The 81415-nt window shown below is 67.6% G+C and carries 69 protein-coding genes and 3 pseudogenes; 42 read left to right on the top strand and 30 right to left on the bottom strand.

Annotation, left to right across the window (positions count from 1 at the left end):
- The 5 genes from OR37_RS22190 to OR37_RS14540 all read left to right on the top strand — a co-directional run.
- A partial coding sequence (locus tag OR37_RS22190; RefSeq protein WP_235046583.1) for a hypothetical protein occupies nucleotides 1-87 on the top strand: 87 nt, incomplete at its 5' end.
- Nucleotides 84-449 (top strand): DUF2849 domain-containing protein, encoded by a 366-nt coding sequence (locus OR37_RS14555; RefSeq protein ID WP_004621403.1) that lies wholly within the window; start codon nucleotides 84-86, stop codon nucleotides 447-449. The genes OR37_RS22190 and OR37_RS14555, both read left to right, overlap by 4 nt.
- Before the next feature lie 6 nt (nucleotides 450-455).
- Nucleotides 456-2114 (top strand): nitrite/sulfite reductase, encoded by a 1659-nt coding sequence (locus OR37_RS14550; protein ID WP_004621402.1) that lies wholly within the window; start codon nucleotides 456-458, stop codon nucleotides 2112-2114.
- The gene (locus OR37_RS14545) at nucleotides 2098-2604 is read left to right on the top strand and encodes a DUF934 domain-containing protein (RefSeq protein WP_004621401.1); all 507 of its coding nucleotides are present in this window, start codon (nucleotides 2098-2100) and stop codon (nucleotides 2602-2604) included. The genes OR37_RS14550 and OR37_RS14545 overlap by 17 nt, the downstream gene beginning before the upstream one ends.
- Nucleotides 2604-3338: a phosphoadenylyl-sulfate reductase gene (locus tag OR37_RS14540; RefSeq protein ID WP_004621400.1), complete on the top strand. Its 735-nt coding sequence runs from the start codon at nucleotides 2604-2606 to the stop codon at nucleotides 3336-3338. Before OR37_RS14545 ends, OR37_RS14540 begins: the two co-directional genes overlap by 1 nt.
- A gap of 42 nt (nucleotides 3339-3380) precedes the next feature.
- Here OR37_RS14540 and OR37_RS14535 read toward each other — a convergent pair whose 3' ends face one another.
- Nucleotides 3381-5561, bottom strand: coding sequence for an acylase (locus OR37_RS14535; RefSeq protein WP_004621399.1), 2181 nt, complete (start codon nucleotides 5559-5561; stop codon nucleotides 3381-3383).
- 86 nt (nucleotides 5562-5647) lie between these two features.
- Nucleotides 5648-6169 carry a 3D domain-containing protein gene (locus tag OR37_RS14530; protein ID WP_004621398.1) on the bottom strand — a complete coding sequence of 174 codons (522 nt, stop codon included), beginning with the start codon at nucleotides 6167-6169 and terminating at the stop codon, nucleotides 5648-5650.
- A 349-nt stretch (nucleotides 6170-6518) separates the two neighbouring features.
- Here OR37_RS14530 and OR37_RS14525 point away from each other — a divergent pair, with 349 nt between their 5' ends.
- Nucleotides 6519-7547 carry a hypothetical protein gene (locus OR37_RS14525; protein ID WP_004621397.1) on the top strand — a complete coding sequence of 343 codons (1029 nt, stop codon included), beginning with the start codon at nucleotides 6519-6521 and terminating at the stop codon, nucleotides 7545-7547.
- A gap of 2 nt (nucleotides 7548-7549) precedes the next feature.
- Nucleotides 7550-7999 (top strand): NUDIX domain-containing protein, encoded by a 450-nt coding sequence (locus OR37_RS14520; protein ID WP_004621395.1) that lies wholly within the window; start codon nucleotides 7550-7552, stop codon nucleotides 7997-7999.
- Nucleotides 8000-8002: 3 nt separating this feature from the next.
- Here the strand turns inward: OR37_RS14520 and OR37_RS14515 are convergent, their stop codons facing one another.
- The 3 genes from OR37_RS14515 to pepN form a co-directional block, all read right to left on the bottom strand.
- Entirely contained in the window at nucleotides 8003-8353 is a 351-nt protein-coding gene (locus OR37_RS14515) for a UrcA family protein (protein ID WP_004621393.1), read from the bottom strand.
- A 173-nt stretch (nucleotides 8354-8526) separates the two neighbouring features.
- On the bottom strand, nucleotides 8527-11055 hold the full coding sequence (pleC, locus tag OR37_RS14510; protein WP_035017469.1) for a cell cycle histidine kinase PleC: 2529 nt from the start codon (nucleotides 11053-11055) through the stop codon (nucleotides 8527-8529).
- Between the two features lie 147 nt (nucleotides 11056-11202).
- A complete protein-coding gene (gene pepN / locus OR37_RS14505; RefSeq protein ID WP_004621390.1) occupies nucleotides 11203-13815 on the bottom strand; it encodes an aminopeptidase N in 2613 nt (870 codons plus the stop codon).
- Nucleotides 13816-13919: 104 nt separating this feature from the next.
- Between pepN and OR37_RS14500 the strand changes: the two genes are divergently transcribed.
- Nucleotides 13920-14798, top strand: coding sequence for a CPBP family intramembrane glutamic endopeptidase (locus OR37_RS14500; protein WP_004621388.1), 879 nt, complete (start codon nucleotides 13920-13922; stop codon nucleotides 14796-14798).
- Here the strand turns inward: OR37_RS14500 and OR37_RS14495 are convergent.
- Entirely contained in the window at nucleotides 14795-15343 is a 549-nt protein-coding gene (locus OR37_RS14495; protein ID WP_004621386.1) for a hypothetical protein, read from the bottom strand. The two genes, OR37_RS14500 and OR37_RS14495, sit on opposite strands and share 4 nt — an antisense overlap.
- A gap of 146 nt (nucleotides 15344-15489) precedes the next feature.
- Between OR37_RS14495 and OR37_RS14490 the strand changes: the two genes are divergently transcribed.
- The 6 genes from OR37_RS14490 to OR37_RS21855 all read left to right on the top strand — a co-directional run bounded on the left by OR37_RS14490 (nucleotide 15490) and on the right by OR37_RS21855 (nucleotide 21854).
- Nucleotides 15490-16605: an acyl-CoA dehydrogenase family protein gene (locus tag OR37_RS14490; protein WP_004621385.1), complete on the top strand. Its 1116-nt coding sequence runs from the start codon at nucleotides 15490-15492 to the stop codon at nucleotides 16603-16605.
- Nucleotides 16606-16619: 14 nt separating this feature from the next.
- A complete protein-coding gene (locus tag OR37_RS14485; protein ID WP_004621384.1) occupies nucleotides 16620-17843 on the top strand; it encodes an acyl-CoA dehydrogenase family protein in 1224 nt (407 codons plus the stop codon).
- Nucleotides 17844-18116: 273 nt separating this feature from the next.
- Nucleotides 18117-19733 (top strand): tetratricopeptide repeat protein, encoded by a 1617-nt coding sequence (locus OR37_RS14480; protein ID WP_004621383.1) that lies wholly within the window; start codon nucleotides 18117-18119, stop codon nucleotides 19731-19733.
- Nucleotides 19733-21199, top strand: a complete 1467-nt coding sequence (locus OR37_RS14475) for a hypothetical protein (protein ID WP_004621378.1) — start codon at nucleotides 19733-19735, stop codon at nucleotides 21197-21199. The genes OR37_RS14480 and OR37_RS14475 overlap by 1 nt, the downstream gene beginning before the upstream one ends.
- Complete coding sequence (locus OR37_RS14470; RefSeq protein ID WP_004621376.1) at nucleotides 21196-21705, top strand: hypothetical protein; 510 nt, start codon at nucleotides 21196-21198, stop codon at nucleotides 21703-21705. The genes OR37_RS14475 and OR37_RS14470 overlap by 4 nt, the downstream gene beginning before the upstream one ends.
- Entirely contained in the window at nucleotides 21699-21854 is a 156-nt protein-coding gene (locus OR37_RS21855) for a hypothetical protein (protein WP_004621374.1), read from the top strand. The genes OR37_RS14470 and OR37_RS21855 overlap by 7 nt, the downstream gene beginning before the upstream one ends.
- A gap of 10 nt (nucleotides 21855-21864) precedes the next feature.
- On the opposite strand, the gene OR37_RS14465 is transcribed toward OR37_RS21855, so the two are convergent.
- From OR37_RS14465 to OR37_RS14455, 3 genes are all read right to left on the bottom strand, one after another.
- On the bottom strand, nucleotides 21865-23385 hold the full coding sequence (locus OR37_RS14465) for an amidase (protein WP_004621371.1): 1521 nt from the start codon (nucleotides 23383-23385) through the stop codon (nucleotides 21865-21867).
- A 92-nt stretch (nucleotides 23386-23477) separates the two neighbouring features.
- Nucleotides 23478-24266 carry a thioesterase family protein gene (locus OR37_RS14460; protein WP_004621370.1) on the bottom strand — a complete coding sequence of 263 codons (789 nt, stop codon included), beginning with the start codon at nucleotides 24264-24266 and terminating at the stop codon, nucleotides 23478-23480.
- Nucleotides 24267-24318: 52 nt separating this feature from the next.
- Nucleotides 24319-24528, bottom strand: coding sequence for a hypothetical protein (locus tag OR37_RS14455; protein ID WP_004621368.1), 210 nt, complete (start codon nucleotides 24526-24528; stop codon nucleotides 24319-24321).
- A 177-nt stretch (nucleotides 24529-24705) separates the two neighbouring features.
- On the opposite strand from OR37_RS14455, the gene OR37_RS14450 reads away from it, so the two are divergent.
- A complete protein-coding gene (locus OR37_RS14450) occupies nucleotides 24706-25041 on the top strand; it encodes a hypothetical protein (protein WP_004621366.1) in 336 nt (111 codons plus the stop codon).
- 58 nt (nucleotides 25042-25099) lie between these two features.
- Here OR37_RS14450 and OR37_RS14445 read toward each other — a convergent pair.
- Nucleotides 25100-27317: pseudogene (locus OR37_RS14445) on the bottom strand (DPP IV N-terminal domain-containing protein).
- 305 nt (nucleotides 27318-27622) lie between these two features.
- On the opposite strand from OR37_RS14445, the gene OR37_RS14440 reads away from it, so the two are divergent.
- Entirely contained in the window at nucleotides 27623-28189 is a 567-nt protein-coding gene (locus OR37_RS14440; protein WP_035017460.1) for a hypothetical protein, read from the top strand.
- A gap of 52 nt (nucleotides 28190-28241) precedes the next feature.
- On the opposite strand, the gene OR37_RS14435 is transcribed toward OR37_RS14440, so the two are convergent.
- The 3 genes from OR37_RS14435 to OR37_RS14425 form a co-directional block, all read right to left on the bottom strand.
- Nucleotides 28242-28664 (bottom strand): hypothetical protein, encoded by a 423-nt coding sequence (locus OR37_RS14435; protein ID WP_004621357.1) that lies wholly within the window; start codon nucleotides 28662-28664, stop codon nucleotides 28242-28244.
- 172 nt (nucleotides 28665-28836) lie between these two features.
- Nucleotides 28837-29733 carry a polysaccharide deacetylase family protein gene (locus tag OR37_RS14430; RefSeq protein ID WP_004621356.1) on the bottom strand — a complete coding sequence of 299 codons (897 nt, stop codon included), beginning with the start codon at nucleotides 29731-29733 and terminating at the stop codon, nucleotides 28837-28839.
- Nucleotides 29734-29878: 145 nt separating this feature from the next.
- The gene (locus OR37_RS14425; RefSeq protein ID WP_004621355.1) at nucleotides 29879-31108 is read right to left on the bottom strand and encodes an SGNH/GDSL hydrolase family protein; all 1230 of its coding nucleotides are present in this window, start codon (nucleotides 31106-31108) and stop codon (nucleotides 29879-29881) included.
- A gap of 246 nt (nucleotides 31109-31354) precedes the next feature.
- Between OR37_RS14425 and OR37_RS14420 the strand changes: the two genes are divergently transcribed.
- Complete coding sequence (locus OR37_RS14420) at nucleotides 31355-33364, top strand: SPFH domain-containing protein (RefSeq protein WP_004621353.1); 2010 nt, start codon at nucleotides 31355-31357, stop codon at nucleotides 33362-33364.
- Nucleotides 33365-33594: 230 nt separating this feature from the next.
- The gene (locus OR37_RS14415; protein ID WP_004621350.1) at nucleotides 33595-33936 is read left to right on the top strand and encodes an EF-hand domain-containing protein; all 342 of its coding nucleotides are present in this window, start codon (nucleotides 33595-33597) and stop codon (nucleotides 33934-33936) included.
- Between the two features lie 5 nt (nucleotides 33937-33941).
- On the opposite strand, the gene OR37_RS14410 is transcribed toward OR37_RS14415, so the two are convergent.
- From OR37_RS14410 to OR37_RS14395, 4 genes are all read right to left on the bottom strand, one after another.
- Nucleotides 33942-34412, bottom strand: a complete 471-nt coding sequence (locus tag OR37_RS14410; RefSeq protein ID WP_004621348.1) for a DUF2269 family protein — start codon at nucleotides 34410-34412, stop codon at nucleotides 33942-33944.
- Nucleotides 34412-35704: an SDR family oxidoreductase gene (locus OR37_RS14405; RefSeq protein ID WP_004621345.1), complete on the bottom strand. Its 1293-nt coding sequence runs from the start codon at nucleotides 35702-35704 to the stop codon at nucleotides 34412-34414. Before OR37_RS14405 ends, OR37_RS14410 begins: the two co-directional genes overlap by 1 nt.
- Nucleotides 35705-35748: 44 nt before the next feature.
- Nucleotides 35749-36531, bottom strand: coding sequence for a signal peptidase I (gene lepB / locus OR37_RS14400; RefSeq protein WP_004621341.1), 783 nt, complete (start codon nucleotides 36529-36531; stop codon nucleotides 35749-35751).
- Between the two features lie 133 nt (nucleotides 36532-36664).
- Nucleotides 36665-39046 carry a TonB-dependent receptor gene (locus OR37_RS14395; protein WP_004621338.1) on the bottom strand — a complete coding sequence of 794 codons (2382 nt, stop codon included), beginning with the start codon at nucleotides 39044-39046 and terminating at the stop codon, nucleotides 36665-36667.
- Between the two features lie 239 nt (nucleotides 39047-39285).
- Here OR37_RS14395 and ettA point away from each other — a divergent pair, with 239 nt between their 5' ends.
- Together ettA and OR37_RS20805 are read left to right on the top strand one after the other, a co-directional pair.
- On the top strand, nucleotides 39286-40953 hold the full coding sequence (gene ettA / locus OR37_RS14390) for an energy-dependent translational throttle protein EttA (RefSeq protein ID WP_004621333.1): 1668 nt from the start codon (nucleotides 39286-39288) through the stop codon (nucleotides 40951-40953).
- Nucleotides 40954-41109: 156 nt separating this feature from the next.
- Entirely contained in the window at nucleotides 41110-45585 is a 4476-nt protein-coding gene (locus tag OR37_RS20805; protein WP_004621332.1) for a Ca2+-binding protein, RTX toxin, read from the top strand.
- 49 nt (nucleotides 45586-45634) lie between these two features.
- Here OR37_RS20805 and OR37_RS14380 read toward each other — a convergent pair whose 3' ends face one another.
- Complete coding sequence (locus OR37_RS14380; RefSeq protein WP_004621331.1) at nucleotides 45635-46072, bottom strand: hypothetical protein; 438 nt, start codon at nucleotides 46070-46072, stop codon at nucleotides 45635-45637.
- Between the two features lie 165 nt (nucleotides 46073-46237).
- Between OR37_RS14380 and OR37_RS14375 the strand changes: the two genes are divergently transcribed.
- The 3 genes from OR37_RS14375 to OR37_RS14365 all read left to right on the top strand — a co-directional run bounded on the left by OR37_RS14375 (nucleotide 46238) and on the right by OR37_RS14365 (nucleotide 50231).
- Nucleotides 46238-46789: a type 1 glutamine amidotransferase domain-containing protein gene (locus OR37_RS14375; protein WP_004621328.1), complete on the top strand. Its 552-nt coding sequence runs from the start codon at nucleotides 46238-46240 to the stop codon at nucleotides 46787-46789.
- A gap of 258 nt (nucleotides 46790-47047) precedes the next feature.
- Nucleotides 47048-48007 (top strand): 2-hydroxyacid dehydrogenase, encoded by a 960-nt coding sequence (locus tag OR37_RS14370; protein WP_004621326.1) that lies wholly within the window; start codon nucleotides 47048-47050, stop codon nucleotides 48005-48007.
- A 199-nt stretch (nucleotides 48008-48206) separates the two neighbouring features.
- Nucleotides 48207-50231 carry an outer membrane beta-barrel family protein gene (locus OR37_RS14365; protein ID WP_165570620.1) on the top strand — a complete coding sequence of 675 codons (2025 nt, stop codon included), beginning with the start codon at nucleotides 48207-48209 and terminating at the stop codon, nucleotides 50229-50231.
- A 17-nt stretch (nucleotides 50232-50248) separates the two neighbouring features.
- On the opposite strand, the pseudogene OR37_RS22185 reads toward OR37_RS14365, so the two are convergent.
- Nucleotides 50249-50505, bottom strand: a pseudogene (locus tag OR37_RS22185) (hypothetical protein); the annotation flags it as partial.
- A gap of 25 nt (nucleotides 50506-50530) precedes the next feature.
- Nucleotides 50531-50800: pseudogene (locus tag OR37_RS22180) on the bottom strand (carboxymuconolactone decarboxylase family protein); the annotation flags it as partial.
- 43 nt (nucleotides 50801-50843) lie between these two features.
- Here OR37_RS22180 and OR37_RS14355 point away from each other — a divergent pair.
- Nucleotides 50844-51197, top strand: coding sequence for a winged helix-turn-helix transcriptional regulator (locus OR37_RS14355; RefSeq protein ID WP_035017458.1), 354 nt, complete (start codon nucleotides 50844-50846; stop codon nucleotides 51195-51197).
- Here the strand turns inward: OR37_RS14355 and OR37_RS14350 are convergent.
- A complete protein-coding gene (locus tag OR37_RS14350; RefSeq protein WP_004621320.1) occupies nucleotides 51194-51583 on the bottom strand; it encodes a DUF4431 domain-containing protein in 390 nt (129 codons plus the stop codon). The genes OR37_RS14355 and OR37_RS14350 overlap by 4 nt on opposite strands.
- Before the next feature lie 169 nt (nucleotides 51584-51752).
- On the opposite strand from OR37_RS14350, the gene OR37_RS14345 reads away from it, so the two are divergent.
- The 9 genes from OR37_RS14345 to OR37_RS14305 all read left to right on the top strand — a co-directional run bounded on the left by OR37_RS14345 (nucleotide 51753) and on the right by OR37_RS14305 (nucleotide 63735).
- Nucleotides 51753-52127 carry a VOC family protein gene (locus OR37_RS14345; RefSeq protein ID WP_004621318.1) on the top strand — a complete coding sequence of 125 codons (375 nt, stop codon included), beginning with the start codon at nucleotides 51753-51755 and terminating at the stop codon, nucleotides 52125-52127.
- Between the two features lie 43 nt (nucleotides 52128-52170).
- On the top strand, nucleotides 52171-53148 hold the full coding sequence (locus tag OR37_RS14340; RefSeq protein WP_004621317.1) for a metalloregulator ArsR/SmtB family transcription factor: 978 nt from the start codon (nucleotides 52171-52173) through the stop codon (nucleotides 53146-53148).
- A complete protein-coding gene (gene metF / locus OR37_RS14335; RefSeq protein WP_004621315.1) occupies nucleotides 53145-54089 on the top strand; it encodes a methylenetetrahydrofolate reductase [NAD(P)H] in 945 nt (314 codons plus the stop codon). The genes OR37_RS14340 and metF overlap by 4 nt, the downstream gene beginning before the upstream one ends.
- Nucleotides 54086-54955 (top strand): CAU/MBL1b family subclass B3 metallo-beta-lactamase, encoded by an 870-nt coding sequence (gene blaCAU, locus OR37_RS14330; protein WP_004621313.1) that lies wholly within the window; start codon nucleotides 54086-54088, stop codon nucleotides 54953-54955. The genes metF and blaCAU overlap by 4 nt, the downstream gene beginning before the upstream one ends.
- Before the next feature lie 157 nt (nucleotides 54956-55112).
- Entirely contained in the window at nucleotides 55113-56189 is a 1077-nt protein-coding gene (locus tag OR37_RS14325) for a homocysteine S-methyltransferase family protein (protein WP_004621312.1), read from the top strand.
- 7 nt (nucleotides 56190-56196) lie between these two features.
- A complete protein-coding gene (locus OR37_RS14320; protein ID WP_004621311.1) occupies nucleotides 56197-57198 on the top strand; it encodes a D-alanine--D-alanine ligase family protein in 1002 nt (333 codons plus the stop codon).
- A complete protein-coding gene (gene metH / locus OR37_RS14315; RefSeq protein ID WP_004621309.1) occupies nucleotides 57195-59867 on the top strand; it encodes a methionine synthase in 2673 nt (890 codons plus the stop codon). Before OR37_RS14320 ends, metH begins: the two co-directional genes overlap by 4 nt.
- 147 nt (nucleotides 59868-60014) lie before the next feature.
- Nucleotides 60015-62180 (top strand): bifunctional diguanylate cyclase/phosphodiesterase, encoded by a 2166-nt coding sequence (locus OR37_RS14310; RefSeq protein ID WP_004621308.1) that lies wholly within the window; start codon nucleotides 60015-60017, stop codon nucleotides 62178-62180.
- Nucleotides 62181-62271: 91 nt separating this feature from the next.
- The gene (locus OR37_RS14305; RefSeq protein ID WP_004621306.1) at nucleotides 62272-63735 is read left to right on the top strand and encodes a GH1 family beta-glucosidase; all 1464 of its coding nucleotides are present in this window, start codon (nucleotides 62272-62274) and stop codon (nucleotides 63733-63735) included.
- A 140-nt stretch (nucleotides 63736-63875) separates the two neighbouring features.
- On the opposite strand, the gene OR37_RS14300 is transcribed toward OR37_RS14305, so the two are convergent.
- The gene (locus OR37_RS14300) at nucleotides 63876-64670 is read right to left on the bottom strand and encodes a hypothetical protein (protein WP_004621302.1); all 795 of its coding nucleotides are present in this window, start codon (nucleotides 64668-64670) and stop codon (nucleotides 63876-63878) included.
- Between the two features lie 268 nt (nucleotides 64671-64938).
- Here OR37_RS14300 and OR37_RS14295 point away from each other — a divergent pair, with 268 nt between their 5' ends.
- From OR37_RS14295 to OR37_RS14275, 5 genes are all read left to right on the top strand, one after another.
- Complete coding sequence (locus tag OR37_RS14295) at nucleotides 64939-65634, top strand: J domain-containing protein (protein ID WP_004621300.1); 696 nt, start codon at nucleotides 64939-64941, stop codon at nucleotides 65632-65634.
- Nucleotides 65635-65772: 138 nt separating this feature from the next.
- Complete coding sequence (locus OR37_RS14290) at nucleotides 65773-66051, top strand: hypothetical protein (protein ID WP_004621298.1); 279 nt, start codon at nucleotides 65773-65775, stop codon at nucleotides 66049-66051.
- A 141-nt stretch (nucleotides 66052-66192) separates the two neighbouring features.
- A complete protein-coding gene (locus OR37_RS14285; RefSeq protein ID WP_004621296.1) occupies nucleotides 66193-66483 on the top strand; it encodes a putative quinol monooxygenase in 291 nt (96 codons plus the stop codon).
- A gap of 4 nt (nucleotides 66484-66487) precedes the next feature.
- Nucleotides 66488-67699, top strand: coding sequence for an acyl-CoA dehydrogenase family protein (locus OR37_RS14280; RefSeq protein ID WP_004621294.1), 1212 nt, complete (start codon nucleotides 66488-66490; stop codon nucleotides 67697-67699).
- 151 nt (nucleotides 67700-67850) lie between these two features.
- The gene (locus tag OR37_RS14275) at nucleotides 67851-68942 is read left to right on the top strand and encodes an NADH:flavin oxidoreductase (RefSeq protein ID WP_004621291.1); all 1092 of its coding nucleotides are present in this window, start codon (nucleotides 67851-67853) and stop codon (nucleotides 68940-68942) included.
- 185 nt (nucleotides 68943-69127) lie between these two features.
- Here OR37_RS14275 and OR37_RS14270 read toward each other — a convergent pair whose 3' ends face one another.
- Complete coding sequence (locus OR37_RS14270) at nucleotides 69128-70039, bottom strand: SMP-30/gluconolactonase/LRE family protein (RefSeq protein WP_004621290.1); 912 nt, start codon at nucleotides 70037-70039, stop codon at nucleotides 69128-69130.
- Between the two features lie 141 nt (nucleotides 70040-70180).
- Nucleotides 70181-70696, bottom strand: a complete 516-nt coding sequence (locus OR37_RS14265; protein WP_004621280.1) for a dihydrofolate reductase — start codon at nucleotides 70694-70696, stop codon at nucleotides 70181-70183.
- Nucleotides 70697-70797: 101 nt separating this feature from the next.
- Here OR37_RS14265 and OR37_RS14260 point away from each other — a divergent pair, with 101 nt between their 5' ends.
- Nucleotides 70798-71820 carry a zinc-binding dehydrogenase gene (locus OR37_RS14260; protein WP_004621278.1) on the top strand — a complete coding sequence of 341 codons (1023 nt, stop codon included), beginning with the start codon at nucleotides 70798-70800 and terminating at the stop codon, nucleotides 71818-71820.
- 114 nt (nucleotides 71821-71934) lie between these two features.
- Here OR37_RS14260 and OR37_RS14255 read toward each other — a convergent pair whose 3' ends face one another.
- From OR37_RS14255 to OR37_RS14235, 5 genes are read right to left on the bottom strand one after another with little or no spacing between them, the layout of a single operon-like run.
- Nucleotides 71935-72588, bottom strand: coding sequence for a tetratricopeptide repeat protein (locus OR37_RS14255; protein ID WP_004621277.1), 654 nt, complete (start codon nucleotides 72586-72588; stop codon nucleotides 71935-71937).
- Between the two features lie 15 nt (nucleotides 72589-72603).
- A complete protein-coding gene (locus tag OR37_RS14250; protein WP_004621275.1) occupies nucleotides 72604-73359 on the bottom strand; it encodes an SDR family NAD(P)-dependent oxidoreductase in 756 nt (251 codons plus the stop codon).
- Complete coding sequence (locus OR37_RS14245; RefSeq protein WP_004621272.1) at nucleotides 73352-74020, bottom strand: TenA family transcriptional regulator; 669 nt, start codon at nucleotides 74018-74020, stop codon at nucleotides 73352-73354. The genes OR37_RS14250 and OR37_RS14245 overlap by 8 nt, the downstream gene beginning before the upstream one ends.
- The gene (locus tag OR37_RS14240) at nucleotides 74017-75483 is read right to left on the bottom strand and encodes an AMP-binding protein (protein ID WP_004621271.1); all 1467 of its coding nucleotides are present in this window, start codon (nucleotides 75481-75483) and stop codon (nucleotides 74017-74019) included. Before OR37_RS14240 ends, OR37_RS14245 begins: the two co-directional genes overlap by 4 nt.
- Nucleotides 75480-76181 (bottom strand): thermostable hemolysin, encoded by a 702-nt coding sequence (locus tag OR37_RS14235; protein WP_004621267.1) that lies wholly within the window; start codon nucleotides 76179-76181, stop codon nucleotides 75480-75482. Before OR37_RS14235 ends, OR37_RS14240 begins: the two co-directional genes overlap by 4 nt.
- Before the next feature lie 167 nt (nucleotides 76182-76348).
- Between OR37_RS14235 and OR37_RS14230 the strand changes: the two genes are divergently transcribed.
- The 3 genes from OR37_RS14230 (at nucleotide 76349) to OR37_RS14220 (ending at nucleotide 80389) form a co-directional block, all read left to right on the top strand.
- A complete protein-coding gene (locus OR37_RS14230; protein WP_004621265.1) occupies nucleotides 76349-76876 on the top strand; it encodes an RNA polymerase sigma factor in 528 nt (175 codons plus the stop codon).
- Between the two features lie 97 nt (nucleotides 76877-76973).
- Entirely contained in the window at nucleotides 76974-77951 is a 978-nt protein-coding gene (locus OR37_RS14225) for a FecR family protein (RefSeq protein ID WP_004621263.1), read from the top strand.
- Between the two features lie 29 nt (nucleotides 77952-77980).
- On the top strand, nucleotides 77981-80389 hold the full coding sequence (locus OR37_RS14220) for a TonB-dependent receptor (protein ID WP_004621261.1): 2409 nt from the start codon (nucleotides 77981-77983) through the stop codon (nucleotides 80387-80389).
- A gap of 18 nt (nucleotides 80390-80407) precedes the next feature.
- On the opposite strand, the gene OR37_RS14215 is transcribed toward OR37_RS14220, so the two are convergent.
- Nucleotides 80408-81247, bottom strand: coding sequence for a thymidylate synthase (locus OR37_RS14215; protein ID WP_004621259.1), 840 nt, complete (start codon nucleotides 81245-81247; stop codon nucleotides 80408-80410).
- Between the last annotated feature and the right edge of the window lie 168 nt (nucleotides 81248-81415).

Genomic DNA, 81415 nt, shown 5'->3' with positions numbered 1-81415 from the left:
CTAGCCGCCGAGCGCGCCCCCTCCGTCATCTCGCCCGGGGGCGAGCTGACACCTCCCCCGCTTCGCAGGGGAGGAGAGTTCAAATGAAAGCGATCACCGCCAACCGCCTGCTCGACGGCGAGGTCGTGTTCTGGAAGTCCGGCCAATGGGTCGACCGCTTCGGCGAGGCTCAGCTGTTCGACGATCACCACGCCGCCGACCTCGAGGCCGCCGTCGCCACGGGCAAGGGCCAGCCGACCGTCGTGGTCGACGTCTATCAGATCGATCTCGTGCCGTCCGACGGCCGCTGGGCCCCGCTCAGCTATCGCGAGCGCATCCGGGCCCTGGGCCCGACCAACGAACCCACGCATGGCAAGCAGGCCGAGGGCGGCGACGTCGTCGAGGCCCTGCGCCACGCATCGGGCGCGGCCCGCTCGACCGGCCGCGTCGACCTGATCCGCAGGAAGTAGGGCGGCATGTATCAGTACGATCTCATCGACAAGGAATTCCTGGCCGACCGTTCGGCCGAGTTCCGAGGCCAGGTCGCCCGCCGCCTGGCCGGCGAGCTGACCGAGGACCAGTTCAAGCCGCTGCGCCTGATGAACGGCCTCTACCTGCAACTGCATGCCTACATGCTGCGGGTGGCCATTCCTTATGGCTCGCTGAATCCGGCCCAGGCCCGGCGGCTGGCGCGGATCGCCCGCGACTACGACAAGGGCTATGGCCACTTCACCACGCGCCAGAACATCCAGTTCAACTGGATCAAGCTGAAGGACGCGCCGGACATTCTGGACCAGCTGGCCGAGGTGGACCTGCACGCCATCCAGACCAGCGGCAACTGCATCCGCAACACCACCTCGGATCCCTATGCGGGCGCGACGTCGGAAGAAGTCGACGATCCGCGCGTCTGGGCCGAGGTCATCCGCCAGTGGTCGACCCTGCACCCGGAATTCTCGTTCCTGCCGCGCAAGTTCAAGATCGCCATCACCGCCTCGGCCAAGGACCGCACGGCGGCCAAGGTGCATGACATCGGCCTGATGCTGCGGCAGGGCCGCGACGGCCGGCTGGGCTTCGAGGTGATCGCCGGCGGCGGGCAGGGGCGCACGCCCTATGTCGGCCCGACCATCAAGGAGTTCCTGCCGACCGATAGGCTGCTCAGCTATCTGGAAGCCGTGCTGCGCGTCTACAATCGCCATGGCCGCCGCGACAATATCTACAAGGCTCGGATCAAGATCCTGGTCGCCGCCCTCGGCGCCGAGGAATTCGCGCGCCAGGTCGAGGAGGAGTGGGCCAAGATCGACGCCGCCCGCGCCGACCTGCCGGCCGCCGAACTGGCCCGCATCCGCGCCGCCTTCGCCAAGACGCCCTTCGAGACCCTGCCGGCTCGCTCGGAAGCCTTCGAGACGGCCAAGGCCAACGATCCGGCCTTCGCCCGCTTCGTCCGCAACAATATCCGGCCTCACAAGCAGCCGGGCTATGCGATCGTCGAGGTCTCGCTGAAGGCCGCCGACCAGACGCCCGGCGACGCTTCGGCCCACCAGTTGGAGGTCGTGGCGGATCTGGCCGAGCGCTATGGCCTGTCGGACCTGCGCGTGACCCACGTTCAGAACCTGGTCCTGCCGCACGTGAAGCTGGACGACCTGCCGACGGTCTTCGCGACCCTCCAGTCGGCGGGGCTGGCCACGCCGAACATCGATCTGATCAGCGACATCATCGCCTGTCCGGGCCTTGACTACTGCGCCCTGGCCAACGCCCGCGCCATCCCGATCGCCCAGGACATCGCCCGCCAGTTCGCCGACGCCGATCGCGCCGAGGCGATCGGGGAGCTGAAGATCAAGATCAGCGGCTGCATCAACGCCTGCGGCCACCACCACATCGCCCACATCGGCATCCTGGGCGTCGATAAGAAGGGCGAGGAATTCTATCAGCTGTCGCTGGGCGGCTCGGGCGCGGAGGACGCCTCGATCGGCAAGATCCTTGGCCCCGCCCTGCCGGCCGACAAGGTCGCCACGGCGGTCGACCAACTGGTCGGGGCCTATCTGTCCGTCCGCGATGACGGCGAGCGCTTTCTCGACACCTATCGCCGCGTCGGCCTCGAGCCCTTCAAGGAGGCTGTCTATGCCCAGGCTGATTGAACTGGTCGATGGCGAGGCCCGCTGGACCGAGGACGGCTTCCTCCAGATCGTCGACGAGGACGCCATCCCGGAAACGGGCGATGTGATCCTGTCCCTGGCGCGCTTCGAGACCGAGGGCGACGCCTTGCTCAGCTCGAACAGCCGCCGCGTCGGCGTGCGGGTCGAGTCGCACGAGGAGGTCGAGGGGCTGGCCTATGACCTGCCGCGCATCGCGGTGGTGGCCCTGGTCTTCCCGAAATATCGCGACGGCCGCGCCTATACCTCGGCCCGTCTGCTGCGTGAGCGGTTCGGCTATCAGGGCCAGATCCGCGCGGTCGGCGACGTGCTGCGCGAGCAGGCCGGCTTCATGGTCCGCTGCGGCTTCGACGCGTTCGAGCCGGCCGACGGCGCGACGCCCGAGGCCTGGACGAAAGCGGCCAGCCGCTTCCGCCACGTCTATCAGCGCGGGGCCGACGCCCGGCCGACGGCCTTCGAGGAAAGGGCGTCCTGATGGCCTACGACCAGATCGAGGGCAGCGCCGCCGGCCTCGCGGCGCGGCTGGACGCCGAACTGCGAGAGGCTCATCCGCTGACCGTGCTGCGCGCGGCGCACGAGCGGTTCGGCGCGCGCCTCGCCCTGGTCTCGTCGTTCGGGGCCGAGTCGGCGGTGCTGCTGCACCTCGCGTCCCAGGTCTCGCCGGGTATCCCGATCCTGTTCCTCGACACCGGAATGCTGTTTGGCCAGACGCTGGACTATCGCAGGACCCTCGCCGCCCGGCTGGGCCTCAGCGACGTGCGCGACCTGCGCCCGGCCTTCGCGGACCTGGCGATCCAGGACCCGAAGGCGGACCTGTGGCGCACGAGCGTCGACGACTGCTGCCACATCCGCAAGGTGCTGCCGCTGGACCGGGCGCTCGCGGGCTTCGACGGCTGGATCACCGGTCGCAAGCGCTTCCACGGCGGCGACCGCCTGAGCCTGCCGGTGGTCGAGGTCGCGGACGGCAAGGTGAAGTTCAACCCGCTGGCCAACTGGACCAAGGTCGAGCTGGACGCCTACGCCACCGAGCACGACCTACCGGCCCATCCGCTGGTCGCCCAGGGCTATGCGTCGATCGGCTGCTGGCCGTGCACCCAGCCCTCCGACGACGGCCGCGCGGGACGCTGGGCAGGTCAGGAAAAGACCGAGTGCGGCATCCACGTGGCGCGGGCCCCAGGCGTCGCGCCGAACGTGGGCGGGGATATCTAGGGTTAGAGGCTCCCAGGCGATGCGGGCGAGCATCTAGTCTATTCATTCCCCCGGCCGGTAGGTCTTTACCGCGTGGGCCTTCACGTCCTCGGGATAGAAATAGACGTCGCGCAGATTGCCCAGGCTGTAGCGCAGGGCCTGGTCGTTGAAGTGCGGAGAGGCCGGGTCGCCGCTCTCGCCGCCGGCCGAGACCGCGCGGGCGCGGACCTTGTCGCCGAACTCCACGACCGCCACGAAGCTGTTGCCGAGCGTCCCGTAGTACTTCTTGGTCCCCGGATAACGCTTGGCCCCGAACGAGGCCAGCGAGCCCCATTGGGCCGAGGTGAACGGCACCGGGATGCTGGGCTTGTTGTCGTCGAAGGTCTGCACGATCGACCCGTCGTTGCGCTGGAAGCGGTTGATCTGGCCCCAGGGCGTCTTCCACGATCCGAAGTCGGCGGTCAGGCGGTCGGAGGCCTCGGCCAGGGCCGTTAGCTTTTCAGCCGGCGTCAGCTTGTCGGCCATGTAGTCGTAGGTGTTCAGCCCCGCGGCCTTGGCGGCGGGCGCGGCCTTGGCCCACATCGCCTCGCCCCAGAACACCGCCAGCGAGGTCTCGGTCGACTTGGCCGACCACTTGCGGTCCCAGGCCTTCAACGCGGCGACCTGCTCGGCGACCCTGGCTTTCAGCGGGTCGCTATCGGGCGTGGCGGCATACGCCGCTTCCAGCGTCGGGACCAGGCGAGCGAAGGCGGTCAGGTAAGGATCGTAAGCCTTGTCGATCAGGCCGCCCAGGGTGAGGTTCTTGGCGTCCTTCAGCACCAGCTGGGCGTGGACGCCGCGCGGCGTCTCGCCGACCGTGTCCATGTACTTCGGGAAATCGGCCTGCTTGGGGCTGTAGGGACCGGCGGCCGTATAGGGCCAGTTGTTGGTGTTGAAGACCCAGCCGTTGGGCGGGTTCAGCACATGCGGGGCCTTGTCCAGCGGCGTCAGACCCTTCCAGTCGGTCGCGGGATCGGCGCCGTCCACCGGCTTGGTGTAGTCGAAGCGGTCGTCGCGCAGCGGGATGAACTGCGGGTGCAGATAGGCGATCTCGCCCTTGCTGTCGGCGAACAGGGTGTTGTTGGACGAGTTGGCCTTCAGCTGCGCCACCTTCGTGAAGCCGGCGTAGTCGATGGCCTTGGTTCGCAGGAACGACTGCTCCAGTGCCGCCACCGGCTTGTTCATCAAGGCGAAGGCGATCCACTTGCCGCCGTCCTCGCGCACGATCGGGCCATGGTGGGTCTTGAACACGGTGAAGGTCTTGGCGGCCATCGACCCGTCGGCGGCGCGGTAGGGGACGGTGATCGTCTGGCTCTTGAGGGGGCGCAGCTCGGACCCGTACTTGTAGAAGCGCTGGCCGTCCTTCTCGACGATCGTCTCGGCGAACTCGTCGACCGAGTCGACGCCGCTGGACGTGTGCATCCAGCCGGCCTTGGCGTTGAAGCCCTGGTAGATGAAGAACTGGCCCCAGGTCACCGCGCCATAGGCGTTCAGGCCCTGGTCGCTGGACATCTGCAGTTCCGAGCGGAAGAAGAAGCTGGTGTGCGGATTGATCAGCAACATGGCGTGGCCGGTCGCGGTCAGCTTCGGGGCGATGGCGATGCCGTTCGAGCCCTTCGGCTCCTTGAACAGCAGGCCCTTCTCGTCGGTGGTCATGGCCAGCTGGCGTCGACCATAAAAGGCCTCCAGCTGGGTCAGGGGCACGCGCTCGATGTCGCCGCCGATGCTGCCTTCCGAGAAGCTGAGCGCCATCCAGGGCTCGAAATGGGTGATGACCTTGGGCTTCACCGCCGGGTGCGTCGCCAGATAGAAGTTCAGGCCGTCTGCCCAGGCGTTCATCAAAGCCTTCAGCCAGGGCGGGCTCTTGGCGTAGTCGGCCTTCAGGACAACGGGATCGATGAACAGCTTCTGGCGCAGGTCGGCCCAGATCGCGCTCTCGCCCTCCGCCTCGGCCGTGCGGCCCAGCGAGGTCATGAAGTTGGTCTCGACGCGGTTGAAGTCGTCCTCGGCCTGGGCGTAGGCCATGCCGAACACCGCGTCGGCGTCGGTCTTGCCGTGGACGTGGGCGATTCCCCAGTCGTCGCGGGTGATCGAAACGACGGCGGCGCGGGCCTTCAATCGGGGGAGGTCGTCAGCCCGAGCAGCGCTGGTTGAAAGAACCATGGCCGAAAGCAAGGCCAGGACGCTGACGGACAGATTGCGCATGATGGTCCCCGAATGCTCATCCCCAGAGACGGGGATCCAAGCCGAGTTCGAGGATCAATTCCAGTCCAACAGACCGAAGATGCCGCCTATTGCGGCGGGCAGCCCTTGAATTCGCCGACCTTGCTCACCGACAGATTGGAAAGGTCCAGGCCGCCCAGGGCGCGCATCGAGGCGGCGCCGAAGCCGCTGAACAGGTCCAGGGTCTGGCCCTTGACCGCGCCGCCGATGTCGGAGGCGTACCAGTAGCCGTCGTGCTTGCTGCCGTCGGGCATGGTGAGGCCGACGGTTTCCTTAATGAAGATCACGGTGCGGCGGGGAATGACCTTGGGGTCCACGGCCACGGTGCGCATCGCGGCGACCTTGCAGCCCAGCGAGTCGAAGGCCCGGATGCCGCGCGCGCCGGCGTGGTACAGGGTGGCCCTCATCTTCCACTCGACGGTGCCCGGCAGGCCTCCGCCCAGTGCCGAGGCGATCAGATCGCCCAGCGGGTCCTGCCGGGCGGCCGGCGCGGCGGCGGAATCCTCGCCGGGCGCGGCGTGGGCGAGAGCGGGAAGGGCGAACGCGGAGATGACCGCGGTGGCCAAAATTCCGGCGAGCTTGCGTCGCATCGAGGGGGTCCTCTTATCGGCGTATTCTGTCGGGCGGCCGTCTGGATAGTCGGATCACAGGCCTGTGACAACCCTGGGAGTCGATGCGTTCCCGGACGATTTCTCCCGTCGAGCGAAAAAGCGGCGTGGATTCAGCCTGTTGAAGCGGAGCCTTGAAGCGTCGATTTTTACCGTTCGGCAAGCTTTCCGGACAGAACCCGCCTGGAAACACCGTTGCAACAAACCCCCGTTCTGGTCGGGGCGCGGCTGACCCTGGCGGATAGTCCCTGGGCGCCTTACACCCGCGTGACGCGCGAGGGCGGCTCTCAAGACCGCGCTCGGCATGATCTGATTCCTCGGAGTTCCTCCCTTGCGACTGTCGTCCAGCCTGAAAGTGCTCGCTCTCGCCGCCGCCCTGTCGGCGCCGGCCGCCTCGGCCTTCGCCTGGGGGGCCTCGGGCCACCGCGTCGTCGGCGTCGTCGGCGCGCAGAGCTTCCCGACCGATCTGCCGGCCTTCCTGCGCACGCCGGACGCGGTGGCGGCCATCGGCGAATACGCCCGCGAGCCGGATCGCTGGAAGGGCTCGGGCAAGCTTCACGACACCGACCGCGACGCCGCCCACTTCCTGGATATCGATGACCAGGGCCGCATGTTTGGCGGTCCCGCCTTCACGGTGGCGACCCTGCCGCCCACCCGCGCCGACTATGAGAAGGCGCTGCAAGCCGTCGGCGTCGACAGCTGGAAGGCCGGCTACCTGCCGTATTCGATCATCGACGGCTACCAGCAGTTGGTGAAGGACTTCACCTACTGGCGGATCCTGAGCGCGGTGGTGAAGACCGAGAAGGACGCCACGAAGCTGGCCTACTACAAGGCCGATCTGAAGCGTCGCCAGGAGCTGCTGATCCGCGATCTGGGCGTCTGGGCCCACTATGTCGGCGACGCCAGCCAGCCGCTGCACATGAGCGTGCACTACAACGGCTGGGGCGACTATCCCAACCCCAACGGCTACACGCAGTCTCGCCAGATTCACTTCCAGTTCGAGGGACCGCTGGCGAAGGCCGTCGACGACGAGAAGGCGATCAAGGCCCTAGTCCCGGCCTACAAGGCCTGCGACTGCTCGATCGAGACCCGCGTCGTCGGCTATCTGACCACCACCTGGAAGCAGGTCGAGCCGCTGTATCAGCTGGAAAAGGCCGGCAAGCTCAACGAGAACGATCCGCAAGGGCGGGCGTTCACCCAGGAGCGGATCGCCGCCGGCGCCGCGGCCCTGCGCGATTTGGTGGTCGACGCCTGGACCGCCAGCGCCAAGGGTACGATCGGCTATCGGCCCGAGATCAGCGTGTCCGACGTTGAGTCCGGCAAGGCCGATCCGTGGTTCGACCTGTACGGCAAGGACTAGGAATGCTGGCTTTCGGCGCGCCCGTCGCGGGGGCGATCTACAAGGACCGTCCCGCCGCGTTCGGCGTCGCCGAGAACGCCGAGGGCAAGATCGCCCTGGCGGAGGTCACCAAGCCGGGAAAGGCGCCTTACTTCGACCTGCCCGGCGGGGCGGTGGACGGCGACGAGACCGAACGGCAGGCCGTCGCTCGCGAGTTCGGCGAGGAGACGGGTCTCGTCGTCGAGGCGGGCGTCCTGATCGAGACGGTCTCCCAGCTCTTTCTGAAGTCCGACGGCCAGCCTGTTCGGAACTTCGGCGGCGTCTACGTCGTCAAGCTGCTGGGCGAAAAGCCGGCCCTGAAGGTCGAGGACGACCATCGGCTGGTCTGGCTTGACCCGCGCGACGCGGTGGTCGCCCTGCGCCACGACGCCCATGCCTGGGCCGTGGCGGCGTGGCTGAGGCGAGGACTGTAGCGCTCAGAAGTCGCGCCAGGCGAAGACCGCCGGCTCGGCCTTGCGCGCGGCGCGCAGGTCGGCGACCTGGAGAGGGCTCAGCTCGGCGCGCAGGTCCTCGCGGAAATCCATCAGGCAAGCGCGGTAGGACAGGCCCCGCACCCCGCGCTCGGAACACATCTGGACGGCGGCGCGGTCGGCTCGGCGTTGGAATTCGCGCGCGTCGGCCGGCCGCGACAGGTCCAAGTCGCCGATCTTGATGCGGATCACTGGCTGTTCCGGCTCGGCGGCGTGGGCGCTGGCCAGGCCGACGATCGGCGTGGCGGCCAGGGCCAGGGCGGCGATGGCGGCGATGCGATTGAAGATAGCGCTCATGATCAGGTCCCTCTCTCGGTTGATCGCCTGGGGCGATCCGTTGAGCGAGGTGTAGTTCGGGCCAGCGCCGGACACCCGTTACGAGTGCTTCATGACGTCGAATTAAGTCTATGAAGTATAAGTAATATTTCGGGCACCCTGGAGGGCTCGCCGAGCCAGAGCCCCCCGCCGTCTCAGGCCGCCACGAAGTCTCGCGCGGGCTTCTGTTCGCTCTGGCGGACAGGGAGGGTGAAGCTGACCGTGGTGCCCTCGCCGGGGGTCGAGTGCATGTCCAGCACGCCGTCGTGCAGCGTGATCAGCGACTTGGTCAAGGCCAGGCCCAGCCCCGTGCCCTGGGTGGTCTTGGAGAACTGGCTCTCGACCTGCTCGAACGGCCTGGCCAGGCGCGCGAGGTCTTCCTTGGCGATGCCGATGCCTGTGTCGGTGACCGACACCTTGACGGTGTCGCGGAACGGGTCGCGGCGCATCTCCGCGCGGACGGTGACGCTGCCGGCGCGCGGTGTGAACTTGATGGCGTTCGACAGCAGGTTCAGCAGCACCTGCTTGACGGCGCGGTAATCGGCCTCGATCTCGGGCAGGGGCGGGAAGTCGACGACCAGCTTCAAGCCCGCGGCCTCGGCGCGATTGCGGACCAGGCGCACGGCGTCCTCGGCCACGTCCTCCAGATGCATCGGCTCGAACTTGAGGTTCATCTTGCCGGCCTCGATCTTCGACATGTCCAGAATGTCGTTGATCAGGGCCAGGAGGTGCTGGCCCGAGGCGTGGATGTCCTGGCTGTAGCCCTTGTAGCGCGCGTCGCCGAGCGGGCCGAACATCTCGTTCATCATGATCTCGGAGAAGCCGTTGATGGCGTTCAGCGGCGTGCGCAGCTCGTGGGACATGTTGGCCAGGAACTCGCTCTTGGCCTTGTTGGCGCTCTCGGCCTTGACCTTCTCGGTCTCGTACTTGCGGGCCAGTTCGGCCAGCTGCTCCTGGCTGCGTTCCAGTCCGGTGACGGCCTTCTGCAATTGCTCCTCGTTGAGGCGCCGGGCTTCTTCCTGGTTCTTGATGGCGGTGATGTCGGCGGCGGTCATCACCAGACCGCCCTCGGCCGTGCGGCGTTCGCTGATCTGGATCCAGCGGCCGTCCATCAGCTCGGCCTCGCGCACGCCCCGCTGACCGTCGGGCGCGGGGAAGTCGTGCTTGATGGCCAGGGCGGCGAAGCGGTTGACCTCGGCCCGGGCGGCGCCGGGCTTCAGGATCTTGGGCTCCAGCGAGAAGACGCTGCGATAGTTGCGGTTGCACATCAGCAGGCGGCCTTGCCGATCCCACAGGACGAAGGCTTCCGACACGCTTTCGATGGCGTCGCGCAGACGGTTCTCGGCGGCCTGGGCGCGGGCCTGGGCGATGCGCTCCTCGGTGACGTCCAGGGCGACGCCAATGATGCGGTTGTGTCCGTCCGCGCCCGGCTTGCCGAAGCCCTGACCCCGCGCGTCGATCCAGAGCGAGCGGGCGCCCTGCTCGGCGGCGGGCACGCGGAACGAGACGTCGAACGCCCCATAGGTAGCCGCGTTGGCCAGCGCCTTGCGGACGCGTTCCTGGTGGTCGAGCGAGATGCGGTCGATCAGGTCCTGGCCCGAGACCACGCCGCCGCCGCCCCAGCCGAACATTACGCCGGTGACGTCCGACAGATAGACTTGGTCGGCGTTCAGATCCCATTCCCAGATGCCGCAGCGGGCGGCTTCCACCGCCAGGCGGAAGCGTTGCTCGCTGTCGACGAATTCCCGGTGAGCGACCTCGGCCTTGCGGCTCTGGACCATCAGCAGCAAGGCCAGGGCGATGCCGGCGGCCAGCGGGGCCAGCAGGCTGAAGACGCCCTCGATCACCTGTTCATCAAGATTGGCGCCGCCATGCGCCGGCGCGGCGGCCAAGGCCAGCAGCGCGCCCTCGCCGATCGGTCGAACGGCCACGTCGAGGCCCGCGCCGTCCGAAGCCTGGCCGCGCAGGGCGGACAGGCCGCCGGCGACATCGTCGGGCGAGATGGCGAACGCTTCCTTGATATTGCTCGCGCCCTGGGCGGCGCGACCCCGGCCGGCGAGCAGCTTGCCGTCGGGCAGGGCGAGGGCGACGCCATCGCCCTTGTCGGGTTGGGCCACCAGGCGCGAGGCGTCGCCGCTGGCGATCACGAAGGCGCGGGCGTGGTCCAGCGTGGCGGCGGTGGCGACATAGAGCCGGCCGGTGTCGCCCACCGAGCCTGTCCAGGTCGTGCGGCCCGAGGCCGCGGCCGCCTGCGCCGCGCCCTTCCAGTCGGCCCCGTCGTCTCGGCCCGCGACCGAGATAATGCCGCTGGGACCGACGACCGCGACGGCGGCCGCCTCGCCCCCCGCCGCGCGGAGGGCGGTCTCCGCCGCGTCCATGGTCACGCCCGGGTCTCGCTTGATCAGGTCGGCCGCCGCCGATAGGCCCGCGCGCTGGGCGGCCAGATTGGCCTCCACGCGGCCGGCGACCAGTTGCGCCTTGGCCGCCAGAGGCGCGCCGCCCGGCCGCGCCTGGGCTTCGTTCTCCAGGCGCTTAACGCCGAACGCGGTGTAGACGGCCAGCAACAGCAGCGCCGCCAGGATGGCGATGCGGACGAAGGTCTGGGACGGCGGGCGCAGGGCCTTGGCGCGCGAGCCCGCGGGCGCGGCTGGTCCGGCGTTCGCCAGCCCCCCGAGTCTCGCGATGCCCCTTTTCAAACCCAACGGCTCCGTGGTTCCCCCGGCGAGTCACTTCGCCGAATAGGGTAAACTATCGTACCGCCGTTAGCCGCGTCACCGCCGAACCGCCGATTTCCACGCGGATGAGCCCATGTGTCGCAAGAGATCCACCGGTTATTCGCCGCGCGGATCGTCCTGGTCCAACGCCTTGGCCACCAATTCCAGGACATTCCGGGAAAGCCCCGGATGGGCCTTGATGCGTTCCAGTTGCTCGCGCATCTGTTGGCCCAACTCCGGCTTGTAGCGTCGCCAGCCGCCCAGCGGGTCGACGAGGCGCGCGGCGGTGGTCGGGTTGAAGGCGTCCACGGCCAGGATCTGATCCGCCAGGAACCGGTAGCCCGCGCCGCTGGGATCGTGGAACCGCGCCGGATTGAAGTTGGCGAAGGTCGCGACCAGGGCGCGCAGACGGTTCGGGTTGGTCGGCTCGAAGTCCGGATACGAGGTCAGGGCGATCACCCGTTCCAGCGCATCCTCGTTCGGGTCGCGGCCTTGTACGGCGAACCACTTGTCCAGAACCAGAGGCTCCGCCCGCCAGGCGAAGTGGAAATTGGCCAGGGCCTTTTCCCGCGCGACGCCGCCGATGCTGACCAGCGGGTAAAGGGCGCCAATCATGTCGGTCATGTTCCGCGAGGCCTCGAAGTGGCCGACGATCCGCATCAGGTTGTCGTCGCGCGGATCGGCCGCCAGGATCTCGATACAGGCGTTTCGCAGAGCGCGGCGACCCGCGGCCTCGGCGCTGGCGGAGAATTCGCCCTCGCTCTGCATCTCGCCGTGCAGGCGCCGCAGGAGGTCGCCGAGATGCACGGCGATGCGGGTCCGCAGGGTGTCGCGGGCCTCGTGCAAGGCCGCCGGATCGGCGGGGTCGGACATCAGGGCCAGGTCCGGTTCGGACGGCAAGGCCAGCAGCAGCGCCTTGAAGGCCGGCTCCGCGGCGTCGTCGACCAGGGCCCGGCCTAGGGCGTCGGCATAGCGCTCCTCGCCCACCTCGTCCGGCGTTCCGGCGGCGCGGGCCAGGATCAGGTCGCGCGCCAGGGTCTGGCCGGCCTCCCAGCGGTTGAAGAGATCCGGATCGGCGGCGAACAGCACGTAGCGGTCCGAGGCCCGGGCGTCGGTCGTCAGGTTCACCGGAGCCGAGAAGCCGCGCAGCGCGGACAGCACCGGGGCGCTGGTCACGCCCTCCCAGCGCACGGTCTGGCGGGCCTGGTCGAGCAGCACGATCTCGGTGTCACGCAGCACCTCGCCCTCCGCCGACAGAAGCCCGATCGCCACGGGGATGGGCAAGGGCTTCTTGTTCGGCTGGCCGGGCGTGGGCGCGGTCGACTGGGTCAGGGTCAGGGTCAGGGCCTTCGCCGCGGCGTCATAGTCGGTGTCGATGGTCACCGACGGCGTGCCGGCCTGCTCGTACCAGTCGAAGAACGCGGTCAGGTCTCGGCCGGAGGCCTCGGCGAAACACGCGATGAAGGCTTCGACCGTGGTGGCCTGGCCGTCGTGGCGGTCGAAATAGAGATCGCTGCCTTTCCGGAACGCCGCGTCGCCCAGGATCGTCTTCAGCATCCGGATGATTTCCGCGCCCTTCTCATAGATGGTCGCGGTGTAGAAGTTGTCGATCTTCAGATAGCTGGACGGGCGCACGGGATGGGCGAGGGGGCCGGCGTCCTCGGCGAATTGCCTCGCGCGCAACGCTCGGACGTCCTTGATGCGCTGCACGGCCGCGCCACGCTGATCGGCGCTGAAGCTTTGGTCGCGGAAGACCGTGAAGCCTTCCTTCAGGCACAGCTGGAACCAGTCGCGGCAAGTGATGCGGTTGCCGGTCCAGTTGTGGAAATACTCGTGAGCGACGACCGCCTCGATCCGCTCGTAGTCCAGGTCGGTGGCGGTTTCGGGATCGGCCAGCAGCAGGGCGCTGTTGAAGATGTTGAGCCCCTTGTTCTCCATCGCCCCGAAATTGAAGTCGCGGACGGCCACGATCGCGAAGAGATCGAGGTCGTATTCGCGGCCGAACGTGTCCTCGTCCCACTTCATCGCGCGCTTCAGGCTGTCGAGGGCGTAGGCCGCGCGCGAGGCCTGGCCGGGGTCGACCAGGATGCGCAGCGCCACTTCACGGCCGCTCATCGTGATGAACTTGTCGGCCAGAACGTCGAGGTCGCCTGCGACCAGGGCGAACAGATAGCAGGGCTTGGGGAAGGGATCGGTCCATTCCAGGAAGTGGCGGGTTTCCCCAACCTGACCGAACGCGCCGGGATTGCCGTTGCTCAACAGGTGCGGAAACTTGCGATCGGCTTCGATCCGAACGGTGTAGCGCGACAGCACGTCCGGGCGATCGGGGAAGTAGGTGATGGTGCGGAAGCCCTCGGCCTCGCACTGGGTGCAGAAGCGTCCGCCCGACATGTAAAGGCCGGTCAGGGCCTTGTTCGACGACGGATCGATCTCGACCTCGGTCGTCAGCACGAACCGGTCGGGGACTTCGGCGATCGTCAGGTGTTCGGCGTCGACAACGAACTGGTTGGCGCCCAAGGCCTGGCCGTCGATGGCGATCGACAGCAGTTTCAGCCGTTCGCCGTCCAGCACCAGGGGCTCGGTCGCGTCGCCGACGCGGCGGATGGCCAGCTCGGCCGTCACCTTCGTCGCCGTCGGGTGCAGGTCGAAGACGAGCCGGGTCGTCTCGATGGCGAAGGGGAACGGGCGATAATCGGCCAGACGAACGGGCTGGGGGGTGTCGGTGCGCATCCGTCCTACTTAATGCGGTCGGCGGGCCTCCGCGAGGGGACGCTTGACGGCCAGGGGCGAATTAGGGGTTGCTCCGACATCGACGAGGGGCAGGGGAGGCGAACTTGGCCACGGATATCGGCGGACTCGACATCGGCGATCGGCGCTTTCTGCATCCTGGACCGCTGCGCTGGCTGCGGTCGGTCGGCTGGATGGTGTTGCTGTTCCTGGTGTTCACCGGGATCTATGGCGGCGTCCAGTTCCTGCCGAAATCGACGCCGCTGGACGCGCTGAAGGTGCTGGCGGCGTGCGTGGCCGGGTTCGCCGTCTACGCCGGCGCCGTTAGGCTGGCCGAGGGGCGCTGGCCGCCGGAGCTGAAGCTTTCCGACGCGCCGCTGGATCTGCTGGTCGGCGCGGCGGTGGGAGCGCTGATCATGGCGCTGGTGATCGCCGCGCTGTGCCTGATCGGGGTCTATCGGATAAGCGGTCCGCACGGAGGCTCGCCCTGGCAGATGCTGAACATCGCCATCCAGTCGGGGATGATGGAGGAGTTGGTCTTCCGGGCGATCCTGATGCGCCTGCTGATGCGCGCGTTCGGCGTCTGGCCCGCCCTGATCGCTCAGGCGGCGCTGTTCGGCGCGGCGCATCTCGCCAATCCGGGTGCGACCGTGGTGTCTTCGGTCGCGATCATGATCGAGGCTGGCTTTCTGCTGGCGGCCTTCTACTTGCTGAGCAACCGGCTCTGGATGTCCGTCGGCCTGCACGCGGCCTGGAACTTCGCCCAGGGCTGGCTTTGGGGCGCGTCGGTCTCGGGCACGCCGCGCACGCCCAGTCTCTTCATTTCCGAGCCCAAGCCCGGCGCGCCGGAGTTCCTGAGCGGCGGGGCCTTTGGTCCGGAAGCGTCGCTGCCCTGCATGATCGTCGGCACGCTGGTGGCGGCGCTCGTCCTGTGGATGGCGTGGAAGAAGGGCAATTTCAAAGCCCGACCGGACGCGACCGTTTAGGCTCCGGGCGCGGCCGCGGGCATTTCCTGCAGATAGCGCTCGATCGCCACGATCTTCTGGGCCAGCGCGGTCAGGGCCGGGGGCGCGTCCTCGGGATGGTCGGCCACCAGGGTCAGCACCTCGCGGGCGATAGCGTGCAGGCGGGGCGCGCTGGCGATCAGTCGCGCCTGATATTCCATCTTGTAGGGATCGCGGTCGTACTCGGCTCCCGGCGTGCGCCAGCCGCCCCAGTCATTGGCGTCGGTGACCACCACCGGATAGGTGCCGGGATGGGGATGGTGGGCGCAGTCGCCCTCCTGCTGCCACTTGTTGCGGGCGCGCAGCACGCGCCAGTTCGACAGGGCGTCGCCCTCCCGTCCGTCGACCTTGTCCTCGGCCTTCAGCTCGGCCGCCTGGAATTCGCGCCCCAGGCCCACGTCGTAGGTGACGCGCACCGGCTCGTCGAAGCCCTTGGCCCAGATGGGCACGATCTTCTCGATCGTCGCCCAGCAGCCGACGCTCTCGACCCACACCCTTTGGTTCTTCTGGAAGACGGTCTTGGCCATGCCGCGAGGTAACGTCCGACTGCGTGTGAAGGGCGTATAAGAACCTGAAATTCTTGACGCCGGGTCAATCTTTCCCTTCGCGTGAACGTCGTTCAGTGTGCTTTCGAAAGCGCCGCGCCAAAGAGCGTGGCCCAGGGAGGATGCTCGTGGATTTCGACTATTCGGACGACCAGAAATTCCTGAAGGACGAGGCTAGAAAGTTCCTCGCCGCCCATTGCGACGTCGGCGTCGTCCGGGGCGTGCTGGACGACGCCGGCCGCTCGTATGACGCGGCGCTGTGGAAGGGCGTGGCCGAGCAGGGGTGGCTGGGGGCCTGCATCCCCGAGCAATATAACGGCCTGGGCCTGGGGCGCGTCGAGCTGTGCGCCATCGCCGAGGAGCTGGGCCGCGCCGTCGCGCCGATCCCGTTCGCGTCCACCGTCTACTGCCTGGCCGAGGGGATCCTGGCCTTCGGGTCCGAAGCCCAGAAGGCCGCCGTTCTGCCGCGTATCGCCGCCGGCGACCTGATCGGCGCCCTGGCGACCTCGGAAGGTCCGGGCGTGGTCGGGCCGGCCACGCTGCAATGCCGGGTCGAGGGCGGCAAGCTGACGGGAACCAAGATCCCCGTCACCGATGGCGACGTGGCCGGCATGGCCTTGGTCCTGGCCAGCGAAGGCGGGCGTCCTGGCCTGTTCCTGGTCGATCTGACTGGCGCGGGGGTCAAGCGCGAGACCCTGAAGAGCCTGGATCCCACCCGGGGCGTGGCCAAGATCGTCTTCGACGGCGCCGCCGCCGAGCGGATCGGCGAGGCCGGGGCGGGGTTCGACATCGTCCAGGCGATCCTGGACCGGGCCGCTGTGTTGCTGGCCTTCGAACAGCTGGGCGGCGCCGACCGCTGCCTGGAGATGGCCAAGGACTACGCGCTGGGCCGTTACGCCTTCGGCCGCGTCATCGCCGGCTATCAGGCGATCAAGCACAAGCTGGCCGACATGTACGTCAAGAACGAGGTGGCCCGCTCCAACGCCTACTATGGCGCCTGGGCCCTGAACGACGACGCGCCCGAGCTGCCGATCGCGGCCTCGGCCGCCCGCATCGCCGCGTCCGAGGCCTTCTGGTTCGCCAGCAAGGAGAACATCCAGGTGCACGGCGGCATGGGCTTCACCTGGGACGTCGACTGTCACCTCTACTATCGCCGCTCGCGGCAGCTCAGCCTGGTGGCCGGCGCGCCCCGGGTCTGGAAGGAACGGCTGGTCAGCCAGCTGGAACAGAAGAACGCGGCCTAAGGGAGAACATCATCATGGATTTCAACGACTCTCCCGAAGAAGCCGCCTATCGTGAGAAGGCTCGCGCCTGGCTCGCCGAGAACGCCGCCGCGCACCGCGCCAAGTGGGGCGACGTCAAGCCGAATACGCCCGAGCACATGGCGGCGGGCAAGGACTGGCAGGCGACCAAGGCCGCCGCCGGCTATGCCTGCATCACCTGGCCCGCGGCCATCGGCGGGGGCGGCGGCACGCCGATCCAGTCGGTGATCTTCGGCCAGGAAGAGGGCAAGGCCGGGCTCGGCTACGGCTATTTCACCATCGGCCTGGGCATGTGTGTGCCCACGGTCATGGCCTTCGCCAATGACGAGACCAAGAAGCGCTTCGTCTCCCCCGCCGTGAAGGGCGAGGAGATCTGGTGTCAGCTGTTCTCCGAACCCGCCGGCGGCTCGGACGTGGCCGCGCTGCGCACCCGCGCCGTGAAGGATGGCGACGAGTGGGTGATCAATGGCCAGAAGGTCTGGACCACCGGCGCCCACTACTGCGACTACGGCATTCTCCTGACCCGGACCGATCCCGACGTGCCCAAGCACAAGGGTCTGACCATGTTCTGGATCGACATGAAGGACCCGGCCGTCGAATGCCGGCCGATCCACCAAATGTCGGGCGGTCGGGAGTTCAACGAGGTCTATTTCACCGACCTGCGGGTCAAGGACAGCCAGCGGTTGGGCGAGGTCGGGCAGGGGTGGCAGGTCGCCCTGGTCACGCTGATGAACGAGCGTCTGGCCGTCGGCGGTTCCAGCGGCCCCAACTATCGCGATGTCATGAAGCTGGCCCGCGAGCTGGCCGGCCCGGCCGGCCCCTCGATCAAGGACCAGTCCTTCCGCGAGAAACTGGCCGACTGGTACGTCCAGTCCGAGGGGCTGAAGTTCACTCGGTTCCGCACCATGACGGCTTTGTCGCGCGGCCAGACGCCGGGACCGGAGAGCTCGATTGGCAAGATCATCTCGGCCAACCAGATGCAGGACATGGCCAACAACGCCGTCGAGATGGAGGACCAGTACGGAATCCTGTCCGATCCCGAGACGGCCGCCGCGGAGGGCGCTTTCCAGCAGAGCCTGATGTGGGCGCCGGGCCTGCGCATCGCCGGCGGCACGGACGAGATCCTCAAGAACATCATCGCCGAACGGGTCCTGGGCCTGCCCGGCGACGTGCGCGTCGATAAGGACGTTCCGTTCAAGGATATGCCGACGGGACGCTGATTCCGCCGGATCCTTTTTGAACTTTGGCGTGACAGGACCCGACGGTGGAGAAGATCTTCCGTCGGGTTCCCGACCTTGGCCGCAACATAAGTGGGACTTTGGAGCGGCGCGCACGGCGGCCAAAGTCATTGAAATTCCCCTGACAGGCGAGTCGCTTTTCTTGTCGTGAAGTCTTCACCGGTCGATGGAGGCGGCGACCTTGACAGTGTCCGATCCGGGGCACATGAGAGATCGTTGTTTTATGGTTAACGGCTGGCGACTGAAGGGGGATTCATGCGCGAGGCCGGCGACGCGATCGCGCGCCTTCTTAGGCTCCGCGACGCGGCTGGGGCAGTCTATGCGAACCGCGCGGCGCTGTTGCGCCGCGCGCCCGTGGGCGCGGTTGTCGCCGCGGTCGTAATTCCCCTCGTCGGTTGCGACACCGGCCCGAGTTTCTGGTTCCACAAGCGCGCCAGCGCCTGTCCCCGACCGCAGGCGGCCCAGGGCGCGTCGGGTCAATTCAACCAGCAGCAGCAAGAGATTCGCGCCCTGCGCCAGGGCGGGTTCCGGGGGGACTTCTTCGCTCAGCTGGAGCTGGCCCGGCGCTATGAAGGCCAGCGCGCGGCCGACAAGAATATCGAGGATCCGGTCGAGTCGGCCGTTTGGTACGCCGCGGCCCTGGCCAACGCGAACGGCTACACGCCGATCTCGGCCTACGAGCGCCGGGGCGCCGAGTCGAAGGCTCTCTCGCGCTTCGACGACTGCCGCGCGTTCGAGCGACGCACCGCCTATTTCGCCCTGGACCGCCTGCTGTCGCGCATGTCGACCGAGGAACAGGAGAAGGTCCGCGGCCGAGTGATCTACATCCTGTCGACCCAGGGGGCCGACGGCTTCCGCACCCTGGCGCGGATCCACGACGGCAATTTCGGACCGTTCGGCGAGCCCTCCGACAACCTCCAGGCGATCGAGGCCTACGGCAAGCCCAGCCAGCGGGGCGCGCCGGCGGCGTTGGACCTGTTCAAGCGCAACGACGTCGACGCCTATCTCTATAACTATCTGGCGGTGCAGACCGGCGACGTTTCGGCCTACGTCATGCTGAAGGATTTCGAGCGCTCCTCGCCGGCCCGGGCCTCCTATGGCTCGTTCGTCGAGAGCAAGGCCAAGCGCTGGATTCCGCCCTACGAGTTCTATCCGCCGGACTCGCCGGAGTCGGGCGTGCCGCATTCCGACGAGTCGGACCTCTCGGGCGAGGCGCGCGATACGGCTCTCGCCCGGCTGAACGAGCTGCCGTTCATCCACATCGGCGAGGCCCTGGCCTATCTGCGCGTCATCCCCAAGCCCGTGGCGGACGAGCGGCTGCTGACGGTCAACGACGCCCAGACCTTCGAGGGCATGATCGGTCGCCCCAACACCGGCCGCCTGTCGCCGATCGAGAAGGTGCGGGCGATCCAGTACGCGGCGGTCAATGGCTCGTCCAAGGCCCAGCTGGTGCTGGCCGTGATGTACGCCGAGGGCGTCGGCGTCCCCCGCGACTACGCCCGCGCCTATCACTGGTTCGAGGAGGCCGAAAAGCAGGGCTCGGCCGAGGCCAAGTACGCCATGTCGACCTACTTCTCGCTGGGCCTGCAAGGCGTGGCCGACCAGGATCGCGCCAAGGCGGTGGTCTACCAGATCGACGGCGCCCTGGCCGGCTTCAAGCCGTCGGTCGGGCGCCTGCAACAGCTGCTGGCCCAGATCTCTCGTCCCGTCCGCGCGCCGGGCGAGCGCTTGCCGCCGCGTCCGTATCTCAACGGCGACTACGACCGCGGACCCTCACGGCCGGACGATTACCGTCGGGACGGCGGCCTGGCCGGACCGGCGCCGGGCCAAGATCGCGGCGGGGGCCGCCCCTATAACGAAGGGAACTACTGATGCGCCGCCTCGGCAGCTTCCTGGCGCTTTGGGCCGTCCTGATCCTGGGCCTGGCGTCGGCCGCGCCCGACAGCGCCGCCGCCTCGCCCGACGCCAAGGTCGACCAGCAGATCCGCCCGTGCTTTGGTCTTCTGCTCCAGCCCAATCTCTCGCAGGGATGCAAGGTCAACTACGCCAAGCGTCGTCCCTGCGCGCGGGGCTACTACCGCGTGCGCGGCCGCTGCGTGGTGGGCCGTTATGGCTACAACTACGGCTATGGCTACGGTTACAGCGACCAGGGGTATGGCGGCGGCTATGGCTACGGCGGCTATGTCTCGCGCGAGATCAATTGCGACTACGCCTATCCGGGCCAGGTCTCGGCCACGATCGCCCGGCTTTACGACGGCGACACCCTGACCCTGACTTCGACCAACGGCGGGGCCTGTGTCGAGTCGCTGAACATCACCAAGGCGGTGACGATCGTCGCGCGCAACTATTCGCCCAGCCGTAATCGGCCGATCCTGATCGCGCCGCCCGATCAGCCCTGCATTCGCATTGCCTCGGGCGTGCAGTACGTGGTGCTGCAGGGCCTGGGCATCGAGGCTGGCCGCGCTGGATCCGCCTCGTGCATCGTCGGCCGCGCCACCGAGATCGCCTTGCAGAACGTCACGGTTCGCTACGACGGCGACGCCTCGGCCTTCGACGTCGGTGACAGCCGCATCGAGCTGGCCAGCGCGGTCTTCATCGGCCGCACCCGCTCGGCGGTGGTCAAGGCTACCGGCACGATCATGGCTTCGGACGTCGAGATCGCCGCCACCGCCATTGGCGGCGCCTTCGAGACGTCGAACGACAGCCGGCTGAAGGACATCCGCATCGTCCGCCTGGGCGACTGGACCGGCTCGTCGCGCACCCGCAACTCGGCCGGCTTCGTGATCAGCGGCATGAACCGCCAGCAGCTGGTCAGCCTGGACGGCCTCTATGTCGACGGCTTCTCGCGCGGGATCTATATCGGCGGCGGCGACGAGACGGTGCTGATCCGCCCCGTGGTGCGCGACAGCGACTGGGCCGTCACGGTCGAGAACGCCAACCTACGCATCAATGACGGTGAGCTGGAGGCCGTGGACGTGGGTCTCTATGTCGCCTCGGGCATCGCCTATGCTGGCAATAACAAGATCGTCGGCGTCATGCGCTCGGGCATCTATGCCGACGCCGGCGGCCAGATCCGGGCGGTCGACAACCGCATCTACGCCCGCCCCGAGGGCTGCAAGGCCCTGGTCAGCGGCTTCTTCGACGGCGAGCTGACCTGCCGTCCGTGGTTCGAGGCGCCAGAGCTGTACCGCACGCCGCGCGACCGCGCCCGCCTGGACTATGACGCCTACTGGCCGGCTGGTCCGGTCGGCCCCGCGCCCTTGGCCGCCTCGGCGGCCCTCGCGCCGCCGGCCGCCCTCGCCGGCGCGCCGCCTCCGCCTCCGGGAGCCCCAAGATGAGCCAGTTCGTTCGCGGCCTCGCCGCCGCCGTCCTCGTCGCCTCGACCCTGGCGGCCGGCCAGGCCTCCGCCCAGCGCGGTCCGGGCGGTCCCCCGCCGCTCCGCCACGGCGGCGGTCGCGACGTCTGCGGCGCGCCCCTGACCGGTCAGGCGCCCGACATCATGACCTATGACAGCGCGACCGGCACTCAGGTGTTCGTGGGCGGCGCGCGCGGCGGCGGCACGGACGTGGCGGCCTACAACGCCCAGACCGGCTCGGCCGCGGGCCTGTCGGGCGATCTCAGCCGGCCGGGCCTGGTGTCGTCCTGCTCGGTCGATGGCCTGGGCCGCGAAGCCTATGCGGTCACCTCGGATCGGCCTGGCCAGGTGACGATGAGCGGCCGTGACGATCATGGCGCGCGCTATCGCTTCACCCGCGTCGATGGCCGCACCGAGGTGTGGGACCCGCGCCGCGAAAACCGTTGCTTCCGCGCGGGCTTGGGCCTGTTCGGCGGCGAACGATGCTGAGGCCTATTCTGCTGGCGGCGCTGACCGTCGCGGCCCTGGCGGCCTGCGCGCCGTACCGCTATGGCCCGCCTGGGCCGGCGGCGCCCAGCCCTAGCCGCGTCACGCCGCCTCCGCCGCCGATCGACGTGATCCGGCCCAAGGTCCCCTGAGCCCCGGCGCTTACGGCGCCACCGTGGGGCGGAAGGCCGGCGGCTTGCGGTGGTGGGTGGCCTGCTCATAGGCGTAGCCGAGGTTCAGCAGCAGCTTCTCGCTCCAGGCCGGGCCGATGAACGAGAGGCCGACCGGCAGGCCGGTGACATCCCCCATCGGCACGGTCAGATGCGGATAGCCGGCCACGGCGGGCAGGGTGGTGGATGAACCGCCATAGTTGTCGCCGTTCAGCGGATCGATGGTCCAGGCCGGCCCCGTGGTCGGCGCTATGATGGCGGCCGCGCCGGTTTCCTTGAGAATTCGGTCGATGCCCTCGGGCCCCGCCAGGCGTTTGGAGTCGGCGAGCGCCTTCAGGTAGTCGGGATCCGAAAGGCCCTTGGTCTTTTCGGCCTTTTCGAAGGTCTCCTGACCGAACCAGACCATCTCCTTCGGCTCGGCGGCGTTGAAGGCGATGAGGTCGGCCAGGGTGCGGGTCTTGACCTTGGTCGGATCGGTCGAGGCCAGATAGGCGGCCATATCGGCCTTCAACTCGGTGTTCAGGACCAGGCCCTCGGCCTTGCCGATCGGGGCCTCGTCGAAGTCCTTGACGTCCACCAGGATCGCGCCTTGGGCCCGCAGGTCCTTGAGGGCGTTTTCGAACACCGCGTCGGTCTTTGGGGAATAGCCGGTGTAGAAGCGCGCCACGGCCAGCTTGACGCCCTTCAGGGCGTCTTTCGACAAGCCCTTGGCGTAGTCGGTCTTGTGGGCGTCGGCGTCGTTGGTGGCCGGGTCGGCGGGGTCGGAGCCGGCGATGATGGTCAGCACCTTGGCGGCGTCCTCGACCGTCGTGGTCATCGGGCCGGCGGTGTCCTGGCTGTGGCTGATCGGCACGATGTGGGTGCGCGAGACCAGGCCCACGGTGGGCTTCAGGCCCACCAGACCGTTGATCGCGGCGGGGCAGGTGATCGAGCCGTCGGTCTCGGTGCCGATGGCCAGGTGCGCCAGGCCGGCGGCCACAGCCGCGCCTGAGCCGCTGGACGAGCCGCAGGCGCTGCGATCCAGGACGTAAGGATTGCGGACCGTGCCGCCCACGGCGCTCCAGCCGCTGATCGAGTGATTGGAGCGGATATTGGCCCACTCCGACAGATTGGTCTTGCCCAGGATGACCAGGCCCGCGTCGGTCAGGCGCTTGACCAGCGGGGCGTCGCGGCCGGGGACGTTGTCCTTCAGGGCCAGGGAGCCGGCGGTGGTGGCCGTGCCGTCATTGCTCTCGATATTGTCCTTGAGCAGGATCGGCGCGCCGTGCAGGGGCGAGCGGATCTTGCCGGCCTTGCGCTCGGCGTCCAGGGCGCGGGCGTCGGCCTTGGCGTGCGGATTGACCGCGATCACGGCGTGGAGGACCGGGTTCTTTTCCTGGATCGCGCGCAGATAGGCCTCCGTCGCCATCTCCGCGCCGGGCGGGCTGTTCTGGGCTTGGGCGGCCCCGGCCAGCAGGGCGATGGCGGCCGCGCCGGCCAGGCGCACCGACTTGAGACTGGCGAACTTGGTCATCAGGCGTTTCCCCCGGACGCGACCGCGACTCCGCTCGCGGCCGAAAAGGAGGGGAGCATGAGGCTAAAACTGCCCGTTCGCCAAGCGAGGTCTTAGGCGAACACGGCCACGTTCTGCCGGGCCAGGACCAGGGGGCGGCCCTGGCGGTCCCACAGGTGCATGACTTGAGTGGAATAGCCCTCGCCGATGGTCTCGGCCGTGCTGCGCAGCAGGCGCCAGCCGTCGTCGTCCGGCCCGGGCAGGCCGGTGATGTCCAGCGCCCAGGTCATGGTCGAGATCGGGGCTGGCTGGGGGAACAGCGCCATGGCCGGGGGCGGGGGCATGTCGGCCAGGGCGACCAGAGCCGACAACGAGTTGGCCGCGGCGTCGCGGTGGCGGATCCACAGCAGATATTCCGGCTCGCCGCCGCCCAGCGGTCGCGTCCCGCCGGCCTTGCGCACCTCGAACTGGGCCGAGAAGTGCGGCGCGCCCTGGCGGTTCTCGGGGAAGAACAGCTCGCAATCCTCCGGCGCGGCGACGGCCGGCGCGGGGACCTCTCCATAGGACAGTACCGACGCGCGGGCCGCGCCGAAGGTCAGCACGCCATGGGTGGCCACGCCCTGCTCGCCCAGCAGGTCGACGGCCACGAACAGGGTCGACTTGCCCTGGCGCAGCGGCTTGACCGAGATTGCCAGCTCGCCCGCCGCTGGACCGACGAAGGCGAACTGGGCCGAACGCAACGGCGGCGCGTCCGGAAAGGTCTTCAGCGCGGCCTCGACGCACAGGGCGGCCGACAGCCCGCCATAGGTGGTGCGGCCCTGCTTCCAGTCGTCGGTGACGAAGGCGGAGAAGCCCGTTTCGGTCTGGGAAACGGCGGCGATCAGGTCGGTGTAAGCGGTCATGCGGCGAGGTTCGTTTTCTTTCGCTACGGAAGTCAAGCGAACCTTGGCGGGATCAGTGAAGCGTTGTTGTTCCAGGGGCTATCCAACTCGCGAAGGTCCGCCGCTCGCGCGCGTCGGCCTCTTCCTCGAGCGCCATCTCTTCCAGGGCGATGGCGGCCAGCAGCCATTCCTCGAGATCGGACGTCGAGGCGTGTCCGCTCTCCAGCGCTTCCTTGACGATGTCGATCAGCCGTTCGATCGCTTCCGCGTCGAGCTTGGTCATGGCGCTTTCCCTTGGTGCGGCGCCATTAACGATAGTGAGCGGTTCGGCGTTCTGACCTGCGGCAAAAAGTCGGCGCGGCGATGAACCTCGGGTGAACCGTCTCGGCCACGGTCGTTCAGACGCGATGGCGCAGTCTGACCGTGCGCTGAAGGGGCGTACGAACGGAGATCGAGGACAATGCGCTTCACCAAGACCATCATCGCCGGCCTGGCCATGGCCATCACCGCCGGCGCCGCCAGCGGCGCCTTCGCCGCGACGCCGTGGGAACGACATCACCCGCGCCGCGCCGAGGTCAACGAGCGCCTCGCGCACCAGCAACACCGCATCGCCGTGGCGCGCCACGAAGGACGCCTGACGCCGCATGAGGCCCATGTGCTGCGCGCTGAGGATCGTCACATCCGCGCCGAGGAACGCTTCGACGCCCGCCGTCATCACGGCCACATCACGCCGATCGAGCAGCGCCGCCTGAACCACGAGGAAAACCACGTCAGCCGCCAGATCCGCCACGGCTGATGTCGGAGGAAGGTCGCCGCCCGCCCAGACCTGACCGGGCGGACGGCGGCGTTCCGGCCTATTGGCCTTGCAGCTTGCGGGCGAAGAACTCCAGGTGCTTCTTCAGAACGCTGAGGCCCTTGGTCTTGCTGCCCGGCGCGCTGTGGCGCTCGCCGGGATAGAGGGCCATCTCGAACGGGATGGCTTTCTTCTGCAGCGCCGACATCACGCGGGTGCTGTTCTCGAAGATCACGTTGTCGTCGGCCATGCCGTGCAACAGCAGCAGGCTGCCGGGCTTCAGATTGTCCAGACGGTTGTTGATGTCGGCATAGGCGTAGCCGGCCTTGTTTTCGTCCGGCTTGCCCATGTAGCGCTCGGTATAGGCGGTGTCATAGAGACCCCATTGGGTGGGCGGAGCGCCCGCCGCGCCGGCCTTGAACGGCGTGTCCGGCGCCGTCATCAGCATCAGGGTCATGAAGCCGCCGTAGGACCAGCCCATCACGCCCAGCTTGCTGGCGTCGACGTAAGGAAGGCTGGCCAGGAACTTGGCGCCTTGCAGCTGGTCGTCGACCTCGACCGTGCCCATGTGGCGGTCCAGGGCGCGCTTGAAGGCGGCCGAGCGATTGCCGCTGCCGCGATTGTCCAGCTTGAAGATCACATAGCCGGCTTCGAGATAGGTGCGCTCCGACGGGCTCTGCCAAGTCTTGTTGACCCGCTGGGCGTGCGGGCCGCCATAGACCGAGACGATGGCCGGATACTTCTTGGCCGGGTCGAAATTCGTCGGCTTGAGGATCTCGTAGTACATCGTCTGGCCGTCGGCGGCCTTGAGCGTTCCGTACTCCGGCGTCGGCAGGTTCACCGCGTAGGGCCAGTAGGGATGCCCCTCGGCCAGCTTGTTTTCCTCGATCCAGCGCACCCGCTTGCCGTCGGCCGAATAGAGCGCGGTCTGGGGGGGGGTTCTTGGGATCGTTGTACGAGGCGGCGAAGGCGCCGCCCGTGTCGGCCACCTTGGCCGTCCACCAGCCGCCGCCCGGGGTCAGGGCCTTGGGCGTGCCGGGCTTGGCATAGGAGACCTCGTAGATGCGGCGCTCCAGCGGACTGTCCATCGAGGCGCCGAAGATCACGACCTTGCGGTCCTCGTCGACGCCCTCGACGCCGCCCACCGGCCAGTCGCCCTTGGTGATCTGAGCCAGCAGCTTGCCGTCGGCGGCGTAGCGATAGAGGTGCTGGTTGCCGTCGCGCTCCGAGCCCCACAGGAACGTGCCGTCCTTCAGGGGCTTGAAGTCGTTGTTCAGCTCCAGGAAGTGCGGATCGGTCTCGGTCAGCACCACGCGGCTCTTGCCGGTGGCGGCGTCGAAGGCCAGCAGGTCCAGGGTCTTCTGGTCGCGCGACAGGCGCTCGACATAGACGGTCTTGCCGTCCTGGGCCCAGGCGACGCGGGCGACATAGATGTCCTTTTTCGCGCCCAGGTCCAGCTGGATCGCCTTGCCGGAGGCCAGGTCGCGGACGAAAAGGTCGACGACGGCGTTCGGCCGCCCGGCGCGCGGATAGCGCTGGTTGACGACCGTGGCGCCGCCCGGACCGATGTCGGCGCGCGGCACGATGTCGACGCCGCTCTCGTCGACGCGGGTATAGACGATCCGCGCCTCGTCCGGGCTCCACCAGTAGCCGGTGAAACGGTCCAGCTCTTCCTGGGCGATGAACTCGGCGACGCCGAACGACAGGGCGTCCTTGCCCTCGGTGGTCAGGGCCGTCTCGGCCCCGCCGGTGATCGGCTTGATGTAGAGGTTCTGGTCGCGGACATAGGAGACGTAGCCGCCCTTGGGCGAGACCTTGGCGTCGACCTCGTCGCCCGGGGTTTCGGTCAGGCGAGTGACCTTGCCGTCGGCGACGCTGTCCAGATAGAGGTCGCCGTCCAGGGGCACCAGGATGAAGCGGCCCTGCTTGTCCCAGCTATATTCGACGATGCCGCGCGCCTGCACGCGGGCGCGCTCGCGGCGGGCCTTCTCGGCTTCCGACAGCTCCTTGTTTCCCGACGACAGCGCCGCCGAGTCGATCAGGCGATAGGGCTCGCCGCCCTTGACGTCGGCCGCCCACAGGTCCTGGACATTGGCCGCCTCGGGCTTGGACTTCAGGTAGGTGACGCGCTTGCCGTCCGGCGACAGCGCCACGCCCTTGGCCGTCGGGCCCGACAGGCTGGGATCGGCGAAGATGCGTTCCGGGGTGAGTTGTTCCGCCAGAACCGGCGAGGAGAGGGCGAGAACGGCCGCGAGCGCCGTGAGCGAGGGCTTTTTCATGGCGCCGGACGCTAAGCGGGAGCGTGGAGGTTGTCAGCAGGGAAGTTGTTACGGGGCTGAAACAGCGCGTCGAGGGGGCTTTGGCCTCGTGCGGCTTTTCCAATACCGACCTCCCCGGCGAACGCCGGGGCCCAGAGTCATCCGGCTCGACAGGAGGGGACGCGCCAAAGCGACGGGCCGAACGATGGGCGTCGGCGGGTTCGATCTGGATCCAGTCGTTCGCCGGGAAGGTCGGGTTTCTAGATGCGGGCTGGAGACTGGCGCCGACCCATGGCGGACTGCTGACGCCAATGTAGGATGGCGACATGGATCACCGCGCTCTGATTGAAATGGCATCGCCGATTGAGCTCGCCGCTCTTTGGCGGCTGAAGTTCATGACCGGCGACGACGTCGCGGCAGCGTGTTTGCTATGGCTCGAAAAGGACTTGGACCGTGGCGATCCCAACATAGCGGCGTTTGCGGGCGAGACCGGACTTGTCGTTGATGAAATTGCTCCCGCGTTTGAACGAAGCCTGGTGAACCTGATAGGGCGATCCGTCGAACGAGATGAAGCCATTCTTGTTAGTCTACGCCTGCATCTAGCCGCCGCCCTTCAGGCGGATCTAATGAAAGGCGTCCAACTCGTCCTTTACCGCTTTCAAGGCCTTACTGATCAGCGCCTAGTGCATCACCCTCGGCGTTCTACAGACCGCCCAGAAGGAACTTACGCTGAACAGGAGCTAGGGTTGGAATACGTTTACGGCGGCTTCTACGCCTTCGACGATATCCAACACCTAACCCCTGATGAGCAGGAAGTCGCGAAGGTGGAGCTGAGGCACTATTTGCAGAACGCCGTTTCTGAACTTGAAAGGCATCTGGCTCTGACGATCTAATGGCGGAGGTGGGCTGAAGCTTGCAAAGGCAACGTTCCACGCTAGCCGGACGTTAGAAGAAGGCGAGCCCGCCCCCGCTCGACGCTACAATCGATGATCTGCTTTCGCCGTGAGCGAAACTGCACTGCCATCCCTCGTAGCCGGAAGAGTTGTTGAGGAGATCGAGGCGCAATTCGTTCGAGAACCTGAGGCTTAAGTCTGAGGTCAGTCGGTCGACTGCGACGATGGATACAGTCGCCCCGGCGAGCAGCTCGTTGGCCTGAGCCTCCGCGTCGACGGGTTTGAGCAAGCCAAATTGGTGACCATCGTCCTCGTCGGTGAGAGCGATGCCCTGCGTCGAAATCAAACGCCAGTGGCAACCGACAGCAATAATGGTCCCATTCCCAAGATCGAACGTCCAGTCTACCTCTCGACGTGTGACGCGGCAGGAGCGGCCAACAACCGATGCTTCGAAGGCGCCGATGAGGTCGTTCATGAAGCGTCTCCGCCGGGGTGTGATGAAGTCTAGCGTATCGATATCCGACATCCACCCCGCACAGCCCCATCGACATGTCCGCTCGCCACGCGCCGTTTAACGGCTTGCTCCATAACAGCGCCTTTCGTCATGCCGAGCATGACGCAGAACAACCCATGCGGAGCGGCAACCGCTATCGGCACGTCCCGTCCAGCGCCGCCAAGTCCACCGGATGGGGCGGTACGGGCAGGCCCTTGGCCTTCATCGCGTCTTCCAGCGTCGTCGGCTGAGGCGGCAGGCTGGGGTCGCGGTCGGTCTTGTAGAACGGATCGCGCTCGGCCTTCTCCAGGCTGGTGAAGCGATAGCCCCTGTCCAGATAGAGCTTCAGCAGGCGCGGAGCCATGCGGGCGTCGAAGGCGCCGGCGTGCATCAGGAGGACATAGGGGATGTCGCGGCCATACAGCGCCTGGCTCATCGCCCGCGCCCGGTCGGCGACGGCGGCCGCGCCGTCCAGATAGCGCTTCTCGAGCTCGGCGATGGCGGCCTCATCGTTTCGGGCGACGCAGCGGGCGTAGGGCGCGTTGAACGCATAGTCGCCGAACGACTGGGTGACGCTGGCGATCCGATAGTGGTTGGCCGCCAGCCAGTCGCGCACGGCCAGGCGCTTTTCGGGCGTGTCGCCCTCGGACAGGAACGGGTAGCGCAGCCAGCGCCAGTCTTCGGTCCCCATATGGGCGCGGAGCAGGGGCTCGTTGCGCGCGATCTCGGCCTCGAACTGGTCGGGCGTCAGCTGGGCCAGGTTCGGGTGCGACCAGGTGTGGTTGCCCAGCGGCTGGCCGGCGTCGCGCCACATCGTCAGCACCGGCGTCGAGTCGGGCTCGCGCTCGGTCTGGACGCCGTTGACGAAGCCGAACGCCGGGGCCTTCACGGCGGCGAAGGCCTTCAAGAGGTCGGCGGCGATTTGGACGCGGGTGACGCCGGGCGGCAACGGCCCGTGAGCCGGCAGGTCGTCCCAGGTCAGGGCGATGACGGGCTTGGAGGCGGCTTGGGCCGCGGTGGCCAACGCAAGGGTGGCCACACCCACCAACATCCCGACCTTCCCGGCGAAGGCCGGGATCCAGATCGAACCCTGAGTATCGGCGGATTTAGCTGAGGCCTTGGGCGCGGGTACGGCGGACTCTCCGGATGGATCTGGGCCCCGGCCTTCGCCGGGGAAATCGGAGGAAGAGAAAAGTCTAGAACAACCCCAGCGGAATCGCGTCGGCCATCGCCTTGTAGCCGGCGAGGTTGGGATGCAGCCCGTCGTTGTCGTAGGCGGGCAGCAGCGCGCCGGGCTTGGCGGGGTCGGTCATGGCCTTGTCCCAGTCGATCACGCCGTCGAAGTGGCCCGGCGCGCGGATCCAGGCGTTGATCGCCTGACGGTCGGCCTCGCTCTCGGGACCCGGATGATAGTAGGCCGAGCGGCCATAGGGCAGGATGGTCGCGCCGATCACCTTGATCCCCCGCGCGTGGGCGCGAAGGATCATCTGGCGGTAGGCGGCGGTCACCTGCTCGACCAGGGCCTTGTGGGCCTCCGGCGTCGCGGGCGCCTCGCGGGTCAGGACGCCCAGGTCGTTGACGCCCTCCAGCAGGATCACGTGGGTGACGCCCGATTGCGAGAGCACGTCGCGCTCGAACCGCGCCAGGGCGTTCGGGCCCAGCCCGTCGCGCAGCACGCGATTGCCGCCGATGCCCAGGTTCAGCACGCCCAGCGGCTTGCCGGCCGCCTTCAGACGCTGGGCCAGGGCGTCGGTCCAGCGCTGGTTGGTGTTGGGCTGGACGCCGTAGCCGTCGGTGATGCTGTCGCCGAACGCGACGATGGCGCCGGCGCCGCGCGGGGCCTTGTCGGCGGCGACGTCCACGCTGGAGATCTGGAACCAGTGGTCCGTGGTCTTGGCGCCGGGCAGGTCTGCGTCGGCCACATGGTCGCCTGGCAGCACGTAAGAGGTGGCGCGCGAGCCGGGGTGGCCGGTCTGGACGCTGGGCGCCTCGACATAGCGCAGGCTGACCGCCAGGCTGGTCAGGGGGGCGACCTTCAGGGGAACGGGGTCCGACCAGTAGTCCGCGCCAGCCGGAATAGTCACCGTGGTCCGCCCGGAGAAGGTGAGGGGGCGGTCGGTCGCCGGATCGATCTTCGCCGTCGCCAGGTCGGCCGAGACCGCCACACGCGCCGCCGCGATGGTCAGCGGCTGGGTTCCGAAGGCGTTGGACAGGCGCAGGCGGACGGTGTCGCCGCCGATCGACAGGCGGATCACCTGGCGCAGGGTGGCGTTCGGATAGTCCTCGGCCGCCAGACTGTTCTTGGCGTCGGGCGCGATCTGGGCGCTGGCCCAGCTGCCGATCCAGCGGGTTTCCGCGTGAGTGGGCAAGGCCAGGGTCAAGGCCAGGCCCGCCGCGATCAGCGCCGGCCGCGTGAACATCTTCATCGAGCGTTTCTCCCCGCACCGTTCGTTGAATACGGTAGCGGTAACATTGCTATGGCCTCTCGGCGCGGACGTAAAGCCTTCCCCTGGATTACCAGGTTTTAATCCGCTCTCGCGCCCGTGATCCGAGGTGATCCGATGTGATCGCCTCATGATTGAGCGCGGCTTGGCCATGCATACATGTAACGCGGCCGCCGATAGACGGGCCGCGATCATCGCGCTCCGGACGGCCACCTAGGGGCTAATTCCATGTCCAATATCCTGGCGTTTGGACCGCTGGTCGGTTCAGCGCTTGTCGTCGTGCTCATCGCGGCGGTCGTCGCCGCGTCCGGCATGATCCGCTACATCGGCAACAACCGCGTCGCGGTGGTCGAGAAGCTGTGGTCGGGCAAGGGCTCGATCGCCAGCGGCCTGATCGCGCTGAAGGGCGAGGCGGGCTTCCAGCCCGACGTCCTGCGCGGCGGCCTGCACTTCTTCTTCCCGTTCCAGTACCGCCTGCACATCCAGTCGCTGGTGACGATCCCGCAGGGGCGGATCGGCTATGTCTTCGCCCGCGACGGCGCGCCGCTGGAGGCCGACCAGGCCCTGGCCGCCAATCCGCACGACGTCGACTTCCAGGACGCCCGCGCGTTCCTCGAGGCCGGCGGCCAGAAGGGCCCGCAGCGCAAGATCCTGCGCGAGGGCGCCTACGCCATCAACCTGGCGCAGTTCGTGGTGGTGACGCGCGACAGCACCTTCGCGCTCAGCCTCGACAGGGCCGAGGAGAGCCTGCTGACCCAGATGGCCGAGGTCATCGAGGAGCGCGGCGGCTTCGAGCCGGTGGTGATCAAGGACGCCGACGACCAGATCGGCGTGATCACCGTCCATGACGGCCCCGGCCTGCCGGCGGGCGAGATCATCGCCCCGCTGGTCGGCGCCGACCCGTCGAACGCGGCGACCTTCCACAACAGCTTCCAGGACGCCGAGCGCTTCCTGGCCGCCGGCGGCCGCAAGGGGCGTCAGCTGCAGGTGCTGGTCGAGGGGACCTACTACATCAACCGCCTGTTCGCGACGGTCGAACGGATCGGCAAGACCGTGGTCGAGGTTGGCCAGGTGGGTGTCGTGGTCTCCTACACCGGCGAGAGCGGCGTCGACACCTCGGGCGAGGGCTATCGCCACGGCGAGCTGGTGGCCAATGGTCAGCGCGGCGTGTGGCGTGATCCGCTGCTGCCCGGCAAGTACGCCTTCAACACCTATGCCGGCCGCGTGACCATGGTGCCGACCACCAACTTCATCCTGAAGTGGGAGACCTCGTCGGTGGGCTCGCACCGGTTCGACGAGAACCTGGCCGAGGTGTCGCTGATCACCCGCGACGCGTTCGAACCGACCCTGCCGGTCTCGGTCGTGGTCCACATCGACTACCGCAAGGCGCCGTTGGTCATCCAACGCTTCGGCGACATCAAGAAGCTGGTCGAGCAGACGTTGGATCCCATGGTCAGCGCCTACTTCAAGAACATCGGCCAGACCCGCACCCTGATCGAGCTGTTGCAGGACCGCAGCGCGATCCAGAGCCAGTCGAGCGAGGAGATGAAGGTCAAGTTCGGGGCCTATAACCTTGAACTGCAAGAGGTTCTGATCGGCACGCCGCGTCCGGCCCAAGGGGGCGACGACCAGATCGAGAAGATCCTGACCCAGCTTCGCCAGCGCCAGATCGCCGACGAGCAGGTCGGCACCTACGAGCGCCAGAAGCTGGCGGCCCAGAAGGAACGCGAGCTGCGCGAGGCCGAGGCCTTCGCCAAGCAGCAGACCGCGATCACCGAAAGCCAGCTGTCGATCCAGGTGCAGCAGAACCAGGGCAAGGCGTCGCTGGCCCGCTCCGAGCAGGAGGCCCAGCAGCGCCGCACCCTGGCCAAGGCCGACGCCGACGCGACCCGGCTGATGGGCGAGGGCGAGGCCGGCAAGGTCGTGGCCCTGGCCCGCGCCGAGGCCGAGAAGGTGACCAAGGTGGGCCTCGCGCAAGCCGAAGCCATCGCCAGCCAGGTCGAGGCCTCGGGCGGCGCGCGCTATCAGCTGGCCCGCCAGGTGGCCGAGCGCTTCGCCCAGGCCCTGGAGACCAGCGGCGTCGATGTGGTGCCCAAGGTGCAGATCTCAGGCGCGGGTGCCGGCGACGCCGGCGCCTCGGGCGGGGTGATGCAGGCTCTGCTGACGCTACTGATGTCGGAGAAGCTGGGCCTGGCGGTCGAGGCCGCGCCGGTCCAGTACGAGGAAGAACAAGCCTGACGACACCGGGCGCGGCGACCAGAAAATGCTTAAGGGCGCCGCGCCACGCAGGAATCGCTTGCGTCGAGGGTAATGTTAGCGTTATCAGAGACCCGTGAGGCGCCGAGCGCCTCTGCCCTTCCTGGGCGTTTCCTCCCTATAGACTTTCAGCCCGGTCATTTGGCCGGGCTTTCTTTTTGCGCGCCGCGAACGGTGCTAGTCAGGGGGCGAACGTCGCGAGGTTTGTCTCCATGACCGCCCGGAAGCCGCCGAAGAAGAGCGAAGTGCTCGAGATCCGTCTGCCGCACGAGACCAAGACCGCCTTCATGGCGCGCTGCCATGGAGCGGGACGCACGGCCAGCGAGGCGGTGCGGGTGTTCATCGATCAGGAGCTGTCGGGCAAGGCCGCCAGGCCGCCGCGCACGCACGGCCTTCTCTGGCGCGCCGTCGTCGCCGCCCTGGCGGGCCTCGCCGTCGGCGCCATCGCCGTCCCCTCGCTGGCGCGTCCCACCACGACCTCCCGCGCGGCGTTCGAGGCGCTGGACCGGAACCACGACGGCGTCCTGAGCTTCGAGGAATTCAGCCGGCGGTAGGGGCATTAAAAGGACGGCTTGGCGACCATCAGCCATACGATCCCCAAAACGGCGGCGAAAGCCGGAAAGCCTAAGACGAACCACAGCCGGAATAGCCGGAAGTATCGCTCGGGTAACGGCGTGTCGGTCGCAGCCGCTTGGATCGCCAAATCTCGCAGGCGGACCTGGATCCATACTACCGGCAGCCAGCAGAGGCCGGTGACGACATAGAGCGCCAGACTTAGTCCAATCCATCCCGATAGAAGCCGATAGCCGGCCAGATGGGCCAGGCTAGCGCCGGTGATCGGCTGCAGGATCACGGCCGAGGCCGTAAATACGGTATCGGCCAGCACCACGACTCTGGCGGTTTGGGCGACCAAGGCCGGATCGCGGGTGCGATGAGCCATCAGCATGAAGAAGGCGATACCCGCGCCCGTGCCCAACAGCACCGTCGCGCCGATCACGTGAGCGACCTTGACCAGTGTGTAGAGGTCCATCAGCGTTCATCCAGCGTGGTCAAGGCAGCCAAGGCCAGAAAGCCGGCCGGAACGCTTTTCAGCAGCGGGCCCATGGGGTCCAACCACAGGTCGGGACGCACCACGGCGCCGCCGACCAGGTATGCGGCCGTGACCAGCAGCATCGCTTGCAAGGCTCTGCCGGTGGTTGGTCGATAGGCCAGCATCAGGGCCAGAGTCATGTCGACCAGGCTGCCGACCACGACTGCCGCGGTGGCTGGGGCGGCCTTTATGCCCGAAGTGGTGAGGACGCCGACGGCATCGCGGAAGCCGACGGTTAGTCCGATCACTCCCGACAGGAACCAGAACGCAAACAAGCAGAGCAGGATAGCAGGCTTTGCGAAATAAGCGCGGGCGAACCAGCGCTCCTGAACGCCCGATGGGGCGGCGGCGAGCAGAGCGTCGAAAGATCGCGGCTTCCAGTCCAGGCGCGCGGCGTCCTCGGCGCGTCCGCGAACGCCCATCCGAAGCTGTTCAAGAGCGGCTGTGCGCATGGGGCTGCGCCAGCCCAGCCAGGCCAGGGCGTCGCTGGCGGCGGCGGTCGCTCGAGCGAGGTAGGAGGGCAGGCGCAAGACCGGGGCCGGCGGCAGGCCTAGCCAGCCGCGAAGGCGCGTCACCAGATCGACAAGACTCAGGGCTTCTTCGTGAACCAAATCCAGACTGACCCGCGTCGGCGCTTCGTCGGTCAGACAGCGCGCTACGGCCAGCGCCAGGTCCTCGGCGCCGACGACCTGGACCAGGCTTTCGCCATGCGCCACGAGACTGACGCCCGGCAATCCTGCCAGACCCCGGAGCAGGGCCGTACCGCCATAGGCAGCCGGGGCGAACACCAGGCCGGGGCGCAGAATGATCCAGTCCGTAGCGGCATGGGCCAGTAGGCGCTCGGCTTCCAACTTGGTGTCGTTAAAGGCGGTGGTTCGTTCGGGGCTTACCCCAGCCGCCGAGATGTGCACGATGCGTCGCACGCCAGCGATGCCGCAGGCCTGGATAAGGCGGCCGACGCCGTCCACATGGACCGCCCTAAGGTCATCGCGAGGGCTGTCCTGTAAGGCGCCCGCGCAGTTGATGACGGCGTCGGCGCCGGCTAGTAGAGCCGTCCAGTCCTCAACGCCGCAATCGGCTAGGTCAGCGCGCTTCCAGTCCAGAGCGGGAAGGCGACGGCGCGCTGCTTCGATATCCCGGCCGATCCCGATCACACCATGACCGTCGGCCACGAGCCGCGCTGACACGTAAGAGCCGATAAGCCCGTAGGCCCCGATGATGGCGATGCGCATTGTCGAGGCTTAGCGTGTGGGCTCCGGCGGTGAAAGCGCCCGCTCTACCGGATCACCCTGAAAAACCGATCCCACTGCAGGTCCAGCCAGGTCCAGGGTTTCAGCAAGGACGCGCCCGGCTTCCAGGACAGCATGACGATCTTCGCCCGGCCGACCAGGTTCTCGGCCGGCAGCAGACCCACGCCGCCCATCGATGGCGAGAAGCGGCTGTCCAGCGAGTTGTCGCGGTTGTCGCCCATCACGAAGTAGTAGCCGGCCGGCACGACATAGACGTCGGTGTCGTCGCCCGGCTGGCCGGGGCCGCCGTCATAGGTGACATAGGCGCGGCCGTTCGGCGTGGTCTCGCCGACCTGCATGACGGTTCGGTCCGGGGCGTCGTGGTCCTGGGTCGGGCCGATCGCGGTTTGGGGCAGGGCGGTTCCGTTGACGAACACCTGGCCGCGCCGGATCTGAACGTGATCGCCGGGCAGGCCGATCACGCGCTTGATCCAGGTCTGGGACGGATCGCGCGGCAGGCGGAAGACCACCACGTCGCCGCGCTGGGCCTGCCGCTCCAGGAAGCGGCCCTGGAACAGCGGCGGGTTCAGCGGGAACGAGGCGCGGCTCCAGCCATAGGCCAGCTTGGAGACCACGATGTAGTCGCCGGTCACCAGCCCCGGCTCCATCGATGACGACGGGATGGTGAAGGGCTGGAACAGCACGATCCGCAGCGCGAGGGCGACGCCGAGCGCGATGGCGACCGTGCGCACGATCTCGACGACCTCGCGCCAGAGGCTGGCGGAGGACGGCGCGGCGGGCGAGGCGGTGGGGGCAGGGTTTTCGGTCATGCCCAGACCAGGCCTCGCGCGGTTCCAAAACGCCAGCAAGGTCCTGTCCGGACGCGCTGGAAATCTTGTCCGGACACGAAAAAGGGCCGGGAGGCGGTGCTCCCGGCCCTTCGTTCGTCGCGATCCTAAGTGCTTAGAAGCGCTTCTTGATCGTCAGATAGGCCTGACGCGGAGCGCCCGGCAGCAGGGTCATGGCCGTGCCCTTCGGGTCGGCCTTGGCCGGGCCGCCCGAGCCGACCGTCGAGATGTAGTCCTCGTCGGTCAGGTTGGTGACGTTGCCCTGGATCTCCAGGTTGTGGAGCACGCCCTGCGCGGCGTTGAAGCGATAGCCCACGGTCAGGTCGGCGACGGTGTAGCTGTCGACGTGACCGCCGTTGTTCTCGAACGTGTACCAGCGCGAGCCGACATAAGAGAGGCCCAGACGCGAGTAGAAGCCGCCGTTGTCGTACTTCAGCTCGGCCTTCACCAGGTTCTTGGGCGTGAAGACCACGTCCTTGCCCTTGGTGCGCATGGCCACCAGACCGCCGGCGCCGGGGACGTCGTCGTCGTACTTGGAGTCGTTATAGGTATAGGCCCCGTAGACCGACCAGGCGTCGGTCAGGCGGTATTCGCCGGCGACTTCCACGCCCTTGGTCGTGACCGAGCCGACGTTCGACAGCACGGCCGGCAGGCCCAGGATCGGCGGAGCCGTCGAGGCGCTGTCCAGACGGTTGTCGAACTTGACGTGATAGAGCGCGGCCACGCCCTGGAAGCGGCTGTTGTGGTAGCGCACGCCGCCCTCGAAGGTCTTCGAGGTCTCGGGTTGCAGGTTCTTGGAGACGTAGTCGACCACGCTCTGGTTCTGCGAGGCGAACGGGCCCGAGGTCGCGGCCGAGACGAAGGCGGCCATGTTCTTGGTGTAGCCGCCGAACAGCTCGACGCCGTTGTCCATCTTATAGACGACGCCGATCTGGGGCAGGAAGCTCTCCTTGCTCTCGATCTTGCCGTTCATCGGGTTACCGGCGATCGTCGAGACCTTGTTCTCGACCTTCATGGCCTTGAAGCCGAAATTGACCTTCAGGGCGTCGGTGATCGACCAGACGTCCTGCAGATAGCCGGTCGTGGTCTTGGTGTTGAACTTGTAGTTCCACGACGTCTTGAACGGGTTGGACTGGAAGTCCAGCGGGTCGCGCGACGGGGCGTTGAGCGTCTCGGCGTAGAAGCGGCGGGCCTGGTTGAAGTCGTTGTCCTCGATCCAGAAGCCGGCGCCGATCTGATGGTTGGCGATGTCGTAGGTGGCGTTGCCGATCAGACCCTTGCGGTCGATGTCGTATTCCGTGGTGCGGATCGACAGCGGCGCGGCGTTCGAGCCGGCCGTGCCGTAGCCCGGGCTGATCTGATACGGCGTGTACCAAAGGCCCTGGCCCTGGTTCTGGTGGCCGTAGCCGGTCAGGTCGAAGCGCAGCGCGCCCAGCTTCTCCTTCAGGGTGACGGCGTAGAGATCGTCGTCGCGGATGCCGGCGCCGGCGTAGTAGGAGTCATCCGGCGTATCGACGCCATAGGCGCGGTAGGGGTTGGTCCCGACGCCGGTCCAGCCGCCCGAGCTGGGGTCCAGCACGCCCGTGGCGTAGAGGCCGACATTGTTCAGCACGGTGGCCACGCCGATGGCCTTGGCCCAGTTGGGCTGGAAGTTGTCGGAGCCGCGGCCCAGGCGCTTGATCATGTCGAACGACATGTCCTGGTAGTCCTGCTCGCGGCGCTCGGAATGGTTCCAGAACGCGGTCAGCGTGCCGGTGTCGCCCAGCGGCAGCTCGGCCTTGCCGTCGAACTGGCGCTGCTTCTGCTTGGAGCCGCCCTTCCACTTGTCGGCCTGCTGGTCGGCGATCGAGACGTAGGCTTTCAAGCCGCCCAGCGACTCGATCGCGCCGGTGTCGATGCGGCCGAAGAGACGGTGCATGTTGTCCGAGCCGCCGGTCACGTTGGCCTGGACGCCGAAGTCCTCGGTGGGCTTGCGCGAGAAGAATTGCAGCGTGCCGCCCAGGTTCGAGGTCGAGGCGGTCGACAGCGAGCCGGCGCCTTGGGCCAGTTCGACCGAACCGATGTCTTCACTGGCGATGGCGCGGCTGATGTGAAGGCCGTTGTAGTTGCCGTAGCTCATGTCGCCCAGCGGCACGCCGTCCAGGGTGAAGCCCAGGCGGTTCTGATCGAAGCCGCGGATCGAGATGCGGGTCGACCACTCATAGGCGCCGAAGGCGTCGGCCGACTGGAACGACACGCCGGGCAGCTTCTCGACGGCCTTCAGCGGGCTTGAGCCGGCGGCCTGCAGGGCGACCTGAGCGTCGCTGACGGTTTGGACCTGGCGGCTCTGACCCTGACCCAGGACGATGATCGCGTCGACCTCGGAGGCGTCGGGCGTGGCGGCGGTGGTCGCGGCGGCCGGAGCGGCCGAGGCGGCGGCGTCGGCGGCCAGCGCCTGACCGGCCGTCATGAACAGCAGGGCGCTCGCGGCGGCGCCCAGCATCAGATGGTTCTTCATGATCTATCCCCTTTGTCCGGCGCATGGAGAGGCGTCGGCTGAACGCCCGGATAACAGCGGTCCAAGACGGGACGGAGAAGGAAACGTGTCGGGCGTCCGACACTGCGGCGAACGAACTATGACGGCATGGGGCGTGTCGGAAGTTCCGCGAAGTCTCGCCCGCGATTGCGCGAAGCGGCCCGGACGGCTATTTCAGCGGCCAATCCCCGAAACCCTCGTCCAGCGAGAACGCGAGCCTCATGGCGCAGCAATACATTTTCCAGATGCAGGGCCTGACCAAGGCCTATCCCGGCGGCAAGAAGGTCTTCGAGAACATCTGGCTGTCGTTCTATTCCGACGCCAAGATCGGCGTCGTCGGCGTCAACGGCTCGGGTAAGTCGACCCTGCTGAAGGTGATGGCCGGTCTGGACAAGGAGTTCTCGGGCGAGGCCCGGGCCGCCGATGGCGTCAAGCGCGGCTATCTCCCGCAGGAGCCGGTGCTGGACCCGACGCTGGACGTCTGGGGCAACGTCATCGCCGACTGCGAAGACAAGAAGATCTTCGACAAGTACAACGAACTGGCGGCCAAGCTCGGCGAGGACTACTCCGACGAGCTGATGGAGGAGATGACCAAGCTCCAGGAGATCATCGACGCCAAGGATCTCTGGGACATCGACTCCAAGATCGAGATGGCCATCGACGCCCTGCGTTGCCCGCCGAACGACGCCAACATCGAGAAGCTGTCCGGCGGCGAGAAGCGCCGCATCGCCCTGGCCCGGCTGCTTCTGAGCAAGCCCGACATGCTGTTGCTCGACGAACCGACCAACCACCTGGACGCCGAGTCGGTGGCCTGGCTGCAGCACCACCTGGAAGAGTTCCCGGGCTGCGTCATCCTGGTGACCCACGACCGCTACTTCCTGGATCAGGTCACCAAGTGGACCCTGGAACTGGATCGCGGCAAGGGCATCCCCTACGAGGGCAACTACTCCGGCTGGCTGGAGCAGAAGCAGAAACGCGTCGTCCAGGAGCAGTCGGAATCGGAAGCCCGTCAGCGCGCGCTCACCCGCGAACTGGAATGGGTCCGCAGCTCGCCCAAGGCGCGTCAGTCCAAGTCTAAGGCGCGTCTGGCGAGCTACGAGGAAATGGTCGCCGCGCAGGAGAACGCCCGCGCCGCCCAGACCCAGGCCCACATCCAGATCCCGCCCGGCCCGCGCCTGGGCAACGTCGTGCTCGAGGTCAGCGGCCTGGAGAAGGAGTACGGCGACAAGGTGCTGTTTAAGGACCTGACCTTCCGCCTGCCGCCCAACGGCATCGTCGGCGTGATCGGTCCGAACGGCGCCGGCAAGTCGACGCTGTTCAAGCTGATCACCGGCCACGAAACGCCGGACGCCGGCTCGATCAAGGTCGGCGAGACGGTCAAGCTGGCCTATGTCGACCAGTCGCGCGACGCCCTCGATCCCAACAAGACCATCTGGGAAGAGATCAGCGGCGGCACCGACGTAATGCTGGTCGGCAAGCGCGAGATCAACTCCCGCGCCTATGTCGGCAGCTTCAACTTCAAGGGCGGCGACCAGCAGAAGAAGGTCGGCCTGCTGTCGGGCGGTGAGCGCAACCGCGTCCACCTGGCCAAGACCCTGGCCACCGGCGGCAACCTGATCCTGCTCGACGAACCGACCAACGACCTGGACATCGAAACCCTGCAGGCCCTGGAAGAAGCGCTGGAAGAGTTCGCCGGCTGCGCCGTGGTCATCAGCCACGACCGCTGGTTCCTGGATCGCCTGGCCACCCACATCCTGGCCTTCGAGGGCGACAGCCACGTCGAATGGTTCGAGGGCAACTTCGAGATGTACGAGGAAGACAAGAAGCGCCGCCTGGGCGCCGACAGCCTGATCCCCAAGCGCATCAAGTTCCAGAAGTTCGCGCGGTAGGGGCGAAGCTTCGGCGATAAAGGAGGCCGGCGGCTGTGGGGCCGCCGGCCTTTTTCTTTATTTCTTCATGTTCCCTAGGGTTTTGAGGCTTGTGGGCCTCAACTCCACATAGTGTATTGCCGGCTTGGATTTCGCGTCAGAGTCGGGTGGGGTTCCGTGAGCACTTTTCAGACGATCGCCACCGGCGATCTCAAGGACGTCGTCCTCAGCAACGACGGCAAGATCGCCTACGTCTCGAATGGCGAGGGCGTGGTCAGCGCGTTCAACCTGGCGACGGGCGACTTCGTCGCGCGCTGGAAGGTCGGGGCGACCTTGGGCGGGATGGATATCTCCCAGGACGGCCGCTACCTCGTGGCGACGGAGCGGACCTATACGTCGACGGGAACGGGCTACGACACCAAGGCCAATGTGACCGTCCATGTCCTGGACCTGACCAACGGCCAGATCCGCGACTACACGACCACCGTCCGAAGCAGCGGCGATGGACCCTTTTATGATGCGGCCTTCACCGCGGACGGCAAGATCGTCCTGTCGCAGAGCTACCAAGGATCGGGTTGGGAACCGCTGACGGTCCTTGATCCCGGCGCCGGGACGTTCACGTTCGGCACGGGGGCCTACTACCAGGACGGAATCCTCTCAGCCTCGGGCAATGGAACCAAGGTCCTCTTCTCCCAGTACGGCATCTCCTCGCAGCCCCTCCAGGTCTTCATACCGGGCGGTGGCGTCACGGCTGAACGTGACGCGGACTACGATAGTCTCCGGGGCTACGGCGCGCAGGCCATATCTTACGACGGTAATCTGATCTTCCGAAGCGGCGCGGTCTATGACAGCGCGCTGAAGCTCAAGGGCGCGCTGAGCGTGCTCCAGCAGGAGCCCATCTCGGCGGCCGGCGCGGTCTTCAGCCCTGACAGCTCAAGTCTTTACGTTCTGGACGACACCAGCGCCAAGATCCTGCAACTCTCGACCACGGACTGGTCCATCCAGAAAGCCTTCGACTCCGGTCTGGTGTCGAGCGGCGCCTACTACGGGCTGTTCAACGGCTTCGCATACGGTGATCGAATGACCGTCTCGGCCGACGGCAAATATCTGACGGTGCTCAGCGACAAGGCCTTGAACGTCATCGATCTGACGACGGTCACCACCCATGACGGTTCCGACAAGGCCGATGTTCTGACCGGCGACGCTTCGGCCAACGTCATCTACGGCTATGGCGGGAATGACATCATCGACGGCGGCGCGGGCAACGACAAGCTCTATGGCGGTTATGGCGACGACCGACTGATCGGCGGTCCAGGCGACGATATCCTGGACGGCGGCGCTGGTTTCGATATCGCCGACTATTCTTCCGCTCCAGGCGCGATCAAGATCGACCTGAACTCAACCTACGCTCAAGATACCGGCAGCGCGGGGCGCGATACGCTGACCGGGATTGAAGGTGTCGTTGGCAGCGCCTTTGACGACACCCTGACGGGCGATGCGAACGCCAATCGTCTCGAAGGCGGCGCCGGGAACGACGTGCTGAAGGGCGGCGCGGGCGCCGACACCCTGCTGGGCGGCGCGGGCGACGATATCCTGAACGGCGGTGTCGGCGACGACACGCTCGACGGCGGCGACGGCTTTGACATCGCTTCCTACGAGAACGCCGCCGCTGGCGTGCGAGTCGACCTGACCAAGGTCGGCGTGATGCAGAACACGCACGGCGATGGCTTCGACACGCTGTCCAATATCGAGGGCCTCAAGGGTTCCGCCTTCAACGACGTTTTCCAGGGCTCGGCGGCGGATGAGACCTTCGAGGGCGGCCGCGGCGACGATATCATCGACGGCGGCGGCGGGGTCGATACGGCGATCTACGGATCGGCGTCGTCGAACTATGCCTGGACCCGCAACGCCGATGGAACCTGGACGGTTCGCGACACGCGCGCGACGGGCGGCGAGGGGACCGATACGCTCCTCAACATCGAGAAGCTGCGATTCACCGACAAGACCGTGACCCTGTCGCCGTCGGACGCCAGTGTCGCGCTCAAGGACGTCTTGCCGCCCAAGGCGGTCGACACGATCGCCACCGGCCAGATCGTGGACGCCGTTCTCTCCCCCGATGGCAAGACCGCCTACGTCTCCAACAGCGAGGGCTACGTCACCGCGCTGAACACGGCGACGGGGGACATTCTCGCGCGTTGGAAGGTCGGCGTGCGACTCGGCGGCATGGATGTGTCGTCGGACGGGCGCTTCATCGTCGTCGCGGAACAGGCGCTGGACAACAGCATCTATGACCGGTCGTCCCTGTCGGGCGTGACGGGCACGATGAAGATCCACGTTCTGGATACGCTGACCGGCCAGGTGAAAGACTATGCCCAGGCGGGCGCTCAGGGAGGAACCTATAACGTCGCTTTCACCAGCGACAACAAGGTGCTGTTCGCCCAGGACGGCTATGGAAACGGCGCCAAGCCGGTGACACTGGACCTCGCGACCGGCGTCTTCGCGACGTCGAATTCGTACGCGATGGTTTCTGGTTCGCTCTACTCGACCGATGATCATAGCAAGACGCTCTTCAGCATCACCGGCATCTCCGATGCGCCGCTCTTCATCTATTCTGGCGGGAGTCTGATCGCCTATCACGGCATGTACGCCGATGGCGTGTACGGCTACGGCGTACCTGTCAGCGCCATCGCGGGCGATGGCAGCTATGTCGCGCAGTTCTCCCGCGACCTCTATGTCTACGACGGATCGCTGCATTTCATTCAGGACGTATCCAAGAGCCATCCTGAACTGGGCTATGGCGTCTTTGGATTGGATTTCAGCGCCGACGGCCGCCACCTCTACGTTGTGGACGCCACCACGGACCGCATCTTCCAGTTCTCGACAGGCAACTGGAGTATCGAGCAGGTCTATTCCCTCGGGGTGGATGTCGGCTTGAGCTCGACGGGCTACTATTCGGCCAGCTTCGGCGACCGGGTGATCGTCAGCAATGACGGAACGCGGATGCTGATCACCAGCGACGTCAGCGTCGTCTCCGTCGACCTCGCGCATCTCAAGCCGGACGGCGGCACGGACAATGCCGACACCCTGGTGGGGACCAGCGGACCCGATCGGCTGGAAGGTTTCGGCGGCGACGACGTCATTAGCGGCGGCGATGGCGACGATATCCTCATCGGCGACAGCGGCAACGACACGCTGAAGGGCGGCCCTGGAAACGACAAGCTGGACGGCGGCGCCGGCAGCGACTGGGCCGACTATCGCGACGCGCCGGGCGGCGTCACGGTGAACCTGGCGATCACCCAGGCCCAGGACACCAAGAGCGCGGGGATCGATACGCTGATCTCCATCGAGAATCTCTGGGGATCGGCCTACGCGGACACGCTGACCGGCGACAGCGGCGCCAACACGATCTCGGGCGGGGCAGGGGATGACGTCATCCGCGGCGGCGGCGGCGCGGACACCCTGATGGGCGACGACGGCAACGACATCCTCATGGGCGAGGACGGTGATGACGCGCTCTACGGCGGCGCTGGCTTCGATATCGCCTCCTACGAAACCGCCGCGAGCGGGGTCACGGTCGACCTGACCAAGGCCGACGTCTGGCAGAATACGCGCGGCGCGGGCGTCGACTTCCTGGATGGCATCGAAGGGCTAAGGGGATCGGCCTATGCCGACATCCTGACCGGCGACGCCGGCGCCAATCTGTTAGATGGCGGTGCGGGCGACGACATCCTGAATGGCGGCGCGGGGGACGACACGCTGATCGGCGGCCCCGGCAACGATACGATCGATGGCGGCGATGGGAACGACACGGTCATCTACAAATCGGCCAAGTCGAACTATTCGGTGGTCCAGAACGCCGACGGCTCGACCACGGTGACCGATCTGCGATCCGGTTCGCCCGACGGAACCGACAAGCTGATCAATGTCGAGCACATCGTGTTCGCGTCCGACCCGTCGGCGGCGGAAATCACCTCCGAGATGAACGCGATCCTGCGGACCAGCGCGTCCTCGGCCCTGGCCGGACTCTCACAGGATCTGCTTGCCAAGTGGACGGCCGGAACGCTGTCGGCGGATCAGGTCACCGCCGCGATCGTCAAGCAAGCCGGCGCCACGACCTCCGTCGCGACCCTGGCCTATGAGTTCTTCACCGGAAAGATTCCAAGCCAGGCCGGCGTCGACTATCTGGTCTCGCCGACCGGTCCGAACGCCAACAACCTCAACAGCGCCTACTACCAGACCTTCAATCTGGAGAACCGCTACATCAACTTCGCGGTGAACCTCGGCAAGAATGGCGAGGGCAAGGACGCTTTCGCGGCCAAGTATGGCGCGATGAGCCTCTTCGACGCGACGCGCGAGGTCTACAAGACCATCTTCGGCGCGGCGCCGACGGACGCCAAGATCCATGCCCTGATCGACACCCGCGCCGACTATTTCGCCTACTACGGCGGCGACGGCGCGAACGGCGTCGGGACGAAGGCGGCGATGGTCGGTTGGCTCCTGGCCGAGGCGCAGAAGGCCGACCTGGGCGTCATGGTCAGGTCCAACGACGCTTGGCTGACGGACCTGGCGGACGGCTCCGCGCCGTTCGCGATCGACATCCTCGATCCGGCCAAGGGCTATTACAAGGCCGACTTCGTGTACGGCGGGGCCTGAGCGGCGGAGCGGCCGGAGGCGTCTCGGGGCCGCTCCGCCGCGTTCGGGCCTATTTGGGTTGCGTCGGATTGGCGGGCGACGACATGTCCGGCGTGTTCGGCTGGGCCGGCGCGTTGGTCGGCGGCGTCGAGGGCATGCTGGGCGAGGCGCTGTTGCTCGGCGGATTCACCGAGGTGTCCGGCGTGGTCGCCGGCGGCATCGCCGACATGTCGCCCGACGGCGTCGTCGCCCCGGTCATCGGCGAGCTCTGCATCGGAACGGTGGCCGAGGTGTCGGTCGCCGAACCGGTCGAGGCCGAGCCCGACCACCAGTCCTTGTTGGCCCGCGCCTTGGGCGAGGCCTTCAGATAGGCGTCGAGCTGTGAGTAGGGGATCGGCTGCTTGGGGGCGGCCACGGCGGCCGACGACTTGGGCTGGGCGGCCAGGGCCGCGCCGCCGCAGACCAGCATCGAGAGCGCCGCGGTCGCGGCGAGCGTCTTGGTCAACATCAGGGTTCTCCGTGCGTTGAGCGCCGTCTTGGCGCTTCAAGCAAAACCCGCGACGGCGCCGGTCGTTCACAGCTTGGCCTTGCGCATGGCCGGGAACTCGCCGGGCGCCGAGCCGGTTTCTCCGCGACCTGTCGCTCCCCCGACGTTCGCAAAGGATCCCCCGCCATGACCGATCAAACTCTCTCCGGCCACAAGGTGGCCGTGCTGGCCACCGATGGCTTCGAGCAATCCGAACTCGAGAAACCCGTCGAGGCGCTGAAGGCGGCCGGCGCGGAGGTCGAGGTGGTCTCGCCCAAGTCCGGCCAGATCCAGGGCTGGGAGCACCACGACAAGGGCCGCGCCGTACCCGTGGATCGCGAGCTCTCCGCCGCGCGTCCTGAGGACTACGACAGCATCGTGTTGCCGGGCGGTGTGATCAATCCCGACGCGCTCCGGCTGGAGCCCAAGGCCATCGCCTTCATCCGCCACTTCGTCGCCGCCAGGAAGCCGATCGCGGCCATCTGTCATGGTCCCTGGACGCTGATCAACGCGGGCGCGGTCGATGGCAAGGAAATGACCTCGTGGCCGTCGCTGGAGACCGACCTGAAGAACGCCGGCGCGAACTGGGTCGATCGTGAAGTGGTGGTCGACGACGGCCTGGTCACCTCGCGCAAGCCCGACGACCTGCCGGCCTTCTGCGCCAAGATGATCGAGGCGTTCGCCGAAGGCCGACACTGAACCCGTAACACCACCGTGAAGGCCCGTCTGGAGCATTTTCCGATAAGTGTGAAACGGTTATCGGATCGAAAAATGCTCTAAGCTTTTGATTTGGAGCCCTTTCCGATCTGATTGGATCAATCAACTCGGAAAGGGCTCTAGCGGCGGGCCTTTGTGCTGCTTAGGTCTGGCCAAGCGCTCCCAGCGGAGTAGCTTGGTCCGCAAGACGTTTGTCCCGCCGGTCCGCGCGACCGGCCTCGCATGGAGGACGCGCCCGCAATGCCGCAAACCCCGGTCGAAAAGCCCCACATCCTGCTGTCGCACGAGATGTTGATGCCGCTGCAGCCGATGCTGGAGGGCGCCTACGAAGTCCATCGACTTTGGGACTATCCCGACCGGATCGCGTTCCTGGAAGGACCGGGGCGCCGCGTGCGCGCCATCGTCCACGCGGGCGAGTTCGCCCTCTCGCGCGACATGCTGTCGGAAATGCCGCAGCTGGGTCTGATCGCCTGCGTCAGTGTCGGCTATGACGGCGTCGACGTCCCGTGGTGCAAGGCGCACGGCATCGCCGTCACCCACTCGACGGGGCTGAACGCCGCCGATGTCGCCGACCACGCGGTGGGACTGGTTCTGGCCGCCTGGCGCGGCATCGTCGAGGGCGATCAGCGCCTGCGCGGCGGCCACTGGACCCATGCGGAGCGCATGGCCCCGCGCCACGGCCTGCGCGGCCGCAAGGCGGGCATCGTCGGCCTGGGCCACATCGGCGAGGCCGTCGCCAACCGTCTGAGCGCCTTCGAGATGAAGGTGTCCTGGTGGGGGCCGCGCCCCAAGGACAGCGGCTATCGTCGCGCCGAGAGCTTGATGGCCCTGGCGCGCGACAGCGATGTGCTGGTGATCTGCTCGCGCTCCGACGCCTCGAACCGTCATTTGATCGACAAGGCCGTGATCGAAGCCGTCGGGCCTCAAGGCCTGATCGTCAATGTCGCGCGCGGCGCGCTGATCGACGAGGACGCCCTGATCGAGGCCCTGAAGGCCGGAACCCTGGGCATGGCGGCTCTGGACGTCTATGCGCAGGAGCCTACGCCGCCCGCTCGCTGGGTCGGCGTGCCGCATACGGTGCTGACGCCGCACTCGGCGGGGGCCACTCTGGACAGCCTTCCCGCCATGGTCAGCCTGACCTTGGAGAACCTGCGGCGTTACTTCCACGGCGAACCGCTGGCCTCGCCCGTGGCGGCTTAACGCGCGGGGCGGAAGCTTGACAAAGCTCCTCGGCGCTCATTGCGAGCGCCGAAGCGTTCCGCGACTTAAGCGATAGGTCGAGATGATCGTTTCACTTGACCTATCCGCCCTCGCAGCTCCCGCCGTCCAGGAGCCCGCATCCCAGACTCCGGCGCCTCCGGCCGCGAGCCGTCCGCCTAACAGGGTCGATGGCGTCGTGGTGTCCGCGCCATCCAAGGACGGCGTGCGCAGCGCCATAGACCGGCGCGCTTACAGCCTTTCCGGCGATCTGCAGGCGACGACAGGATCGATCGGCGACGCGCTAGGCAACCTTCCGTCGGTCGAGGTCGACGCTCAGGGAAACCTCGCGCTGCGGGGCGACCCGAACGTCACCATCTTGGTGGACGGCAAGCCCTCCGGTCTTTTCAACGGCGCGGGCCGCGCGGCGGCCCTGCAACAGCTCCCCGCCAATCAGTACGACCGCGTCGAGATCATCACCAACCCGCCGGCCGCCTTCAACGCCAACGGGTCGGGCGGGGTCATCAATCTGATCAGCAAGAAGGCCCATGGCGCGGGCCGCACGGGCTCTCTCCAGGCCAGCGCCAGCGACAAGGGCGACGCCAATGTGAGCGCGTCGCTCGGCTACAATGCCAACAAGCTATCCTTGAACGGCGACCTGACCGTGAGACGCGACGTGCGTCATATGACGATCAGCGACAACCGTCGTGAGGCCGGTGAGGTCGAAAGCGCCAATGTTCGTCGGGCCGATCCCAGCACCTATACCGGCACGGCGCACGTGGCCGCCGACTACGACCTCGATCCGCGCACCAAGCTGTCGGCGGAAGCGCACGTCATGCAGCTGGATTTCCTCAGTCATCCGAACGACGTCTTCGTCGTCCGATCGCCCGCGGGCCAGAGCCGGTCCGCGCGGGACGAGCGACGGACCAACCGGGTTTATGACGACGAGATCGAGACCCAGCTGATCCGCAAGATGGCGGGCGAGGATCACGACCTGACGCTGGGCCTGACGCGCGGCTCGACGATCAACAAGGACCGTCAGCCCTATCTCTACAGTCTCGGCGCGCCGGCGGCCGGGGCCTACGAGTCGTTCAATTTCGACCAGCGCCAGACCCTGACGCGGGCTTCGGTCGACTATCGCAAGCCCCTGCCCAAGGACGCCAAGCTGACCGCGGGCGGCCAGATCGAGGACGACGGCTATCTCTACGAGAACAGCGGCGCGCGCGGCGCCAGCGCGGCGTCGGCGACGCCGGACCCAGTGCAGGCCAACCGTTTCCACTACGGGCAGGTCGTTTCCGCGGTCTATGCGACGTTGGAGCGGCCCTTCGGCAAGCTGACCGTGCAGACAGGCGTTCGGGTCGAGCACGCGCGGATCACGACCGGGCAACTGACCTTGGGCGGCGAGCGGCGCGACAGCGACACCCGCGCTTTTCCGTCGCTCTATCTGGACTATGCGCTGGACGACAAGCGGCGGCTGAAGGCCAGCTACGCCCAGCGGATCGAACGGCCCGATCCGGATGATCTCAACCCGTTTCCCAGCCGCGCCGGAGCTCTGATCGTGACCGCCGGCAATCCGGACCTGAAGCCGGAGGAAACGCGCGGCTACGAGGCGTCCTACGAATATCGCGACGGACCGACCTATCGGATGGCGACGCTCTTTCTGCGCGATATCCGCGATACCGTGACCGATATCCTCACCCCGCTGGACGGCGGGACCTTGCTGTCCACCAAGCGGAACCTGGGTCGAAAGCGCAACGCCGGCCTGGAGCTTTCGGCGGGCGGACGATTGGCGCCCAAGCTGACCTACACCACCAGCGCCACCGCCACCTATTCCGAGATCGATCCTGGAAACCTGACCGTCCAAGCCAAGCGCTCGGCGGTTCTGGTCGGCGGCAAGGCCTCTCTGAACGCGCAGATGTCCCCCGCAGATCTGCTGCAACTGAACCTTGTCGTCCGCGCCAATCGCCTGACGCCGCAGGGCCATGGACCCGCCTATGGCCGGATCAATCTTGGCTATCGGCGCAAGATCGATGACCGGCTGTTCCTCGTGGCCAGCGTCCGCGACCTGTTCAACACCGGTAACCGCATCCGGGATTTCATTGACCAGCCGGGCCTGAGTCAGCGCACCGAGTACAGCTACGACTCGCGCCGCGTCACCATCGGCCTGTCCTACGCCCTGGGCGGCAAGGCGAAGAAGGCGCCCAGCTTCGACTACGGCGGTCCCTAGGCGGGTCGCGCGAGACCTTACATCTCGGAGCCGGAGCAAGGGGGCGGAAACGGCGTGGCGAAGGCTTCCGGCTGGAGGCGCAGGCCGTTCGCGAGCAGACTGACGGTCCGATAGAATCCGGCCAGCATCATCAACTCGAGACGGGCCTCTTCCGAGAAGGCGTCGGCGAGTCGGGACCAAAGAAGGTCGTCGATGTCGGCGCTCGCGTTCACCGCATCGCAGAAGGCGATCAGCAGCGCGTCTCGCGGACTCCAGCAAGACGCGATCCCCTGCGCGGCGGTGGCCGCCAACTGCTCGGCGTCGAGACCGGCCGCCGAGGCGAAGATCGCCGCGTGCACGCCCCACTCATAGCCGCAGCCGTTCAGGGCGCAGACGCGATGGATGACGATTTCACGGTCGCGCAGGGACAGGTGGCCCTGATCCAGAAGGCCGCCGCCAGTGAAGCGGGCAAACAGTCGCTCGTCCCGGGCCAGGGTGCGGAACAGCGACAAAGGCTGCTCGCCGGGCGTCTTCAAGGTCCGCAGCGTGCGATCGACGGCGGGCGGATAGGGGGCTTCGGCGAGCGGCATTCTGGGCGACATGGCGAGATCTCCGTGCTACAAAATTTGTATCATGAAGACCGATGATGTTGCTACAAAAATTGAAGCACCTCTTCCCGGGGGCGCGGTCCGAGGCTCGGAGACCGGCAAGCCGATCATGGCGGCGCTGGACCTCCTGGGGCGGCGAGGCGCGCTGCGGATCGTCTGGGAACTGCGCGAGGGACGGGTGCTGACCTTCCGAGCCCTGCTGGCGGCGGCGGAGCTGCCGCCGGGCACCCTGAACACGCGCCTCGCCGAGCTTCGGGCGGCCGACGTGGTGGCGGCCGATGGGGGCTATCGGCTGACCGCGCGCGGCGCCGAGTTGATCGTCGCGCTCTGGCCGCTGATGGCCTGGTCCGAAGCCTGGGCCGCGTCGCTGCGAACCTAAGGCCGGCGGGCCAGGGTCACGCCTTGCAGCAGGATCGACGTGTGATGATGGCCGCTCATCGGGCTCATGAAATCGCCCTGGGCGATGATCGGCTTGCCGAGCAGCGGGCGGTAGCGGGCGAAGTCCTCGGGCGCCAGGATAAGCTGGATCTCGCGCACGTTCTTGGCGCCCTCGCCGGTCTCGGGATCCTTTGGATCGTTCGCGACGCAGATCGGGCGGGCCAGGCGCAGCAGCCAGTAACGCTCGGGCGTATCGCCATCCTTGATCGACTCGAAGTTCGGCGGACCAGGAAAGGTGTGGGCGACCAGCACGCCCTCAAGGCGCTGCGGACCCGCGTGGGGCAGGCAGTTGGGCGCGGAAAGCAGCATCAGGGCGGCAAGCAACATGGCAGGTTCCCAAAACCTTGCTAGAGCCTCGCGCGTCAAAACGGAATCGTTTTGACGCGATAACGAGGCTCTAAATCAAATACTTAGAGCGTGACTCGCGCCGAAACCGGTTCCCACTTTCGGCGTCACGCTCTAGGCTCGCACCATCGCAGCGATTGGAGGCGCGAAAGTGGCCAAGGTTCTGGGTCTGGGCGGTATCTTTTTCAAGGCGGAGGATCCCGCCGCCTTGCGCGAGTGGTACGGCCGCGTGCTGGGCTTCGACGTGCAGAGCTGGGGCGGGGCTCTGTTCAAATATCCGGCGGGTAAGTCGACCTGGTCGCCGTTCGCGGCCGACACGAAATATTTCGAGCCTTCGAACGCGCCGTTCATGATCAATTTCATCGTCGACGATATCGATGGCGTGCTGGCCAAGGCCGCCGCCGAGGGCGTCGAGCCGCTGGGACGGCAGGACGAGGGCGGCATGGGTCGTTTCGCCTGGCTTCTGGACCCGGCCGGGGTCAAGATCGAGCTTTGGGAGCCGGTCAAAGCCGACGCCGGGGCATAATCTTCTCTTGCCAAATCGGATATAAAGATATCTTTATATCCCTATGAAGCTTACAGCCGAACAGGTCGTCGAGGTGCTGCGCGCCGCCGGCGAGTCCACGCGTCTGCGGCTCCTGGCCCTGCTGGCGGCCGAGGAGCTGTCGGTGCTGGAGCTGTGCCGCATTCTCGACCAGAGCCAGCCGCGCGTGTCGCGCCATCTGAAGCTGCTGGCCGAGGCCGGGCTGGTCGAACGGTTTCCGGACGGCGCCTGGGTGTTCTATCGCCTGGCGGCCAAGTCGCCCGGCCGGTTCCTGGTCGAGCAGGCGCTGGACCTGATCGACGACGCCGATGTGATCGTCCGGGCCGACGCCGATCGGTTGGCCGCCGTGCGAGCCGAGCGCTCGACCGACGCCCAGGCCTATTTCGCCCGCAACGCCGCGCGTTGGAACGAGATCCGCTCGCTCTATGTCGACGAGGACGAGGTCGAGGCCGCGATCCTGCGCGCCGCCGGCGAAGGGCCGTTCGACGAAATGGTCGATCTGGGCGCCGGCGCGGGCCGGATGCTGACCCTGCTGGGCAAGCGGGCCAGCAACGCCCTGGGCCTGGATCTTTCGCAGCAGATGCTGAACATCGCGCGCGACGAGGTGGCCAAGGCGGGTCTCGCCCGTTGCGAGCTGCGCCACGGCGACATCTTCCGCACCGGACTGCCGGGCGGCTGCGCCGACCTCGTCACCGTGCATCAGGTGCTGCACTACCTGTCGGATCCGGCCAGCGCCGTGGCCGAGGCCGCCCGGCTGGTGACGCCCGGCGGCCTGCTGCTGATCGCCGACTTCGCGCCGCACGATCACGAGTTCCTGCGCGAGGTCCATCAGCACCGCCGTCTGGGCTTCGACGACGTCGAGATCGTCACCTGGCTTCAGGCCTCGGGCCTGGCGCTGGAAAGCAACATCGCTCTGCCGCCCGCCACGGGCGAGGGCCTGACCGTCAAGATCTGGACCGCGCGTCGTCCGCTTCGCGTCGCCGCCGAAAGGACCGCCGCATGACCCTTCCGCCGACCCGCCGCGTCATCGGCCCCGTCGCCCGCGCGGGCGAGCGCACGGACCGCCCGCGCGTCTCGTTCGAGTTCTTCCCGCCCAAGACGCCGCGCATGGAAGAGAACCTCTGGCAGGCGATCACCCGTCTGGCCCCGCTGGATCCGGCCTTCGTGTCGGTGACCTATGGCGCCGGCGGCTCGACCCGCGAGCGCACGCACCGGACGGTCAAGCGCATCCTGGACGAGACCCAGCTGAAGCCGGCCGCCCACCTGACCTGCGTCGGCGCCAGCCGCGAGGAAGTGGACGAGGTGATCCGCGAATATTGGCAGACGGGCGTTCGTCACATCGTCTCGCTGCGCGGCGATCCGCCGCCGGGGGAGGGCGGCATCGGCGGGGTCTATGTTCCGCGCGCGGACGGCTACGCCAACGCCACCGAGCTGACCCGCGCGGTGCGGGCCGTGGCTCCGTTCGAGGTGCTGGTCGGCGTCTATCCCGAGAAGCATCCGGAAAGCCCCTCGATCGAGCACGACATCGACGTGTTGAAACAGAAGATCGACGCCGGCGCGACGCTGGGCATCAGCCAGTTCTTCTTCGATCTCGACGCGTTCCTGCGCTTCGTCGACAAGGTGCGGGCCGCCGGGATCACCATTCCCATCGTGCCGGGCGTCATGCCGGTGACCAACTTCAACGGCCTCAAGACCATGGCCGCCGCGTGCCAGACGGCGATCCCATCGTGGCTGGCCAACCTGTTCGAAGGTCTGGACGACGACGCCGAGACCCGCCGTCTGATCGCCTGCTCGGTCGCCGCCGAGATGTGCGCCAAGCTGCGGGAACAGGGCTTCGAGGACTTCCACTTCTACACCCTGAACCGGGCCGATCTCGTCTACGCCATCTGCCGTGTGCTGGGCGTGCGCGAGGTTTCGCCGGCTCCAGCGGAGGCCGCGGCATGAAGCGCGTTCTGATCGCCCTGGCGATGTCGGCCCTGGCCCTGGCGCCAGCGGCCCACGCCGACATGCCGGCCAACTGGACCAAGCCGACGCGGCCCTATCGCGTGGTCGGTAACATCTACTACGTCGGGACGGAGGGCATCTCGTCCTGGCTGATCGTCTCGTCCGAGGGCCATGTGCTGCTGGACGCCGGCCCGAACGCCGAGGTCGGCAAGCAGATCGAGCGCAACATCACCGCGCTGGGCTTTCAGCTGACCGACGTGAAGGTCCTGATCAACACCCACGCCCACTACGACCACGCCGGCGGCTTCGCCCAGCTGAAGGCCGACATCCCGACCGCCAAGCTGTGGATCTCGCGCGGCGACGCGCCGGCCATCGAGCAGGGCCATCATATCGGCGACAACGAGAATGGTCCGACGCCGATGCCGCCGGTCAAGGTCGACAAGACCTTCGGCGACGGCGCCAAGCTCAAGTTGGGCGAGACCGCCCTGATCGCGCACCTGACGCCGGGCCACACGATTGGCTGCACCAGCTGGACCACGGCGGTGATCGAGCGAGGGCGGCCGCTGAACGTGACCTTCCCCTGTTCGCTGTCGGTGGCCGGCAATGTGTTGGTCGGCAACAAGACCCATCGCAACATCGTGGCGGACTATCGCCAGAGCTTCGTCAAGCTGCGCGCGATCCCCACCGACGTCATGCTGCCCGCGCACGAGGAGCAGGGCGACCTGCTGGCCAAGCGCCGCAAGCAGTTGCGCGGCGACCCGAACGCCTTCGTCGACCCGACCGAGCTTGGCCGGTTCGTCGACGCCTCCGAAGCCGCCTTCAACCAGGAACTCGCGCGCCAGCAGGCGGCGGGAGGCGCGCGATGAAAGCGCCCCCTCCGTCTCGCCGCCGCGCGTCGATCCACCTCCCCCGTTTCTCGGGGGAGGATGCAATAATTTCCTCCTCACCCGCGAAGCGGGGGAGGTGGCGCGCCGCGAATACGCGGCGTGACGGAGGGGGCGCTTGCGCTTCGGAGTTCCGCCCATGACCGACCTGTCCATCCGCGCCAATCGTGTCGCCGCCCTCAAGGCCGCCGCCCAGGAGCGCATCCTGATCCTGGACGGCTCCTGGGGCGTGATGTTCCAGAAGAAGGGCCTGTCCGAGGCCGATTACCGGGCCGAGCGCTTCGCCGCCTATAACGGCCAGATGAAGGGCAACAACGACATCCTGTGCCTGACCCGGCCGGATCTCGTGGCCGAACTGCACGACGCCTACTTCTCGGCCGGCGCCGACATCTCCGAGACCAACACCTTCTCGGGCACGACCATCGCCCAGGCGGACTATCACCTGTCGGAGCAGGACGTCTGGGACATCAATTTCGAGGGGGCCAGGATCGGCCGCTCGGTCGCCGACCGCTGGAACGCCGAGAACCCGGCTCGCCCGAAGTTTATCGCCGGCTCGATCGGGCCGCTGAACGTCATGCTGTCGATGTCGTCGGATGTGAACGACCCCGGCGCGCGCAAGGTGACCTTCGACCAGGTCTACGGGGCCTATCGTCAGCAGGTGGACGCGCTCTATCAGGGCGGAGTCGACCTCTTCCTGATCGAGACGATCACCGACACCCTGAACTGCAAGGCGGCGATCAAGGCCATCCTGGACTGGCGCGACGAGGGCCACGAGGAGCTGCCGATCTGGATCAGCGGCACCATCACCGACCGCTCGGGCCGGACGCTGTCGGGCCAGACGGCGGAAGCCTTCTGGAACAGCGTCAAGCACGCCAAGCCGTTCGCGGTGGGCTTCAACTGCGCGCTGGGCGCTGATTTGATGCGCCCGCACATCGCCGAGATGGCCCGCATCGCCGACACCCTGGTCGCGGCCTATCCCAACGCTGGTCTGCCCAACGCCATGGGGCAGTACGACGAGGAGCCGCATCAGACCGGCCACGCCCTGCACGAGTGGGCCAAGGACGGCCTGGTCAACATCCTGGGCGGCTGCTGCGGCACCACGCCGGACCACATCCGTCACGTCGCCGACGAAGTGCGCGGCGTGAAGCCCCGCCAGATCCCCGAACGCCCCAAGGCCATGCGCCTGGCCGGCCTCGAACCCTTCGAACTCGCCTAAGGTCCCGATGTCGATCACCATTCTCTTCGGCGGCGTCAACCGCGAACGCCTCGTCGCCGTGGCCAGCGCCCAGAGCTTGGCGCGCGCCCTGCCGGACGCCGACCTGTGGTACTGGGCGCCGAACGGCCAGGTGCACGCCGCCACGCGCGAGACGCTGCTGGGCCACGACCGTCCGTTCGAGATCGACCTGCCGACCGAGGGCGCGCCGATCGGCGACATCGAGGCCGCCATCGCGCTCGCCGCCCGCGAAGATCGCACGCTGCTCTTGGGCCTGCACGGGGGCATGGCCGAGAACGGCGAGCTGCAGACCCTGTGCGAGGCGCGGGGCGTGGCCTTCACCGGCTCGGGCGCGGCCGCCAGCCGCGTCGCCTTCGACAAGCCCGCCGCCAAGGCCGCCGCCGCCAAGGCCGGCGTGACCTCGCCGCTGGGGGTGGCCCTGGACGACGCCGAGGCCGCCCTGGCCCGCTATGGCCGCCTGGTCGCCAAGCCCGCCGCCGACGGCTCGAGCTACGGCCTGATCTTCGTGGACGGTCCGGCCGACCTGGAGCGCCTGAAAGCCGCCGCCGCGACCGAGGCCTATGTCATCGAGCCGTTCGTGGCCGGCCAGGAGGCGACCTGCGGGGTGCTGGAGCGCGCCGACGGCTCGCTGATCGCCTTGCCGCCGGTCGAGATCCTGCCCGCCGAGGGCGTCTTCGACTACCAAGCCAAGTACCTGTCGGCCGGCACGCGCGAACTGTGCCCCTCGACCTTTTCGCCCGAGATCGTGGCGGCGCTGGGCGAGAACGCGCTGAAGGCTCACCGGGCGGTCGGCGCGGCCGGCTATTCGCGCAGCGATTTCATCATCACCGCCCAGGGGCCGGTCTTCCTGGAGATCAACACCCTGCCGGGCATGACCGCTTCATCGCTCTATCCCAAGTCGTTGAAGGCCGAGGGGATCGGCTTCGAGGACTTCCTCCGGGGGCAGATCGCGCTGGCCGAGGCGCGCGCTCGGAAGGCGGTGGCGGCATGAGACCCGTCTTCGTCAATATCGGCGAACGCACCAACGTCACCGGCTCGGCCAAGTTCAAGAAGCTGATCGTCGAGGGGAACTACGCCGAGGCCCTGTCGGTCGCGCGCCAGCAGGTCGAGGCCGGCGCCCAGGTCATCGACGTCAACATGGACGAGGGCTTGCTGGATAGCCAGCAGGCCATGATCACCTTCCTGAACCTGATGGCGGCCGAGCCCGACATCGCCCGCGTGCCGGTGATGATCGACAGCTCCAAGTGGGAGGTGATCGAGGCGGGCCTCAAGTGCGTCCAGGGCAAGGCGATCGTCAACTCGATCAGCCTGAAGGAAGGCGAGGAGAAGTTCCTCCAGCAGGCCAAGCTCTGCCTGCGCTACGGCGCGGCGGTGGTGGTCATGGCCTTCGACGAGGTCGGCCAAGCCGACACCGAAAAGCGCAAGGTCGAGATCTGCGAGCGGGCCTACAACACGCTGGTGGAGAAGGTCGGCTTTCCGCCCGAGGACATCATCTTCGACCCCAACATCTTCGCCGTGGCGACCGGGATCGAGGAGCACGACAACTACGCCGTCGACTTCATCGAGGCCACGCGGCGCATCAAGCAGATGCTTCCCTACGCCCGGGTGTCGGGCGGGGTGTCGAACGTCTCGTTCAGCTTCCGCGGCAACGAGCCGGTGCGCCGGGCGATCCACTCGGTGTTCCTGTACCATGCCATCAACGCCGGCATGGACATGGGCATCGTCAACGCCGGCGACCTGCCGGTCTATGACGACATCGATCCGGTGCTGCGCGAGGCCGTCGAGGACGTGATCCTCAACCGTCCCCAGCGCGACCCGAACCAGACCAATACCGAGCGCCTGGTCGAGATGGCGCCGCGCTACAAGGGCGAGAAGGGCCAGCAGCAGGTCGCCAATCTGGCCTGGCGCGAGGGGACGGTGAACGAGCGCCTGACCCACGCGCTCGTGCACGGCATTACCGAGTTCATCGAGGCCGATACGGAAGAAGCGCGCCTGGCCGCCGAGCGGCCGCTGCACGTGATCGAAGGCCCGCTGATGGACGGCATGAACGTCGTCGGCGACCTGTTCGGCGCGGGCAAGATGTTCCTGCCCCAGGTCGTGAAGTCCGCTCGCGTCATGAAGCAGGCCGTCGCCTGGCTGATGCCTTTCATGGAGGCCGAGAAGGAAGGCCAGGAGCGTCAGGCCGCCGGCAAGGTGCTGATGGCGACCGTGAAGGGCGACGTCCACGACATCGGCAAGAACATCGTCGGCGTCGTGCTGCAGTGTAACAACTACGAGGTCGTGGACCTCGGCGTCATGGTCCCCGCCGACCGCATCCTGGACGAGGCGCGCAAGCACAAGGTCGACATGATCGGCCTCTCGGGCCTGATCACGCCCTCGCTGGACGAGATGGTGTTCGTGGCCGCCGAGATGGAGCGCCAGGGCTTCGACATCCCGCTGCTGATCGGCGGCGCCACGACCAGCCGCACCCACACGGCGGTCAAGATCGAGCCGGCCTATCGCCGCGGCCCGACCACCTATGTCGTCGACGCCAGCCGCGCCGTGGGCGTGGTCAGCGCGCTGCTGTCGCCGACCGAGCGTGACAGGACGATCGCCGAAACCCGCGCCGAATACGTCAAGGTGCGCGAACAGTACGCGCGGGGCCAGACCGTCAAGGCGCGGACCTCGATCAAGGAAGCCCGCGCGCGCGCCTTCGCCATCGATTGGGACGGCTACGCGCCGCCCAAGCCGGCCTTCGTCGGCACGCGGGTGTTCGAGCCGTCCCTGGCCGAGCTCGTGCCGTTCATCGACTGGTCGCCGTTCTTCGCAAGCTGGGAGCTGATCGGCCGCTTCCCGCAGATCCTGGAGGACGACGTGGTCGGCCAGGCCGCCACCGACCTCTATCGCGACGCCCGCGCCATGCTGGACAAGGTGGTCGAGGAGAAGTGGTTCGGGGCTAAGGGCGTGATCGGCTTCTGGCCGGCCCAGGCCCAGGGCGACGACATCGTGCTCTATACCGACGACACCCGCACCGCCGAGTTCTCGCGCCTGCACACCCTGCGCCAGCAGATGGACAAGGGCGAAGGCAAGAGCAACGTCGCGCTCTCGGACTTCGTCGCGCCGATCGGTCGGGGGGCCGACTATGTCGGCGGCTTCGCTGTCACGGCCGGCCATGGCGAGGACGAGATCGTCAAACGCTTCAAGGACGCTGGCGACGACTACAGCGCCATCATGGCCTCGGCCCTGGCCGACCGCCTGGCCGAAGCCTTCGCCGAGTGGCTGCACCACAAGGCCCGCATCGAGCTGTGGGGCTATGCGAAGGACGAGGACGCCGACGTCGAGCGCCTGATCGCCGAGACGTATCAGGGCATCCGCCCCGCGCCCGGCTATCCCGCCCAGCCCGACCACACCGAGAAGGGCACGCTGTTCAAGCTGCTCGACGCCGAGGCGGCCACGGGCCTGCAATTGACCGAGAGCTACGCCATGACCCCCGGCGCGGCGGTTTCGGGCCTCTATTTCAGCCACCCGAAGGCGCACTATTTCGGCGTGGGCAAAATCGATCTCGACCAGGTCGAGGACTATGCGGCCCGCAAGGGCTGGGACCTCGCCACGGCCGAGCGCTGGCTGTCGCCGATCCTCAACTACGACCCCCTGGCCCGGGCGCGCGGGGCGGCGGCGTGAAGGATGACGGCCCCGGGGCTTGGCCGCGGAGTCAATCTCGCAACACCCAAATCGCGTAACGCCGTGCGATAAATTTCTCTCCGATCCGTCGCGATAAGGATTTCGGCAACCGTTGGTATGAAGGATGTCGGATCTCAGGGGAGCGCGATGGACCGTCGGAACATCGAGTTGAAGATCTTTGGCCTGATCGCCGGCATGGCGGCGGGCATGATCCTGCTCGCCGGTTTCGCCCTGACGGTCGCGACCCGCCATGCCGACGCCCGCGAACGCGACTACGAGCAGACCCTGGTCGGCAATGGCCTGCGCCAGCGCATCGAGGAAATCCAGACCGGCCTCAATCCCTATGTCATCTGGGACGAGGCGATCCACAAGCTCGACAACCGGTTCGACCAGGCCTGGGCCAGCCAGAACATCGGAGCCTCTGTCGGCGGAGCGCTGGGCTATGAGGCCGCGTTCGTTCTGGACGCCGCCGACAAGCCGATCTACGCCCACGTCGCGGGCAAGGATGTTTCTTCGACCACCTTTGACCGCTATGCCTTCCAAGCTTCGAGCCTGGTGAACGACGTTCGGGCGATCGAGAGCGATCCCAAGAAGGTCGCCGCGCTGCACGCCGTCCACAAGAGCCGCGTCGAGCTGGTGCGCGGCGAGCCGGTTCTGATCACCGTCTCGTTGATCCGCCCGGACCTGAAGGCGAGGACCAAGGGGCCGCGCGGGCCGCTGCTGGTCACCTCGACCCCGGTGGCCAAGATCATGGTCAAGGCCTTCTCCGAACGCTTCCTGCTGCGCGACGCGGCCATCGCGGTGGTCGCGGCCGACGCCGTCGACGCCGCGGTCGCCCAATCGGTTCTGGGCCGATCGGCCGACGGTCGCCGCATCGTGCTGCGTTGGGTCCCCCGGCGACCTGGCGCGGAACTGCTGCGTTCGGCGACGCCCATGCTGGCGATCGCCATCCTGGCGGCGGCGATGGGCTCGTTCCTGCTGTTCCGGACCACCCGCCGCGCGGCCAAGAAGCTGTTGCTCAGCGAAGCGGAGGCCAAGCACCTGGCCCTGCACGACCCGCTGACGGGTCTGGCCAATCGGACGCTGTTCACCGACCGTCTGGTTCACGCGCACGCGCTGTTGCGGCGAAAGCCAGGCCATATTGGCGTGCTCTGCATCGACCTCGATCGGTTCAAGGAGGTCAACGACACCTATGGCCACGACGCCGGAGACCAGCTGATCCGCGAGGTCGCTCGCCGGCTGACCGCCATCTGCCGGGACACCGACACCATCTGCCGCCTGGGCGGCGACGAGTTCGCCATCATCCAGCCCGACACCAGCCCGGCCGGCGCCGCCAGTCTGGCGCAACGCGTGGTCGATGGCCTGTCGGGCGAGGTGGACCTGTCGATCGGCCGCGCCGTGCTGTCGTGTTCGGTGGGCGTGTCGGTCGTGGCCGACGCCGACCAGGGCCAGGCCGAGCTGCTGCGTCAGGCCGATGTCGCCCTCTATCGCGCCAAGGAGGCGGGGCGCGGCCGTTTCGCCTTCTTCGAGCCCGAGATGGACGCGGCCCTGCGCCTGCGAAAGAGCCTCGAGCGGGATCTGCGCGCGGCGCTGGAGCACGATGAGCTGACCGTGGCTTACCAGCCTCTGACCGACGCGCGCGGCGAGATGGTCGGGGTCGAGGCCCTGGCCCGCTGGAACCACCCGGAACGCGGCGAGATCTCGCCCGGCATCTTCATTCCGCTGGCCGAGTCCTGCGGCCTGATCGGCCCCGTCGGCGCCGCCGTGTTCCGGCGCGCCTGTTACGACAGCCTGCGCTGGTCGGGTCTGGAGGTGTCGGTCAACGTCTCGGCCATCCAGCTGACCAACCCGGATTTCATCGACGAGATCGTCGCGACCCTGGCCGAGACCAGCGCCCGGGCCGAGACCTTCATGCTCGAGATCACCGAGACGGCCTTGCTGAAGGACGGCGATGGCGTCCACGACGCGCTGCGCCGATTGAAGCGCCTGGGCTTCCGTCTGGCGCTGGACGATTTCGGCACCGGCTATGCCAGCCTGGCCTATCTGCGCCGCCATCCGATCGACAAGCTGAAGATCGACCGGTCCTTCGTGGCCAGCTTGCCGGGCAATGGCGAAGCGATGGCCGTCGCGTCGGCCATCGTCAGTCTGGCCAAGTCCTTGGGTCTGAAGACCACGGCCGAGGGCGTCGAAACCCAGAACCAGATGGACGCCCTGGTGAAGCTGGGCTGTGTCGAATTCCAGGGCTATCTGCTGGGACGTCCGATGCCGGCCGAGGCGATCGCCTCCACGCCGTCGATGGTTCGGGTTCGGTAAGTCCGGAAATCCGGCCCCTTCAAAGGGGGAGGATTGCCTGGACCTCAACCGCGCCGCATCTTCTCCGCAAAGACAAGACGGGGAGGAGACCATGCAACGGCCAGGCGTCAGCCGGCGGGACCTGGGCGCGCTCGCGCTTACGGGCGCGGCCTTGGGCGGGGCTTCCTTGGGGGTGTCCAGCTGCCAGGCGCATCGCGACACCGACTTGAAGCCGCAGGGGCGACGGTTTCCGAAGGACTTCGCCTGGGGCGTGGCCACCGCCGCCTTTCAGACCGAGGGCTCCCAGACCGCCGACGGGCGCGGCCCCAGCATCTGGGACCTGTTCGAGAAGGTTCCGGGCCACGTCAAGGACGGCTCGGACGCCACGGTCGCCACCGACAGCTATCGCCGGTTCCAGGACGATGTCGACCTGATCGCCGGGGCGGGGCTTAACGCCTACCGCTTCTCGATCAGCTGGTCGCGGATCCTGCCGACGGGCGAGGGGGCGACGAACGCCGCGGGGCTGGACCACTACGCCCGGCTGGTCGACGCCTTGCTGGCCAAGGGGATCACGCCCTACGCGACGTTGTTCCACTGGGACCTGCCCCAGGGCCTGCAGGCCAAGGGCGGCTGGGCCAATCGCGACACCGCCCAGCGCCTGGCCGACTATGCCCACGCCGTGGTCCAGCGACTGGGCGACCGGCTGAAGCACTACATCATCCTCAACGAGGCCGCCGTGCACACCGTGTTCGGCCATGTGCTGGGCGAACACGCGCCGGGCCTGAAGGACGCCGGGCTGCTGGGCCCGGTGACCCACCACATGAACCTTGGTCAGGGGCTGGCGATCCAGGCGCTGCGGGCCGCGAGGAAGGACCTTCAGATCGGCACGACCCTGGCGCTCCAGCCGTGTCGGCCCGCCGGCGGACCCCTGGCCTTCTGGAACCGCTTGGCCTCGGATGGCCTCGACGCGATCTGGAACCGCGCTTGGTTGGATCCGCTGCTGAAGGGGTCCTATCCCAAGGAGATGGACGCCCCGCTGAAGGGCGTGCCGCGCGACGGGGATCTGGCCATCACCCGTCAGCCAATCGACTTCCTGGGCGTGAACTACTACGCGCCGGCCTATGTGCGGCTGGACCCGTCGGCCCCCAGCAAGATCGCCGCCTCGTCCCCGCCGCGTGGCGTCGAGCTGGACGCCTTCGGCCGCCACGTCGATCCGTCGGGTCTGTTCGAGGTGCTGGATCGGGTGCGGCGCGAGTACGGCGGGCCGAGGATGCTCGTCACCGAGAACGGCTGTTCCGACCCGTTCGGGCGCGGGCCGGCGGTCCTGAGAGACGAATTCCGCATCGCCTATCTTCGTCGGCACTTGCAGGCCGTGCTGGCCGCCCGCGAGGCCGGGTGCGACGTGCGCGGCTATTTCGAGTGGACCCTGATCGACAACTTCGAATGGGACCTGGGCTACACCTCGAAGTTCGGCCTGGTGGCGATGGATCGCGCCACCGGCGTCAGAACGCCTAAGGCCTCTTACCAGTGGTTCAAGGCCTTGGCGGAGAGCGGCGTGCTTCCATCCTCACCCTAGAGCCTGTTTATCCGCTTCAAATGGAATCATTCGAAGCGGATAAACAGGCTCTGGATTCAAATATTTAGAGCGCGTTCGAGCGGTTTAACCGCACACACTTAAATCTAACGCGCCCTAAGCGCGGGGGATGATGTCGGCGTTCAGTCGGCCTTGCAGATAAGTACGTCCTTGCCGCCCCGCTTGGCGGGAACCAGGCTGCCGGCGCAGGGCGCGGGATTGGCCGGATCGATGATGGTCTCGGCCTTGGCGGCCGAGGACTTGGCCGGCGCCAGGGGCTTGGCCGCCTTCGCCGGCTTCACCGCTTTCGGCGGCGTTGGGGCTGAGGCCGGTTCGGCCTTGGCTTCGGGCGCCGGCTCGGGCGGGGGCGTAGGCGTCGTCGCGGCGGCCGGAGCGGGGGCCTCGGCGGGCGGCGCCTCCGTTGGCTGAGCGATGGCCGACGTCGTGTTGTAGTTCAGCGCCTTGCCCAGGATGGTCGACTTGACCTCCAAGGCCTTGGCGCGCTTCTCGCAGTCGCCCGGCGGCTCCCAGCTCATCCACATCTGAGCGAGGCGCGCCTTGTCGACGGTGTCGGCCCCGCCCCAGATGGCGGCGCCGCGCTTGACCTGCGCGCCGCCATATTCGGAGATCGGACGCGGGCTGGCCTTCTCGGCCGCCGTGATCGCCGAGGAATAGGTCTTCAGGTCCTTCTGGGCCTGGGCCTTAATCTCGGGATAGGTCTTCAGCGCGGCGGCGACCCCTTCGGGCCCCGGGAACGCCTTCTCGATCCGCGTCACCTCGGGCATCACCCGGTCGTACAGCGAGATGTAGCTCCCCAGCGCGCCATAGCACCAGGCGACATAGCCATATTCGTCGGTCGGCGGCGCGTTCGGCCCTTGGGAAGCCGGCTGACCTGCCTGGCCCATCAGGGCGAGGGCGATGAAGAGGGCGTTCGCCATGCGGGCGGGAGTCCTTTCGACGATTTTCGAGTCTGACTAGAGCATTTCGATCCGGATTGGGACCGTTGCGTGACCATCAAGGTTCAAGCGTGGCCATAACGGACGAAGGACGAGAAGGCTCCCGCGTGATCGCTCGGGCGTTTTCGCCGCATTGCGTCAATGTCATGTGAATGATCATTCTCACCATGCTAAAAGCGCGTCGACGAGATGATCCGAGAGGGTCGATCGCGCGTATAGTCTTTGTCTGCCGCTGGTTTCGAGGCGCTCCATGAGCTTCTGGCGCAATATCGCGAGCATCGCCGCCCGGCGCCTGGATCTGGCGGACTGCACGGAATGTCCCGCCGGTCTGCCGGGCGAGGATCCTGCCTTCTCGACCGCGGTGACGGCCCTGGGGGCCAAGCTCGCGAAGGTCGACGGTCGCGCGGACGGACACGAGTTCGCCGCCTTCACCGAGGTCTTCCAGCCCGATCCGGCGTCCGAACCGAACATTCACCGCCTTTACGATCTGGCCCGCCAGACCACGCATGGCTTCGAAAGCTACGCCAAGCGGCTGGCCAAGCGCTATTCGAGCTGTCCGCAGCTGCTGGAGGACGTCGTCGACGGCCTCTTCCACATCGCCAAGGCCGACGGCGTGGTGACCCAGGACGAGCTGGACTATCTGGCGCGGGTTTCCGACCTTTTCGGCATGTCGCCGCTGTCGTTCCGCCGCCTGCGCGCGACTCACCTAGGAGTCGGCGCCGACGATCCCTATGCGATCCTCGAGGTGCCGGCCGACGCCGACGACGCCACCGTGCGCCACGCCTGGAAGACCGCGCTGTCCAATGCCCACCCCGATCGGGCGCGGGCGCGGGGCCTGCCGGCCGACTTCATCGCGCTGGCCGAGAAGAAGGCCGCGGCGATCAACGCCGCCTTCTCGACCGTGATGCGCGAGCGCAAGGAGCTGGGTTTGGCGGCCGCGGGTTGAACCGAGGCGTTTTGTCTCGCCCTGGTCGCGCCCCTACGGCGCCGAAAGGGCTTTTCATCCGCTCCCGGCGGGTGTTCTGTTGAGTTTCAGCGTCCGTGAACCAATTTCATTGACCATGGACGTGACGAAAGGATCACGATGAGCCGCACCGCCGCCGTTTCGCCAACGCATAACCTGGCCTGGATCGCCGGGGCGCTCGCGACGTCCGTGGCCGTGGTGGTCGGGGCCGTGCTGGCCGTGGTGTTCGCCGCGACGGTCGTCGTGGTCGGCTTCATCGGCAGCGCCCTGTTCGGCCTGGCCGCCTTCGCCTTCCGCGGCCGCAAGGTCGCCCCGGCGCCGGCCGACGACGGCCTGATCGAGGCGCGCAATGTCGGCGGCCATTCGTGGGTCGCCTACGGCTGGAACGAGCGGCCGTAAGTTCCAATAGGCCGCTTGCCCTGCGTTCGCGGCGGGGGCGAGTCTTCCCGGACGGCGGGCCTCGGTCTTCCCCAACGTCGCTCTTGCCCCGGCCGCGCCCGTGCCCCATCCTTGCGTTCAAACAAGCGTTGGGAGGTAAGCATGATCGGCGTTGTCGCGACCCTGAAGGTCCAGCCGGACAAGGCGTCTGATTTCGAAAAGGTGTTCCTGGACCTGGCCGCCAAGGTGAAGGCCAACGAGTCGGGCTGCCTGATGTACCAGCTGACCAAGTCCAAGACCGAGGCCGGCGTCTACAAGGTGCTGGAGCTCTACGCCTCGACCGACGCTCTGAAGGCGCACGGCGGCACGGACTACTTCAAGGCCGCCGGCGCGGCGATGGGGCCGTTCATGGCCGGCGCGCCCGTGATCGAATATCTGGACGCGGTGGAGTAGACCCGTGGACCTGGCCTTCTCGCCCGAGGACCTGGCCTTCCAGCAGGAGGTCCGCGACTGGATCGCGACCGCCTATGACGAAGGCCTGCGCAAGCAGTACAGCCAATCCAAGAACGGCTATCTGGACAAGGCGGGCCAGGTGGCCTGGCAGAAAAAGCTGTTCGAGCGCGGCTGGGCCGCGCCGGACTGGCCGGTCGAACTGGGCGGGGCGGGCTTCACCGCCTCGCAGCGCTACATCTTCAACATGGAGATGAGCCTGGCCGGCGTGCCGACCTCCTCGCCGATGGGGCTGAAGATGGTCGCGCCGGTGATCATGGCCTTCGGCACCGAAGAGCAGAAGGCCCAGCACCTGCCGCCGATCCTGCGCTCCGACATCTGGTGGTGCCAGGGCTATTCGGAGCCGGGCTCGGGCTCGGATCTGGCCAGCCTGCAGATGAAGGCCGAGCGGGACGGGGACGACTATGTCCTGAACGGCTCGAAGATCTGGACCACCCACGCCCAGTGGGCCGACTGGATGTTCTGCCTCGTCCGAACCTCGAACGAGGGCAAGCCGCAGGAGGGCATATCCTTCCTGCTGTTGCGGATGGACACCCCGGGTATCCAGATCAAGCCGCTGCCGACCCTGGACGGCCCGCCCGACGGCGAGCAGGAGATCAACCAGGTCTTCTTCGACAATGTTCGCGTCCCCGTCGCCAACCGCATCGGCGAGGAAAACAAGGGCTGGACCTACGCCAAGTACCTGCTCGAGTTCGAACGCGGCAACGCCTACGCGCCGGGCCTGATGAACATGCTCAAGAAGGTCAAGCGCATCGCCGCCCTGGAGCGAGCGGACGACGGTGGGCGGCTGATCGACGACGCGGAGTTCCGAACCAAGATCACCAATCTGGAAATCCAGGTTGAGGCGCTGAACGCCACCGAGTTGCGGATCTTCTCCGGACGCACCGCGGGCAAGGCGATCGGCCCGGCCTCGTCGATGCTGAAATGCGTGGGCTCCGAATACCAGCAGGCGATCACCGAGCTGACGGTCGAGGCGGTGGGAAACTATGCCGCGCCGTTCGTCCAGGATCCGTGGTCGCCGGCCAATGACGGCCGAGCGGGACCGGACTACGCGGCCCCGGCGGCGCCGGCCTATTTCAACTACCGCAAGGCCTCGATCTACGCGGGCTCCAACGAGATCCAGCGCAACATCATGGCCAAGATGGTGTTGGGTCTCTGAGGCCAAAGCCCCGCCGACGCGTCGCGGCAAAGCGACGGGACGGCGGGGCGCGCGCTCCGAAACACTCGCGGTTCCAGTTTTTCTGCATGGACGCGCGATCCAAACGGATGTTTGGATCGCGCTCGATCCTTTTCCATCCACGGAAGACTCCATGTCCCTCGACGCCCTGTTCAAGCCGTTCGAATTCAAGTCGCTGAAGCTGCCGAACCGGACGGTGATGGCGCCGATGACGCGGTCGTTCTCGCCGGGTGGCGTCGCGACCGACGAGGTGGCGGCCTATTACCGCCGTCGGGCCGAGAACAAGGTCGGCCTGATCATCACCGAGGGCACGGGCGTGGCCCGTCCCGCCTCGCTGAACGACGCCAACATTCCGCGCTTCCACGGCGACAAGGAACTGGCCGCCTGGAAGAAGGTCGTCGACGAGGTCCATGCCGCCGGCGGGCTGATCGCCCCGCAGCTGTGGCACGTGGGCTCGGCGCAGGGGAAGGACAAGCTGGGCAAGGTCGACAGCCCCTCGGGCATTTCCAAGGCGGGCGGCGAGCCCTTCACCACGCCGATGACCGACGCCGACGTGGCCGACACCATCGCCGCCTTCGCCACCGCCGCGGCCGACGCCAAGCGTCTCGGCTTCGACGCGATCGAGCTGCATGGCGCCCACGGCTATCTGATCGACCAGTTCTTCTGGAACGGCACCAATATCCGCGAAGACCACCTGAACGGTCCGACGATCGCCGAGCGCAGCCGGTTCGCCGCCGAGATCCTGAAGGCCGTGCGCGCCGCCGTCGGTCCCGACTATCCGGTGATCATCCGCCTGTCGCAGTGGAAGCAGCAGGACTTCTCGGTCAAGAACGCCGAGACGCCGCAACTTCTGGAAGCCTGGCTGCAGCCGCTGGCCGACGCCGGCGCCGATATCTTCCACTGCAGCCAGCGCCGCTTCTGGGAGCCGGAGTTCGAAGGCAGCGACCTCAACTTCGCCGGCTGGGCCAAGAAGCTGACCGGCGCGCCGACCATCACGGTCGGCTCGGTGGGCCTGTCGGGCGAATTCGTCGCCGCCTTCGCCGGCGAGGGCAGCCAACCGGCTTCGATCGACGGCCTGCTGGAGCGCCTGGCCCGCGACGAGTTCGATCTCGTCGGCATCGGCCGCGCCCTGCTGCAGGATCCGGAATGGGTCGTGAAGATCCGCGACGGCCGCACCGACGAGCTGCTGAACTACGAACGCTCGGCGCTGGCGACGCTTTACTAAGCCAGACCGTTTGGCCTTGAAACACCGATCTCCTCCAAAGGGGATCGGTGTTTTCGTGTTCAGTCGGCGCCGATCAGAGCGTGAGGCTGAAAGTGGGAACCGGTTTCAGCTTATCTCACGCTCTAAACATTTGATTTAGAGCCTTTTTGACGCCTGAAATCGATTCCGATTTCAGGCTAAAGGCTCTAGGCGTTGAAGTTCAGCTTCAGGCCCGGACGCGGCCAGCGCGCCTTGTAGAGCTTGCCGGTGCCCGAGGCGGTGATCCACGCGTCGCGCATGTCGGCGCCGCCGAAGCAGATATTGGTCACGATCACGTCCGGGAAGGCGTAGTGCTCGGTCGTGCCATCCGGGTCGAAGGCGGTGACGCCGCCGTTGATGATCGTAGCGACGCAGACCTTGCCGCCGGCCTCGACCGCCAGACTGTCGAGCAATTGGTAGCCCGGCAGATTGCAGACCACGTTGCCGGGCTGCAGAGGCAGAGGATCGGCCAGCACGCCCGGCGAGGCCACGTCGAACGACCAAAGCCGCCCCAGCATGGTGTCGGCCATGTAGACGGTCTTTTCGTCCGGCGACAGGCCCACGCCGTTGGGCGAGACGAAGTGATCGCGCCAACGGGTGATCTTCGAGCCATCGGCCAGGGCGTAGTAGAGCGCCCCATACTTGCGGCCGTCGTGCGTCGAACAGCCGTGATCGGTGAACCAGAAGCCGCCCTGCTTGTCGAAGACGAGGTCGTTGGGACCCACCAGCGCCTTGCCGTCGCATTCGCTATAGAGCGTGGTCACCGCCCCGGTCTTGATGTCGACGCGCTGGATGGAGCCGCCGGTGTGCTCGGGCGGGGTGGGGCCAGGAATGTTCAGGCCATTGGCCTCGAAGAACTGAAAGCTGGCGCCATTGTTGGTGATGTAGAGCGCGCCATCGGGCCCGATCGCGGCGCCGTTGGGACCGCCGCCCGTCTCGGCGACCGTCTCCTTGCGGCCGTCCGGCCAGACCCGCGTGAGGCGCTGGCCCTGGATCTCGGTGAGGATCACCGAGCCGTCGGCCATGGCCACGGGGCCTTCCGGGAACTGCAAGCCTTCGGTGACCAGTTCGATGTCCATGACGTCTCCCTTCGCCTCTGATGAGCGTTGGCGAGGACTATAAACGCTCGTTTGAACCTGGCGAGGGGTCTGTTCGGCGAACCGTGTCGCGCGCGCGGGAGTAGTCTCGGGAGCAGGTCGCTTGAGCCTAAGCCTAACCCGTCAGCGCCGCTCCAGAATCCGAAACACGAAGGCGTGGTCGTCGCCTTCGCCGGCGGGATGTTCCTCGCGGCGCACTTCGATCCAGGCGCTTTCATCGAAGGCGGGGAAGTGGACGTCGCCCTCGACCTGGGCGTCCACCTCGGTCAGGTAAAGACGTCTGGCCTTGGGCAGGGCCAGTTCGAACAGCGCCCGGCCGCCGATCACGCAGACCTCCTCGACGCCGTCGTCGGCCGCCTGTTCCTTGGCGATCTGCACGGCTTCCATCCAGGTCTCGCAGGGCACCGCGCCCTCGGGCTCGAAGCTCTGGTCGCGCGTCAGGACGACGTTCATCCGGCCCGGCAGGGGCTTGCGGGGCAGGCTGTCCCAGGTCTTGCGGCCCATGATCACCGGCTTGCCCAGGGTGTTGGCCTTGAACAGGGCCAGGTCCGACTTCAGCCGCCAGGGCAGGTCGCCGTCACGGCCAATCACACCGTTGGCGGCGCGGGCGACGACGAGGGCGAGGATGGGCGTGCTCATGCGCCTTGATTAGCGAGCGTCGGCTCGGCGCGCCATGCCTTGATCGAACGCGGGGTGTTGATCACTGTGCGAGATCGATATCGACGGTCGGGGAGGTCGCGATGACGGTGACGGCGTTCGAGATGCATATGGCGCGCACCGGCGGGGTCGAGGTGCTGAAGGGCCGCGAGGTTTCCTTGCCGCCTCCCGGACCAGGCCAGGCGCGGGTCGCGATCGAGGCCGCGGGGGTAGCCTTCGCCGACGTCGTGATGCGGACCGGCCTCTATCCCGGCGTGAAGGCGCCGGTGACGCCAGGCTACGACTTCGTCGGCCGGATCGAGGCCCTGGGCCCGGAGGTGGTCGGCTTCGAGATTGGGCAGCGGGTGGCCGCCCTGACGGTGACAGGCTCCTACGCCACGCGCCGGAATGTCGAGGCGCGCTTTCTGGTCGCCGCGCCGGAGGACGCGCCGGCCGAGGCCTTGGTCGCGGGGGTCCTGAACGGCCTGACCGCTTGGCAGATGTTCCATCGCGTCGCCAGCGCCGCGCCCGGCGAGTGGGTCCTGGTCCACGGCGCCGCCGGCGGGGTCGGCGGTCTGCTGCTGGATTTCGCGCGGCGCGCGGGCGTGCGAGCCATCGGCTCGGCCTCCGCCGGCAAGAAGGGCGAGGTCGAGGCCAAGGGCGGCGTCCATATCGATTATCGCGCCGAGGCGGTCACCGATCGCGCCATGGCGATCTCGGACGGCGGGGTCGTGGCGGCCTTCGACCATGTGGGCGGCGCGCATCTGAAGGCGGCTTCCCTTGCGGCGCTGCGCGACGGTGGAACCGCGGTGCTGTATGGCGGCTACGACGCCACCCGGGGCGGCAAGGCGCGCCCGGCCGCGATGATCGGGATGCTGCTGGCCGACCGCCTGTCGGCGCTTCGGCTGTTCAGCCGCAGCCAAGGCGTCGTCGGCTACAACGTGACCTCCTGGCGCGACGCCCGCCCCGAGCCTTACCGGCGAGACCTGGCGGCGGTGCTGGAGTTGATTGGGTCCGGGGCGATCCAGCCGAAGATCGCCAAGGTGCTGCCGTTGGCCGAAGCGGCCGAGGCCCAGGCGCTGCTGCAGTCCGCGCAACTTGCGGGCAAGATCGTGCTCAGACCCTGAACCGAGGATTTGGTGCGCGGGCGCGGCGGTCGGATGGCGCGCCCGCGAGGCTCTAAATCAGATACTTAGAGCGTGACCCGCGCCGAAACCGGTTCCCACTTTCGGCGTCACGCTCTATCGCAGCTTGGCTTGGGCTTGGCTCAGAAGCGCCGCCGCCTGAGCCTTGCGGCCTTTGTCGGCGACTTCGCGGCCCGGACGCGCCGGCGCGGCGATGGCCTTCTTCAAGGCCGCGATGGCGCCGGCATAGTCGTTCTGACGCATTAGGAAGTCGCCGTAGAAGAAGTTGGGATCGACGCCATTGGGATTGGCCGCCAGGGCCTTCCGCAGATAGGCGCGCGCCTTGTTGGGGTCGCCGAACCCGATCGGAAAGCCGGGCACCTGGGCGTAGAGCGAGCCGAGGCTGGTATAGACCGATCCATCGCCCAGGGCGGCGGGATTGATTTTCTCGGCCTTTTCCAGGAGCGCCCTGGATTCCTTGGCCAGGGCCAGGCCGCCCAGCCCGCCCTTGGCGCCGGCCTGCGTGGCCTTGGCGATCGCCTCCCAGACCAGGGGTTCGGCGCGGTCGGGATTCTGCTTGGCCAAGGCGTCGGCCTCGGCGGCCACCTGCGCGGCGGCCTCGCCCTGGGCGCTCTTATCGGTGATCTCGTAGTTGGCGTGAGCCCAGGCGCGCGCCAGGCCGTCGAGGCGGGGATCAAGCGCGTCGGCGCGGGCGGCGCCGGCCATCAGCGAGAGGGCCAGGCTAAGGGCGGGGAGGAGTTTTCGGGTCATGTGCGGTCCTGAAATCTAGCGGGCGAAGAGCCGAGCGGCCTTGCGGTCGTTGGCCGACAGGGCGCGATCGACCAAGCCCGGGAGCAGGGCGTTGAGGCGGACGAAGAAGGCTTCGGGAAAGCCGAGATAGACGTCGCGCCGCCGCGCCTTGATGGCGGCGACGATGCGAGCGGCCGTCGCCTCGGGCGGATCGATGTGCATCTGGGTGAGCTTGGCGAACTCCAGCACGCGCTCGGAGATCATGGCCGTTCGCACCGCGCGCGGCGCCACATAGGTGACGTCCACCCCCGTGCCGGCCAGTTCGCGCCGCAGCGCCTGGCTAAAGCCGCGAAGCCCGGCCTTGGCGCTGGAATAGGTGGCGAAATGGGCGAAGTTGATCGAGCCGAAGATCGAGCCGATGTTGACGACCTGGCCCGACCCGCGCGCCTTCATGCCCGGCGCGACCGCCTGGGCCAGGCGCACCGGGGCGACCAGATTCACCAGGTAGCCCGAGACCAGCTGCGCGGGCGTCTCCTGTTCTACGGGGCCGAAGTGCTGGGCGCCGGCCAGGTTGACCAGCAGGTCCCAAGGGCGGTCCGCCACCGCCTGGGCGGCGGCTTCGATCCCCTCGGGCGTCGACAGATCGTGGCGCAGGAACTGGTCGATGCTCCCGGCGGGGCGCGAGCGACCCAGGGCGACGATGCGCGCGCCTTCCGCCCGGAGCTGTTCGGCGACCAAGGCGCCGAGGCCGCCGGACGCGCCCGTGATCAGAACGGTCTTGCCCTCAAGCATGGGCGGCCTCGCGCGTGTGGGGGATCGACAGGAAGACCTTGGCGAAGCGCTCGAAAATGGCCTGGGCCACCTCGATGATCGCCGCCTGGTCGGCCGGATCCTCGACCTCGTTCATCAGGGTCTCGAAGAAGGCCAGGTGTTCCAGGTCCAGCGACCCGTGCGAGGTCAGGTAGCTGAAGCATTCGGGGCCGAGCCCCAGGTTCCGCGCGACCGCCTCGGCGCCCTGGGTGGCCAGGCGCACGCTCGTGCCTTCCAGCACGAACACCATGCCGAAGAAGCCCATCGGGTTCCGGTGGCGGATGTAGTCATAGGCGTAGTCGGTCATCGCCAGGGTCGCCGGACGCGGCGTTCCGGTCCGCGCGGCCTCGGCGTCGCCGCCGCAGTTCTTGATGTCGGCGAGAATCCAGTGCTCGTGGCCGGTCTCCTCGGCGATGTAGTCGTCCAGGGCCTGGACGAACCGCTGGTGGGCGGCGTCCATCCGGGCGCGGGCCTCCCGCATCAAAGGCACGGTGTGCTTCACGTGATGATAGGCCTCGGTCAGATAGGCGATGTAGGTCTCGCGCGAGATGCGGCCGGCGAGGCCGTCCTGGATCTGCGGCGTCGAGGCCAGGGCCATCTGGCCGCCGACCGTCTCGCCGACGAGGCGTTGGTAAAAGGTCACGCGAGGTCTCCTGTCGTGGAGGCGTCCAGAAAATCCCGATGGCGGGCGCTGAGCGCCGCGCGACGGGGACGTCCGTTGTTGGTGAGTTCGCCGGCCGCGGGATCGAAGGCGTCGCGGACCAGCCAGCGGCCGACGCGGGCATAGGGCGGCAGATTGGCGTTGGCCCGGTCCACCGCGCCGGCGATCGCGGCCTCGTCCATGCCGGGGATCAGAGGGACGATCAGCGCCGAGAGCTCGGCCTGGGCCTCGCCCAGCACCACGGCCTGGCGGATCTCCGGCTGGGCGGTCAGCTCGCTCTCCACCCACTCCGGCGCGACGTTGCGGCCGTGCGCGGTGATGATCGTGTTGAGCCTGCGGCCCGAAATCCGCAGGAAGCCGTCCTCGTCGAACGCGCCCAGATCACCGGTGAAGACGGGACCCTCGCGGGTCTCGCCGCCGGCGTAGCCCAGGAAGCCCGAATTTCCGACGACGATCTCGCCGTCCCGGATGGAGACGTCGAGGCCGGGCAGGGGGCGTCCGACCGTTCCGGCCTTGCGCCCGGACGGGGTGTTCAGCGCCACGACCGAGGCGCACTCGCTGAGGCCGTAGCCCTCGTAGACCGGCAGGCCCAGCTCGTCCGCGCGGGCCAGCAGCGACGGCGCGACCTTGGCGCCGCCGACGGCCACCAGCTTCAGGTCGGGCAGGCGGACGCCGGTGAAGGTCATCACCATCATCAGGGCGCGCAGCAGTTCCGGCACCAGGATCAGGCTGTTGGCGCGCTGCTCGGCGATGGCGCCGGCCAGTTTCGGCAGATCGGGCCGGAAGGGATCCGCCAGGCCAAGCGGCCCGGGCGGCAGGACATGATAGCGACCGCCGGCCAGCAGCGTCGTGTAAAGCCCGGCCACGTTCTCCAGCAGGATGGACAGCGGCAGCAGGGGCAGATGCAGGCCGGCGTAATCCGCCCCGATCGCCGCGACGAGGCCGCTGGCGACAGCCTCCATGTGCTGGAGCGACAGGCAAACGCCCTTGGGTTGGCCGGTCGAGCCCGAGGTGTAGGTGATCTTGGCGGTCCCCGCCGGGAGCGCGCGCGGGGGCAGGTCGAGCGGCGTCACGCGAAGCGCGGTCGCGGCGATGGCGAGATCCTGGCTATCGCCGTCCGACGCCTCGATCAGCAGGCGCGCGCCGGCGTCGGCCATGGCGTGCTGGCGCTGGGCGTCGGTGAAGAAGCCGGGCAGGGGAAGGCTGATCCAGCCCAGGCGGATCAGGGCCAGGTCCAGGATCACCCAGGCGGGGCCGTTGGGCAGGCGCACGGCGACCGGCGAGCCGGGTCTGACGCGCGGCGCCCAGGCCAGGAGGTCTCGGGCGGCGGCGGCGATGGCGGTCTCGAGCGCGCCATAGGTGAACGCCGCGTTTTGATCGCTCAGCGCGATGGCGTCGTCGTTCAGACGCGCCCGCTGGCCGACGGCGGCGAGGACGCGGCTCATGAAAGCTCTCCCAGGCGTGGGTGCAGGCGGGCGCGAACGCCGTCGATCGCGGGCGGTTGGGTCATCAGCAGCTGACTCAGCGGCGCCAGGGCGGGGCCGATGGCGCCGGCCAGCACCTCGGGGTCACGCGCGTAGTAGCCGCCCCAGTCCTTGGCCTCGGCGCCGAGGCGGGCGGGGTCGGCGGCCGTCAGCGTGCGGGTTGGAAAACCGACGCGGCCGAAGGTCCGGCGCAACTGGCGGGTGGCGGTGGCGACGGCGTGGTCGCGGCCTAGCTGATGCAGGTGACGCGCCAGGGCCATGAACAGGAAAAGCGAAGCGCCGGCGCTGGCCGAGGCCAGGTTGCCGATCTCGGCGACGCTGGCGCGGGCCATGCCCAGCACCGTCTCGATCGGTTCGTCCAGATAGCGTTCCAGGAACAGCGGCTCGTCGCTGGCCAGGCGAAAGCCGACGGCGGCGTGGATCCGGCCCCCGGCGTCCTGCACGCTCATCAGGGTCGGATAGTGCGCGCGGATGCGGCCGTTGAAGGCCTCGGCGTAGGTCGCCTGAATATAGGCCTCCACCCGCTCGCGCTCAGGGCGGAAATGCTGGTGGATCGAGATGACGCGGGGCTCGACCGAGGTGAACCGGCGCACGCGATCGGCGTCGAAGCATAGACTGCCGACGTGGGCGCCGTCGTTCATCATCGCGACTTCAAGCAAGGGGAGGCTCCTGCCCAGGATGGCGCTCAAGCGCTTTCGACGGGCAAGGACGACGCGCCGAGAAAGGCGCCTCAAAGCTTTCGACGGTTGCGCTAGGCCGGCGGTTCGGAAAGATTGTCGCAGGCGCGGATTCTCGGCGCCGTCCCTTCGAGGAGCGCGACCGCGCCTTGGACGACACCGACGTCCATCCCCTGCTTTTCGCCTACATGGAGCGGCGCGAGGACCTGCTGCGTTACTTTCGCGTGCGCCTGCGCTCCGAGGAGGCGGCCGAGGACCTGGTGCAGGATATCTATCTGAAGATCGTGGATCGACGGGACGAGGCGATCGACAATCCGACCGCCTACCTCTACCGCCTCGGCACGAACCTGATGCTGGATCGCATCAAGGTGCGGCGAAGGGCCGAGGCGCGCGACGCCCAATGGCATGGAGCCCATGTGTCGGACGTGGGCGGCGCCCAGATCGCCGAGGAAGCGCCGGCCGACGAGGCCGCGGCGGCCAAGCTGCAGCTCTCGCGCATCCTTGAAGCGGTCAAGGCCCTGCCGCCCGCCGCCCAGGAAGCGTTCCGCCTGCACAAACTGGAAGGCCTGAGCCATGCCGAGACGGCCGCCGCGATGGGCGTGTCTCGTTCGAGCATCGAGAAATACATGATGGCCAGCCTCCGGCTCATCGTCGCCAAGGTGGGGCGGTGGCCATGAGAGCGATGCGCGAAATTCTTTTGAGGCGCCCGGGGCATTATGGCGTCTTTGGGGCGAAAGGGGAGGCGGACCGCCTTCCTACGGACGGCGAAGTCGGATGAGCGATCAGGGCCTGGAAACGAAGGAGGGGTTGCGCGACGAAGCCGTCGCGTGGCTGGTCCGCGTCCAGTCCGACGCGGCGACGGCGGGGGATTGGGCGGCCCTGTCCGACTGGCTGGAGGGTTCCGAGGCGCGGCTGGCGGCGTTCGAGGAGGCCGAGCTGATCGTCGCCGATCTCGACGCGCGCAAGGCCGAGATCGCCGAGCGCCTGCCGACGCCGCAGCCCAATGTCGTGAGCTTTCCCAAGCGGACGCCCGCGCCGGCGCGCCGCGTCTGGATCGGCGGCGCGATCGCCGCCTCGCTGGCGGTTCTGGTCGGAGGACCCGCGCTGTGGACGGCCTCGCAAGGCCAGAGCGTCACCTACGAAACCCGACCTGGCGAAACGCGGCGCATCGCCCTGGCCGACGGCACCCGCATCACCCTGGATGGCGGCTCCAAGCTCAGCGTGCGGCTGGGTTGGCGGAAGCGTCAGGTGGAGATGGGCTTGGCCCAGGCTAGCTTCGACGTGGCCAAGGATCCCTCCCGACCGTTCGTGATCGGGGTGGGCGACCAGCGCGTGCGGGTGGTGGGCACCGAGTTCAATATTCGTCACGACGACAAGAGCGTCCGCGTCACCGTGCGGCGAGGCGTGGTCGAGGTGGCGCAGCGGGACGGACAGTCGCCGGTTCGCCTGACGGTGGGCGAGGAACTGCGTCATGAGGAGGGCGCGGCGCGCTCGGAGGTGCGGCGGGTCGCCCCCGATGGCGCCTTCGCCTGGACGCAGGGCCAACTGGTCGCGGACAACGAAACGCTGGGCGACATCGTCGCCGACCTCAACCGTCGCTTTACGACGCCGATCCGGATCGCGCCCCAAGTCGCGGGGCGACGGTTCTCGGGCGTGATCGCGCTGGACGACCAGGACGCGGCCGTCCGCGTGCTGGCCGGCTATGCCGGGCTGACCGTTGATCGCGAGAACGGGGAAATGGTCCTAAGGTGACGCCCTGACCGTGTTGGAGGGGCGTGATCTTGCATAACCGCGCATGGCGGCGGCTGGGCATGGCGTCGGCGGTCGGCTTGGCCGTCGCGCCGATGGGCGCGCGCGCGGGCGAGCCCGCGTCCTTCGCCATTCCCGCCGGTCCGCTGAAGGCGGCCGCGACGGCGTTCGCCCTGCAAGGACGTGTTTCGATCGATCTCGGCGTCGCCCGGGAATGCGGCCTCTCGCCTGGCTTCTCCGGTCGCGCGGATCTCGACGCGGCATTGAAGGCCCTACTGCGCGGGACCGGCTGCGAGGCCCGGCTCGTCGCGCCGAGGGCCTACAAGATCCTCCCCAGCGCCGCTCCGCCGCCCCGCGCCCCCGCCGCGCCGGCTTTTCAGGACCGGGCGGAGGCGCCGCCGCCGCTGTCCGAGCTGGTCATCGTCGCCACGCGTCGATTGGCGCTCGCCGATCGCCTGGCTTATTCCGTCAGCGCGCTGGACGAGCGCGCCGCGGCGGCCCAAGGCGTGCACGACGCTGGCGATCTGGCCCTGACGGTTCCGTCGATGACGGTGACCAATCTCGGGCCGGGGCGCGACAAGGTCATCCTGCGCGGCCTGTCGGACGGTCCCCTGACCGGCCAGACCCAGTCGATGGTCGGCATCTATCTGGACGATGTGCGGCTGACCTACAACGCCCCCGATCCGGATCTGCTGATGGTCGACATGGGACAGGTCGAGGTGCTGCGGGGGCCGCAGGGCGCGCTCTACGGCGCGGGATCGCTGGGCGGCGTTCTGCAACTGACCACCCATCGCCCCGACCCCGAGGCCTTCGACGCCTGGACGTCGCTCTCGGCCTCGGCCACGCACGGCGGCAAGGCCGGCGGCCTGGCTTCGGCGATGATCAACATGCCGCTGCTGGAGGGCCGCGCCGCCGCCCGGCTGGTCGGCTATGTCGAGCGACAGGGCGGCTATATCGACGATCTTGGTCAGGGAAGGTCGGACGTCAACGGCGCCCGCCGAAGCGGCGTCCGTCTCTCCGCCCAAGTCCAGCTTGGGACCGACTGGACGGCCGAGGCCGGCGTGACCAGCCAGGCGATCAATTCCAAGGACACCCAGTACGCCGAGCGCGACGTGGGGCCCTATGCGCGGCGGGGCCGGATCGCCGAGCCGCACGACAACGACTTCCTGGAGGTCCATGTCGGCGCTCGGGGCGCCTTTCTGGGGCAGGACGCGAAGCTGACCTTGGCCGCGGTGCGGCACGACCTTTCCAGCCGCTATGACGCCAGCGCCGCTCCACCGGTTCCGGTCCCGCTGGGCGCGGCGACGGCCTTCGATGACAGCGATCATGTCGGCGCCGTGGTGGCCGAGGCGTCGCTGGCGTCGCGTCCGGCGGGCTGGATGCAGTGGCAGGTCGGCGCCTTCCTGGCCCGCACGCGTCAGGGGCGCGATGGCGTGATCGTCCTGGCCGACCAGCCCGCGACGCCCCTGGCCCGCGAGAGGCGGCGCGACGTCCTGGGCGAGGCGGCGCTGTTCGGGGAGGCGATCGGAGACCTGGGGCGCGGCTGGAGCCTGACCCTCGGCGGGAGACTCTTCGCGACGCGCTCGGAGGCCTCCAGTCACGCCACGGCGGGCGGCGCGTCGGCGCTTTTCCGCGACGCGCAGAGCTATGTCGGCTTCGCGCCCAAGGTGGTGGTGTCCTTCGCCCCCAGCGCCTCGACGCTGGTCTATGTCCAGGCCGCCGAGGGCTATCGGTCGGGCGGCTTCAACACCGCGCTGATCCCGTCCCAGGCTTTCGACACCGCCGGGGGCGAGCCGCAGCGCCGCTATGGCGGCGACGAGCTCTGGAGTTATGAGGCGGGGGTCAAGACATCCTGGATGGGCGGTCGGCTGCGATTGCGGGTCGCCTCGTTCCTGGCCTCGTGGAAGGACATCCAGAGCGATCAACTGCTGCCGTCCGGGCTGCCCTATACCGCCAATCTTGGCGACGGCCGCGATATCGGCCTCGAATTCGAGGGAAGCTACGTCAACGACGGGCTGCGGCTGAACGCCAATTTCCTGCTGGACAATCCCGAGCTGGAGACCGTGAACGCGGCCTTTCCCGGGCGCAAGGATTTCGGCCTGGCGGGCGTGCCCAAGGGTTCCGCCTCGCTCGCGGCGAGCTACGCCTGGTCGGTCGGACGGGGATGGCGCGCGAGCGCCGACGCGCGGGCGGCCTATGTCGGCCACTCGCGCCTGAGCTTTGACGGCGCGACCGCCCCGTCCATGGGCGGGTACGCCACGACGCGCCTGGCCGCGCGGCTTTGGTCGGATCGGCTCAGCCTGGGCCTGGCGGCGGACAATCTTTTCGACAGCGCGGGCGATACCTTCGCCTACGGCAATCCCTTCACCGTCAGGCTTTCGCGGCAGAGCACGCCGCAGCGGCCCCGGACGATCTCGCTGGAGCTCCGCGCGCGGTACTGACGCGCGTCGGGCGGCCGATCAGACCGAGACCTCGGCCTTGATGTGCGGATGAGCCTGGTAGCCTTCCAGCGCGAAGTCCTCGTATTCGAAGCCGAACAGGTCGCGCTTGTCGGCGATCGTCATGGTCGGGAAGGGATACGGCTCGCGGGTCAGTTGCTCGCGGGCCTGGTCGAGGTGGTTCAGGTAAAGGTGCGCGTCGCCGAAAGTATGGACGAACTCGCCCGGCTTCAGGCCCACGACCTTGGCGACCATCAGGGTCAAGAGGGCGTAGGAGGCGATGTTGAACGGCACGCCCAGGAACACGTCGGCGCTGCGCTGGTAAAGCTGGCAGCTCAGCTTGCCGTCCGCGACGAAGAACTGGAACAGGCAGTGGCACGGCGGCAGGGCCATGTCGTCGACATCGGCCGGGTTCCAGGCCGTGACGATGTGGCGACGGCTGTTCGGATTGGTCTTCAGGTTTTCGACGAGATGGCTGATCTGGTCGATCACGCGACCATCGGGCGCAGCCCACGAGCGCCACTGCTTGCCGTAGACCGGGCCGAGGTCGCCGTTCTCGTCGGCCCACTCGTCCCAGATGCGGACGCCATTGTCCTTGAGATAGGCGATGTTGGTGTCGCCCTTCAAGAACCACAGGAGCTCGATGATGATCGAGCGCAGGTGCAGCTTCTTGGTGGTCAGGACCGGGAAGCCCTTGGCCAGGTCGAAGCGGATCTGCCGGCCGAACACGCCCAGCGTGCCGGTGCCCGTGCGGTCGCCGCGCTGGACGCCATTTTCGAGGATGTCGGCGAGGAGCGCGAGGTACTGCCGCTCCGGATGGTCGGCGGCGGCTTTCGGGACGTCGAGGACGGCGGTGGTCATGTGGACGACTTTGGGGGCGAATCACGCCGTTGAACACTGCGGCGCCCGAAGCGATCCACAGATGGACGCAAACGATCCCAATGTCAGATCCCCTCCCCCTTGCGGGGAGGGGCAGGGGTGGGGGTGTCCGCGCTGGCTCCGACCGATACGGAGCCAGCGCCCCCATCC

This window comes from Caulobacter vibrioides OR37 (assembly GCF_000372645.1).
Taxonomy (GTDB): domain Bacteria; phylum Pseudomonadota; class Alphaproteobacteria; order Caulobacterales; family Caulobacteraceae; genus Caulobacter; species Caulobacter vibrioides_E.
The sequence above is the reverse complement of the archived record's forward strand: the minus strand, read 5'-3'. Positions and strand labels throughout refer to the sequence as shown.

Bases quoted from the DNA above. Each gene is read 5' to 3' on its own strand.
- OR37_RS14340 (WP_004621317.1), top strand. From the start codon at position 52,171: ATGAAGCTTACAGCCGAACAGGTCGTCGAGGTGCTGCGCGCCGCCGGC.
- OR37_RS14425 (WP_004621355.1), bottom strand. From the start codon at position 31,108: ATGAAGATGTTCACGCGGCCGGCGCTGATCGCGGCGGGCCTGGCCTTG.
- OR37_RS14270 (WP_004621290.1), bottom strand. From the start codon at position 70,039: ATGGACATCGAACTGGTCACCGAAGGCTTGCAGTTCCCGGAAGGCCCC.
- ettA (WP_004621333.1), top strand. From the start codon at position 39,286: ATGGCGCAGCAATACATTTTCCAGATGCAGGGCCTGACCAAGGCCTAT.
- OR37_RS21855 (WP_004621374.1), top strand. From the start codon at position 21,699: ATGCTGAGGCCTATTCTGCTGGCGGCGCTGACCGTCGCGGCCCTGGCG.
- OR37_RS14305 (WP_004621306.1), top strand. From the start codon at position 62,272: ATGCAACGGCCAGGCGTCAGCCGGCGGGACCTGGGCGCGCTCGCGCTT.
- OR37_RS14460 (WP_004621370.1), bottom strand. From the start codon at position 24,266: ATGACCGCTTACACCGACCTGATCGCCGCCGTTTCCCAGACCGAAACG.
- OR37_RS14455 (WP_004621368.1), bottom strand. From the start codon at position 24,528: ATGACCAAGCTCGACGCGGAAGCGATCGAACGGCTGATCGACATCGTC.
- OR37_RS14435 (WP_004621357.1), bottom strand. From the start codon at position 28,664: ATGAACGACCTCATCGGCGCCTTCGAAGCATCGGTTGTTGGCCGCTCC.
- OR37_RS14550 (WP_004621402.1), top strand. From the start codon at position 456: ATGTATCAGTACGATCTCATCGACAAGGAATTCCTGGCCGACCGTTCG.
- OR37_RS14320 (WP_004621311.1), top strand. From the start codon at position 56,197: ATGTCGATCACCATTCTCTTCGGCGGCGTCAACCGCGAACGCCTCGTC.
- OR37_RS14515 (WP_004621393.1), bottom strand. From the start codon at position 8,353: ATGAGCGCTATCTTCAATCGCATCGCCGCCATCGCCGCCCTGGCCCTG.
- OR37_RS14480 (WP_004621383.1), top strand. From the start codon at position 18,117: ATGCGCGAGGCCGGCGACGCGATCGCGCGCCTTCTTAGGCTCCGCGAC.
- OR37_RS14215 (WP_004621259.1), bottom strand. From the start codon at position 81,247: ATGACCACCGCCGTCCTCGACGTCCCGAAAGCCGCCGCCGACCATCCG.
- OR37_RS14395 (WP_004621338.1), bottom strand. From the start codon at position 39,046: ATGAAGAACCATCTGATGCTGGGCGCCGCCGCGAGCGCCCTGCTGTTC.
- OR37_RS14475 (WP_004621378.1), top strand. From the start codon at position 19,733: ATGCGCCGCCTCGGCAGCTTCCTGGCGCTTTGGGCCGTCCTGATCCTG.
- OR37_RS14555 (WP_004621403.1), top strand. From the start codon at position 84: ATGAAAGCGATCACCGCCAACCGCCTGCTCGACGGCGAGGTCGTGTTC.
- OR37_RS14470 (WP_004621376.1), top strand. From the start codon at position 21,196: ATGAGCCAGTTCGTTCGCGGCCTCGCCGCCGCCGTCCTCGTCGCCTCG.
- pepN (WP_004621390.1), bottom strand. From the start codon at position 13,815: ATGCGCACCGACACCCCCCAGCCCGTTCGTCTGGCCGATTATCGCCCG.
- OR37_RS14410 (WP_004621348.1), bottom strand. From the start codon at position 34,412: ATGGACCTCTACACACTGGTCAAGGTCGCTCACGTGATCGGCGCGACG.
- metH (WP_004621309.1), top strand. From the start codon at position 57,195: ATGAGACCCGTCTTCGTCAATATCGGCGAACGCACCAACGTCACCGGC.
- OR37_RS14275 (WP_004621291.1), top strand. From the start codon at position 67,851: ATGTCCCTCGACGCCCTGTTCAAGCCGTTCGAATTCAAGTCGCTGAAG.
- OR37_RS14355 (WP_035017458.1), top strand. From the start codon at position 50,844: ATGAAGACCGATGATGTTGCTACAAAAATTGAAGCACCTCTTCCCGGG.
- OR37_RS14255 (WP_004621277.1), bottom strand. From the start codon at position 72,588: ATGACCCGAAAACTCCTCCCCGCCCTTAGCCTGGCCCTCTCGCTGATG.
- OR37_RS14450 (WP_004621366.1), top strand. From the start codon at position 24,706: ATGCGCTTCACCAAGACCATCATCGCCGGCCTGGCCATGGCCATCACC.
- OR37_RS14380 (WP_004621331.1), bottom strand. From the start codon at position 46,072: ATGTTGACCAAGACGCTCGCCGCGACCGCGGCGCTCTCGATGCTGGTC.
- OR37_RS14535 (WP_004621399.1), bottom strand. From the start codon at position 5,561: ATGCGCAATCTGTCCGTCAGCGTCCTGGCCTTGCTTTCGGCCATGGTT.
- OR37_RS14495 (WP_004621386.1), bottom strand. From the start codon at position 15,343: ATGGCCAAGACCGTCTTCCAGAAGAACCAAAGGGTGTGGGTCGAGAGC.
- OR37_RS14545 (WP_004621401.1), top strand. From the start codon at position 2,098: ATGCCCAGGCTGATTGAACTGGTCGATGGCGAGGCCCGCTGGACCGAG.
- OR37_RS14240 (WP_004621271.1), bottom strand. From the start codon at position 75,483: ATGAGCCGCGTCCTCGCCGCCGTCGGCCAGCGGGCGCGTCTGAACGAC.
- OR37_RS14415 (WP_004621350.1), top strand. From the start codon at position 33,595: ATGACCGCCCGGAAGCCGCCGAAGAAGAGCGAAGTGCTCGAGATCCGT.
- OR37_RS14440 (WP_035017460.1), top strand. From the start codon at position 27,623: ATGGATCACCGCGCTCTGATTGAAATGGCATCGCCGATTGAGCTCGCC.
- OR37_RS14520 (WP_004621395.1), top strand. From the start codon at position 7,550: ATGCTGGCTTTCGGCGCGCCCGTCGCGGGGGCGATCTACAAGGACCGT.
- OR37_RS14370 (WP_004621326.1), top strand. From the start codon at position 47,048: ATGCCGCAAACCCCGGTCGAAAAGCCCCACATCCTGCTGTCGCACGAG.
- lepB (WP_004621341.1), bottom strand. From the start codon at position 36,531: ATGACCGAAAACCCTGCCCCCACCGCCTCGCCCGCCGCGCCGTCCTCC.
- OR37_RS14430 (WP_004621356.1), bottom strand. From the start codon at position 29,733: ATGTTGGTGGGTGTGGCCACCCTTGCGTTGGCCACCGCGGCCCAAGCC.
- OR37_RS14350 (WP_004621320.1), bottom strand. From the start codon at position 51,583: ATGTTGCTTGCCGCCCTGATGCTGCTTTCCGCGCCCAACTGCCTGCCC.
- OR37_RS14250 (WP_004621275.1), bottom strand. From the start codon at position 73,359: ATGCTTGAGGGCAAGACCGTTCTGATCACGGGCGCGTCCGGCGGCCTC.
- OR37_RS14420 (WP_004621353.1), top strand. From the start codon at position 31,355: ATGTCCAATATCCTGGCGTTTGGACCGCTGGTCGGTTCAGCGCTTGTC.
- OR37_RS14530 (WP_004621398.1), bottom strand. From the start codon at position 6,169: ATGCGACGCAAGCTCGCCGGAATTTTGGCCACCGCGGTCATCTCCGCG.
- blaCAU (WP_004621313.1), top strand. From the start codon at position 54,086: ATGAAGCGCGTTCTGATCGCCCTGGCGATGTCGGCCCTGGCCCTGGCG.
- OR37_RS14285 (WP_004621296.1), top strand. From the start codon at position 66,193: ATGATCGGCGTTGTCGCGACCCTGAAGGTCCAGCCGGACAAGGCGTCT.
- OR37_RS14265 (WP_004621280.1), bottom strand. From the start codon at position 70,696: ATGAGCACGCCCATCCTCGCCCTCGTCGTCGCCCGCGCCGCCAACGGT.
- OR37_RS14375 (WP_004621328.1), top strand. From the start codon at position 46,238: ATGACCGATCAAACTCTCTCCGGCCACAAGGTGGCCGTGCTGGCCACC.
- OR37_RS14300 (WP_004621302.1), bottom strand. From the start codon at position 64,670: ATGGCGAACGCCCTCTTCATCGCCCTCGCCCTGATGGGCCAGGCAGGT.
- OR37_RS14485 (WP_004621384.1), top strand. From the start codon at position 16,620: ATGGATTTCAACGACTCTCCCGAAGAAGCCGCCTATCGTGAGAAGGCT.
- OR37_RS14465 (WP_004621371.1), bottom strand. From the start codon at position 23,385: ATGACCAAGTTCGCCAGTCTCAAGTCGGTGCGCCTGGCCGGCGCGGCC.
- metF (WP_004621315.1), top strand. From the start codon at position 53,145: ATGACCCTTCCGCCGACCCGCCGCGTCATCGGCCCCGTCGCCCGCGCG.
- OR37_RS14260 (WP_004621278.1), top strand. From the start codon at position 70,798: ATGACGGTGACGGCGTTCGAGATGCATATGGCGCGCACCGGCGGGGTC.
- OR37_RS14310 (WP_004621308.1), top strand. From the start codon at position 60,015: ATGGACCGTCGGAACATCGAGTTGAAGATCTTTGGCCTGATCGCCGGC.
- OR37_RS14540 (WP_004621400.1), top strand. From the start codon at position 2,604: ATGGCCTACGACCAGATCGAGGGCAGCGCCGCCGGCCTCGCGGCGCGG.
- OR37_RS14325 (WP_004621312.1), top strand. From the start codon at position 55,113: ATGACCGACCTGTCCATCCGCGCCAATCGTGTCGCCGCCCTCAAGGCC.
- OR37_RS14405 (WP_004621345.1), bottom strand. From the start codon at position 35,704: ATGCGCATCGCCATCATCGGGGCCTACGGGCTTATCGGCTCTTACGTG.
- OR37_RS14225 (WP_004621263.1), top strand. From the start codon at position 76,974: ATGAGCGATCAGGGCCTGGAAACGAAGGAGGGGTTGCGCGACGAAGCC.
- OR37_RS14295 (WP_004621300.1), top strand. From the start codon at position 64,939: ATGAGCTTCTGGCGCAATATCGCGAGCATCGCCGCCCGGCGCCTGGAT.
- OR37_RS14290 (WP_004621298.1), top strand. From the start codon at position 65,773: ATGAGCCGCACCGCCGCCGTTTCGCCAACGCATAACCTGGCCTGGATC.